General features: G+C 44.0%; 103 protein-coding genes. 51 read left to right on the forward strand and 52 right to left on the reverse strand.

The window, feature by feature from the left end; genetic code table 11:
- Positions 1-54: 54 nt before the first annotated feature.
- Positions 55-975 carry an IS5 family transposase gene (locus ACU01J_RS13155; RefSeq protein ID WP_481085133.1) on the reverse strand — a complete coding sequence of 307 codons (921 nt, stop codon included), beginning with the start codon at positions 973-975 and terminating at the stop codon, positions 55-57.
- Between the two features lie 189 nt (positions 976-1,164).
- Positions 1,165-2,049, reverse strand: a complete 885-nt coding sequence (locus tag ACU01J_RS13160) for a DMT family transporter (RefSeq protein WP_481086108.1) — start codon at positions 2,047-2,049, stop codon at positions 1,165-1,167.
- Between the two features lie 141 nt (positions 2,050-2,190).
- Here ACU01J_RS13160 and ACU01J_RS13165 point away from each other — a divergent pair, with 141 nt between their 5' ends.
- The 5 genes from ACU01J_RS13165 to ACU01J_RS13185 all read left to right on the forward strand — a co-directional run bounded on the left by ACU01J_RS13165 (position 2,191) and on the right by ACU01J_RS13185 (position 7,097).
- Entirely contained in the window at positions 2,191-2,577 is a 387-nt protein-coding gene (locus ACU01J_RS13165; RefSeq protein ID WP_481086109.1) for a DUF3302 domain-containing protein, read from the forward strand.
- Positions 2,577-3,707: an HlyD family secretion protein gene (locus ACU01J_RS13170; protein WP_481086110.1), complete on the forward strand. Its 1,131-nt coding sequence runs from the start codon at positions 2,577-2,579 to the stop codon at positions 3,705-3,707. The genes ACU01J_RS13165 and ACU01J_RS13170 overlap by 1 nt, the downstream gene beginning before the upstream one ends.
- Before the next feature lie 310 nt (positions 3,708-4,017).
- Positions 4,018-4,566, forward strand: a complete 549-nt coding sequence (locus tag ACU01J_RS13175; RefSeq protein ID WP_481086111.1) for an ECF-type riboflavin transporter substrate-binding protein — start codon at positions 4,018-4,020, stop codon at positions 4,564-4,566.
- A gap of 6 nt (positions 4,567-4,572) precedes the next feature.
- Entirely contained in the window at positions 4,573-6,261 is a 1,689-nt protein-coding gene (locus ACU01J_RS13180) for an ABC transporter ATP-binding protein (RefSeq protein ID WP_481086112.1), read from the forward strand.
- On the forward strand, positions 6,258-7,097 hold the full coding sequence (locus ACU01J_RS13185; RefSeq protein WP_481086113.1) for an energy-coupling factor transporter transmembrane component T family protein: 840 nt from the start codon (positions 6,258-6,260) through the stop codon (positions 7,095-7,097). The genes ACU01J_RS13180 and ACU01J_RS13185 overlap by 4 nt, the downstream gene beginning before the upstream one ends.
- Before the next feature lie 31 nt (positions 7,098-7,128).
- Here ACU01J_RS13185 and ACU01J_RS13190 read toward each other — a convergent pair whose 3' ends face one another.
- Together ACU01J_RS13190 and ACU01J_RS13195 are read right to left on the reverse strand one after the other, a co-directional pair.
- Positions 7,129-7,476, reverse strand: a complete 348-nt coding sequence (locus ACU01J_RS13190) for a GlpM family protein (protein WP_134834084.1) — start codon at positions 7,474-7,476, stop codon at positions 7,129-7,131.
- A gap of 10 nt (positions 7,477-7,486) precedes the next feature.
- Positions 7,487-7,843, reverse strand: coding sequence for an acyl-CoA synthetase (locus ACU01J_RS13195; RefSeq protein ID WP_481086114.1), 357 nt, complete (start codon positions 7,841-7,843; stop codon positions 7,487-7,489).
- Between the two features lie 342 nt (positions 7,844-8,185).
- Between ACU01J_RS13195 and ACU01J_RS13200 the strand changes: the two genes are divergently transcribed.
- From ACU01J_RS13200 to ACU01J_RS13210, 3 genes are all read left to right on the forward strand, one after another.
- A complete protein-coding gene (locus ACU01J_RS13200) occupies positions 8,186-9,613 on the forward strand; it encodes a methyl-accepting chemotaxis protein (protein WP_481086115.1) in 1,428 nt (475 codons plus the stop codon).
- A 187-nt stretch (positions 9,614-9,800) separates the two neighbouring features.
- Positions 9,801-10,229, forward strand: a complete 429-nt coding sequence (locus tag ACU01J_RS13205) for an acyl-CoA thioesterase (protein WP_481086116.1) — start codon at positions 9,801-9,803, stop codon at positions 10,227-10,229.
- Between the two features lie 100 nt (positions 10,230-10,329).
- Positions 10,330-11,034 carry a DUF445 domain-containing protein gene (locus ACU01J_RS13210; protein WP_481086117.1) on the forward strand — a complete coding sequence of 235 codons (705 nt, stop codon included), beginning with the start codon at positions 10,330-10,332 and terminating at the stop codon, positions 11,032-11,034.
- 44 nt (positions 11,035-11,078) lie between these two features.
- Here the strand turns inward: ACU01J_RS13210 and ACU01J_RS13215 are convergent, their stop codons facing one another.
- The 4 genes from ACU01J_RS13215 to ACU01J_RS13230 form a co-directional block, all read right to left on the reverse strand.
- Entirely contained in the window at positions 11,079-11,555 is a 477-nt protein-coding gene (locus tag ACU01J_RS13215) for an Lrp/AsnC family transcriptional regulator (protein WP_481086118.1), read from the reverse strand.
- Positions 11,556-11,654: 99 nt separating this feature from the next.
- Positions 11,655-11,891 (reverse strand): hypothetical protein, encoded by a 237-nt coding sequence (locus ACU01J_RS13220; protein WP_481086119.1) that lies wholly within the window; start codon positions 11,889-11,891, stop codon positions 11,655-11,657.
- A gap of 244 nt (positions 11,892-12,135) precedes the next feature.
- Complete coding sequence (locus ACU01J_RS13225; protein WP_481086120.1) at positions 12,136-12,429, reverse strand: ASCH domain-containing protein; 294 nt, start codon at positions 12,427-12,429, stop codon at positions 12,136-12,138.
- Positions 12,430-12,467: 38 nt separating this feature from the next.
- A complete protein-coding gene (locus ACU01J_RS13230; protein WP_481086121.1) occupies positions 12,468-12,947 on the reverse strand; it encodes a DUF2059 domain-containing protein in 480 nt (159 codons plus the stop codon).
- Between the two features lie 288 nt (positions 12,948-13,235).
- Here ACU01J_RS13230 and ACU01J_RS13235 point away from each other — a divergent pair, with 288 nt between their 5' ends.
- The gene (locus ACU01J_RS13235; protein WP_481086122.1) at positions 13,236-14,198 is read left to right on the forward strand and encodes an integron integrase; all 963 of its coding nucleotides are present in this window, start codon (positions 13,236-13,238) and stop codon (positions 14,196-14,198) included.
- A gap of 136 nt (positions 14,199-14,334) precedes the next feature.
- Here ACU01J_RS13235 and rplT read toward each other — a convergent pair whose 3' ends face one another.
- The 8 genes from rplT to ACU01J_RS13275 form a co-directional block, all read right to left on the reverse strand.
- Positions 14,335-14,688, reverse strand: a complete 354-nt coding sequence (gene rplT / locus ACU01J_RS13240; RefSeq protein ID WP_004401084.1) for a 50S ribosomal protein L20 — start codon at positions 14,686-14,688, stop codon at positions 14,335-14,337.
- A gap of 41 nt (positions 14,689-14,729) precedes the next feature.
- Positions 14,730-14,924: a 50S ribosomal protein L35 gene (rpmI, locus tag ACU01J_RS13245; RefSeq protein WP_004411425.1), complete on the reverse strand. Its 195-nt coding sequence runs from the start codon at positions 14,922-14,924 to the stop codon at positions 14,730-14,732.
- 106 nt (positions 14,925-15,030) lie between these two features.
- Positions 15,031-15,582, reverse strand: coding sequence for a translation initiation factor IF-3 (gene infC / locus ACU01J_RS13250; protein ID WP_126572354.1), 552 nt, complete (start codon positions 15,580-15,582; stop codon positions 15,031-15,033).
- A gap of 3 nt (positions 15,583-15,585) precedes the next feature.
- The gene (gene thrS / locus ACU01J_RS13255) at positions 15,586-17,514 is read right to left on the reverse strand and encodes a threonine--tRNA ligase (RefSeq protein WP_053438901.1); all 1,929 of its coding nucleotides are present in this window, start codon (positions 17,512-17,514) and stop codon (positions 15,586-15,588) included.
- Between the two features lie 211 nt (positions 17,515-17,725).
- Entirely contained in the window at positions 17,726-19,225 is a 1,500-nt protein-coding gene (locus ACU01J_RS13260) for an NAD(P)H-hydrate dehydratase (protein WP_481086123.1), read from the reverse strand.
- Positions 19,226-19,300: 75 nt separating this feature from the next.
- A complete protein-coding gene (locus tag ACU01J_RS13265) occupies positions 19,301-19,738 on the reverse strand; it encodes a PAS domain-containing protein (RefSeq protein ID WP_481086124.1) in 438 nt (145 codons plus the stop codon).
- On the reverse strand, positions 19,738-20,742 hold the full coding sequence (locus tag ACU01J_RS13270) for a response regulator (RefSeq protein ID WP_481086125.1): 1,005 nt from the start codon (positions 20,740-20,742) through the stop codon (positions 19,738-19,740). The genes ACU01J_RS13265 and ACU01J_RS13270 overlap by 1 nt, the downstream gene beginning before the upstream one ends.
- Positions 20,743-21,111: 369 nt before the next feature.
- Complete coding sequence (locus tag ACU01J_RS13275; RefSeq protein WP_481086126.1) at positions 21,112-21,573, reverse strand: TetR/AcrR family transcriptional regulator; 462 nt, start codon at positions 21,571-21,573, stop codon at positions 21,112-21,114.
- 506 nt (positions 21,574-22,079) lie between these two features.
- Between ACU01J_RS13275 and ACU01J_RS13280 the strand changes: the two genes are divergently transcribed.
- On the forward strand, positions 22,080-22,385 hold the full coding sequence (locus tag ACU01J_RS13280; RefSeq protein WP_481086127.1) for a DUF406 family protein: 306 nt from the start codon (positions 22,080-22,082) through the stop codon (positions 22,383-22,385).
- 124 nt (positions 22,386-22,509) lie between these two features.
- A complete protein-coding gene (locus ACU01J_RS13285; RefSeq protein ID WP_481086128.1) occupies positions 22,510-23,109 on the forward strand; it encodes a leucine-rich repeat domain-containing protein in 600 nt (199 codons plus the stop codon).
- 63 nt (positions 23,110-23,172) lie between these two features.
- Here the strand turns inward: ACU01J_RS13285 and ACU01J_RS13290 are convergent, their stop codons facing one another.
- On the reverse strand, positions 23,173-24,276 hold the full coding sequence (locus ACU01J_RS13290) for a 1-acyl-sn-glycerol-3-phosphate acyltransferase (RefSeq protein ID WP_481086129.1): 1,104 nt from the start codon (positions 24,274-24,276) through the stop codon (positions 23,173-23,175).
- A 299-nt stretch (positions 24,277-24,575) separates the two neighbouring features.
- On the opposite strand from ACU01J_RS13290, the gene ACU01J_RS13295 reads away from it, so the two are divergent.
- On the forward strand, positions 24,576-25,067 hold the full coding sequence (locus ACU01J_RS13295) for an AraC family transcriptional regulator (RefSeq protein WP_481086130.1): 492 nt from the start codon (positions 24,576-24,578) through the stop codon (positions 25,065-25,067).
- Positions 25,068-25,158: 91 nt separating this feature from the next.
- A complete protein-coding gene (locus ACU01J_RS13300; protein ID WP_481086131.1) occupies positions 25,159-27,027 on the forward strand; it encodes a methyl-accepting chemotaxis protein in 1,869 nt (622 codons plus the stop codon).
- 54 nt (positions 27,028-27,081) lie between these two features.
- Here ACU01J_RS13300 and ACU01J_RS13305 read toward each other — a convergent pair whose 3' ends face one another.
- A complete protein-coding gene (locus tag ACU01J_RS13305; protein WP_481086132.1) occupies positions 27,082-28,437 on the reverse strand; it encodes an alpha-amylase family glycosyl hydrolase in 1,356 nt (451 codons plus the stop codon).
- A 208-nt stretch (positions 28,438-28,645) separates the two neighbouring features.
- Between ACU01J_RS13305 and ACU01J_RS13310 the strand changes: the two genes are divergently transcribed.
- Positions 28,646-29,299, forward strand: coding sequence for a DsbA family oxidoreductase (locus ACU01J_RS13310; RefSeq protein WP_481086133.1), 654 nt, complete (start codon positions 28,646-28,648; stop codon positions 29,297-29,299).
- A 47-nt stretch (positions 29,300-29,346) separates the two neighbouring features.
- Here the strand turns inward: ACU01J_RS13310 and ACU01J_RS13315 are convergent, their stop codons facing one another.
- Positions 29,347-30,249: a DUF808 domain-containing protein gene (locus tag ACU01J_RS13315; RefSeq protein ID WP_481086134.1), complete on the reverse strand. Its 903-nt coding sequence runs from the start codon at positions 30,247-30,249 to the stop codon at positions 29,347-29,349.
- Between the two features lie 183 nt (positions 30,250-30,432).
- Between ACU01J_RS13315 and ACU01J_RS13320 the strand changes: the two genes are divergently transcribed.
- Complete coding sequence (locus tag ACU01J_RS13320; RefSeq protein WP_481086240.1) at positions 30,433-31,356, forward strand: M14 family metallopeptidase; 924 nt, start codon at positions 30,433-30,435, stop codon at positions 31,354-31,356.
- Here the strand turns inward: ACU01J_RS13320 and ACU01J_RS13325 are convergent.
- Positions 31,353-32,141, reverse strand: coding sequence for an AraC family transcriptional regulator (locus tag ACU01J_RS13325; RefSeq protein ID WP_481086135.1), 789 nt, complete (start codon positions 32,139-32,141; stop codon positions 31,353-31,355). The genes ACU01J_RS13320 and ACU01J_RS13325 overlap by 4 nt on opposite strands.
- 99 nt (positions 32,142-32,240) lie before the next feature.
- Here ACU01J_RS13325 and ACU01J_RS13330 point away from each other — a divergent pair, with 99 nt between their 5' ends.
- On the forward strand, positions 32,241-33,149 hold the full coding sequence (locus ACU01J_RS13330; protein WP_481086136.1) for a DMT family transporter: 909 nt from the start codon (positions 32,241-32,243) through the stop codon (positions 33,147-33,149).
- A gap of 60 nt (positions 33,150-33,209) precedes the next feature.
- On the opposite strand, the gene ACU01J_RS13335 is transcribed toward ACU01J_RS13330, so the two are convergent.
- Positions 33,210-35,027: an MOSC N-terminal beta barrel domain-containing protein gene (locus tag ACU01J_RS13335; RefSeq protein WP_481086137.1), complete on the reverse strand. Its 1,818-nt coding sequence runs from the start codon at positions 35,025-35,027 to the stop codon at positions 33,210-33,212.
- 245 nt (positions 35,028-35,272) lie between these two features.
- On the opposite strand from ACU01J_RS13335, the gene ACU01J_RS13340 reads away from it, so the two are divergent.
- The gene (locus tag ACU01J_RS13340; protein ID WP_004411392.1) at positions 35,273-35,431 is read left to right on the forward strand and encodes a YqaE/Pmp3 family membrane protein; all 159 of its coding nucleotides are present in this window, start codon (positions 35,273-35,275) and stop codon (positions 35,429-35,431) included.
- A 168-nt stretch (positions 35,432-35,599) separates the two neighbouring features.
- Positions 35,600-36,628 (forward strand): dihydroorotase, encoded by a 1,029-nt coding sequence (gene pyrC / locus ACU01J_RS13345; protein ID WP_481086138.1) that lies wholly within the window; start codon positions 35,600-35,602, stop codon positions 36,626-36,628.
- 51 nt (positions 36,629-36,679) lie between these two features.
- Here the strand turns inward: pyrC and ACU01J_RS13350 are convergent, their stop codons facing one another.
- The 3 genes from ACU01J_RS13350 to ACU01J_RS13360 form a co-directional block, all read right to left on the reverse strand.
- Positions 36,680-37,894: an iron-containing alcohol dehydrogenase gene (locus ACU01J_RS13350; RefSeq protein ID WP_481086139.1), complete on the reverse strand. Its 1,215-nt coding sequence runs from the start codon at positions 37,892-37,894 to the stop codon at positions 36,680-36,682.
- A 358-nt stretch (positions 37,895-38,252) separates the two neighbouring features.
- Positions 38,253-38,453, reverse strand: a complete 201-nt coding sequence (locus ACU01J_RS13355; RefSeq protein ID WP_481086140.1) for a restriction endonuclease subunit S — start codon at positions 38,451-38,453, stop codon at positions 38,253-38,255.
- 75 nt (positions 38,454-38,528) lie between these two features.
- Positions 38,529-40,442, reverse strand: a complete 1,914-nt coding sequence (locus tag ACU01J_RS13360) for a methyl-accepting chemotaxis protein (RefSeq protein WP_481086141.1) — start codon at positions 40,440-40,442, stop codon at positions 38,529-38,531.
- Positions 40,443-40,804: 362 nt separating this feature from the next.
- Here ACU01J_RS13360 and ACU01J_RS13365 point away from each other — a divergent pair, with 362 nt between their 5' ends.
- From ACU01J_RS13365 to ACU01J_RS13390, 6 genes are read left to right on the forward strand one after another with little or no spacing between them, the layout of a single operon-like run.
- Entirely contained in the window at positions 40,805-41,761 is a 957-nt protein-coding gene (locus ACU01J_RS13365) for an AAA family ATPase (protein WP_481086142.1), read from the forward strand.
- Positions 41,762-41,772: 11 nt separating this feature from the next.
- The gene (locus ACU01J_RS13370; protein ID WP_481086143.1) at positions 41,773-42,690 is read left to right on the forward strand and encodes a DUF58 domain-containing protein; all 918 of its coding nucleotides are present in this window, start codon (positions 41,773-41,775) and stop codon (positions 42,688-42,690) included.
- Between the two features lie 2 nt (positions 42,691-42,692).
- The gene (locus ACU01J_RS13375) at positions 42,693-43,166 is read left to right on the forward strand and encodes a DUF4381 domain-containing protein (protein WP_481086144.1); all 474 of its coding nucleotides are present in this window, start codon (positions 42,693-42,695) and stop codon (positions 43,164-43,166) included.
- Positions 43,159-44,127: a vWA domain-containing protein gene (locus ACU01J_RS13380; RefSeq protein ID WP_481086145.1), complete on the forward strand. Its 969-nt coding sequence runs from the start codon at positions 43,159-43,161 to the stop codon at positions 44,125-44,127. The genes ACU01J_RS13375 and ACU01J_RS13380 overlap by 8 nt, the downstream gene beginning before the upstream one ends.
- A complete protein-coding gene (locus tag ACU01J_RS13385) occupies positions 44,120-45,997 on the forward strand; it encodes a vWA domain-containing protein (protein ID WP_481086146.1) in 1,878 nt (625 codons plus the stop codon). The genes ACU01J_RS13380 and ACU01J_RS13385 overlap by 8 nt, the downstream gene beginning before the upstream one ends.
- Positions 45,997-47,643 carry a BatD family protein gene (locus tag ACU01J_RS13390; protein ID WP_481086147.1) on the forward strand — a complete coding sequence of 549 codons (1,647 nt, stop codon included), beginning with the start codon at positions 45,997-45,999 and terminating at the stop codon, positions 47,641-47,643. Before ACU01J_RS13385 ends, ACU01J_RS13390 begins: the two co-directional genes overlap by 1 nt.
- Before the next feature lie 48 nt (positions 47,644-47,691).
- Here ACU01J_RS13390 and ACU01J_RS13395 read toward each other — a convergent pair whose 3' ends face one another.
- Positions 47,692-49,812, reverse strand: a complete 2,121-nt coding sequence (locus ACU01J_RS13395; protein WP_481086148.1) for a sensor domain-containing diguanylate cyclase — start codon at positions 49,810-49,812, stop codon at positions 47,692-47,694.
- 258 nt (positions 49,813-50,070) lie between these two features.
- Between ACU01J_RS13395 and ACU01J_RS13400 the strand changes: the two genes are divergently transcribed.
- On the forward strand, positions 50,071-50,547 hold the full coding sequence (locus ACU01J_RS13400) for a L,D-transpeptidase family protein (protein ID WP_481086149.1): 477 nt from the start codon (positions 50,071-50,073) through the stop codon (positions 50,545-50,547).
- Here ACU01J_RS13400 and yddG read toward each other — a convergent pair.
- The 6 genes from yddG to ACU01J_RS13430 all read right to left on the reverse strand — a co-directional run bounded on the left by yddG (position 50,528) and on the right by ACU01J_RS13430 (position 58,619).
- Entirely contained in the window at positions 50,528-51,451 is a 924-nt protein-coding gene (yddG, locus tag ACU01J_RS13405) for an aromatic amino acid DMT transporter YddG (protein ID WP_481086150.1), read from the reverse strand. The two genes, ACU01J_RS13400 and yddG, sit on opposite strands and share 20 nt — an antisense overlap.
- A gap of 64 nt (positions 51,452-51,515) precedes the next feature.
- Positions 51,516-51,914 carry an OsmC family protein gene (locus ACU01J_RS13410; protein ID WP_481086151.1) on the reverse strand — a complete coding sequence of 133 codons (399 nt, stop codon included), beginning with the start codon at positions 51,912-51,914 and terminating at the stop codon, positions 51,516-51,518.
- Between the two features lie 13 nt (positions 51,915-51,927).
- Positions 51,928-52,923, reverse strand: a complete 996-nt coding sequence (locus ACU01J_RS13415; protein ID WP_481086152.1) for a Gfo/Idh/MocA family protein — start codon at positions 52,921-52,923, stop codon at positions 51,928-51,930.
- A 39-nt stretch (positions 52,924-52,962) separates the two neighbouring features.
- The gene (locus ACU01J_RS13420) at positions 52,963-53,577 is read right to left on the reverse strand and encodes a LysE family translocator (RefSeq protein WP_481086153.1); all 615 of its coding nucleotides are present in this window, start codon (positions 53,575-53,577) and stop codon (positions 52,963-52,965) included.
- A 317-nt stretch (positions 53,578-53,894) separates the two neighbouring features.
- Positions 53,895-55,394, reverse strand: coding sequence for an APC family permease (locus ACU01J_RS13425; RefSeq protein ID WP_481086154.1), 1,500 nt, complete (start codon positions 55,392-55,394; stop codon positions 53,895-53,897).
- A gap of 66 nt (positions 55,395-55,460) precedes the next feature.
- Positions 55,461-58,619, reverse strand: a complete 3,159-nt coding sequence (locus ACU01J_RS13430) for a glycoside hydrolase family 2 TIM barrel-domain containing protein (RefSeq protein ID WP_481086155.1) — start codon at positions 58,617-58,619, stop codon at positions 55,461-55,463.
- A 447-nt stretch (positions 58,620-59,066) separates the two neighbouring features.
- Between ACU01J_RS13430 and ACU01J_RS13435 the strand changes: the two genes are divergently transcribed.
- The 17 genes from ACU01J_RS13435 (at position 59,067) to ACU01J_RS13515 (ending at position 80,839) form a co-directional block, all read left to right on the forward strand.
- Positions 59,067-60,413: a magnesium transporter gene (locus ACU01J_RS13435; RefSeq protein ID WP_481086156.1), complete on the forward strand. Its 1,347-nt coding sequence runs from the start codon at positions 59,067-59,069 to the stop codon at positions 60,411-60,413.
- Positions 60,414-61,195: 782 nt separating this feature from the next.
- Positions 61,196-62,434 carry a cytosine permease gene (gene codB, locus ACU01J_RS13440; RefSeq protein WP_481086157.1) on the forward strand — a complete coding sequence of 413 codons (1,239 nt, stop codon included), beginning with the start codon at positions 61,196-61,198 and terminating at the stop codon, positions 62,432-62,434.
- A gap of 9 nt (positions 62,435-62,443) precedes the next feature.
- Entirely contained in the window at positions 62,444-63,721 is a 1,278-nt protein-coding gene (locus tag ACU01J_RS13445; RefSeq protein WP_481086158.1) for a cytosine deaminase, read from the forward strand.
- A gap of 887 nt (positions 63,722-64,608) precedes the next feature.
- Entirely contained in the window at positions 64,609-65,055 is a 447-nt protein-coding gene (locus ACU01J_RS13450) for a dCMP deaminase family protein (protein WP_481086159.1), read from the forward strand.
- A gap of 196 nt (positions 65,056-65,251) precedes the next feature.
- A complete protein-coding gene (locus ACU01J_RS13455) occupies positions 65,252-66,667 on the forward strand; it encodes an undecaprenyl-phosphate glucose phosphotransferase (RefSeq protein ID WP_481086160.1) in 1,416 nt (471 codons plus the stop codon).
- Complete coding sequence (locus ACU01J_RS13460; RefSeq protein ID WP_481086161.1) at positions 66,651-67,952, forward strand: outer membrane beta-barrel protein; 1,302 nt, start codon at positions 66,651-66,653, stop codon at positions 67,950-67,952. The genes ACU01J_RS13455 and ACU01J_RS13460 overlap by 17 nt, the downstream gene beginning before the upstream one ends.
- A gap of 2 nt (positions 67,953-67,954) precedes the next feature.
- Positions 67,955-68,524, forward strand: a complete 570-nt coding sequence (locus ACU01J_RS13465) for a polysaccharide biosynthesis/export family protein (RefSeq protein ID WP_481086162.1) — start codon at positions 67,955-67,957, stop codon at positions 68,522-68,524.
- A 12-nt stretch (positions 68,525-68,536) separates the two neighbouring features.
- Positions 68,537-70,696 (forward strand): GumC family protein, encoded by a 2,160-nt coding sequence (locus ACU01J_RS13470; RefSeq protein ID WP_481086163.1) that lies wholly within the window; start codon positions 68,537-68,539, stop codon positions 70,694-70,696.
- Entirely contained in the window at positions 70,693-71,904 is a 1,212-nt protein-coding gene (locus tag ACU01J_RS13475; RefSeq protein WP_481086164.1) for a lipopolysaccharide biosynthesis protein, read from the forward strand. Before ACU01J_RS13470 ends, ACU01J_RS13475 begins: the two co-directional genes overlap by 4 nt.
- A complete protein-coding gene (locus ACU01J_RS13480; protein ID WP_481086165.1) occupies positions 71,901-73,280 on the forward strand; it encodes a capsular biosynthesis protein in 1,380 nt (459 codons plus the stop codon). The genes ACU01J_RS13475 and ACU01J_RS13480 overlap by 4 nt, the downstream gene beginning before the upstream one ends.
- On the forward strand, positions 73,277-74,263 hold the full coding sequence (locus ACU01J_RS13485) for a glycosyltransferase family 2 protein (RefSeq protein WP_481086166.1): 987 nt from the start codon (positions 73,277-73,279) through the stop codon (positions 74,261-74,263). The genes ACU01J_RS13480 and ACU01J_RS13485 overlap by 4 nt, the downstream gene beginning before the upstream one ends.
- Positions 74,264-74,273: 10 nt before the next feature.
- Positions 74,274-75,476 (forward strand): glycosyltransferase family 4 protein, encoded by a 1,203-nt coding sequence (locus tag ACU01J_RS13490; protein WP_481086167.1) that lies wholly within the window; start codon positions 74,274-74,276, stop codon positions 75,474-75,476.
- 5 nt (positions 75,477-75,481) lie between these two features.
- Positions 75,482-76,582, forward strand: a complete 1,101-nt coding sequence (locus ACU01J_RS13495; RefSeq protein WP_481086168.1) for a glycosyltransferase family 4 protein — start codon at positions 75,482-75,484, stop codon at positions 76,580-76,582.
- A gap of 18 nt (positions 76,583-76,600) precedes the next feature.
- Entirely contained in the window at positions 76,601-76,999 is a 399-nt protein-coding gene (locus ACU01J_RS13500) for a hypothetical protein (protein ID WP_481086169.1), read from the forward strand.
- A 12-nt stretch (positions 77,000-77,011) separates the two neighbouring features.
- Complete coding sequence (locus ACU01J_RS13505; RefSeq protein WP_481086170.1) at positions 77,012-78,436, forward strand: DUF4832 domain-containing protein; 1,425 nt, start codon at positions 77,012-77,014, stop codon at positions 78,434-78,436.
- Between the two features lie 543 nt (positions 78,437-78,979).
- Positions 78,980-80,416 (forward strand): glyceraldehyde-3-phosphate dehydrogenase, encoded by a 1,437-nt coding sequence (locus ACU01J_RS13510; protein ID WP_481086171.1) that lies wholly within the window; start codon positions 78,980-78,982, stop codon positions 80,414-80,416.
- Positions 80,417-80,626: 210 nt separating this feature from the next.
- Entirely contained in the window at positions 80,627-80,839 is a 213-nt protein-coding gene (locus ACU01J_RS13515) for a hypothetical protein (RefSeq protein ID WP_481086172.1), read from the forward strand.
- Between the two features lie 165 nt (positions 80,840-81,004).
- Here the strand turns inward: ACU01J_RS13515 and ACU01J_RS13520 are convergent, their stop codons facing one another.
- The 4 genes from ACU01J_RS13520 to ACU01J_RS13535 form a co-directional block, all read right to left on the reverse strand.
- Positions 81,005-82,444, reverse strand: a complete 1,440-nt coding sequence (locus ACU01J_RS13520; protein ID WP_481086173.1) for a catalase — start codon at positions 82,442-82,444, stop codon at positions 81,005-81,007.
- A 393-nt stretch (positions 82,445-82,837) separates the two neighbouring features.
- Entirely contained in the window at positions 82,838-83,617 is a 780-nt protein-coding gene (locus tag ACU01J_RS13525; RefSeq protein ID WP_481086174.1) for a glycine betaine ABC transporter substrate-binding protein, read from the reverse strand.
- A 123-nt stretch (positions 83,618-83,740) separates the two neighbouring features.
- On the reverse strand, positions 83,741-84,634 hold the full coding sequence (locus ACU01J_RS13530; protein WP_481086175.1) for a DMT family transporter: 894 nt from the start codon (positions 84,632-84,634) through the stop codon (positions 83,741-83,743).
- A gap of 558 nt (positions 84,635-85,192) precedes the next feature.
- Positions 85,193-85,678: a MarR family winged helix-turn-helix transcriptional regulator gene (locus ACU01J_RS13535; RefSeq protein ID WP_481086176.1), complete on the reverse strand. Its 486-nt coding sequence runs from the start codon at positions 85,676-85,678 to the stop codon at positions 85,193-85,195.
- Positions 85,679-86,038: 360 nt separating this feature from the next.
- Between ACU01J_RS13535 and ACU01J_RS13540 the strand changes: the two genes are divergently transcribed.
- A complete protein-coding gene (locus tag ACU01J_RS13540) occupies positions 86,039-87,214 on the forward strand; it encodes an MFS transporter (protein ID WP_481086177.1) in 1,176 nt (391 codons plus the stop codon).
- A 21-nt stretch (positions 87,215-87,235) separates the two neighbouring features.
- Here ACU01J_RS13540 and ACU01J_RS13545 read toward each other — a convergent pair whose 3' ends face one another.
- Complete coding sequence (locus ACU01J_RS13545) at positions 87,236-87,400, reverse strand: hypothetical protein (protein WP_481086178.1); 165 nt, start codon at positions 87,398-87,400, stop codon at positions 87,236-87,238.
- Between ACU01J_RS13545 and ACU01J_RS13550 the strand changes: the two genes are divergently transcribed.
- From ACU01J_RS13550 to ACU01J_RS13560, 3 genes are all read left to right on the forward strand, one after another.
- Positions 87,379-88,260 carry a DoxX family protein gene (locus tag ACU01J_RS13550; protein WP_481086179.1) on the forward strand — a complete coding sequence of 294 codons (882 nt, stop codon included), beginning with the start codon at positions 87,379-87,381 and terminating at the stop codon, positions 88,258-88,260. The genes ACU01J_RS13545 and ACU01J_RS13550 overlap by 22 nt on opposite strands.
- Positions 88,261-88,399: 139 nt before the next feature.
- Positions 88,400-88,885 carry an acyl-CoA thioesterase gene (locus ACU01J_RS13555; protein WP_481086180.1) on the forward strand — a complete coding sequence of 162 codons (486 nt, stop codon included), beginning with the start codon at positions 88,400-88,402 and terminating at the stop codon, positions 88,883-88,885.
- A gap of 143 nt (positions 88,886-89,028) precedes the next feature.
- Positions 89,029-89,274 carry a hypothetical protein gene (locus ACU01J_RS13560; protein WP_053440814.1) on the forward strand — a complete coding sequence of 82 codons (246 nt, stop codon included), beginning with the start codon at positions 89,029-89,031 and terminating at the stop codon, positions 89,272-89,274.
- Between the two features lie 329 nt (positions 89,275-89,603).
- Here ACU01J_RS13560 and malG read toward each other — a convergent pair whose 3' ends face one another.
- The 3 genes from malG to malE form a co-directional block, all read right to left on the reverse strand.
- Positions 89,604-90,494, reverse strand: a complete 891-nt coding sequence (gene malG / locus ACU01J_RS13565; protein ID WP_481086181.1) for a maltose ABC transporter permease MalG — start codon at positions 90,492-90,494, stop codon at positions 89,604-89,606.
- Between the two features lie 11 nt (positions 90,495-90,505).
- The gene (malF, locus tag ACU01J_RS13570) at positions 90,506-92,080 is read right to left on the reverse strand and encodes a maltose ABC transporter permease MalF (RefSeq protein WP_481086182.1); all 1,575 of its coding nucleotides are present in this window, start codon (positions 92,078-92,080) and stop codon (positions 90,506-90,508) included.
- A gap of 74 nt (positions 92,081-92,154) precedes the next feature.
- Positions 92,155-93,336 (reverse strand): maltose/maltodextrin ABC transporter substrate-binding protein MalE, encoded by a 1,182-nt coding sequence (gene malE / locus ACU01J_RS13575; RefSeq protein WP_481086183.1) that lies wholly within the window; start codon positions 93,334-93,336, stop codon positions 92,155-92,157.
- Between the two features lie 651 nt (positions 93,337-93,987).
- Between malE and malK the strand changes: the two genes are divergently transcribed.
- Positions 93,988-95,106, forward strand: a complete 1,119-nt coding sequence (gene malK / locus ACU01J_RS13580) for a maltose/maltodextrin ABC transporter ATP-binding protein MalK (RefSeq protein ID WP_481086184.1) — start codon at positions 93,988-93,990, stop codon at positions 95,104-95,106.
- Positions 95,107-95,151: 45 nt separating this feature from the next.
- Here the strand turns inward: malK and ACU01J_RS13585 are convergent, their stop codons facing one another.
- Positions 95,152-95,973: a phosphate ABC transporter substrate-binding protein gene (locus tag ACU01J_RS13585; RefSeq protein ID WP_481086185.1), complete on the reverse strand. Its 822-nt coding sequence runs from the start codon at positions 95,971-95,973 to the stop codon at positions 95,152-95,154.
- A gap of 156 nt (positions 95,974-96,129) precedes the next feature.
- Between ACU01J_RS13585 and ACU01J_RS13590 the strand changes: the two genes are divergently transcribed.
- Positions 96,130-96,483, forward strand: a complete 354-nt coding sequence (locus tag ACU01J_RS13590; RefSeq protein ID WP_481086186.1) for a DUF3024 domain-containing protein — start codon at positions 96,130-96,132, stop codon at positions 96,481-96,483.
- 63 nt (positions 96,484-96,546) lie between these two features.
- On the opposite strand, the gene rnb is transcribed toward ACU01J_RS13590, so the two are convergent.
- Positions 96,547-98,550: an exoribonuclease II gene (gene rnb / locus ACU01J_RS13595; RefSeq protein ID WP_481086187.1), complete on the reverse strand. Its 2,004-nt coding sequence runs from the start codon at positions 98,548-98,550 to the stop codon at positions 96,547-96,549.
- A gap of 442 nt (positions 98,551-98,992) precedes the next feature.
- Between rnb and ACU01J_RS13600 the strand changes: the two genes are divergently transcribed.
- Complete coding sequence (locus ACU01J_RS13600) at positions 98,993-100,984, forward strand: DEAD/DEAH box helicase (RefSeq protein ID WP_481086188.1); 1,992 nt, start codon at positions 98,993-98,995, stop codon at positions 100,982-100,984.
- 106 nt (positions 100,985-101,090) lie between these two features.
- Here ACU01J_RS13600 and ACU01J_RS13605 read toward each other — a convergent pair whose 3' ends face one another.
- Both ACU01J_RS13605 and ACU01J_RS13610 read right to left on the reverse strand, forming a co-directional pair.
- Complete coding sequence (locus tag ACU01J_RS13605) at positions 101,091-102,074, reverse strand: chemotaxis protein (RefSeq protein ID WP_481086189.1); 984 nt, start codon at positions 102,072-102,074, stop codon at positions 101,091-101,093.
- A 118-nt stretch (positions 102,075-102,192) separates the two neighbouring features.
- Positions 102,193-103,161: an ABC transporter substrate-binding protein gene (locus ACU01J_RS13610; RefSeq protein WP_481086190.1), complete on the reverse strand. Its 969-nt coding sequence runs from the start codon at positions 103,159-103,161 to the stop codon at positions 102,193-102,195.
- Between the two features lie 116 nt (positions 103,162-103,277).
- On the opposite strand from ACU01J_RS13610, the gene ACU01J_RS13615 reads away from it, so the two are divergent.
- Positions 103,278-105,227 (forward strand): PAS domain-containing sensor histidine kinase, encoded by a 1,950-nt coding sequence (locus tag ACU01J_RS13615; protein ID WP_481086191.1) that lies wholly within the window; start codon positions 103,278-103,280, stop codon positions 105,225-105,227.
- On the opposite strand, the gene ACU01J_RS13620 is transcribed toward ACU01J_RS13615, so the two are convergent.
- The 7 genes from ACU01J_RS13620 to rbsD all read right to left on the reverse strand — a co-directional run bounded on the left by ACU01J_RS13620 (position 105,209) and on the right by rbsD (position 112,838).
- Complete coding sequence (locus tag ACU01J_RS13620; protein ID WP_481086192.1) at positions 105,209-106,747, reverse strand: DUF3369 domain-containing protein; 1,539 nt, start codon at positions 106,745-106,747, stop codon at positions 105,209-105,211. The two genes, ACU01J_RS13615 and ACU01J_RS13620, sit on opposite strands and share 19 nt — an antisense overlap.
- A gap of 111 nt (positions 106,748-106,858) precedes the next feature.
- Positions 106,859-107,866 (reverse strand): substrate-binding domain-containing protein, encoded by a 1,008-nt coding sequence (locus tag ACU01J_RS13625; RefSeq protein WP_481086193.1) that lies wholly within the window; start codon positions 107,864-107,866, stop codon positions 106,859-106,861.
- A gap of 28 nt (positions 107,867-107,894) precedes the next feature.
- Positions 107,895-108,815: a ribokinase gene (gene rbsK, locus ACU01J_RS13630; RefSeq protein ID WP_481086194.1), complete on the reverse strand. Its 921-nt coding sequence runs from the start codon at positions 108,813-108,815 to the stop codon at positions 107,895-107,897.
- A 143-nt stretch (positions 108,816-108,958) separates the two neighbouring features.
- Positions 108,959-109,837 (reverse strand): ribose ABC transporter substrate-binding protein RbsB, encoded by an 879-nt coding sequence (gene rbsB, locus ACU01J_RS13635; RefSeq protein ID WP_004411320.1) that lies wholly within the window; start codon positions 109,835-109,837, stop codon positions 108,959-108,961.
- Positions 109,838-109,908: 71 nt separating this feature from the next.
- Positions 109,909-110,892, reverse strand: coding sequence for a ribose ABC transporter permease (gene rbsC / locus ACU01J_RS13640; RefSeq protein WP_481086195.1), 984 nt, complete (start codon positions 110,890-110,892; stop codon positions 109,909-109,911).
- Positions 110,889-112,394, reverse strand: coding sequence for a ribose ABC transporter ATP-binding protein RbsA (gene rbsA / locus ACU01J_RS13645; protein ID WP_481086196.1), 1,506 nt, complete (start codon positions 112,392-112,394; stop codon positions 110,889-110,891). Before rbsA ends, rbsC begins: the two co-directional genes overlap by 4 nt.
- A 24-nt stretch (positions 112,395-112,418) precedes the next feature.
- The gene (rbsD, locus tag ACU01J_RS13650; protein WP_481086197.1) at positions 112,419-112,838 is read right to left on the reverse strand and encodes a D-ribose pyranase; all 420 of its coding nucleotides are present in this window, start codon (positions 112,836-112,838) and stop codon (positions 112,419-112,421) included.
- 308 nt (positions 112,839-113,146) lie between these two features.
- Between rbsD and ACU01J_RS13655 the strand changes: the two genes are divergently transcribed.
- Positions 113,147-113,410 (forward strand): DUF3012 domain-containing protein, encoded by a 264-nt coding sequence (locus ACU01J_RS13655; protein WP_134837163.1) that lies wholly within the window; start codon positions 113,147-113,149, stop codon positions 113,408-113,410.
- A gap of 59 nt (positions 113,411-113,469) precedes the next feature.
- On the opposite strand, the gene ACU01J_RS13660 is transcribed toward ACU01J_RS13655, so the two are convergent.
- Positions 113,470-114,138 carry a LuxR C-terminal-related transcriptional regulator gene (locus ACU01J_RS13660; RefSeq protein WP_481086198.1) on the reverse strand — a complete coding sequence of 223 codons (669 nt, stop codon included), beginning with the start codon at positions 114,136-114,138 and terminating at the stop codon, positions 113,470-113,472.
- A gap of 153 nt (positions 114,139-114,291) precedes the next feature.
- Positions 114,292-115,317 carry a S1 family peptidase gene (locus tag ACU01J_RS13665; protein ID WP_481086199.1) on the reverse strand — a complete coding sequence of 342 codons (1,026 nt, stop codon included), beginning with the start codon at positions 115,315-115,317 and terminating at the stop codon, positions 114,292-114,294.
- Between the last annotated feature and the right edge of the window lie 26 nt (positions 115,318-115,343).

Below are 115,343 nucleotides of genomic sequence, written 5' to 3' on the forward strand. Positions count from 1 at the left end.
GGCTTTGTTGCGTAATTCGGACAGAAAAACAAACCGCCCGAAATTGTGCAATTCTTAAACAACAAACTGAGTTTCAGGCATACCAAGCCCTGTAAGCTTGTTCAGCGCTTTAATCATGGCGTAGGTTTCGCCAACCTGAGCATTGTAGTTTCGCAGGCTTAACCTCCCACCTAGCAACTGCTTCACTCGATACATGGCTGTTTCTGATAGTGAACGTTTGTGATAACCATACCGCTTTTTCCACTTCTTGTTGGAGCCGTAGAGCTTTTGGCAACCCACTGCTAAATTGCGAGGATGTCCTTGTTCCCAGAAGGCTGCCCCTTCTCTTGGTGGGATAAGCGGAATAGCTCGCTTAATCCGTATGGCATCATGGCAGTTCCTTGTGTCGTAAGCACCATCTCCAGATATCTCGATGATTTGTCGACGTGTTTGCTTGAGCAAATTAGGAAGGACTTCTGAATCAGTGACATTAGATAAACTCAGTTCTGCTGCTACTATCTCGTGAGTACTGGTGTCGACTGCTAAATGCAGCTTTCTCCAGACTCTACGCTTCCCGTCAGTACCGTGCTTCTTGACCTTCCATTCACCTTCGCCATAAACCTTGAGACCAGTGGCATCAATGGCCAGATGCTGTATCGCACCTCTGGTTTTAGTTTTAAATGAAACCTCAACCTGCTGGGCTCGACGGCTTATACAGGTGTAATGCGGACAAACAAGCGGTATGTTAGCCAGCTTAAATACTGAGTCTAGAAAACCTTGCAGCGCTCTCAATGGCATAGAGAAAACGCGTTTTACCATCAGTGCGGTAGTAATGGCTAGGTCGCTGAATCGACGAGGCCTGCCGCGCTTACTCTGTTTGCTTTGCTTCCACTCGCGTATGGCTTCCTCATCAATCCAGAAAGTGAGTGAACCACGGTTGATTAGGGCTTTGTTGTACTGTTTCCAGTTAGTTGTTTTGTAACGAGGTTTCGGCATAAGGCTACGATGATTAACTGATGTAGCCGATCAGATCGTAACTTCCTGATTTAGTTCCATCGAATTACGCAACAAAGCCTCGTGGAGGTGAAAACACCCAACGTACCTTCTATCGCGCTGATAAAGCCTTATATCGAGCCAAAGCAAACGGGCGTAACCAAGTCTGCACTGAGTAGTAGGGGTAACCCCCTACTTCAAAAAGAACAGTGATATGCCCGCAACCGCAACAATCGTCCCGACAATCCCTCGTTTAGAAATTGGCTCTCCTTTTGTAGCGTAAATAATCAACATAAATAGTGGGCTTGTGGCAATCAAGCTTTGGGCTACCGCAGGGTTCGCATATTTCAAAGCGACTTGCTGAAGCCACAAGGCTAAGAATGTGCCAACAAAGATCGCTGCCAATAACCACATAAAACCATCTTTCCCGAGTTGCAATAAGTTTTCTTTCATCGATTGATAGGGCTTCTTTTCTATCCAGACAATCATCACCATGACAAACACGACACCCATTGATAAGCGAATCAAGGCTCCCAGTAATGGCGGTAAATCACCAGCCACCAGCGCGTAATGAGAAATCACAACACCACTGGCCTGACATACGCTGGCCACAAGTCCAAACCCTACCCCACGCCAGTCCAATGGTGTGCCATCAGAGTGGAACACGGTAAGAGAGACGGCGACCGTGGTAATGATGACACCTAACCATCCTTGCAATGGCAACACACTGCCCAAAGCTAACAATGCCAATACACCAGAAAGCGGCGGTGCGAGCGATTCTAAAAGTAACGTTTTATTAGGCCCAATCCGTTTCAGTGATGCAAAATAGGCACTATCACCAATAGCGATACCGATAACACCGGATATTGCTAGAATCGTAAAGTGGTCCGCAGAAATAGCAGGAGCACCTACCATCGAGAATGGGACCACACACATCATCAATCCTGATGCAATGACACCTTTTACTATATTTAGCTGAAGCGCGCTAAAACGGTGGCTAAACTGACTGTATATCCAAGTCGCAACTGCCCAAACTAACGCCGCCCCCACTGCTGCAACTTCTCCCTGAAAAGGCATCTTTCCCCCTGCTTCTCTGTGCCATTTATGCGAGATCGGTTTTACCGACACCCATCTAATTTGTTGTTTTTATTGCTATACTTTGTTAACGATAATCAGTATTCTTTATAGATTCCATTTCATTAAGCAAGGATTGTTAATATGTTTTTGGATTATTTCGCACTAGGGCTGCTCGTCTTCGTCGCATTGGTTATTTTTTACGGCATCATCGTCATTCACGATATTCCCTACGAAATTGCCAAAGAGCGAGAGCACCCGCACCAAGATGCAATTCACTACGCCGGCTGGGTAAGCCTATTCACCTTACACGCTATCTGGCCGTTTCTATGGATTTGGGCCACTTTATGGCGTAAAGAACGCGGATGGGGCTTCCAGAAGCTCGAAGAAGAGCAGCATGACATCCATCATCGCGTTGATACTCTGATCGATCAAGTCAATAAATTGCAAGAAGAAGTACGTGATCTCAAACAACAGCAACCGACCCAATCGGTGCAGACGTACAGCAAAAACAATGAGGAGGAGCAATAATGGATTTACTACTCATTCTGACGTATGCCGCGCTGTGTATCACTATTTTTAAAGTCTTCAATATTCCACTAAATAAGTGGACCGTTCCAACCGCTGTACTCGGTGGTGTTATCCTGATCGGTACGCTGATCCTACTCATGAACTATAACCATCCATTCACTCAGCTTGGTAACCAAGTTTACTCATCAACACCTGTTGTTTCTGGTGTGCGAGGACGCGTTATTGATGTGCCAGTGGAAGCAAACAAACCTTTAAAACAAGGCGAAGTGCTTTTCACAATTGACCCCATTCCGTATGAAGCGGAAGTTGCCAAGAAAAAAGCGCAAATCAAAGAAGCGAGTCAAGGTGCGCTAGGCTTAGAATCTTCACTGCAAGAAGCCATTTCAGCCAAGAACAAAGCGATTGCGGAACGTGATAAAGCTCAACGTGAATTTGCTCGTTACCAACGTGGTTATGACAAAGGCGCATTTACAGAGCAGCAATTAGATACTCGTCGCCAAGCATACAAAGCAGCAGAATCAGCTGTTGATGTCGCTTCAGCAAAAGTTGAACAAGCGGAGCTCGCATTAGACTCAGAAATCGGCGGTGAAAACACCACGGTAGCTCGTCTCTTAGCAGAACTTCGCCAAGCTGAGTTCGACCTAGAACAAACAGTAGTGAGAGCGCCGACTGATGGTTTTGCCACTCAACTTGCGTTGCGTCCAGGTGTGATGGCCGTTCCATTGCCGCTAGCACCTGTGATGACATTTGTTCACACCGAAGACGTCTTTTATACCGCAGCGTTTAGACAAAACTCACTCCAGCGCTTACAGCCAGGTTATGAAGCTGAATTTTTGTTTAGGGCACTTCCAGGCAAGGTCTTCAAAGGTGAAGTGGTTGAAACAATTCCAGCCATCGGTGAGAGTCAACTCCAAGCTCGTGGCACGCTTTTAGGCACAGATGCGTTGCGAACCAGTGGTCGAGTATTCGTAAAACTGAAAATCAACGATGACCTTTCAGACTACCACCTGCCTCTTGGTACCGCTGTAGAAGTTGCGGTTTATTCTGACAAATTCACTCATGTATCGATCATGCGTAAGGTACTGATTCGAATGAAGAGTTGGCAAAACTACTTATACCTAGACCACTAACGTCACACTATTGATAGGTAAAGGCGCAATATAGGCCTTTACCTATCCAATACCTAGCCAACAATACCTACATAACACTATCTAACCTCCGAGCTCTGCTCTCTCTTTCCTTCGAGAAAAACCAACTTTTTGTACCATATCTTAGTGTATTTTCCGTTTGACGGTTGTATTTTAGCCGTCTAGACAGTTATCTTCCCAAACTTGCACTCAGAAGGTATAATCTGCGCCTCATTTTCACAAGCGAATAAAATTCAAACAAAAGAAGCGTTTGTGAACCAAGTTCTTTAAAGATTTTGACAAAGGGTTATCTATGAATCTTTCGGCTAAAACCGTTGTTGTGATTGCTATTGGCGCGGCACTTTATGGTATTGGTGGATTACCAATGTTTGGTATTCCCGTATTCGCTAATACAACACTAAAACCAGCAATGGCCGTATTAGCGCTATTCTCAGTTTTATTCGGTCCATTAGTCGGCTTTTTAGTGGGATTCATTGGTCACTGGGTTACCGACTTGTTTGCTGGTTGGGGCGTATGGCTAACTTGGGTACTTGGCTCAGGAATTGTCGGCCTTATTCTTGGCTTCTTCCCTAAAATGACTCAGAACCGCCTTGCTAAAGGTGAATTTAGCCATAAAGATTTCTCTTTATTTGTCGTTTTGGCCTTAGTAGGTAACATCATCGGCTATGGTTGCTCTGCATTCCTAGATACGATTCTTTACGCCGAACCCTTTACTAAAGTCTTTACCCAGCTTTCCATTATCGCTGCTGGTAACACTGTGCTGATCGCAGTCGTAGGTTACTTCATCCTCAAATCGGTCGCTAAACGCAACCAACAAAGCCGCAACTTAACAGAGTCTTAATCATCAATGACAATTGAATTTTCTGACTTCTCTTTTAGATATGACTCGCTGGATAAGCCCACGCTGAAGCATATCAATCTAAGGATAGAGAAAGGAGAGAAAATCGTCATTATCGGTCCAAGTGGTAGTGGGAAGTCTACCCTTGGCCAATGCCTAAACGGTCTTATTCCTCATGCAATCAAAGGAGAGAGTTCGGGGCGACTACTGCTTAACGGTCAAGACTCGACTTCGCTCGATCTGCACCAGTACACAGAGCAAGTTGGCACTGTCTTACAAGATACAGACAGCCAATTTGTTGGGCTAAGCGTTGGTGAAGACATTGCATTTGCGCTTGAAAATCAGTTGATGTCCAATATAGACATGTACCCGTTGGTAAAAGCGACTGCGAAGATGGTTGAACTCGAAGATCTACTGTCGCGTCCCCCTCACGATCTCTCCGGCGGACAAAAGCAACGTGTCTCTTTAGCCGGTATTCTGGTTGACGAGGTCGATACGCTTCTGTTTGATGAGCCCTTAGCAGCACTTGACCCCAAAACGGGTCGAAAGACTATCGAGATCATCGATCAACTGCACAAAAAGACGGGTAAAACCATTATCATCATCGAGCACCGCTTAGAAGATGTGCTCCATCGTTCAATCGATCGCGTGATTTTAATGGATCAAGGTTCCATTGTTGCGGATATGACGCCTAACGAGCTTTTAGCATCACCATTACTAGAGAGCCATGGAATCCGCGAACCTCTCTATCTTTCAGCTATCAAATCCGCGCAGTGTCCACTAGATGAACTATCGCAATGTGATGGGTTAGATAAGCTATCGCTTAAGCAACTCCAACCTTACTTTGCGCATTGGCAAGCCGATCAACCAACACGTACTGAGCACGAGAATACACTTTTATCTATTGATAACCTAACCTACTCATACGATGGCGAAAAGAATGCGCTGGAAGGTGTCTCCTTTGCTATTCAGCAAGGTGAGTTTGTCTCAATCTTAGGTAAGAACGGCTCAGGTAAATCGACTATTACGAAACTGATCATGGGCGTTATCACCCCAGATCAGGGCTCAATTGCTCTCGATGGTCAAGAACTCTCATCGTTATCGATTTTTGAACGTAGCCAACAGATTGGTGTGGTGATGCAAAACCCAAATCATATGATCTCGCATCATATGATATTTGATGAGATTGCATTTGGGTTACGTAATAAAGGGCTAAACGAGTCTGCAGTTGAGCAGAAAGTGACGGAAGTGCTCGATCTATGTGGGCTGAGTAAATATCGTAACTGGCCAATTGAAGCATTAAGCTATGGCCAGAAAAAACGTGTCACTATCGCTTCAATTCTTGTCTTGGAACCTAAGCTACTGATCCTTGACGAGCCAACAGCTGGACAGGATTACCGTAACTACACGGCAATGCTGAGCTTTATTAAGCAGCTCAATGAACAGCTAGATATTACGGTGATCATTATCTCTCATGATATGCACCTGGTACTTGAGTATACCGACCGCTCTATCGTGATTTCGGATAGTAAACTCATCGCTGATGCGCCAATGACCGAAGTATTCAGTCAGCCAGAGCTATTAGAGCAGGCAAATTTAACCACGACCAGTTTGTACGAATTAGCGAAAGGGTTAGGTAAAACGGATATTAATAGCTTTATGCAGTACTTTATCCAGCAGGAGCACCATGCAGCATGAACGCCTCTAAGATGAAGTTTGGTATTAGCTACGTTGATACTCAGTCACCGCTACATGGCCTAAACGGGATAACCAAATTCGCTCTATTTATGGCTTGGGTGACTGTGGTCCTGACGACGTTCGATCTGCGCCTTATCAGCTTGTTGATCATGTCAGGCCTGATGCTACTCAAAATGACGCGCGTTCCGGTCAAAGTATACAAGCCACTATTGATCGGTACCGGTAGTGTGCTGCTGCTTAATGCGCTGTTTATGTTCCTCCTTGCTCCTCAGCAAGGCAGTGAATATATCGGCAGCACCACAACCTTGCTCGAATTACCTGGTAGTTACTCCCTAACTCAGGAGACATTGTTCTACTTAGTCACTGTAACATTGAAGTATTTCAGCATGTTCCCGATTGCCTTGGTGTTTGTATTTACCACCCACCCGACAGAGTTCGCAGCTAGCTTGAATCGAATTGGCGTACCTTACAAAATTGCCTATGCAGTAAGCTTAACCCTGCGCTATCTACCTGAAGTCAAAAATGACTTTGTAAATATTATGCATGCGCAGCAAGCTCGCGGACTCGACATTTCAAAAAATACCCCGCTGATGCAACGCCTACAAAATGTCGCCAAGATTCTTGGCCCGCTAATTTTCTCAAGCCTAGATAGAGCAGATGAAATTTCAAACGCGATGACATTACGTGGGTTTGGTCGACATAGCAGCCGAACTTGGTATAGCGCGAAGCCACTAGGGCGTAATGATAAGTTGTGCCTAACTGCGATAGCCGTGATTGTCGCGCTGGCAATCGCCAAACGCTGGATAGACACTGAGCTGTTCTGGTATCCATTCTAATAAAAAGCCTAGGTTTGGAACCTAGGCTTTTTTATACCGTTTGCATCATCCTGGTCCAGACTAACAACAAAATCATCGCTGATGAAAGCCAAACCGCTGTCGCCATCGATAGCGTGTTAACCAAGCTAAATCGATAGCTAAAATAGTAAACTGCGAGCAGATATCCTGCATAAGGTAGCAAAGAGTAAAGGCCAAACAGTGCCGTCTCTCTCAGTGCCTCCATACTGCGTTCCGTTCCAACCACATAATGAGCAATGAGTGCAAAGGTTGGAAATAAAGGAACTAAGCCCGCGATATAAAAGCTTTTACTTTTTGAAAGCAACGCAATCATTAATACCGCTGCAGAGCCTAAAAGGCACTTACCAAATAGAGCTAACATCGCAACCTTCTTAAGCCAAGTTCAAAAACAGTTCTTCATCGGTCATGTATTTGTGTTTCGCACTTAAATTACGTAAATGCATAAACATAAAATCAGGAAAGCCTGGCGCTAATAGATCATTTGGTTGCCAGACGATGCCTCCAACAAAGACATATCTGCCCTGTTTCTCTTCATTGTGCAGAATATTGTTAATCTCAGTTGATAGTTCCGGCCTAACCCCTTCAACCACGCAAACAATCTGGCCCTTCGCTACCCCAATAACGCGTTTTACTAGGTTTGCTTTCATTCCACATTTCCACGCCTGACGCGTAGCTAATTCGAATCCGTGCTTACGCACCCCTTTATGAATATTGACGATGAGGTTCATTTTTACTTACTGATGAAAATAGACTTATCTCTAGGTTAGTAACCCCTATAGAAGATGACGACACCTCCATCTGACCAAATTCTCACTGGATGAAAAACAACGCGAAATTAAAAGTTGGCCGGATTCGGATATCTAACCCTTTTCACTCTGCTTAACAAATTATTTTCATTCACATTGGCGAGCCAAGCCAATACCCACAAAGATCACAAATATGAATCCAATACAACAGACTGTTACATATATATGAGATCTGAGTCGGATAAATTTGAGTTATATTTCGATACATTTATCATCACTAAATTACATAGTTACGACCAAATCACTCAACCAACGGATTGAAATATGAAAGAAGTTGAATTTCGTACTATAGATCGCCTGTTTATTAAGATGTCGATAAACGACAAGATCTGGGTTATTTTCTCGCTGTTTTTGATTGCTGTTACTGCACTCGCTGGCGGGCGCTACTACCAAACAATCAACAATATTGAGACACAAACGATTGTCGCTGCAGAGCAATACCTCGCGGGCGTATTGACTCACTCCGATAGCAGTACGATTGCAAATAGCAGCCATATCACAACCGTGTCACAGCCAAGCGAACCAAGTTATCGACAAGGCGTTGCCGTGGTATCAGCGACACATTCCAATGGGACAACCTATCAACTGACTTTCACCAATCCAAATATCAAAGAGCTAGAATCTCAGGCTTTAATCACTTTCGCTCTAAGCTATCTATGGGTAATTCCATTTGCGATTTTCTGTTACTGGGTTGCGACTTTCTTAGGTGGTGCACTGTGGGTGCTCTACACGACAACACAACGCATTGGTGAAGGTGATTTAACATCACGTCTTGGTTTCCACCCGGGCCGAGATGAATTTGGCACCATTGGCTGCGCTCTAGATAAAGCGATGGATACCTTGACTGAGTTAGTTGTTACCGTCAAAGACAATGCAACGACATTGAGCGATACATCGTCTTCATTTGAGCAAGAGATGAAGCTGAGTGAAACCCAAATCAGCCATCAATATGCCTCCCTTGATTCCGTAGCGACGGCAATGGAGCAAATGACAGCATCGGCAAAAGAAGTATCAAGCATTTCTCAACAAGCAACTCAGCAAACCGAAAACGACTCTGGTCATATCGAAAATAGCCATCATCGTGTCCAATCCGCCATCAACGAAATCGGCAAGCTTTCCGACTATATTGGCCAAGCCTCCCAGTCAGTTTTGAGTTTGACCGATAACACGACTCAAATTAATGAAGTGATCACCACCATCAATGCCATCTCGGAACAAACTAACCTGTTGGCACTGAACGCGGCAATTGAGGCTGCTCGTGCTGGTGAACAAGGCCGTGGCTTTGCTGTCGTCGCTGATGAAGTTCGAACACTCGCAGGCAGAACTCAAGCTGCGACGGTAGAAATTCAGTCGATGATTGAAAAACTTCAAGCTGAGACTCGCAGTATTTCTTCGATTACCGAGCAAACAGTTAGCCAAGCGAAAACCAGTAGTGAGCTCGTCTCAAATATTGGCAGTGATGTTCAAGCGATTTCCGAGTCTGCCAAAACGCTTATGGATATGAGCATTCAGATCTCAACCTCTGCAGAGGAACAAAGTTCTGTCGCGAATGATATCTCCTCTGAACTCAGCGATATTCGAACCCAATCAAACACGATTAGGAGCGTTGCCGAACAGTCATCTCATGGTATCGCGAACTTGAGCCAAGCGTCACAGTCACTTGCAGATGCACTCAAACAATATCGAACCTAATTATCTCACAGTAAGGGCCTTCAGGCCCTTTTTAATGCTCAGTATAAAAGAATGGCCAAACCTAACTTCCGAGATTATTAATTCTGTTAACGCGGCCAGAGGCATCTAGATCACAACTTGTTAACATTTAATCCCCAGCACAACACCTTTGAATTAGTATATTTGCTCGATTTAAAGGAGAAGCATCATGGACGAGTTACTCAATAATTTTCCAGTCATCACTGAAATAGAAGTTGCTTGGGGAGAGATGGACGCATTACAACACGTCAACAACGCTGTCTACTTTCGTTATTTTGAAACCGCTCGACTCGATTACTTCAAACAAATCAATTTGCTGGTGAATTTGAAACAGAGTCATATAGGGCCCGTTCTAGGCCATACAGAATGCCGATATAAACTGCCGGTCACCTACCCCGACACACTTTTAATTGGCTCGCGTGTGAATGACCTGCAAGATGACCGCTTTACAATGGAATATCAAATTGTCAGCCGAAAACTAGGTAAAGTTGTAACGGTCGGAAGCGCGACATGTGTAATGTTTGATTTTAAAAACCACACAAAAGCATCAATCCCTGGCCATATAAGCCAAGCGATCGCTACCACAGAAGAAAAGTGAGGCGTTTTGCCTCACTGTCTCTAGTCCAGTTTATTGTGTCAAAACTTCAATCAGATGTTATATACTCCCTGCTTCGTTAATAACCTCATCAAAATTCTCAATGAACAAGAGCTTAATTACCAATATCATCGCGCTTGCACTATTAGCAGGTGGCTATCAGGCTGGTAACCAAATCGCTTTTTACGCAGGTCTATTTGCCTTTTCTGGTGCCATCACCAACTGGCTTGCGATCCATATGCTATTTGAAAAGGTTCCTGGACTGTATGGTTCGGGCGTTATCCCTGCACGATTTGAAGAATTTAAAGCGGCGATAAAGAACTTAATGATGGAGCAGTTTTTTACCCAAGAGAACATTGACAAATTTTTGAGCAAAGAAATGGCGGGTGGCAAGACATTGAACCTTGAGCCCGTGATTGAGAAAATCGACTTTAATCCAACCTTCGATTCCCTAGTAGAGGTTATCGCTAACTCTCAGTTTGGCGGAATGCTAGCGATGTTTGGTGGCACTGAAGCACTAGAGCCTCTCAAGCAGCCGTTTGTTGAAAAAATGCAGGCGGCAATTGTTGATATGAGCCAAAGCGACACAATCAAAGATGCACTAAAAGAGCAATTTGAAGCGCCGGCAATGATGGACGAGATAAGAACCAACGTTGAAAATATTATTAACCAACGTTTGAGTGAATTGACGCCTCGTTTGGTCAAAGAGATGGTGCAGAAGATGATCAAGGAGCACTTGGGCTGGCTGGTTGTGTGGGGCGGCGTCTTTGGTGGCTTAATTGGCATTGTGTCATCTTTCTTCGCTTAAGAAGTGATGAAAACTACAAAAGGGAAGCGCATTGCTTTCCTTTTCTATAACTTGCCAATCAAATCCGCGTTCACACCAAAGCTGGTTTTATGCTCTTCGATAACCACTTCGCTTCGCGTTTGGATAACGCCAGGTAAGGTACCAAGTTTGGTCGACATAAAGCTTTGGTACGCTTTCATATCTTTCACTCTCACCTTAATCATCGTATCGAAGTCGCCAGATAGAGAGTAACATTCTTCAATCTCTGGCATATCGGCCACCGCCTCAGCAAACTTTTCAAAAATCGAGAAACTGGTCTGGTCAAGACGAATATGAATGAACACCTGAACATCTAAACCCAACTTTTCTGGATTCAACTCGGCGTGATAGCCTTTGATATAACCTTCTTTTTCTAATCTTTTGACACGATCAGAACAAGGAGAAGTGGTTAAGTTAACTTGTTTAGCTAACTCTACAATAGCAAGTCGACCTTTGAGATTTAAGGCTCGGAGGATTTCGCGGTCTATTCTGTCTAGTTCCATTGACGACTCATAAGTAAATGCGAGTATAAAGCAATATATTAAAATAAAAGTGTCGCTGTACTTACATCTACGCCAAGATGAACAAGAATTTTGTGAAGTTTAAGCGATTTTCACGCCAGAGAATACACCTTGCTGCGGTGTGATGAGCTTACTTCGAGCATTGCAAGCGCGGCAAAAGGCGTGCTTTTCCATTTTAACGTAGTGGTCGCCTTTAAACACCGTAGAAAAAAAGCAAGCCATCGACTTAAGCACCGAATCATGCTGCTCCTCACAACGCTTCAAAACGATCTTATGTGGGGTGTTTTTATTGCAGCAGTGGCAGTGCATTTGAGGCATTTCTCTTTCTCCGGCTGAATCAGGGTTCCTGATAGTTGACATATTATGTAAGGGAGAGTTCCCGCCCTTCATACTTTAGTTCATAAACTGTGACCTATATTCAATTAATAACCTCACTCCTCAAAAAAAGTGAGCTAATAAACAGAGTAATAAATACAACAAAGCCCTGCTACACACAATGTAGATCAGATAAGGATCGGTTGTTCGAGCCTTTTTGCTTGGCTTATCACTATTTCGTAGCAGACTAAGAGAAGATGACTTTAAAGCGCTCAAGCACTAATAACATCTCTTTATTTGGTTCAATCTTGAGTTCTTCACATTCACGAGAAAAGAACTTCCAGTGAGCTTCACGCCACCATTCAAGGCTTTTATCTCCTTCACCCTCTGTTGCAGCGAACTCCGCTGTAACATCGCAATACCTTGCTTTGGATACATCAGCACAAAAGTAATCTGCACTGCAAGATGGACTACTGCGCACTTTATCTGTAGGCAGAGTATCTAGATATTGTTGTAAAAACTGCTGGCTTTTTTCATCCATGTTCAAACTGCTGCTGTATCAAATGGTCGACAATCTAATTACTGCTCTGGTGAGTGTTTTTCAATAAACGGACCTAACTTCTCAAGCAGTTGCTGCTGTTTACGCTGCGCCTCTTCCATACCGAATCGAGCGCCCAACTTCGCAAGCTCTGGTGACTTCTCTACCAGTTTCTGGCCAACTGGCGTTAGGTAGAAATGAGTAATCGCTTTGATCTCTTCATGAGTGAAGGTGTCTGCATAGAGATCAGCTATCTGTGTACTGATATAAAACTTGTCGAAATCGTTATTAAACCAATCGCGGTATATCTCTTTTAGCTCTTCTGTCTCGCCTTGGTCGAGCTGAAGCTTAGCGGCTAGCTGATGAATAACAGGAAGCATAGCTTCGAAGCCCCCCACCATTTGATCTTCGATTTTCATCGCATCAAGTAGCAGCGCTACTGATTCTTTTTTAGTTTCTGCTGCCACGAGTGGGCTGTATGCGATTGCAGCCGATAAAATTAAAGCGAGTGCCTTTTTCACAGTTAACATCCTTACCTGTTGTGATTATTCACCTCGACTTTTGATCAGGCGATGAGAAACAATCCATTGAAAACTCGTATAAAGTCGCTGAATGGTAACACTGTCACGATTGTATTTATATGGAACGGTACAGATATGCCTCACAGTTCAATCGACAATTATCAATCAGTTAGAATGAAACTTAGTGCGATTGAACCCGTTATTGAAAATGTGCAGCGCTAAGAGCTTGAATTCATTGCTCGTCACAAACAAGGTGGCTAACTTACTTAGCCACATCAGGTCATTGCGATGAAGAATCAGTTTATATTGAGCATTAAAGAACACATGAGAGCACGTCACTATGCGACTAAGACAATTGATGCTTATATTAACTGGATTAGTCGATTTATTACGTTCCATGATATGACTCACCCTTCGAAGCTTAATGAAAAAAGTGTTGAAGAGTTCCTAACACACCTTGCCCTCCATGATAAAGTGGCCGCGAAAACTCAAGCTCTTGCACTCAACGCGATTAACTTTCTCTATCGAGACTTTTATCGGACGCCACTAGAAAACGATATGAAGTTTCAGAAGTCGCTACTCGATCGAAAACTTCCTGTGGTATTAACCAAACACGAAACCCGACAATTCCTCAAGCACATCGATCCAAGGTACAAACTTCACATCATGCTGCTGTATGGCTCAGGACTGCGCGTAATGGAGGCAGTTCGGTTACGAGTACACGACATCGATTACGACTATTCTGCAGTGCGAATTTGGCAGGGAAAAGGCGGCAAGAACCGAGTCGTTACGCTGGCAAAGGAGTTAGTCCCAATGCTCAAAGAGCAACAAACTTTGGCGCAACGTTATTACAAAAAAGATATGAACACACCTGGGTACGCTGGAGTGTGGCTTAACCAATCATTGCAAAAGAAATATCAAGGCGCAGAACTAGAGTTCAAGTGGCACTACTTATTTCCTTCGAACAAACTATCAACAGACCCTGAAACGGGCTTAGTTCGTCGCCATCACATCAACGCAGTCGCGCTTCAACGCGCTGTTAAACGTACCGCTAAAGAGGCTGGAATCGATAAGCATGTTACCTGCCATACCCTTCGACATAGCTTCGCAACACATTTATTAGAGTCAGGTGCAGACATAAGAACGGTACAAGAGCAGCTCGGCCACAGTGACGTACGAACAACGCAAATCTACACCCATGTCTTAGAAAGAGGCGCTAGCGGCGTTAAAAGCCCGCTGTCGAGCTTATAGAGTGATGGTAACGTTACGTTTGAAGAGGTTGGAGAGAATGTTCGAAGTAACGATTGAGAGAAGATTGAATTACATAACGGATATAAAAAAGGAGAGCCTAAGCTCTCCTTTCCTTAATCCTAATCACTAACTCTAATTAAAGAGCAGCTTTCGCTTTTTCAACTAGAACTGCGAATGCAGCTTTGTCGAATACCGCGATGTCAGCAAGAATCTTACGGTCGATCTCGATAGATGCTTTCTTAAGACCGTTGATGAAACGGCTGTAAGATAGACCATTCTGACGAGATGCAGCGTTGATACGTGCAATCCATAGTTGACGGAATTGACGTTTCTTGTTGCGACGGTCACGGTAAGCGTATTGACCAGCTTTAGTAACTGCTTGGAAAGCTACGCGGTAAACACGTGAACGTGCACCGTAGTAACCTTTAGCTTGTTTTAGAACTTTCTTATGACGTGCACGAGCTTGTACACCACGTTTTACGCGAGGCATTATGCTTCTCCTAAACTAAACGATTGATAAACTAAAAAGAATTATGCGTATGGTAGCATACGAGCAACTGCAGCCACTTCACACTTAGGAAGGATTGCATTTGGACGAAGCTGACGCTTGTTCTTAGTAGTACGCTTAGTCAGGATGTGACGTTTAGTAGCGTGCTTAAACTTAATACCACCAGCAGTTTTCTTAAAACGCTTAGCAGCACCTTTGTTGGTTTTCATCTTAGGCATGATGAATAACTCCGCATTGTTGAGTTGTATTAAACAATAGTAATTAGGGCGAACAAAACTCAGCCACCTTACGGCAGCTGAGTTTTATTACTTGCAAAGCCGTTAATTACTTCTTTTTAGGGGCAAGAACCATGATCATCTGACGACCTTCGATCTTCTTAGGGAAAGATTCCACTACTGCTAATTCAACAGTGTCTTCCTTAAGACGATTTAGAACGTCAACACCGATCTCTTGGTGTGCCATTTCTCGGCCACGGAAGCGAATTGTTACCTTCACTTTGTTGCCTTCTTCAAGGAAACGCGTCAGGTTGCGTAGTTTTACCTGATAGTCTCCAATATCAGTTCCAGGACGGAATTTTACTTCCTTAATCTGAACCTGTTTTTGCTTCTTCTTCTGCTCTTTAGCAGACTTGCTCTTCTCAAAGAGGAATTTACCGTAGTCCATTACACGACATACTGGTGGCTCAGCGTTTGGACTGATTTCTACCAGATCCATACCAGCTTCTTCAGCTGCTGCTACTGCTTCTTGAATAGAAACAACACCAACTGATTCACCATCAGCGCCAGTTAAACGAACTTCACGAACGCCACGAATTTCACCGTTTAAACGATGAGCATTTTGTTTGGCCGGTACTTGGCCGCGTCTTCCGCCTTTAATAGTTTATTCCTCCAGATTGAGCTTACGGCTTGAGATCTCGTCTTGGATGTATGAAATAAAGTCATCCACTTTAAACTTGCCGAGATCTTTGCCTTTACGAGTACGTACTGCGATTTCGCCAGCTTCCATTTCTTGGTCGCCACAAACAAGCATAAACGGTACACGCTTCAGAGTGTGTTCGCGGATTTTAAAGCCAATCTTCTCATTTCTCAAGTCCGCTTTAGCTCTAATTCCACATTTTTGTAGTTTTTGTGCCACTTCCTGAACATAATCTGACTGTTTATCAGTAATGTTCATGATTACAGCCTGTTCTGGCGATAACCAAGTTGGGAAGAAGCCATAGTATTCTTCAATCAAAATACCAATGAAACGCTCTAGTGACCCTAGAATCGCACGGTGAATCATAACTGGCGTTTGACGCTCGTTATTTTCATCAACGTAAGTTGCACCTAGACGGCCTGGTAAGTTGAAATCCAACTGTACTGTACCACATTGCCATGCACGATCTAAACAGTCGTGAAGAGTAAATTCAATCTTCGGACCGTAGAACGCACCTTCGCCTTCTTGAATTTCGTACGCGATATCCATCGCTTCAAGAGACTGCTTAAGCGCTTCTTCAGATTGGTCCCAAATCTCATCTGAACCAACACGCTTTTCAGGGCGAGTAGACAGTTTAACAACGATGTTGTCGAAACCGAATGTCTGGTACGTATCGTACACCATCTTGATACAGCTAGTCACTTCTTCTTGAATCTGACTTTCAGTACAGAAGATGTGAGCATCATCTTGAGTGAAACCACGTACACGCATAATACCGTGTAGTGCACCGGATGGCTCGTTACGGTGACATGAACCAAACTCTGCCATACGCAGTGGTAGATCACGGTAAGATTTGAGACCTTGGTTAAAGATCTGTACGTGACCTGGACAGTTCATTGGCTTAAGCGCGTATTCACGGTTCTCTGAAGAAGTCGTGAACATTGCTTCTGCGTACTTGTCCCAGTGACCAGAACGTTCCCAAAGAACGCGGTCCATAATAAGCGGACCTTTTACTTCTTGGTAACCGTACTCTGTCAATTTTTCGCGAACAAATACTTCTAGATCACGGAAAATAGACCAACCATTGTGATGCCAGAACACCATACCCGGTGCTTCTTGCTGCATGTGGAAAAGGTCAAGCTGCTTACCAATTTTACGGTGGTCACGCTTCGCCGCTTCTTCTAGGCGAGTTAGGTGTGCTTTAAGCGCTTTTTTGTCGTGGAATGCAGTACCGTAGATACGTTGAAGCATCTTGTTGTCACTGTTACCACGCCAGTATGCACCAGCTACATTCAGTAGCGTAAAGTGCTGACAGAAACCCATATGTGGTACGTGAGGTCCACGACACATATCGATGTATTCTTCATGATGGTATAGGCCCGGACGATCATCACGAGAGACGTTTTCGTCCAAAATTTCCATCTTGTATGTTTCACCGCGAGCTTCAAATGCATCGCGTGCTTCCTGCCAGCTTACCTTTTTCTTGATAACTTGGTATTTGGTCTTAGCGAGCTCTTTCATACGCTTTTCGATCTTCTCTAGATCTTCTTGCGTTAAAGAGTACTCAAGATCGATATCGTAGTAGAAACCGTTATCGATAGTTGGACCGATTGCCATTTTTGCTTCAGGGTAAAGCTGCTTGATCGCGTGACCTAGCAGGTGAGCACATGAGTGGCGAACGATTTCTAGACCATCTACTTCGTCTTTAACTGTGATGATTTCAAGGCTTGCATCTTGTTCAATAAGATCACATGCATCAACACGGTTGCCATCAACACGACCAGCGATAGTTGCTTTCGCAAGACCAGGACCGATAGATAAAGCAACATCAAGAGTAGAAACTGGGTTGTCGAACTGACGCTGACTGCCGTCAGGAAGAGTAATAATAGGCATTAAAATATCCTTTACAGTGGTGTTGCACACCAAGCAACACATGCAATTTAAAACGAGTCTTTAATGAGAATTCAAAGATTAAAGACGAGAGTTCGTGTCCTTTTCTGCGCAAATACGGATGCACAACTCAGGAAAGAACGAGCATTGTAACGAAATACTATAAAATAACAATCGAAGTCACAGAAACCACGTAAAAAAGTTCACTTTTCGTTCAGTTACTTCCATTCAGCCATTGATGAATCACAGCTCTCGCTTCAGGTATAATATCACTCGCGACTAGACCTATCTGGCCATATTGGTTCGCGAGATTATCAGCAGCCACACTGTGAATCAGCGTCCCCACTTTCGTTGCATCAGATAACGATAGCCCTTGGGCAAGCATGGCAGCAATAATCCCAGTGAGAACATCGCCCATACCGCCAGTGGCCATGCCTGGATTGCCTGCATTGCAGACATAAATATCATGGCCATCGCAGATAAGCGTACCGGCCCCTTTTAAGACGACGACACCACCATATATATTCTGTAGGTCGGTTACAGCTTGGAAACGGTTTTGCTCCACCTCAGCAACACTGCAACCCAATAGCCGTGCTGCTTCACCCGGATGTGGTGTAATCACCCTCGCCTTATCAACATTAGGCTCGTTGGCAAGCAAGTTCAGAGCATCAGCATCAAACACGTTAGGTTTAGAGGTCCCCTTGCAGGCTAACATGAGCGTTTGAGCCCAACTATCGGTGCCTAAGCCTGGGCCCAATGCGATCACATCCGTTGCCTGAAGGGCTTCACTCAATAAGTTACTGTCCCCATTCCATGTTCGAGTCATCACTTCTGGGCACCCGACTTGCAGCGGCAATACAGAGCTTTCATGACACAACGTTCGAATAAGCCCCGCTCCCGCTCTGGCCGCGGCACTGGCACATAATCGAATCGCGCCAGAATAACCTTCGTTGCCGCCCATACACAGTAAACGCCCATGCTTACCCTTATGCGCCGTGGCGTGCCTTTTAGGTAGCAACTGCTTTACTGACTCTGGGCTAAGACATAGAGAGGAATGAGATACAAGCTGTTCAAACTCGTCATCCACTTCTAGCCCTGCAAAATGTAGCTCGCCGACTACGCTTCGAGCTTGTCCCGTCATTAGCCCTTGCTTGACCCCGACAAAAGTAACCGTTGAACTTGCTGATATTGCAGCGCCCAAGATCGTGCCTGTATCGCTACACAAACCTGAAGGGATATCTATGGATACCACAGGAAGATTCGCTTCGTTGATCTTTTCAATGACGACCTGCATTGATTCGCGAACATTGCCACTTAAACCCGTTCCAAATAACCCATCGACGATAAGTTCTGCATCTCCTGCATTAAAGCTTTCGAGCGAGCTAATCTCGCCCCCACCGTTTAACCACGTTTGTTTAGCTTTTTTCGCATCCCCCGATATTTTGGCATCATCCCCATAAAGATATAGCTGGACATCTAGGCCATCTTTCTGCGCCTGCTTTGCCACAACAAAACCGTCTCCACCATTGTTGCCACAACCGCACAAGATAGAGAGGTGTTTGATGTTAGGGTATTGATATCGAATATGTTGGTAGACAGCCTTTCCAGCGCGTTGCATTAGGGCATACATTTCTACGCCTGCTTGCTGCGCAGCCAATTGCTCGCCCTGCTTAACTTGCTGAGCGGTATATAAGCGAGTAGGTAGTCGTTCCATTTAGGTACACACTTTTGTAGGAGTTGCTTACAGCATATACAACAACGCCAGGATTACCTTGGCGCTGATTACAATTTATTGCTGTTTGGAAACGAGAGCTTCTGCGGTGGCATCTTGTATCGATAAAAACAACGAGCGAATTTCACCTGTTGGAGTTCGCATAGGATTCAAGGTGATATTTTGGTACATGAAATCCGCTTGCTGGGTTACTGGGCGCACATTTCGACACTTAAATAGATATGGTCGCTGCTGCCAAGTAATAAAGCTTCGACATCCTAAGTCATAAACCGGCTTGGTTTTTAACTTAAACCAGTCTTGCGGGATCTCAGGAAACAATTCAAACAGTGTTTTGCCTATCGCATCATGAGACTGGACGCCACTGTGGTGAGTCATAAAACCATTCCACACTTGGACCTTGTAGTCTCGGTCGATAACAATTAACCCCAGATCGACGTTTTGTACCATATCCACCATCCAGTGGAATTGTTCAAATTCAGCAGGAAGATTCAACATTAAAAGTCCTCCATTAGGTACGACAATTTGTTATCAAGTAACGGCAAAGATTCGTCAACAAACATAAACAACAAATCACATCTGATGCTGGTGCCATCAATGTTGTAGCTCACCTCAAATGTCATGGTTTTTTGGAATGACCCACTGGTCGATTGGATAACCGAATCAATTGAGATGTGCTGACCTAGCAACACAGGTGAACTTTGAAAGAATCGAACTTCTGATTGTTCACCGAGACCATTAAGAAATGAACCAACAAGGATATTTGACACATCCATAAGTAATTCAAGTTCTTCGAGCTCTTCACTGTCAACAGGGACTTTCATTAGTTTCTTTAGATCAGAAACGCTTGAGTCACTTAACAGAACCAGAGCTTCACCAGCTATCCCCTCTCCACTAAACCCTTGGCAAACGCCCGACACTTGGTCATTCTCGGCCAAGTCTCGTAATGCCATATGAAGCTCGCTTACTTCAAAGATATTGACGTTCGGTAGCGGTAAATGAACAAACACATCGAAATGACGTGCTAACGCATCAGCCGCACGACCAATGGAAACGTTGGCCACCTCCATATAAATATCACGGCGACGAAGAATAGGCAGGTCAATTGAGACAGGTGTGACAATCTGAGGGCGACTCGCTGGCTCAACAAGTTCTTTAAGAACCGCATTTAGAGCGTCTTTGTCGATCGGCTTTTGAATAAAAGCTTTTGCACCCAACGCCATTACTCGTTCTTTGGCTTTGGGTTGGATATCACCTGACACAACAACGACTGGGATATCAAGACCCCTGCTGCCAATCTCTTCAAGCGTACCAAAACCATCCAACTCGGGCATGGTTAGGTCCAAGAACATCAATTTAAAATCGTTATTTTCTAGCTGTTCTAATGCATCCAAACCATGAACAGCAAACGTTATATCAGCATTCAGCGAAGCAGGCAGTGAGCGAGCCATTTGCTTTCTCGCTAAAGCGGAGTCATCGCATATAAGTACCGGAAAAGACATGCGTACACCTACTCCTATTTGTATAATTTATTGACAGAGTGTAACAGAACGTTAGAGCACTAGGTACGGTGATTCGAACTTTTCTTACATACAATCAGTAAGTAAGACCGCTTGTGTCTACATTGTGACTATCCCTTTTAGGCTAATCAATTCGGTGTCATAACTTTTGAACCTTATCCTGTGCAGCATCCAAATGAGGTTTCAAAAAGACCCAAAAAATCTCAAAATTTGAGAGCCTAACAAAAAGCATAGCTTTGTAATAAATTTTCGGCAAAGGCACGGGCAAAGATAAGGGTTGAAGAACTTATCATTACCCAATAAAAAAGCCTTCCGAAGAAGGCTTTTTTATTTTGGATATGTGACAGACTATTACTGAGCCATACGGATGATTGATTTACCAATCAACCACTCAAGCTCTTTCGCACTGCCTTCACCGAACTGGCTTTCTGTCATCTTGTATAGACGATCAATACCATTGCTAGCAAACTCATGCGTACTTTGAGACGTCACGATATGGTGGAACAACAGACGTAGGATTGCTAGGAATTCTTCACTGTCTAAAGCAGCTACCCAGCTTGAAGAAAACTCTTCTAGACCTTTAGTAAACTCTACGTGCTCTACGAACATCTTGAAGATACGTCCGTCTAATGCAGCGGTAAAATCCGTCTTCTTAGGAAAATGGTGGCTAATACCCGTTCTAGATACACCAGTCTGTTGGCTCAAAGTCGTGTATGACATTTTGTCATAGCCAAGACGCAATAGCTGATCAACTACTGCATCCATGATCTTCTGGATCGTGATTTCGGTATCTTCTTTACTACGCTTTGGCATGTTCAGGCTCTTCTCTCTGTAAATCCGTCTAACTCTTCATGAGTCTATTATCGACGCCTTATTAATTAGCTTCCTTGTCTAGTGACATATTGTTAAGCGAGATGAATAATCAATCTCAATGCAAAAGACAGTATCACAATTAAACCGTACGCACCATCTAACTGTCGAGTAAACTAACGCTCCATAACCGCATGCATTTGCGTGCTTTATAGAATAATAAGACTTTATCTATTGTTTGTATAATATATGAATCACGGATAATCTTACAAAATGCTAACCCTGACAACTAACTGAATAACGTTCTGGATGAATTATGACATGAATTTTCGTAATTTATTGATCTTCATCACACGTAAATAGGAGCCATTCGCAAATTAGTCGGGAATTATTAACCGAAACGCAACACGGCATACTGATTTAGGGCTGAAATTATATGCTCTCGTTTTTATGGATAAGCTCCCAAAATCTCGTTAAAATGACCTCATTATTTGTAAGAGGATATTGAGATGACCACCGAACAAGAACAAGAACAAGTACAAGTATGCGAAGCATGTGGTTGTGCAGGTGAAATGGGCTTTATCATCAAAGAAGGTGATGATGTGGCTGAAGTAACGATTTTTGCAACAGGCAAAGCGCTAATTGAAGCTGAGCTAGCAAAATATGTAGCATTGGCTGAGGAAGTATGTTCAAACGTTAAGTATGAAGTGACTCCGATTGAAGAAGATGCGACAGAATTAACAGCACGCTTCCAATTTGAAGTCAGCGCTGAAAAACTCATTTTTGAACTAAAGACGCGTGCATTAACTCGCTAATTCAGTTCTGAATACTTTGCAAAACGGGCACTTGAGCCCGTTTTTTTGTCCCTGTCGCATAGAAAATTTGACCTTATCTCTGTTAGAACTCATATTGATTACGAACTCTCTAAGTGATTGAACTATGCCTCGCTCCTTTTGTTTACTCTTTTTGCTCTGCTTTAGTTTTGCTGCGACAGCAGTGCCGCTCGATCAATTTCGAATTCTCAATCACCTAGACAATTATGGCAATCTTGACCTGCGAAATAAGCCATACTCGGAGCTTCCTGACGGGCTTGTCATTAAGGGCAATTTAAACATTGCTAAGACGACCATTAAACGCCTGCCTGAGGGTATAGATATTCAAGGGAGCCTTGATGCATCGAATAGCCAACTGGAAAAGATTTCAAAGGGAGTCAATATCAGAGGGTTTGCCAATCTACTTGGCTCGAAGATAAAAAAATGGCCTAGAGGGATTAAAGTGGGTGGTTACCTCAACTTTACCGATACCCCCTTACAATCATTACCGCCTCGATTAAGAGTAAAAGGTGATCTTAGCGTGATTAGAACCCCTCTTAAGGCCCTGCCCGAAGGGATCACTGTTGACGGCGATCTCTATATCAGTGGTTCTCAAATTACCGAGTTTCCAGACACCATGACTGTAAAGGGTAATATCTTTCTTGGTGGTAACCGCATTACAAAGTGGCCGACAAACCTCAACTTAGGTGGCGCTGTCGCTCCATAATTAACATCACCAGCGAATAAAAAGCCTCACTGAATGAGGCTGTTTTCGAAATGAATTCGCTATTTATGCTGACTGATTCTTTACCGGGTTTGCATAGCTTGCTACCAAGTAAGGCTGCGCACCTTCAGGGAGTAAATTGAGCTTATCTGCAAATTTCGCTTTAACTTGCTCATCAACTTGTTCATTGCCCGCCGCCAATTGGTTGATTGGGAATAGCTTGTAGTTCGCATGCACTTGGCGATCGATCTCTTCGGCCAAGGCTTCAGGAGTTTCAAAGTCTTGCTCAATCACATCACCAAATGCAACATGAACACGGCCTTTATCACCCACAATACCTTGAATGATACTTTCGATATCTTCAAATTCGCCTTTTTCGTAACTACCTACCGACTCTTTCGCATGCAGCTCTAACGCCTTAGCGATATCACATGGATCGTTTTCGTAGGAAATCGACACTGGCACAATTCTAAGAGACTTAACGTAGTCCGAAAATGCTACTTTCTGCTTACGACCTTCAACATGGAACATTTTCAGGATTGCTGGATCAGTAAAATCGTTGCCATCTTTAGCACGACCTTCTTTCTGAGCAATCCAAATTGAGTGTCCCGTATCTAATGAATGCTTGATATAACCAGACAAAGTTCCCAGCGCCTTCATCATCTCACGTGGGCCTTTTGCTGAACGTTTTACAATGAAGCTCTTATTCAGCTTCATTAGTTCTGTTGCACATGGCTTCTTCAGCAGATTATCACCAATAGCAATGCGAACCGTTTTATGTCCATTTTGAAACAGCCCATAATTGACTAACGCTGGATCCATCGCAATGTCACGGTGGTTAGAAACAAATAAATACGCTTGCTCAGGGTCTAGCTTGTCAAGTCCGCTAAAATTCACACCATTGGTGGTTGATTTCAGAGTTTGGTCTAAATACTTCTTCACCTCAGATTGAATCGTTTCAATTGAGTTAAGTTTTGACCATTTCATCTTCAAATAGACTTTCACAACAGGCGACATTAGGGCTTTAAACCAACCTGCGTGATTAGAAAAACGGTGCTGTAGGATTGCGCTAATGAACTCTTCATCATTAACTAAGCGGTCAATCGCCGCTGGAATCTCTTCGTCATTATATGGACGAATTTCAATAAATGGGTCTGTGTTTGTCGTCATTATTTTAGTCAGTAAATAGAAAGCGCGACTATTCTACGCATAGAAACGTCTCTTGGCAGCTATAGTTCTCGCAGATTTTACAAGGTCAGACCAGAGCAATTATCGCTTTTTGATGCATTGATTACTCAAAGTTGGCTTTTTCATCAAGAAACGTTAACCTTAGCGCCCCAAAACTGATGAGCGACACCATGCACTACGCGATTTCATACCAAGCTGAACACAATGATTTTCTTATTTGTACACCACGCAGAAAATCTCTAATACACAGGTTGATTTGTGTCAGACAAGGCTTGGTCTTAGTGAAACTTGGAAAGCATGAATTTGCGGTTGAACCCAACCAGTACTTTTGGCTACCTTTCGATACATTGACGTCGATTACATACACCCCGAATACGCTAGTAGACAGCGTTGAGTTGTCATCTCGCGTATCATTGCCGCTACCAAAGCAAGCTGGATTTGTTAAGTCGAACGAACTGATGACCGCTTTACTAAACCGTTTACGTAATATCCCGGCTGCGCGTGATAAACAAATCGACTTACTCACGGTCCTGCAATACGAATTCGTTGATCTTTGTCCGGCATTGAAAGAGAGCAAACTCAGCCAACAGATAGCTCAGTGGACCTACAACGGTGAATCCCCTCTTTCAAGTGAGTTGCAACTGGTACTTAGAGCTCGCGAAGCGACCAAGCAAATGCAATCTGGCAAAAAACGTCCTGCTGTTGTGGAAGCACTCTTTGAAGGAAACGATTCTCTCTTTAGTGGATTAGAAAAAGCAATCCTAGGCCGCTAATTCGTAGAAAAGTTGTATAATTTCTGGCCGAACCTTCATTTCATAACTATAGATCTATAAATCACCACTTAATCTATAGAAGGACTCTGAGATGAAATTCAGCCATAAGATTGTAGCCGCGTCTTCATTACTACTCTTGGCGACGGTCACTCTTTTGACCCTTCAGCAATACTATACCGTCCAACGTGAAATCAAGACTCAAGTTACTTCAAGTGTCGCTGAAATTGTAGATGGAGTTCGGGACACGACAGCCGCAGAGATCAATAGTCGTAAAGCTATCGCTTCATACGCCACCAGCATGCTTGAGGTGAACCTTTCCCCTGACGCAATTACAGCGGTTCTGACTCGGCCTGTCGTTAAGGAGACTTTCTTACTGGCAGGACTAGGATTCGAAAAAGATGGCTCCAACATCAACAATGACCCTTCATGGAATCCCGGACCAACGTGGGACCCGCGCGTTCGCCCTTGGTACATAGACGCCAAAAACTCAGGCAAGCTTGTTATTACGGCCCCCTACGCAGATTCCGCTACTGGTGAGATTTTGGTTTCCATCGCGACCCCAGTGCGCGATAACGGCCAGTTCATCGGCGCAATCTTCTATGATGTGAGCTTGGCAGCCTTGGCAGAAGTGGTAAATAAGGTCCAATTATTTGAGGCAGGCTTCGTGTTTATTGTCGCAGGCGACGGCACGACTATTGCCCATCCAAGCACCGAGTTTAACGGCAAGCCAATGAAGGAGTTTTTAGGTGGTGCGAGTATTAAAGATGAACCTCAGCAAGTCAAAATAGATGGACAACAATACACTCTAGATTTTTCTAAAGTTCCAGGCGAAGACTGGTATATTGGTGTCCTACTCGATGAAAGCATTGCTTATCAATCCCTTGCCGACCTGAGAAACAGCTCCATCGTCTACTCTATCATCGCCTTGCTCATCAGTATTGTGTTGCTTCTAATCCTAATTCGTACCTTGATGAAACCTTTAGACGATCTGAGTAACGCTATTCAAGACGTGGCATCTGGCGAAGGAGATCTGACCCAACGCTTGAACACAGACACTGATAAAGAATTCTCCATTCTCGCCTCCGGATTTAATGAATTTACGCAATCATTACAGCAACAAATCACTCAATCTAAGGCCATTGGTTCTGAAATACTGCGTGGGTCAGAAATGACCTCTCACGGACTTCAACAATCCGCTTCAGCTATGCAAGACCAGTTACATGAACTCGAACAATTGGCAACGGCAATGCACGAAATGGCAACTACATCTGGTGATGTTGCCAACAATGCGCAAGGCGCTGCAGCCTCAGCCAGAGAAGCCGATGAAGCGACAAGTCTAGGGACATCCGTTGTAAGTGAGACCACTAGCGCGATTGATAACCTATCGCAGAAAATTGATGAGGCTGTCGAAGAAGTTAAAGTACTTGAGTCAGCCACTGACAACATCGAAACCATCCTAAAAGTCATCAATGATATTGCCGATCAAACCAACCTACTCGCTCTCAATGCCGCAATTGAGGCTGCCCGTGCAGGGGATTCAGGTCGAGGTTTCGCGGTGGTTGCTGATGAAGTTCGAACACTGGCGCAGCGTACTCAGGAGTCAACAACCGAAATCAGAAATATGATTGAGCAGCTCCAAGCTGGTGCAAGTTCCGTTGCCAATGCGATGAATATGAGTAAAGCCACGGCGGGAACTGCTGTCGAACGAGCGCAAGAAGCAAACGTGGCACTCGAAAGTATCCGCGATGCTATTCAACAAATTAGTGATATGAATATCCAGATTGCTTCAGCAGCAGAGGAGCAAAGCCTTGTTGCCGAAGAGATCAATAGCAATACAGTGAAGATCAAAGATCTTTCCACTCAAGTGTCTGACGCTGCTGATAACGCCAATATTGCTATGCAGGCGCAAACTGAAAACATTCGCGAGCAAGATGCTATACTCAACAAGTTCAAAGTTTAGATACACTGCTACCAACCATCAAAAAGGCGCTGAATTCATTCAGCGCCTTTTTAATTATTTGTCTTTCAATAACATCATACTGCTCATACTTGGTACAGATATACGCACTCTTCCGCTTAATGAAGAGTAATCTTTCCCCTGCAAAACATCTGTCCAATTACCATTGAGGCGTAGCTCTATCGTTTTAGCAGATTTCGATTTATTAATAACAACAACCCCATTACCACCTCGACTAAAGATAAGCAGGTCATCGAATGCTTCAATGACTTTCATCGGCTGCCCATGCATACGATTATGAAAATCAATAGCGGCAATCAACCTCGGATCCTGCCACGCTCCTAACCAACGCGGTTCTCCTTCCTTATTAATTACCCCACTCGTATCAAGATCGGTATAAATAAGAGGTACCCCGCCATCTCGACCTAAGATATAACTGTATGCTAACCATTCAGAAGCCTCATCCATAACCAAATTGGCAAACACTTCGTTATTAGGAATATCATGTGTGATAGCGAAAGTAATTGCTCGATTTTCTGATAACGCTTGGCCAAAACAATGCGGATCGACCAAACTTTTTAAGCTACCTTTTGTATCGAGGGCATCAAATATCATCTGAAACAGTGGGAAATCATAGGCACCAAATCGAGTGTGTGCGAGAAACGGCTCTAGAAACAAGTCATACTCAGGCTTTGTTGCACCGCCACTAGTAATTATCTCACCAAAGATATGTACATCTTTACAAACTTCTTTCGTCCAAACACGCTGTAAATGCTCTAATGTCATGTGCTTAGCAGCGTCAATACGAAACCCTTTCACTCCCAACTGCTTTAGCGCGATCAAATAGTTTTGTTGTTGTGCAATAACATTGTCACACACTCGCAACGTGGGCAAACCTGGATCAGTCGGCCCTCCGGTTATGCGCCCATTTTGAACTTGCCATTTATCTTCCCAATCACTGATACCAAATGCTTCAACGAAATCATTTTGATCAAACAACGGCTGAGTTAAATCACCAAACAATCGCTGTCGCTGAAAATATTCCGCATCATCTTTATAAGCATTCATATCCTGCTGGTTCGGATATTGTAAATCGCGGCGAAGCGAAGACTCATTGGCCATGTGATTAAATACCACATCCGCATACACTCCGATACCCAACTCACTAAGCGCAGCGATCATCACTTTAAGCTCCTCTAAATTTCCGAGCTGATTGTCAATTACTCGATAATCTTGTGGTTGGTAACGTTGCCACCACTGACTGCCAGCCTCAGATTTCAAAGACTTCATTGGTGGAGAAACTAATACGGCTTTATAGCCCGCTTGAGCGAGCTGTTCCGCGCATTGCGTCACTAATGTGTAAGGCCAGTCAAAAGCATGCAAGATAACATCCGTTGCTGCAAATAGGGACATGACAATTTCCTATACTGTTATTCTATTGCTACTTTCAGCAGCATCGTGACTCCATACTACCAAAAGCACTTATGGAACCTTATCCCCCTAATCATGAGTTTTCCCGTAGTAGTCTCTAGGCGTAGAAATTTCTAAATAGTGAGCGGATAAGTAAAATCTCATCCAGCACACCGCTATACTATCTGTAGGTTAATTTAAGGATGTGAAGATGAATAAAGTACGTATCGATATTGTGTCTGATGTCGTATGTCCGTGGTGCATTATTGGTTATAAGCGCCTTGAAGCTGCACTTGCGGCTTTAACAGAGAGTGTTGAAGCCGATATCCAGTGGCACCCGTTCGAACTTAATCCGGCAATGGCTTCTGAAGGGCAAAACCTGCGTGAGCACCTTAAAGAGAAATATGGTACGACTGATGAAGCCAGTATTGCTGCGCGCGACACCTTGACTTCTCTAGGGAAAGAAGTCGGGTTCAAGTTTCGCTTTCATGATGAAATGCGTATTTATAACACGCGAAAAGCGCATCAATTATTGATGTGGGCACAAAGCGAAGGCAAGCAGTTCGCTCTAGAGCTACGTCTGTTCCAAGCCTACTTTTCTGAAGGAAAAAATATCAGCGATCCAGACATACTGATTACGTGTGCCGAATCTATCGGTTTAGACGCTAAAGTCGTCGAAAGCGTAATTAATGATCAGTCATGGGCTGAAGCGGTCGCTTCCACTGAACAACAATGGCTTGAAGCGGGAATCAACGCCGTTCCAGCCATTATCATCAACAGAAAGCACCTCATCTCCGGCGCTCAAACAACGGAGCTTCTTATTTCAGCCATCACTCAAATTAGCCAATCAGAAGAGCAAGACTGAATGTACTCACTCTAATCTCAATAAGTGAGTACATTCCAATAAGTCGCTCAGTTACGTTTTTTTATTTTTGAGAACAAAGCCCACACCGCAACAACCACTAATCCAGCCACCAACCCCAATATTCCGTTAAGAAGCGAAGGTAGTAGTTCCTTAGCGATGGAGATATTTGGGATCTCCATGATGATTGGCTCGATCCAGTGGTGTAGAAGCGGAATGTTGTGCACCACAATCCCACCACCCACTAAGAACATCGCAGCTGTACCCACCACCGCTAGTGCTTTCATTAGCTTCGGCGCAAATGCGATCAGAGCTCGACCTAGCGCCAACTTAATACCCTTACCTTGAGATTTGCGCTCTAAGTAAAACCCAAGATCATCAAGCTTAACTATACCCGCAACTAAGCCATAAACGCCGATGGTCATTAGAATCGCGATTAAGCTAACGACAAAAGCCTGAGTGCTCATTGCTTGCCCTTGAACCGTACCAAGTGCGATCACAATGATTTCAGCGGAAAGGATAAAGTCAGTTCGAATCGCTCCGGCTATCTTGTTCTTTTCGTACTCTTCAATGGACACGTGCGACTCTGCTGGCTTATCTTCCGCGTGTTCAGGTTTATGGAACAATTTCTCTAAAACTTTTTCAGCGCCTTCAAAACACAAGAACAAACCACCAATCAGGAGGAATGGCATAATCAACCAAGGAGCAATTGAGCTAATAAGCAGCGCGGCGGGAACCAGTATTAACTTATTACGAAACGAACCCTTGGCCACGCTCCAAACGACGGGAATCTCCCTTTCAGCCGTCACACCTGAGACTTGCTGTGCGTTCAAAGCCAGATCATCACCTAGAACACCGGCTGTTTTCTTTGCCGCGACTTTTGACATTACCGCTACGTCGTCTAATACCGTAGCAATATCATCTAACAAGGTTAATAAACTTGCGCCTGCCATTTTTCGTTTCTCATTCAAGGTAGCAATTAATGTTTCTAAATGTAACACCACAACAGACAAGCGGAAACATACTTGATGTCAATGCACGGTTAATCTTTTTACTGTGGTCGATAACATTTGCCTGTCGCGGTCGCCCACTCTATGCTGTTTAACGTTTTTCACCATAACTACAAAGGCAAGGTAATGCGCAGTACTTACACTTATCCTATCGGAACCCCAGGTCAAAAATGGGGCGAAGCAGAACGAATTGCTTGGCGTGAACAGATGACTATCAAACGTGAATATCAACAAGAAGTCGTACCGAAGATTAAAGCTCTGAGCGATCAGTTCGTTGTTGAACAGTATGGTGCACTCTCTTACGACGAAGCGCGTTACCCTCTATTCTGTATCAAATCGAACAACTGGGACGCGGGTAAGCCAATCGTTTTAGTGACTGGTGGCGTGCATGGCTACGAAACCAGTGGTGTTCATGGCGCGCTCAAGTTTGCTGCTAATGAAATGGAACGCTACACAAAGCATTTCAACATTGTCATCGCACCTTGTGTCAGCCCTTGGGGATACGAAACGATCAACCGTTGGAACCCGCTAGCACTCGATCCAAATCGCTCGTTTTACCAAGACTCTCCTGCAGAAGAATCAGCAAACCTGATGAAACTGGTCGCCTCATTAGGCAAAGAGGTTCTGGTTCATATTGATTTGCACGAAACAACCGATACTGATGAAACAGAATTCCGCCCTGCTCTAGCAGCACGAGATGGTATTGAGTATATCGAAGGTATGATCCCAGATGGTTTCTACACGGTTGGTGATACTGAAAACCCACAATCTGAGTTCCAAGCTGCCGTCATTGAATCTGTGAGCAAGGTGACCCACATTGCACCTGCGGATGACAAAGGTGAGATCATTGGTTCAGCCGTCGTACAACACGGAGTAATCAACTACCCAATGGTAAAACTGGGCCTTTGTGGCGGCATTACTACCTGCCAATACGGCACAACAACGGAAGTCTACCCAGATAGCCCGAAAGTGACGGGGGAAGAGTGTAATGACGCTCAGGTAGCCGCGATTGTTGGTGGTTTAGACTATGTGCTAACTCAGTTAGACTAAAACAATCTACTCTTATATTGCTCCGGGGTTTGCCCGGAGTATTTCTTAAACATTGCGATAAATGGACTGGCCTGATTGTAACCGAGCGTAAGGGCTACCTCTTTCACTGAATGCCCTTTTCTAAGTAAATCCATTGAATACAGATAGCGGACTCTCAAGCGCCACTCCGTAAAGCTCATACCGAGTTCTGCCTGACAATGCCGTGCTAAAGTCCGCTCAGTAGTGTGCACTCGCTCCGCCCACTGGGACAAACTGGTATTATCGATTGGATTCTCTTCTACCGAAGCTAAGATCTTCGCCAGATATTTATTATCTGTAGAAGGCAGGAAATGATGCTGTGTATCGCGAGTCGCGAGTTGATCGAGCAAGACCTGAACGAGCCGTTTGTCTTGTTCACTTTGAGCCACATTGATATCACGCTGACGAAAATCATCAATAATCGCAGAGACAATAGGAGTCACTTTGATCAGGCTAGTACAGTCAGGGAAGTGCTGCGTCAAATCTTGCGCAATATTGAGTGAGCAATAAGAGATCGGCTTGCGGTTAAAACTGGTATGCATAACACCAGCAGGCACCCAAATCGCTAAATGAGGAGGGGCGAGAAAACGGGTATCTTCCGCTTCCATTTCCAAAATACCGCCACTAATCAGTTGCACCTGCCCCCATGGGTGGCTATGCATTCGAGTTTCCGTATTGGAAAGAAACGCCTCAAAATTCATAAACACGTCTGATGGTGCTTTATCAATTGATAAGGATGGATGAAGATGTTTTACCGATTTTCTCAAACTTGTCTTCCTATGACTCAATATGTCGTTATAGCGATATATATAATTATATCGACCTGTCAGACTATATTCTACCGATAATATTGCGATGGTGTTCACATGGTCTATCTACTTCCTCTCTTTACCGTTTTCATTTGGGGCGGAAATGCAATCGTAAATAAAATGGCTGCAGCGACAATAGAACCTAGCGCAATGAGTTTCTATCGATGGTTTCTGGCTATCTTATTGCTCTCACCTTTTTGCTTGCCTAAAGTGATCAAGCGCTGGGCAACGATCCGCCCATATTTAGCCAAGCTCGCATTTTTAGCCATGCTCGGTATGGTACTCAATCAGTCGCTTTCCTATTACGCTGGGCTGACTACAACCGCTTCAAATATGGCGATGATCACCTCACTAGTTCCACTGATTGCGATTTTCATGAGTGTGCCTCTGTTAGGTAAACCGATTTCTGTACTAAGCATTGTCGGTGCCGTACTTGCCCTTGCTGGTCTTGCGTTCATGCTAGGCAAAGGTGATATGCTGTTTTTCCTTCATCAGGATGTAACGCCCGGTGATAGCATTATGGTCATTGCGTCCATCTGTTACGGTGCATACTGTGTGCTTCTCAAACGCTGGAAGATGCCACTCTCTAACTGGACCATGGTTTACATGCAAGGAACACTCGCTTTACTCATGCTAACACCTCTTTGGTTGACGAGTAACGAGCTACTACCAAGTAAAGAGGCAATGCCATTGATCGCTTACGCGGGTCTCGCGGCTTCGGTTGCTGCACCTTGGATGTGGGTTAAGGCGATTGATCTTATTGGTGCTGATTCAAGCGCGATGTTTATGAACCTAATGCCAGTTGTCGCGATTACGCTTGCCGCATCCGTGCTTGGCGAGGCGGTTTACAACTACCATGTCATAGGTGGTTTACTGGTAATTTCTGGGGTAATTCTGTCGCAAATAAAACAACCGAAGAAACCGCTCACACCGCTTCCTCCTTTAGACAGCGCAGAAAAACCTTAACAGTTCGCCAAGAAACAAAAAAACAGTTAAGGGCTTTTTTGTTTCTAATGCTTACACCGTTTAACTCGTCACTTCAACGTCCGTGAGCGGTGTACTGCAACATGCCAAAACTACACCTATGTTGCGTTCGTGATCTTGTAGTGCTGGAACATCCGGCTGATGTACCTTTCCTGACTCTACCGTCACCTTACAAGCACCACATAAGCCAGCACGACAGCTATTGGCAATTGGTGCTCCAGCATCTTCAGCCTGCTCTAAAAGCGTTTTTTGATTATCGCCAACAAACACATGACCATTAACACTCAGAGTTAGCTCTTTGATTGGCAGAGCTGAAACCTGACTCACACCAAACGCTTCTTGATGATAATGCTCTTCTGGTAGCCCTTTCTTCAATAACAAGTTTTTCGCTTTATGCATAAAGCCATCTGGCCCGCACACAAACACCTGACGCTGCTCAGCGTCTTTAATTTGTTTCAAGTGCGACAGAGTTAAACGCCCCTTTAAGCCGAACCAGTCAGCAGGCGCTTGTGACAATGAGATAAGCACGGTAAGCCCTTCGTGTTGACTACGCAAAGCATCCAGTTCAGCTTTGCACGGAATATCTTCAACACTTCGGCACTGATGATAGAAAACAACATCCTCCATTTGATTATGATCCGCCAAATAACGCAGCATCGATAACATAGGAGTGACGCCGCTGCCCGCTGACAGAAGTAATAACGGCTGGTCATGCTTGTCGCCTAAATGGAAACTACCATCAGGCTCTTCGCAAACAAGCTCATCACCAATATTCAGATTATCGATTAGCCAATTAGACACTCGACCACCATCAACTCGCTTCACGGAAATGGCTAAACGGCCAGGGCGTGAAGGGCTCGAAGATAAGGTGTAGCGGCGACCGACAGACTCATCATCGATAGGTACGGCAATTGGTAAATGTTGGCCCGGCTGATAAACCGGTAACTCTCCATGAGGAGGCTCTAACCAGAACGTCACGAAGTCACGCGCTATTTCTTCGCGCTCAACACATGTCATGGTTAACGTTTTCTTGCCGTTATCTGGGTAAAACTCTTTCGCTTTATACTCCAAGACTTCGATCGTATCGTGTTGATTAATCACCCCTTCATTCAGGGCTACAAGGTTTTGACCGAAGAAGACACCGCCACGCTCATTAGCACGGAACTGAGACAACGTATTGAGAGGCTCTTTGCTACCACGAAAAGCACCTTTATCAACGTCTACTGTCGTCAAAATACAACGCTCGCAAGGCTTAACAGCTTCAAACTCCACTTCACCAATTCGAATTCGCTTCCAACTATCTTCTGCAAATGGTTCCGTTCCTGACACGACTAAATTAGTTCGAAACTGCGCCATTGAATGTTTTTCAGGGCTACGGTGGTTAAGCTCTGCTAGCGAGGCTTCGCTGATCACTAACACCGGGTAACCATCTGCAAAGCTCACGTTGTGCCCTAGCTTTTCACGCACGCGGTTTGATTGCTCACCAGTAAACAACAATTCAACTCGCTGACCGAGCACTTGGCTAAACCAATCATCGGCTTCATCCGTGGTGGTATAGGCAACAAAGTTATCTTTCCAAACCTGAGCCGGGGCTTCTTGCATTTTGAACTCGCTGTAACGGATTCTTAGTGCTGAATGACCTTGTGCAGTAAAAATCAGACCATCTTGGGTTAAGCAAGACTTGACCTTTACCATCTGCGGATACTTTCTCGCGGTAACCATTGAGCCGTCAGCAAGCGCTAGCATAAAACGGCGATCAAACATGAGTCCCTGCTTTTCGACCCACGATGTAGATAGAGAAAGACCACCGACCGATTTTACCGGAAAGACATTAATTTGGGAGAGAGTTGGCGCTGACATTGCTAATCCTAAGCGAGAGTTATTATGTGGTTATTATACTCATCTCGGTTCCACTGTCTTGGCTAACATCACCAACAATATGATGAGATTCACGTCTCATTTTTGATATTTAGTCAACGCAAATGTCGGAAAAGCCTGATTTGTCTGATTAAGTAGTGATCCACGTTGGAAAATGGAAACTCGACCATCATAATATTCGTCAAATAAACGACAGTATTATGAATTCCGTCACTAAGGAGTAATTTATGAATAAGCTGGTAATGATCTTACTATGTATCTTCCTACCACCTCTTGCAGTATTCATCGATAAAGGTCTGAACAAAGACTTCGTTATCAACCTAATTTTAACGTTCTTCTTCTTCCTTCCAGGCAGCATTCACGCACTTTGGTTGACACTAAAGTAAGTGAAGGTTGCCTATGATTTAGGCAACCAAAGTCTCCCACAGAAAAAGAGGATGAAATACTGAGCAGATTGCTCTATCATCCTGTCGCCTAAGCGTAAGCGTTTGCTTTCTCGGTTTTCGCTGCGTTTAGGCTCCAATCAGACAACCTAAAATATGGTGGGAGCAAAAATGACAACACTTACGATCACACGTCCTGACGACTGGCACGTTCACCTACGCGATGGCGAAGTGCTAAAGGATACCGTGCGAGACATTAGCCGCTACAACGGTCGCGCGCTAATCATGCCAAATACCATCCCACCTGTAACCAACACTGAAATGGCCCTTGCTTACCGCGAGCGTATTATGGCAGAGAAGCCAAGCGAGCAATTCGAGCCGCTAATGGCGTTATACCTAACAGACAACACCACTCCTGAAGAAATTCGTAAAGCAAAAAAATCTGGTGCAGCGGTTGCCGCTAAGCTATACCCAGCGGGCGCAACAACCAACTCAGATTCAGGTGTAACATCTGCTCAAAACATTTATCACGTTCTTGAAGCAATGCAAGAAGTGGGTATGTTGCTACTGGTACACGGTGAAGTAACTCACCACGATGTCGATATCTTCGACCGTGAGAAACAATTCTTAGACACAGTGTTAGCGCCAATCGTCAATGATTTTCCGAACCTTAAGATTGTTCTTGAGCACATCACCACTGCTGATGCCGCTAACTTTGTGAAAAACGCTAACGAGAACGTAGCAGCAACTATTACTGCACACCACCTATTATACAACCGTAACCACATGCTTGTGGGTGGTATTAAGCCTCACTTCTACTGTCTGCCTATCCTTAAGCGTAACACGCACCAACAAGCACTGATTGAAGCTGCAACAAGCGGCAGCAAGAAGTTCTTCTTAGGCACTGACTCTGCGCCTCACGCTAAAGGCATGAAAGAAGCCGCTTGTGGTTGTGCGGGTTCGTACACTGCACACGCAGCTCTTGAGTTATACGCAGAAGTGTTTGACCAAGAAGGTAAACTAGAAAACCTAGAAGCGTTCGCAAGCCATAATGGCCCTGACTTTTACGGTATACCGCGTAACGCAGATACAGTAACGCTAGTGAAAGAAGAGTGGCCTGTTGCTGAGAGCATGCCATTTGGCAACGACATTGTTGTGCCAATTCGTGCCGGTGAAACTATCGCATGGAAAGTGAAGTAAGCCTCTTCCATAGGTAATAAATGAGCCCTTAAGTTCCCGCTTAAGGGCTTTTTATTTGTCTATCGATACTGCCAAAAGTAACCGCTCACATTCTTCTTGCTGCATGTATTTTGGCACTGGGTAATTCCATCTTGCTTCATGTAACGACTGCTTGGCGAGTTCAGTAATATGTTCTTGCAGAATATGATCAAAATAAGATGGTAAATCGAGATTTTTCTGTAGCCGTTTAATGTAATCGATAAAAGCCTGAGCTTTGATAGAGTCTGAAACATGACTATCCGTTAGCTTTAATGTATCGGCCAATTTCGCCATTCTTTCTTTCGCCTCAGACTTGGAAAATTCCAAAACATGGGGAAGCACTACAGCATTCGCCAATCCATGAGGCGTTCCATACTTCGCCCCCAATGTATGCGCAATAGCATGAACGTAACCAAGGCTAGCTTTGGTAAAGGCAAGGCCAGCGTAGTATGAAGCCAAAGCCATATTTTGCCGTGCGGTCGCGTTTTGACCAAACTTGACGGCTTTCTCCAAGTTATCATCAATGAGGCTGAATGCGGCTAACGCATAACGATCCGTTTCTGGTGTCGCATTATCTGACAGATACGCTTCTATGGCATGGGTTAGCGCATCCATACCTGTCTGAGCCGTGATATGGGCAGGTAACGCTAACATTAAACTCGGATCCAATGCCGCTGCAATCGGAACAAGCTTAGGATCAATTATCGGTGTTTTCTGGTGAGTAGCAGGGTCCGAAACAACAGCGGCCACCGTCACTTCAGAGCCAGTCCCTGCAGTAGTAGGGATCACAAAAATAGGTGCCGGCACTTTCCACACTTTGAGCAAGCCAACCAAACGGTGAACAGGTTTATCATTGGTGGCACACGCGGCAATCACTTTAGCGCAATCAATTGAGGATCCTCCCCCCAATGCGACGACAGCTTGGCACCTGTGCTGGCGGTAAAGAGATAAACCATCTTCGACATGGCGATATGTTGGATCCGGCTCAACTCCATCATAGATTTCGCAGTGAACCCCTGCACGTTCAAACTCAAAAATTAGCTTTTTAGCTAATCTAAGCTTCACAAGGCCACTATCTGTCACTATTAGGACTTTATTGATGTCCATAATGGACACACTATGGCAAAGCTGCTTAAGCGCTTCTTTACCAAGGAAAAGTGTCGGCTTAGAGATAGGTAATATTTTAGCGGCGACCTTTAAGCACCACATATAAACTCGGTGTAGCCAGTAATAGAGCTTCTGTTCCATTATCTGTCTCGATGTAATTAGGTTGATATTATTAGCCTAGTCTTTACAAAGAGTTATCTCTAGTCCAGAGAGTAAAATTTTCCTATCCAGTTAGTTAAAACTGAGCCAAAAGGCGACTAAGCCACGTTATTTCACCAAACGCAATCAAATCATAAATAGTGAAAAACACCACACAGATAACCGCAAGTTTTAATAGTCGAAAAAGAATAAACATAGTAAGGCATCAAGTTTACAAAGTGGCCGTCAGAATGACCTAACTCGCGATTTCAATCAAGAGGTAAGCTTCTCAAGCCCTTAGTTAAATGGATAAAAGTAAAAAAAGCCGCACAAGGCGGCTTTTTAAAATTCAATTTGAGTCTTAGTGAATTGGCGTATCTGTCTTAGCGTAGAACTTACCAAAATACTGCTCTAGAACCTCCGGGGTCAGCTTACCTTCAGCTTCTAGCTTTTTAAGCTCTGCTGCGATGGCTTGCTGTTCTTCTAAAGATGGCAACGCCACTTCTGGCTCATCACCCATCTCTTGAGACATTTGCTCTAGTTCTTTTTCGAAATCACTCATGATCCCACTTACCTTTAAAATAATAACTGAGGCTAAGTTTACCGATTTAGCCTCAGTTATTCCAGTCGCTACAAACTACAGCTTAAAGCTGCCTACCATTCGGTCTAGACGAACGGACAGTTCCTTAAGCTCTGCACTTGCTTCTGCCAGCTCTTCTGCTGTACCTGTCGTGACTTCATTTACCGCATTAATCTCTTCAATGTTTTGATTAATGGTATGTACCACGGTCGACTGCTCTTCCGTTGCAGTAGCAACTTGGGTATTTCTGTCTGAAATATCGTGGATACGTTCAGAAATACTGATCAATACTTGCACCGCTTCATCAGATGCAGACACCCCCTCGCCCGTTACCGCTTTACCTGCTTCCATCGCGGTTACCGCATCTTTAGCATCGCTTTGCAGCTGGTTGATCATTTTCTGGATCTCTTCAGTCGAGTCAGCAGTACGACTTGCTAAGTTACGTACCTCGTCGGCTACCACAGCAAAACCACGCCCTTGCTCACCCGCACGCGCTGCTTCAATAGCCGCGTTGAGCGCCAGCAAGTTAGTCTGCTCTGAAATATCACGAATAACACCCAGAATAGAACCAATATCTTGCGTGGTTGATGCTAGCTGTCCAACGACCTGACCCGTGCTCTCAATGTCCGCCGCCAAACGACTAATCGCATCTTTGGCTTTGTTCACAACGTCTTGTCCCATTTGGGTGTTGCTCGATGCTTCTGACGCCGTTTCTGCCGCCGTTGCTGCATTGCTGGCGATTTCACTGATGGTTGCACCCATTTGGTTAATCGCGGTCACCACTTGGATGGTTTGGTCACGTTGAGCCTGACTGTTGTCATGGGTGATATGGGCTTTATTTGAAACACCGTCAGCCGCTGACTGAAGCGCACTACTTGTTTCTGCCACTTCCTTCATTGATTGATGAATCTTTTCTATAAAACCATTAAAGCCTTCTGATAGCTGACCAATCTCATCATTACCTTTAACTTCAATGCGCTGAGATAAATCGCCATCACCTTTACCTAAGTCAGCAAAGCGAGCTGAAATAGCACGAATTGGACGAGCGATACTATTCGCTAAGAAGATCCCCATGAAAATAAACAGGCCAGCAACAACAACAGTCGTCACCATCATCTGTTTAGCTACGGCATTGAGATCAGCAAAGACTTCATCAACAGGTACGACACCAACCACAAACCAGTCCATCGTCGGAATATAAGTACTTGCGACAAATACTTGTTTCCCTTCATAGTCCGTTTGGATTAGGTTGAAGCCTGATTTTCCAAGCAGCTGTGACGAATCCGAACCGTATAAATTCGATAGTGACGACTTCGCTTTGTTCGATTCGCTATGAATTTTAATATCACCATTAGCGTCCGCGAGGTATACGAAACCAGTGTCTTGAATACGGAAACTGTTCAGCAATGAAACCATATCGTCCATCGACTTAGACAAACCCGCCATCGCGTGGCCATTCAACTGTTGATAGTTAGTAAACATTTTCACGTCGCCATTGGCTTCTTGGAAAATACTCACCGACGTATCTTTACCTGATTGAGTAAAACCAAAGAACCAACCATCTTGCTGTCGATTCAGCTGACGTAAAAAGCCACTCTGGTTCCAATAGTATCCAGTATCGCGGTTTGCGACTGATGCATCATTCAGCTTATATTGATTACGAACATTGTTAAGCTGCTTGATAAGCAGGCGTTCGGTTTCTGGGCTAATTTCTGTTGTATCTACCGCTTGTTTAATAAATTCGTTGTTGGCGAGCTGATGAGCTGCCGATAAAAGTTGGCTAACATCGCGGTCGATTTGGCTATTGATTTGTTCAAGCATAAGTGGAAGCTCGATATCGATGAGACGGTGTTCTAATACCGCTCGCGCTTGTCGTTGAGCCATCACACCGACAATAATCGTTGAAGCGAGTACCGCAAAGGTGATACCAGCAACGACCTTTTGTTTTATGCTAATTGAAGTTAGTTTCATGTCTGCTGCCTTTTAAAGCATTAGGTTTCGTAAAGGGTAATAAACGGTCAGTGGCAAACAAAGGTTGTGCCGTCCTTTTGATAGACCATCCAGCCAATATAGTATATCGGACAAATAAAACATTTCTTTACTAAATAGTTCAACGGCAAATTGATTAACTGAAAAGTAAAATTTCTATTAGCCATAAATTTCGTGCTTGATTTTTGGCTCTTAATTCATAAACAATTGAATCTAAGGGATTTATCAATAGCCACCCATCGATTGACTGTTGATTTTTTCACCAATCAGTTAACCGCTCACTTCAAATGTGGAACTTTTTACGTTCACCAGATACTAAGTGAAAAATAGGGAGACACACGATCATGAATTCTGACGCTCTAAAACACCTGCGCGAATATTTAAATAGCCAAGTTATTGGCCAGAGCGAACTGGTGAACCAATTGCTCATCGCACTGCTTGCCGATGGTCATATTTTGGTTGAAGGGCCTCCGGGGCTTGCCAAAACACGCGCAGTAAAATCACTGGCCGATTGCATTGAAGGTGATTTTCACCGTATTCAATTTACCCCTGACTTACTGCCAGCGGACTTAACCGGCACTGATATATTCCGTCCTGAAACAGGCGAATTCACCTTCCAGTCTGGACCAATTTTCAATTCATTGGTGTTAGCGGACGAGATCAACCGCGCACCAGCTAAGGTTCAAGCGGCCATGCTCGAAGCCATGGCAGAGAAGCAGATCACTGCGGGCCGAAACACTTATGCGCTACCAGAGCTTTTCTTAGTCATGGCAACGCAAAACCCGATTGAACAAGAAGGGACCTATCCTCTGCCAGAAGCGCAGTTGGACCGCTTCTTAATTCACCTTGATGTAAACTATCCAGACGCACAAAGTGAACTTGAGATTTTACGCCTTAACCGTGGCGAGGCGAAAGGCGACACTGCCCCAACACCACCAACTCTGACTCAAGCCGATATTTTTGCTGCGCGCCAGTCTGTGCTCAATGTCCATATGGCTGACACTATCGAGCAATACATCATTCGACTTATCATCGCGACTCGCAATCCTAGCAACTATGACGACACGCTTGCTCAGTGGCTAGAGATGGGGGTAAGTCCCCGTGCAACTATCGCCCTTGACCGTTGTGCTCGCGCTCATGCTTGGCTAAATGGTCGAGACTTTGTTTCACCTGAAGATGTTCAAGCTATGGCATTTCCTGTACTGAGACACCGTTTACTGCTGAGTTATCAGGCACAAGCTGAAGGTGTTCATCCAAATCAAGTCATCAACAAGCTTCTTTCACTAGTAGGCAGCGCTTAAGGTTAAATGATATGGAACAAACGCTGCCTCCATATAGTGACGGTGTCAATCTGTGCCTAGACGAGCTGCTGTATTATAAGCAGCAATGCGTTAAGTGGTTGCCACCAGCCAAAAGCCTGTGGTCGCAAATGCTTGGCCAACACCAAAGTCGTCAGCTAGGCCGCGGTATGGATTTTAGTGAAGTACGCCAATACCAACCCGGAGATGATATTCGGGCAATTGATTGGCGCGTCACCGCTCGTACTGGTAAGCCTCATACCAAGCTGTTTTCCGAAGAGCGAGAGAAGCCTGTTGTACTTTACCTCGACTTTTCATCCTGCATGGCGTTTGGCTCTCAGCTGCTGTTGAAGTCTGTACAAATGGCCCACATGGCAAGCTTGATTACTTGGTTAAGTGTCACGCAACAAGATCGTATTGGTGCGGTGATTGATACCGGAAACGAACTGATTGAGTTAAAGCCAACGTCAAGAAACCGTGGGGCTCTGGCTCTATTACAGACCTTAGTCACTTGTCACCAAGACTTGATTAACCAGCCATCTCGCAACGACCAAGATATTAGCCATGCGCTTCAAGCTCTGGCGCGTTTATGTCCAAAAGGGAGCGAGATCATTTTATTGAGTGATTTTTCTCGTCTAACAACCCAACATGAGCCTAAACTCAGCCGGCTTTGCCAACACAATCGCGTTCGTATGGTGCAAATCAGCGACCCTCTAGAGCGCGGGCAAACAGGTTTTCGTGGCACAGAACAAGTCTCAAATCAAAACAACACTCGTTGGTTGGACTTTTCGTCACACAAAACACGCCAAGGTATTGAGCGCGCGTTCTCAGAGCAGCAACAACATCTAATACAACTTACTCAAAAGATGGGCATCAGCTTTTCATCACTCTCTAGTGAACAAGCTCTTACTCAACAGCTAAACGGATTATAAAAATGAGTAATGAAACTCAAACATCACCGCTTCCTCTAAACCCAATGCACCTACCTGAGCCTCCTTCATGGTTACCACTCTCTTGGGGTTGGTGGGCAGTGATTGCGAGTATTTTGCTAGCTAGCCTTATCATATTTATGTTTATCCGCTGGCGTAAAAAGCGCTTAGCACCAAAGCGAACCGCACTACGCTTACTTGCAAATGGCAACCGACCTTCTGAAGCCATTGAGCTCGTGAGACAAGCGGCGCTGTGCTATTTCCCAAGAGAACAGATTGCCCAGCTTACAGGTAAAGAGTGGTATTCATTTCTTGATAGCCAACTAGCAACACCTCGCTTTAGCGACAACTACGACCTGTGGCAGCAAGCGCTATACACTAATCAGGCAGTACCAAATGCAGAGCAACTTATTCAACATTGTAATGAATGGGTTGAGCAGGCTCTGCCTCCGAAAAAAGGAAAAATTTCTCGTGGCTAATATCAGCTTCGTGTGGTGGTGGATGTGGTTACTACTTCCACTGCCTTTGCTCGTTTACTACTTTGCTCCACCATTAAAACAAGCCGCTCCTGTCCGCCTTCCCTACTTACCTGAATCAGGTACGGCAGTTGCACCAACCAATACGCTGGCACGGGTGTTGGTTGCAATAACTTGGATTGCACTCGTCGCCGCGCTTGCACGCCCTGTTTGGTATGGTGATCCAGTGACAACTCAACCTAAACACCGCGACTTAATGTTAGTGCTCGACCTCTCCTATTCGATGAGCCAAGAAGATATGCAAGACGGCGATCAATATATCGATCGACTCTCTGCGGTAAAAAACGTCGTAAGTGATTTCGTAGAGCAACGAAAAGGCGACCGATTAGGTCTGGTCCTCTTTGCCGATCACGCTTATCTGCAAACACCATTAACTTTCGATCGAGAAACCATCGCTAATCAGGTTAACTCTCTAGTGCTGCGCCTGATTGGTGATAAAACCGCCATAGGTGAAGGTATTGGTCTAGCGACGAAAACCTTTGTTGATAGCGAAGCTCCGCAAAGAGTGATGGTACTGCTCAGTGATGGTAGCAATACCTCTGGCGTTTTGGAGCCACTGGAAGCTGCTAAAATCGCTAAAAAGTACAATGCAACGATTTACACCATTGGCGTTGGAGCGGGCGAAATGATGGTTAAAGAGTTTTTCATGACTCGCAAAGTCAACACAGCCAAAGATCTTGATGAAAAGACTCTGAAGCAGATTGCCGAACTCACTGGTGGACAATACTTCCGAGCCCGTAACGCAGATGAGTTGGCAACCATCTACGACACCATCAACAGCCTAGAGCCAATTAGCCAAGCAACGCAAACATGGCGACCTCAAACCGAATGGTTCCCACTGCCACTGACTCTTTCTCTGCTGTGTTTTTCTTTACTACTGATTGTCCGGAGGAATTATGTCTAATTTTGTTTTCCTCTCCCCTTACTGGTTACTTGCCAGCTTGCCTTGGTTCGCGTTTATTATCTGGCTATCCAAACGGGCGAGCTCACACACCTTAATCGCCCCACACCTAGCTAAAGTGATGGGAGTACAAGCCAAAAGAAGTCACTCAGGCTGGCTGTCCACTATGGCATTAAGTGGTTTGATTGCGATTATTGCACTTGCCGGGCCAAGCTTTAAAACCCAAGAGTTGCCCAGTTATGCAAACAACAGTGCAAGAGTGCTGGTGATGGATATGTCGATGTCTATGTACGCCAACGACATCAAGCCTAATCGCCTAACCCAAGCCCGTTACAAAGCCATTGATTTACTGGCTAACTGGAGAGAAGGTTCGACCGGACTGGTCGCTTACGCGGGTGATGCCTATCAAATTAGCCCAATGACAAGCGACAGCCAGACCATTACCAATTTATTACCTAATCTCTCCCCTGAGCTCATGCCCTACCCCGGCGCAGATGCGAGTAAAGGTATTGAGCTGGCCATCAATATGATGACCAATGCTGGCCTTGCGACTGGCGACATCGTGTTAATCACAGATGACATCGATGATATGGAGCGTTCAGCGATTGAGAAGCTGCTAAAAGGCACAGACTGGCGACTGTCTATTTTAGGAGTGGGCACCCGTTCAGGTGCGCCGATCCAACTCAATGATGGGACCTTAATGACACATACCAATGGTCAGCCAGTGGTTGCGAAATCTAACTTCGATAACATGCGCGCGCTTACATCGACCTTAAATGGAGAGTTTATCCCTATCCAAGTCACCAACAGCGACGTGGAACGAATCACTCAAATCACCTCTCACCTAGATGGTACCAATGCGCAAGATAGCAGCCATAAGGTCGCAGAACGCATCAATCAAGGTTTTTGGTTACTACCTTTACTGATCCTTCCTGCCTTGCTGCTATTTAGACGCGGGTTATTTTTGAGTGTGTTGTTACTAGGACTGCCATTAGTTAGCCCTAAACCTGCCATGGCTAGTCCTTGGATAAACAATGATCAACAAGCGAAGCAACTGTTTGATCAAGGCAAGTTCGCTGATGCCGCCGAGCAGTTTAATGACCGGCGATGGAAAGGGGTTTCTCAGTATCAAAATCAGAACTATTCAGGTGCGATTGAAACACTTAAGAATGAACAAAGTGTTGATGGACGATACAACTTGGCCAATGCCTATGCTCAAAATGGTCAGTTGGATGAAGCAGCGGAGATCTACCAAGAGATCCTCAAACAAGACCCGAAGCATAAAGATGCAAAGCACAACTTGGACGTGGTGAAGCAAGCCCAACAGCAACAGCAACAGCAACAGCAACAGCAACAGCAACAGCAACAGCAACAGCAACAGCAAGATAAGTCTAATCAAGAGCAAAGCGATAGTAAATCGCAGGACTCTAAGGACTCTAAGGACTCTAAGGACTCTAAGGACTCTAAGGACTCTAAGGACTCTAAGGACTCTAAGGACTCTAAGGACTCTAAAAATGATAAGAGCTCAAGCCCTGAGTCAAGTCAGTCACTACAAAATAAATCCTCTCAAAGTGAGCCGGAAAATCAGTCGAAAACTGAAGAAAAGCAGTCCAAAGATCAGCAATCTCAATCTGAACAACAAGCAAGCGCCAATGCGGAGCAAAAGTCGAATAGTGAGCAAAAAAATAAAGCCGATTCACAGCAAGAGACGCAGCAAGCGCAGCAACAAGATAACCAACAGGCCATTGACCCTGAACTAAGAAAGTTACAGCAAGTAGAAAATGCCCGTGACCCGAGTCGATTGCTGCGAGCACAAATGATCTTGCAAGCTCAGCAAAAACAACCACCACAAGATACAGGTAAAAAATGGTAATGAAGAAACAAGTTAAACTCTTTTTCGCCAGCCTATGCGCACTACTGTTTGTCTTAATCAGTCCAACCGCCTTCGCGACTAACATTCAGGTGACGGTGAGCAAGAATAAAGTCGTTAAGAACGAAGTTTTCCAACTCAGAGTCGTGGTGGACAAAAAGGTCTCATCGGACGCGATTGATTTTTCAGCGCTAAACCAAGACTTTTATGTCGGTCGACCAAGCTTTGGCTCATCAGTAAACATCATCAATGGTGACCGCTCAACGCGTAGTGAATGGAATATTTCATTAGCCGCTCAACGATTAGGCCTAACGTCGATTCCAGCATTCACAGTAGATGGCACCTCATCACAGCCGATTACGATTCAAGTCTCTGCCGATACCGAACAGCCAAAATTGACCGATTTGGTCGAGCTACAAAGCACACTGAGCAAATCTGAGCTTTACCCGAAAGAGAGCGCTACACTTACCACGCGCCTAATCGTAAAAGCAGATCCTCGACGACTGCAAAACCCAAATATTCAACCACCTGCGATTATCGGCGACAATCAATCAGGGCTATCTCTTGAAGCTTTGGGTGAGCCCAATCAGTACCAAAGTGTGTTAGATGGTGTTGAAGTCACTGTGGTCGACCAAAACTACCGTGTCACTGCCAATACGGCTGGTGATTACACTCTTAATGGAATTGGCTTCAAAGGTAGCGTCGTTTATGGTGATAACCGCAGCAGCACAACCAAGCTAGTTTCAGCCGATACACCTGCGAAACAATTCAAGGTTCACGTTTCTCCGATTCCAAGCCAATATCAAGGTGAGTGGCTACCTGCAGCAAGCCTAAGTTTGACGCAGCATTGGGGAGACTCTTCAGGTAACACCATTTCGACAGATAGCTATCAAACCTCCGTAGGAGAGTCTCTTACTCGCGAGATTACCCTAGATGTCGAAGGACTTGCCTCTGAACATATCCCTAATTTAAAGGTTAGCTATCCAAAAAGCATTCGTGTTTACCAAGAGAAGCCTCAGTTTCAAGACCTAGGCAATGGCAAAACAAGAATGACAGTCAAGCAGGTATTGATTGCTCAGCAGCAAGGAGAGGTGCACCTGAGCGATGTATCGCTTAACTGGTGGGACACAAGCAACAGCGTCACTAAGACTGCAACTTTGCCAGGACTGGACATCCAGATCGCAGCTGGTAGCGGATTAAGTAATGAGCCTATCGCTGCACCAGCCGCTAACATCAGTAAGCCTGAAACGGTCGTGGTATACGAGCGAGGAATATGGCCATACCTGACCACATTGTTTGCACTGTTATGGCTAGCGACTCTAGTCATGTTAATTCTCTCGCGTAGCCGTAAAACGACAAACGTTACCCCGACACCTACAACGAGTGAAGTCGAACAGATCCTCACGGCGCTGAAGCAAGATGACAAAGTCAAAGCGAACTATCTACTCAAACATTGGTTAGACAACAGCGAAGGAATGGACTCAAACTTAGTGTCAGAAATTCGCGCTGAGCAAGTGGCCATGAACCAGAGCCAATATGGCAATGAAGGTAACCATTGGAAGGCGGCAAAGCTTATCAAACTGATTAAGAAAGCGAACAAAAGCCAGCGTTCAACAAAAATGTCTAAAGAGCCCTTGCCTCCCCTTTAACAGGTAAACAGTAAAAAGCCTTGCGATGTTTCATCCCAAGGCTTTTAATTAGGCGTTAACCAACATTAACGTCGAGCCAACCACACTGTTTCTTCCATCGTTTTTGGCTTGATAGAGAGATTGGTCAGCCGCACTATACAATTTATCGAAGCTAAATTCGCTTTGTTTTAGCTCCATAACAGAATAACCAACCGAGACGGTCAACGTCTCTTTCACCGAACTCTGTTCATGAGGAATCGACTCAAGCTCGATACTATGGCGAATACTCTCGGCTAATTGCGCCACTTTTTCAGCATTCTGAGTAGTCATTAGAAGCGCAAACTCTTCTCCACCAATACGACAAAAGACTTCACTATCCGATTTCGTGTGCTGTTGTAAGATACTGCCCACTCGCATCAAAGCAATATCCCCTTGCATATGACCATACTGGTTGTTGTAAAGACCGAAATAGTCAATGTCGACGATAATGAGTCCATAACACTGGGACCCCGAAGCCGTGTTACGGCAGATATCTTCCAACAGTGCCTCAAGCATTCTACGGTTCCCTAAACGTGTCAGAGGATCGAGCTTTGACATCGTTTCAAGTTGTTCATTGGCACTTTGAAGCTCACGAGTTCGAATCTTCACCTCTTTCTCAAGGTTATTGTTCAGTTCGTGGATCGCCTCCTGTGCTCGCGTTCGAAGTAATACCTCAGTTAGGTTTGACGCAAACATGCGGATCACTTCACGCAGTTGGTGAGTCAAAGGTGAACGTTTAATTAAGTTGTCGGCCGCGATAAAGGCAATTGGTTCTCCACTGTTACTGACCAACATGGTCATGGCTGTCCAACCAAAGCCAACAATATTGAAATCATGGTAAATCGGTACTGACTCTTCAAAAACCACTTCGTTAGGATTCGCACGCGCAGCATTGACGATGGAGCGATTAATGGTTTCAGAGCGATAATAGGATTCGTCCACCACATTGCCCTGAATGTCAGTTCCCCAAGTCCCTTGCATATAGGTACAAGATTCATCAGTGAGGAAGACAGCAAAACGATCAATACCTAAGCGATTAATGGCGAACGTCACTGCAGATTTACAGACTTCACTAATGGTCATACAACGGGATAACTCAACCATACTGGCATGCAACATTCGGACATTCTGCTCTTGACGCTTGCGAATATAGATCTGTGACAACAAGGTTCCAAATGATTCAAGCATTTGGCGTTGATATGAAGTGATAGGTGTGCGGTGGATATAGTTATCCATCGCTATCCACCCGATGATCTCATCGCCATCACGCAAAACCAGCATACCGTTCCAGCCCTGGCCGATAACACTCCCAGCCGTATACAAAGGTGCATCTTCGACAACAATCAGATTCGCTTTACCTTCAAACAGCGCATCAATATAGGTTTCTTCTAATTGGTGAAGGTCGTACTGGGTATGATGCTCACTGATCGTATTGCCATGCTCATCGGTGCCATAGGTACCGCTAAAGCAGCGCTTTTTAATATCAAGCAACATAAAAACTGCACGATCAAAGCCAAGCTTTTCTCGAATAACCTCTACTGCCATTCGATACAATTCATCAAGATTTTTAGGATTAGCGATCTCAGCCGAAACTTCTTGAACAAGTTTCATGTTCTCAATAAACAGTTCACGCTGCTTGATCACATCTAAGTGCTTAGCTTCTTTTATATCTCTCTGCTTAAACTCTTTCGCCGCTTCGGTCTCAGCCCGGACACATTGCCACCTAGAAGCGATGATTTGCAAAGCATCCAATTGATTGAACTGATTTAACTCACTTACCTTTGCTGCAGAGGCGTTTTCAATCACCAGATAAGCGCGTCTTTTGGGGTGGTTATCGAGCATAAATACATAGCTATCTTGTGCCATGATCTCAGAATAATTCCACTGACAAGTATTAAGTACTAAAGGGATTAGACCATCAGAAGAGTCAAACTGTGAAACCCAAGTCCAGAAGGTATTAGGGTATTTTGATAATGATGCAGGATTGCCGTGACTAAACAAAAAGTTTAGTTCTGAGCCGCTTTGGGATTCTAGAAAAATACCAATATTCTCAGGCTCCAGTAGCTCTTTTAAATACTGAAATAGTGAGTTTGCTAGAAAGCGATGATTTCTAGCCGAAAGAATATCTTTTAGTAGTACCCTTGGAAGCATAGTCCTAGCCTGAAGCGAATTATTATTGTAGTTCGATTGAAAAGGTAACAGCTAGCATTATGCAATCAAATGTATTTGCGATCGCTTGTTAAGTCACTCGCAAATCACCAAAAGCAATATGTCCAGATATGATACTGGCTACATTTTGTTGATGTTGTTTCCATATTTTGCATCGGAGAAACTATCGCTATAATAACTAAGATATGAATCACTCATTGGTTGAGTCGATGCCGCACTCAGATTTAAGGGATATGTAGTTTGACGCGTTGGTTGTGCCTATTTAGTCTCTTTTTGACTCTGCCTACATGGGCAAGTATCGATTTGATCGAAGTCGATAAATCTAAACGCCGTATGTATCTCATTGACAACAATCAAGTCATCAAAGAGTTTAGAATCGCGCTTGGTAAGCATCCGAAAGGTCATAAGGTCTATGAAGGTGATCAACGTACGCCAGAAGGACGCTATTATTTGGAGTTCGTTATGGACAGCTCGGATTTTTACCGCTCAATTCATATCAGCTACCCAAATGCAAATGACGTTGCCTATGCCGATACTCTTAACGTCAATCCAGGTGGAAACATCAAAATCCATGGACTTAAGAATGGTGAGACCCGCCCAGCCAAATACATTCAAAGCTTCGACTGGACGGATGGCTGTATTGCAATAACTAACCAAGAGATGGATGAGTTACTCAAACTAGTTAAGGTTGGAACACCTATTGAGATTCGTTGGTAGTCAGACGGGCCTCATCACTGGCCTTTTCTCTGGTTACCCACCAACACATTAATGAACCGATAGTAACCATCACCACCCCTTGAATAAAGCTCTGCGTCAACACTAGGCCTAAGATCACCGACGAGATAATCGTCGACAGTACTGGGGTAAAGTAGGATAACGTCGCCAATAGCACCATGTTTCCGCCGATGATGGCGTAATTCCACAATGCGTAACCACTGCCCATAGCGATACCAGCAATCAACAATAATCCCCCTGATTCTAGGTTTATGCTCATCCCGGTTTCACTGCTTAGTGCATATTTGATCCATAACGTTATCGCCGTCATGATAAAAAACAGCGTAATGGCATTTTGCCCGTTGGCGATGCGCTTGGTCAGATTACAGTAGATCGCCCATAAAAATGCGCCAGTAAAAGCCATCGCATAAGTCACTGGGTTGGTTGCAACGTTGGCAGCAATTTGAGCCACTGACAGTCCTTGCTCACCAGTAATACTCCAAGCTACGCCAAGAAATGCCAATGCAATGCTTGGGTACACTAGCAAACTGGTTTTCTTACCACTGGTTAATACCGCCAACAGCACAGTTAATGCAGGCCACAAGTAATTAATCACCAACATTTCTATCGCTTGCTGACGCGTATTTGCCATTGCCAATGCAAGCGCTAGGCATATCTCATAGGCAACAAACAAACCGCCACCAAGCAACACATAACGAGGTGAGTACGAACGTACTTTAGGTACCCCCATAACAAGCACCAAGAAAATCGACGCTACCGTATAGATAGCCGCCGCGCCTCCAACAGGCCCAAGCATTTCAGTCACCGCACGAGCAAGGCCCATGACACTGCTCCAGAGGAGAATGGCGGCCACGCCTGCTAAGGTAAATTTATGGCTATTGTTCATGCTATTCCAAACTTAAAACAAAAAAAGCCGAGCAGAGTGCTCGGCTCTTAACGGTTATGACGTATTAAATGATTTCCCAACTATGTGTCATCTCAATACCTTTACCTAGCATCAGACATACTGAGCAGTATTTCTCTAGTGAGTCCGCCGTCACTTTTGCCACGATCTCAGGGTCTAAGTTGTCGCCAGACACTTCAAAGTGAATGTTAACCTGAGTAAAGATACGCGGAGCAGTTTCACGGCGTTCTGTAGTCAACTTCGCGTTACAAGCAGTCACAGCTTGGCCGGCTTCTTTTAGACCATCAACCACGTCCACTGAACTGCAACCACCTGCCGCCATCAGAACCATTTCCATCGGGCTTGGCGCAGTTGCACCACCGTTGCCATCCATTACGATTGAATGACCTGACTGGGATTGACCTAAAAATTTAAACTCTTCAATCCATTTTACTTCAGCTTGCATCTGCTTCTCTCTTCTACTTATTTGAGCATATCTTATCGGATGGAAACGTAACGCCAGTCTGACGACGAATTTCCTCTAGCAATTTTGCCACAATCAGCGAGCGTTGAGTGCAACTTTCATTACTCATTTTGTTGTTAAACTGATGAGCAAATTCAAGCGCCTCATAATACATAGGGTTAGCATCTTGTTTGACACTGAGATCGACCCCAATATCGCTCCCACGGGTAAACTTGGTCAACTTTTTAGCGGTAGAGATCATCTCCACCAGCAAAGCCCCTTCTTCACCTTGAATCTCACTCAGCAAATAAGAATCGCTCGTTTTCGAGTGCTGTAACACCACCTCAAAGTCTTGATAGCCAAGAATGACACTTCCGCTGCCATCCACGCCCGAATCAAGTAACTGAGCTTGAGCTTTGACCGTCTCAGGTTCACCAAACAATTCAATCGCCGAGCTCAAGCAGTAAAAGCCAATGTCCATAATCGAACCATTAGCAAACTCTGGATTGAAAGTATTGGGATTCTCGCCCGCAAGATATTTCGGATAGCGAGACGAATACTGACAGTAAGTGAGCAGCGCTTTACGAATTTGCCCAATCCCTGATAGCTCTTCTTTCAAGCGTTTAAAGTTAGGCAGGTGAGGCGACATAAACGCCTCAAACAACAAGACATTGTTCTCTTGGGCAACATCGAACATCTGTTTCGCCAAAGCAAAGTTCGCGGCCATTGGCTTTTCGACAATGACATGCTTGCCCGCTTGCATCATTTGAATCGCCTGAGGGCCGTGCAAGCTGTTCGGGCTAGCAATGTAAACCACGTCAACCAAAGGAGACTCAGCCAAGGCCGTTAAGTCATCGAATAACGCAGGCGATGAGTATTTTTGCCCAAACCGCTCCGCGCTCTCTAGTGAGCGAGAGTAGATGGCAGCCAACTGGTACTCGCCCGTTTTTATGGCGGCTTCAATAAACTGGTCAGTAATCCAGTTAGTACCAATGACGGCAAGTCTTATCATTATTTTTTCCTTAAGCTGCGAGAAAGATTAAAACGACATTTACACCGTAAGTACGACGCGTATTGCAAGCAGAATAAGTACTGCGCCGGACAATCTATCAATCAATAGCGCTTTTGAGCGAATCTTGTCAATCAGTCGAGGGCTCGAAAGTAAAAATGTAATCAAGGTATACCACAGACCATCAACAATGAGTGGCGTCATGACGATGACACTCTTAGCCGTCACGCTGTCACCCACCGCCACAAACTGACTAAATAGAGCGATAAAGAATAACGCAATTTTAGGGCTCAACAATGAGATCAAAAAACCTTCTTTTGCTGACTGCCAAACGCTGGTTTGCTGCCCAGACTCGAGCCTTTCAGCGACGCCCCCTTTTGAACGTAATGCGTTGTAGCCCAGATAGACGAGATAAGCCGCACCTGTATAACTAATGGCCTTAAACAACAGAGGAGACTGCTGCAGCACAACGGCTAAACCAATCAGGGTAATAAAAGCGTAGATACCAATACCAACCGCATGCGCCCATGCCGTCGCTAAGCCATTAAGGCGTCCGCCCGCAAGACTGTGCTTGGCGACCATAGCTAAGCTTGGCCCCGGTGACATCGCGCCAAGAATACAGATCGTAAAAAGTGATAGCCAAACAGTGAACGTCATTATGTCAGATCCTTTAGTTGAAATACTGAGCCTTTGTGCCTAGATCAGCAGATGCATCCAACGTTAGTTAAATTATGGAATGATTTGAAATATAAGTTTAATCATGAGAAGCATGGCATCCAATCATCCCAACAGAATACGACCATGCCCTGATAGCATGCAACCCTTTATCTTACTTAAACTAATGAACCATCATCTGCACTAGGCTAAAAGAACTTCAGGCAAGAAGAAAGTAACATAAAAAATCCCCAAACCTTAAGTTTGGGGATTGTCATATTAACAAATACTCTAGAACAGATTACTGACCAAATTTTGCATCAAACCTTGTTAAATAATGAGTGATCATTGGGATTTTTCACTCTCCACTTATTGAACGCATATCCACAATACGCAAAGGCACCCAGAATACTCAATGGTCCCAGTATCGTTTGAATCAAAGAGCCTTGGAAATTCTCTTGCCAAAGTTCTGGACCAGGAACTAATGCTGCCACTGTAGCGGCAATAAAAATAATCGCCATTGGTATTATAGATAAAAGTGCCCAACAACGACTTTTACCCAAGAAATAAAAACTGCGTTTAAAATTTTCATCCTTATTGCTAATTCTCAGCTTCATATACCCTATCAACATAAACAGAACAGGTAGTGTTGCAGCACCACCATTTAAGTTTTTGACCGCGACTAATATTTGGTTAATGTCTGAGCTAAATTGCCCAACCATAAATAGAATCATTATGATGGTCACTAAAACACCCTGCATCTTAAGTGCATTGACCGGTGTACCTTCGCCATTAACTTCAGACATCTTATCGCCAAAGATGCCTTTAGGTGCATCAACAAATAACATTTTCACTGGCGCCGCAGTCCACAGCATCAATGAACCACAAAGGGTTGTTAACAGTAAGAATGCCGCAATAACATTGGTCCACCATTGAGGGAAACCTAATTGTTGAAAAGCAACATAGATAGCGGATAGTAATCCCAATTCGGATGCAGCATGATCGGGCAAAATCATGTTCATCATAATCGCAGAAATAATCATAATGCCTGAGAATATAAACACATTCAGTATTAGCCCGAATCTAAACGAACGCTCCCCTCCTTTAATGTTCCGCTTATATGCGGCTAAGGCTTCAAGACCACCCAGTGACTGTAAGGCCCATGACATCGATGCAATCTTAGACCAAGATAAATCAATGGCACTCATCCATTGAGGAACCACAGCCTCTCCTTGGTAAGTTATATGACCAAATGTGATTTGATAAGCCGCTGAAACAATAAATACAACGGTTAAAGAAAAACCCGCATAACCCGCCAACGATAAGAGTTTAGACAACAATTTAGGCCCTTTCATAGAAACCCAAGTCGCGACCCAAAAGATCAAAATCGAGGCAATACTAATAATAGGCTTAAACCACATCTGGTTGGTAAGATTTGTCACCCAAGTGACATCACTACTAATGGTATATAAGAAATAGGTGATGATATTTGGTAACAAATCAACAAAGTAAAAAATATTAACGTAGAAGTAGAAGAAGCCCGCAATAAAGCCATATTTTTTGCCAAGTATTAGATTTAACCAACTTTGGTACCCACTTTCAGAATCTTTGAGTTTCTCGATTGAAGATAACTCAATGATCATAAATGTGTAAGGGATCGCGTATACAATTGATGCCACCGCATAAAGTATCCACGAGTTGTATCCCCAATCAGTATATTGAGAAACAATTCCTTTTAGTACAAATCCCCCTCCCGCTATGGAGAAGAACAAAAACGTGAGTAGGGACATTTTGTATCGGTTATCAGATGCTTCCGACATAGGAGGTACCTTCCATATTCATGTTGAAATAATCGGCAACTTCATCAGTTGCCGCTGTTATATTTATTAGTGGGTGTTGTTTCGAAATGGTCGAAGCAAGAATGAATAGCTATAAGGTCTAGCAACTAGCTGATATTGACTTGATGGCAGAGAACGCCAAGAGTCTTGACCTCCAGTTCCCATCTGAGCTAAATCAATATTCAGAGTAGTTGTATCTCCCGATTGAATATCAATACCATGCTTCTGAGAGCTCGGTGTAAGGCCAGACGCACTGATCGCGTCAGAGTCAGGCACAAAATCGAGTTCTTTTGGGTCGAAAGGCCATGCACTCATATTTAGAAGCTCATCGCACGCGACAACTTCAATACCACTCCCCATAGCGTTGCTTATTTTAAACCAGCGTACATCAGTCTTATTGCCTGTTTCTTGTGGACGCGGATATGCATGAAAATGGTCATAAACTGAGCCGCCATAGATCCCTATTTTCTGCCCTTTACGATCTGAATATGTCTCTTCTGGACCTCTTCCATACCAGTTGATGAACTTAAAAGAAGGAGGCATTGAGATTTGGGTACCAAATCTTGGTACGATAGGAAGCGGCTCTTTACCCGGTGCAAAGTTGACATCTATTTTTATTTCACCGTCTGGAAACACGTAATATTGATAGGAAATTTCGCTACTAATGCTAGGCAAAGAGAACTTAGTCTCTATAACGGTTACGGTTTTGTTGTTACGATAATGCCCAAAGTAGACGAGCTTTTTCTGAGTGCCAGCATTCTGCCAAACAGATGCAAACTCATGAACTCTTGCACCAAGGTCATTGTCCGTCATTCCACGCCAAAAATTAGGCATGAATCCCGATTCAAAAATACATAGCTCTTGGTAAGTAAAATTGCTGATATCACCTGTTAGCTTGTTGAACGACAAAGTAAAATGAGTGCCTTTTATTTCTAAGGCATCCGTTGACTCTGATACCTCTACGTAGCAAGCAAGTTCTGCATCAAACTGAGGTTCAAGCTTATGAGCTGGAGGTGTCAGGTTAAATTGCTCCCAACCAATCTCAGCACCACTACCTAAAAGTGGGCTATGATGCGTATCTAGAGCACTGAAGGTAACAATGTATTCGCTATCACCCTCAAGCTGGTAAGTATCTGACGGAAGCTTGAATTGCTCGCGACTGTTGGCCTTCACATGAGTTGGTGAAATGAAACCAGAATGATGAATTACCCCATCTTTGAGAATCTGATAAACAATGTGAATATGATCTAAGTCAATAAAATCATATCTATTTTCTATTTCAAATACCTGTTCATTACCACTATCAATCTGATGGAATCGAACAGGAGAATATACCTTCTTAACTTCGGTCATATGAGGGTGAGGAATACGGTTAGCATCGACTAAGCCATCGTTCATGAAGTTACCATCTGTTGGCATCGTTGGGTGATAATCTTTGCCGTAACCCCAGTACTTTTCACCTCGTTCATTCGTTAATTCAAGTGCATGGTCCATCCACTCCCAAATAAAACCACCTTGAAGATTTTCATTACGATCAATCAGCTCCCAGTAATCTCCCAAAATGCCAACAGAGTTGCCCATCGCATGAGCGTACTCAATCATAATCATCGGCCGTTCGCTCTGCTGTTTAGCGAACTCCGCGACTCGTTCCAAGGATGGGTACATTGGACAGACAATATCAGTGTAAGGCTGCTCTCCTGCCGGCTCATATTGAACTGGACGACTGTTATCACGATCCTTAATCCAAGCATATAAGTTCTCAAAGATAGAACCTGTTCCCGCCTCATTACCCATAGACCAAATAACAACACATGGATGGTTTTTATCGCGCTCTACCATTGCTTGTACACGTTCAAAATGAGCCGGATACCAAGACTCGGTATTACCTATTTGTGTCTCTTCTTTTAGGGCAAGTGGGTGAGACTCGATATTCGCTTCATCAACGACATAGAGTCCATATTGATCGCATAACTGATACCAGCGTGAATGACATGGAAAATGACTGGTCCTCACCGCGTTAATGTTATGCTCTTTCATTAGTTGAATATCGCGAAGCATATTCTCTTCAGTCGGTACGTGACCTAACTTGGGATGAAGCTCGTGACGATTGACGCCTTTAATTTTGATTGGCACCCCATTTACTAAAAGTTTACCTTCGGTAATACTCACCCGTCGAAACCCTACTTTATGGCTTGTAGACTCAACTGTTGTATTATTTTCATCATAGATACTGACAATTAAGGTATAGAGATTTGGGGTCTCAGCAGTCCAAAGCCGCGGTACGTTGATGGCTCCACTGCTCCGTGTCTCTGTAGTGCCAGAATCACAAGTTAAAGTCTTCGTGTCTTCATACTTAGATACAAGTGAGTCAGCGTCGTCTAACAGTTCGACCTTAAGTTGAATTGACTTCGCCACATCCGAATAGTTTTGTAATTGAGTTGTTATACTGAAACTTGCTTGTGAAAATTCATTATTTAGTTCTTGCTCAAAATGAACATCATATATACGTTCAGAAGCGGTGGAATAAATGAAAACCTCTCTTTCAAATCCGGACATATCCAGCATGTCTTGCTTTTCGATGTAACTCGCATTCGACCATCGATACACCTCAACCGCGATGAGGTTTTTCCCTCGAACAATATACTCTGTTATGTTGAATTCAGCTGGGTTTTTGGCATTTTGTGTATAACCAACACGATGTCCATTAACCCAAATAAAAGCAGCAGTTCGTACCCCACCAATGTGAAGAAACGTCTCTTCTCCTTGCCAACTTTCATCAAGTTTGAATTCCTTAATATATGAGCCGACTGGGTTATAATCTCTTGGTACATTTGGCCAATCTGCATCAAAGGCGTAGCGCTCATCAACGTAAATCGCATTATCCCACCCTTGAGCTTCCCAATTTCCTGGGACTTCGATCATCTCCCAATCATCAGAGTTATAACTCAGCTCATAAAACTGCTTCACTCTATCTTCAGGTTTTTTGACGCAGCGAAAGCGCCAGAGGCCATTAAGGGATAAATAATTTTTCTCACCATTTCTATTGTTTAATAGTGCTTTTTCTCTACTTGAAAATGGAAAGATGTAGGGTCTGGGTGGCAATTTATTCAGACCACTAATCTCATGTTTTTCTAGCACACATGGTACTCCGCAAACATCTTCATAGAGTTTATCGATGTTGGCACTATTTGATTCACTGTTATGCATTAAATTGACCCTTATTTAGTAAAAATTTAGCTGACAATTAAAATACACCTCGAGTAATTCAGCATGTGTGATGGAGTATCAAAAAATATATTCATCTTGTGTTACATTACAAAATTGCTTAGATTCAAAACAAGAACACTCATAATAAAACCATTACAACCAATGACTTAAATTTACTTTTCATTTGCAACAACATTGATTCCATTAAATAATAAAGAAATAATCCAAGCTCGCATCTCAATAATTAAAATTGACTAAAAAATCATATTTATTTACTTAACAACAGCATTTAATCCTTTTTCTACGCTCCTTAATTGCAACATTATGCGCTATGATGAGTAGGCCTATTTTGTGGTTAGGTTCGCCTTATTTTTCCCTTTACCTATCTTCCTTTCTGATACTATACCTATCCAAAAGACTTAGATCGCAACACTACGAGACCCCTTAATGAGCGAATTTCAAGACTTATCTTTCCAAATTGAAAACATCGCCCAAGCTGAGCCAGAGCAGCAGAGCAACATCCTCAATCAACTAATAGAGGAAGGGTTGGAAGCGGGCTCAATCGCCTGGATCCTAGAAGCATTCCCAATCGATGAGCGTGTGCAATTGTGGCGTGGGCTTCCATTAGAACTTCACATTGATGTACTAACAGAAGCACGTGCTGAAGTACGCCGCTCAATCATTGATGAGCTGTCTGAGGTTGAATTAAAGCTCACCCTAGCCAAGCTCGATAACCTATCCCTTATAGAGTGGGCCGACTCTTTACCCGAAGAAATCATTAACGAAGCGCTACAACTGATCGAGAAAGATGAGTTAGAGCTCTACGATCAAGCCAACGAATATCAAGATGATGAATTAGGCCGCTGGGCTGAAAGAAAGGTGGTCACTCTTCCTTTCAATATCTCGGTAGAGAAAGCCAAAGGGTTGATGGAACGTTATAGCTATGACGCGCCACAGCAAATATATCTGATTAACAAACGTAAACAGTTCCGTGGTGTCGTCAGCTATATCGATCTATTAAGAGCAGAACCGGCAGAACGACTGCGTCACCTTGCCATCGACAATGTAATCACTTTAAACGCGACACTGACTCTGGCGGAAAGTATTGATGCGCTTGAACATTCTTCTCTTTCTACCATGCCTGTAACCGACGACGAGCAATTATTGATTGGTGAGGTCGACTGGCAATTCGCGCTAAGCACTCAGCGTGAAATCTATGAGGCTCGCTTGATGGCGGGTACTGGTATGGATGAGGGCGATGACCTGTTTGCACCGGTGATCAAAAGCTCACAAAAGCGTGGCGTGTGGCTAGGGATCAACCTAATGACGGCAATTTTGGCCTCAGTCACCATTGGATTGTTTGAAGATGTCATTGCCCAAGTGGTTGCGTTAGCGGTGCTGATGCCGATCGTTGCCTCCATGGGTGGTATTGCAGGTAGCCAGACTCTGACCCTAATGATTCGTGCCATGGCTTTAAACCAGATCACCTCAGGTAACCGCTGGGCCTTATTGAAAAATGAAATTGGTATCGGTTCGATTAACGGCCTACTTTGGGCACTGATCATCGGCGGCCTAGCAGGCTTATGGTTTCAGTCTGCAATATTGGGAGGAACGATCGCGTTGGCGATTATCGTCAATATCATTACCGCTGCGCTATTTGGTGTTCTGATCCCAATCGCACTCGACAAACTGAAGTTAGATCCTGCATTAGCAGGCTCAGTTATCCTAACAACAGTAACGGATGTCGTTGGCTTCTTCGCTTTCTTGGGCACAGCGAGTTTGGTGATGTTGTAACGCTATTGATAACATTTATATCATTAGCAAATGTATGGTCATTTGCAATTTGCATTTTCAATATGCAAAGAGATCATCATAAATGCACAAAATACAATCAATTTCATAGCAATTCAGTGCTATTAACGTTGGCACGTATACTGCAATTCTATAAATGACCCTTCTTAAGCCGAGGGTCACCTAGCCAACTGACGTTGTTAGTGAACTCAAATTTTGTTCACAAGTATAGCGGCCAATCTCACTTCTTGAGATTGGCCTTTTCTTTATCTTATTGCCAAACTCTACTTCTTAAGAAAAACTCACAAAATTCAAAGTTTGGTTATATTGCATCCATAACAAGCAAATATAACAATAAAAAACAAGCACTCCACCTAGATTGGAAAATCAAAACACCAAAAATGCAACTTTTCTTATTCACAGGAAAGTAGGCAGCTGTTTATTTCAATAGATATATCAAGATAACGTTTGCATTGTCGTAATATCAAAGTACAAACCGACAACAAACTATATAGAACACAGTTCATAAGCCGTAAGTAAAACCCAAATATCAAGCATCATAAAATAAACACTTTAAAACCAAAAGCAAAGGTTAAAATGAGGCAATAAAATCATTCACCCAAAACTTAAATGCATTAATATCAATAATTTATGAAAAAAACATAAGATTAAAACACACTAACAACAAAATTATCATTGACACAGTTTTTTATATCATCATAATACGCGCCGTTTACCTAAAACTCACACAATTTGTATTGATAATCTATTTGCGGAGGTTATAAATGGCTGCGGACAATAACTACAGTCTGGGACCCGTGCCGACAACGGCAAGGAAAGGAGTCGCTTCACTCACCATGGTAATGCTTGGGCTCACTTTCTTCTCTGCAAGTATGTGGACCGGCGGTTCCCTTGGTACTGGTCTTTCTTTCAATGATTTCTTCCTCGCTGTTCTTATTGGTAACCTCATCCTCGGTATCTACACCTCTTTCCTCGGTTACATTGGCGCTTCTACTGGCCTCTCTACTCACCTTCTCGCTCGATTCTCTTTTGGTACTAAAGGCTCTTGGCTTCCTTCTGCTCTACTAGGCGGAACTCAGGTTGGCTGGTTTGGTGTTGGCGTGGCAATGTTCGCCATCCCAGTTCAAAAAGCGACAGGCATTGATACCAACACACTTATTATCATTTCTGGCTTGCTAATGACGGCTACGGTTTACTTCGGTATCAAAGCACTAATGATTCTATCGGCGATTGCTGTACCAGCGATTGCAATCTTAGGTAGCTACTCAGTTTCAATGGCAGTAGATAGCATTGGCGGTTTAGAACAACTTCAATTGATTCAGCCAGAAACGCCGATGGATTTTTCGGTTGCTCTCGCCATGGTGGTCGGTTCGTTCGTTAGCGCAGGTACACTTACTGCTGACTTTGTTCGTTTTGGTAAGAAACCAGCAAGTGCGGTATTAGTGACTATGGTTGCCTTCTTTATTGGTAACTCACTAATGTTTATCTTCGGCGCAGCGGGCGCGGCAGCAACAGGTCAAGCGGATATTTCTGACGTTATGATTGCGCAAGGTCTTCTATTGCCCGCTATCATCGTGCTTGGCTTAAACATATGGACAACCAATGAAAACGCGCTTTACGCTTCGGGTCTTGGTTTCTCAAACATCACTGGGCGTTCAAGTACAGTGATGTCCATCGTTAACGGTATCGTAGGAACCATCTTTGCGCTGTGGTTGTACAATAATTTTGTAGGCTGGTTGACCTTCCTTTCGACGGCAATCCCACCAATTGGCGGTGTAATCATTGCTGATTTCTTATTGAACCGTAAGCGCTACCAAAACTTCGACAAAGCTGAATTCCAGTCCGTTAACTGGGCAGGTATCCTAGCGGTAGCAATCGGTGTTGCGGCAGGTAAGTTCATTCCAGGTGTTGTACCATTAAACGCTGTTCTAGGCGGCGCACTAAGCTATGTTGTACTTAATTCACTACTAAACAAACGCGCGCTGAAAACACAAGCAGCGTAAGGAAGCATCATGACAACGCTATTGATCAAAAACGCGACACTTCGCAATCAAGAAGGAATAAAACAGATCTTGATTGAAGACGGTCAATTCAAGCAAATTCTTGAAAACGATGTGGATATTGCTTTTGAAGGCAATATTCTTGATGCTGAGGGTGGCCTTGCGGTTGCACCTTTCTGCGAGCCTCATATCCACTTAGATACTACTCAAACGGCCGGTGAACCGAATTGGAACATCTCAGGAACATTGTTTGAGGGCATCGAGCGTTGGGCTGAGCGTAAAGAGATGCTTTCTGTCGATGATGTAAAAACTCGTGCTAAGCAGACGTTAAAGTGGCAAATCGCTAACGGTATTCAACACGTCCGTACTCACGTTGATGTTTCAGATCCAACCCTGATCGCGCTTAAAGCAATGATCGAAGTACGTGAAGAGATGAAAGAGTGGGTCGACATTCAAATCGTTGCATTCCCTCAAGAAGGTATCCTTTCTTACCCGAACGGTAAAGAATTACTAGAAGAGGCCGTCAAGCTTGGCGCAGATGTAATCGGTGCAATTCCTCACTTTGAGTTCACTCGTGAATACGGCGTGGAATCTCTGCACTATGTATTCGAACTGGCACGTAAGTACGATCGCTTGATTGATGTTCACTGTGATGAAATCGATGATGAGCAATCTCGCTTCGTTGAAACTCTGGCTGCACTCGCTCACAAATATGAAATGGGCCATAAAGTAACGGCTAGCCACACTACAGCGATGGGCTCTTACAACGGCGCTTATGCTTCACGTCTATTCCGTCTACTTCGTATGTCAGGCATCAACTTTGTGGCTAATCCACTAGTTAACATCCATCTGCAAGGCCGTTTTGACGACTACCCGAAACGTCGTGGTATGACGCGTGTTAAAGAGATGCTTAACTCAGGCATTAATGTTTGTTTCGGTCACGATGATGTGTTTGATCCTTGGTACCCGCTAGGTACCGCGAATATGCTGCAAGTGCTGCACATGGGTCTGCATGTTAGCCAAGTAATGGGTTATGACCAAATCAACAATGGTCTCGACCTTATCAGTGATAACTCAGCTCGTACCCTGAATATTCAAGATCTGCATGGTATTGAAGAAGGTAAGCCAGGTAGCCTGCTGATTCTTCCTGCTGAAAATGGCTTCGATGCACTGCGCCGTCAAGTTCCAGTTCGTTACTCAGTTCGCAACGGTAAAGTAATTGCTGAAACGCAACCAGCAACGACGCAAATTCACCTTGGTGAGCAAGAACAAGTGACTTTCAAGCGTTAATTAGGAAGCGAAATAGATAGACAAAGGGAGGCATCAGCTTCCCTTTTATATTTCTCATACCTAGCGGAAGTTTTCTCTAGGCAAAAGAAAACCCCACTAAGCTCTCGCCTAGTGGGGTTCTATTCTTACTCGCAGCAATCCGGCCACTAATAGGTGCTCCCTGCATCTATTCCTTGATAGTACGCTGAATCCTTCAGCACTTTCCTTATCATCGCCATCCTAGCGGTGTCCTTGGCAATCCAGCCCGTTAGCAATCCTCGCTAACTCTCTTCACTTATCCTTAAGCGGTGTCCCTGACTCTATCGTCCTGATAGAAATTGCCTTAGTCCGTTAAGTGTCCATTGTCTTTCCTTGTGTAACCATCCTAGTTACTAGCGTCCAGCCAATGTCCTTCGCTTTCCATGCCGACCATTCATCCTGAATAATCGAATCTTCGTCCTGAAGATGACCTATCCTTGGGTCTTTCCTGTTCCGTGTCTGCTCCCTGCTGACAACTTAAGATTATGCGATCGGTGGTTTTTCACAATGGTAAATATCGCAAAACTCCTCCCCAAGAACAGTTCAAAAATCACACATAATCATTCAAATCAAATATTTACCGATAAGAAAAAGTCATCTCCTAACTAATGTAACTACGTTAGCTCACGATCTTGTGAGAGATCTCGCACAAGACTTATGGCTGAACACCCAACGGCTCCCATTTGGTAGCAAACAAGCGCTGTGACACACATCACCCATTATCGAGTAATCAGTTTAAACTGCATCTTTAAACGCTTTTACTAGACTTCATCGAGCTAAATTAGGATATTATAAGGAGATCTCTATCACACAACTTATTTGGCTTAGTTCTAACTAGAGCCGGGCGACATTTCCTAGAGGAAAGCTGAATGATTTCAAAGTGGGCACAACGCTTTTACCAAATGGCAGAATTAGTTGGTTCTTGGAGTAAAGACCCTTCCACTCAGGTTGGTGCTGTCATTACAAAACAAAACCGCATCGTCTCTGTCGGTTTTAATGGTTATCCTCACGGAATTTCGGACAGTGCGATGACCGATGACCGTGAAATGAAGTACTTAAAGACATTGCACGCTGAAGAAAACGCAATACTTTTTGCGAAGCGTGATCTTGATGGATGCGAAATTTGGGTGACACACTTCCCTTGCCCAAATTGTGCTGCAAAAATCATTCAAACGGGTATTTCAGCAGTGCACTGCCCAGAGCAAACACCTGATTTCTTGTCCCGCTGGGGTGACAAGATCAAAGTAAGCCAAGAAATGTTTTTGCAAGCCGGCGTGAAAGTTAATTGGCTACCATTAGAAGACTTATCCAATTAATGATGAACTGGCGTGTTCTAATTGCTAACCTTACCACAATCAGGCAGATTAAAACGTCAAAAAAAAACACTCCCATCGCCATAATCCTGACGATTAACTAACAAAGCACATAATTGCACATGCATAATAGTTATAGATTAGTCGCTTTGTATTAGGTGATGAATGGGTAACCAGAATCAAACATGGGGAGCAGTAAATGGATGGTAAGCGAGTTGCAAAATTTGCTGAGGATGGCTACGCACCGCTGTTAAAAGTACTGGATTTTTTTATCATCAATTTTTCCATACAATCTGTGATTGACGCCAATTATGGAAATGCGACAGCCATCGATTTCGCGGTTGCGTTTATTATCGCCACCTGTTTTCTGCTATTTTCTGAATATTGCAATGTTTACTCTATCAACGTCAGAAAGCGTATTGGTGCCTCTGTCGCTAGGATCTTAGTCGCAGCTTTTTTCACTTTCATTACCGTGGAAATAATTAAGTACTTCTATAGTTCCAATGAAGGAGCAAGCATCAACCATCTAAGCAATGGCTGGTACTACTATCTCTTTGCGTTATCGATCGCATCAGTTATTGCTGCCCGCATTTTAATACTCACCGTTTCTCGCTCCGTTTACCGTCGATACAAAAAAGTAAAAACAGTGGCGATTTTTGGCTACACACCGACAGCCATTGCACTAGAACGCCAATTACTTAGCCTTGTTCGCCTCCAACATCTGGAGCTAGAGCTATACGCTGAAAAAAATGAAGAGGAGTTTGGATATATCACTAAATCTAGCTACAAAGGCAAATTTGAACAGCTATTAGAAAAAGCCAAACGTAGAGAAATAGATGAAGTGTACATTACGCTACCAATGGTAGAAAAAGAAAAGATTATCAAATACTTAGCAAAATTATCCAATACCACTGTAGATACATTTGTCGTACCAGATTTACATAGCTACAACCTCTCATCATCACGTTTTGAATCTATTGGCCACATGCAGGCACTATCGGTATTTGGAACCCCATTTGATGGCTTTGGTGCGTTAGTTAAGCGTATAGAAGATATTATTATTGGGGGGATCATCACCATTCTGATCTCCCCTATCCTACTTTTTATTGCTGTTGGAGTAAAACTGAGCTCACCAGGCCCAGTGTTATTTAAACAAGACCGGTACGGGTTAGGTGGTAAGAAAATTAAAGTCTGGAAATTCCGCTCTATGAGCGTGATGGAGAACGATGACGAAGTAAAACAAGCCACCAAATCGGACCCGCGTGTCACTAAATTTGGAGCTTTTATCCGTCGTACATCACTAGATGAATTGCCGCAGTTTTTTAACGTTCTACAAGGTTCAATGTCAATCGTTGGTCCAAGGCCGCATGCTGTCGCCCATAATGAAGAATATCGCGTCATCATTGATAACTACATGATTCGACATAAAATTAAACCGGGAATCACAGGCTGGGCACAAATTAACGGTTACCGTGGTGAAACCGACACTATCTACAAAATGGAAAAGCGGGTCGAATATGATATCGCATACTTACAACACTGGTCATTGGCTTGGGATATAAAAATTATCTTAATGACTGTCTTCAAAGGCTTTGTAAGTGAAACCGCATACTAAACTGCTTGTTGGTGGTTTAGGGTTGATGTTTGCTAGCTATTCTCAGGCGAACTTAACCCCTAAACCCCACGTAGGTATCGCTGGAGTCGACTTTCAGTCTCAGCTCTCAATCTCGTATGGCAGAGATTCCAACGTCACCTACCAGACTCAATCGGATGACTCGCTCGAGTCTGGTTACGTTATGGTAGAGCCCTATTTGCAGGCCACTGGTGAACGTGGTGAAGATCGCTACTTGTTAGTTTACTCCGGTAAATACTTGCAGTATCAAGACCAAACAAGTGCGTCCGATGACTATAGTGACCACTATTTTTTGTTCTTGCCTAAATGGCGCTTTGGCGACAAACACGAGCTTAACTGGTTTATCGAGCAGACCTGGGGGCACGAAGATAGAGGCACAGGTCTGACCGATGGTTTTACTGACGATCAGTTTCGCCAATACGGAATTACTCAACCTTTAAGCAGTGAGCTATTAAATAGCGAACTCCGTTACATCTACGGCAGACCTGAAGGTCGAGGTCACTTTAACCTTGCGCTACAGGTTAAGGATCTTTCCTTTACAGATGCCGATTCAGTAGAGCAAACCAATGCCGACTTTTATGCCTATATTGAAGATCAACAATGGCAAGAAAAAACTGTCACGGTAGAACTCTTCGATCAGTACTCAAGAGACACACGTTTTCGCTATAGTTTGATTAATAACTATCGGTACTATGCGTCATCACCTATTCGTGATTCTGATACGCATTACTTGATGTTTGGCATACAATCTAAGCGCTCAGGTAAAACCAGCGTAGAAGCTGATATTGCCTGGATACACAAAAGCTTTATGAATAACCCACAAGCACAAGCCTTTGACGGATTTAACTGGCAGGCTACGCTAAACTGGAATCCTGTAAAGCATTCTGAGTTTCAACTATATGGCTCACGTAAAGTGGAAGACCCAACCGAAGTGGGTGGCTATATTTTGAAAACTAAATATGGACTTTCATGGAACCACAAATGGTTTGTTGACCGTTTGAATACCAAATTCGATGTTGGTCAAGAGATTGCAGACTATAAATCTCAAGAGAATGGTCGAGAAGATAACTCAAACATTGCCTCATTTTCTTTGGGCTATGATTTTCGGCCATCAATACGCTTGGAGTTTAATTACCAATATACCAATAAGACTTCAAACCACGAAACAACGACATTTTATATTGGCGAAAACGCCGATATTGCCGAGATTCGACAACTCGGCTACAACAAAAGCCGCTTTGATTTGATGCTTAAGGTGCAAATTTAATCATGAAAAAATTTATCTTACACCTCGTTGGGGCACTACTTATTTTAGTCAACCAAACCGCTTTGGCTAACTCTTCAACGACCGAAGAAAATGCCGACACCCGCGTATCGCAGCAACGTGAATACTTGCTTGGCCCAGGCGATAAAGTGAATATTGAGGTCTATGGTGACAAAGAGCTGACCATGAAATTTACCATCGATAAACGTGGTGGCGTGAACTTTCCTTATATCGGCTATGTACAGTTAACTGGTCGCACAACTGAAGAAATTGAGTTGGATATGGAAGCTCGATTGAAAGCAGACTATATGCTTAACCCTATCGTCACTGTACAAATGAATAGCTTTCGTAAGTTCTTTATCACTGGTGAAGTTGAAGACCCTGACGGTTATGAATATGAACCTCAGCTTACGGTAGAGAAAGCGATCGCCCTTGCCGGCGGGTTCACCGACCGCGCTGATCGCGATGATATAAGCATTCGCCCATCTGGCTCTACCAAGCTACTAAAAAATGTCAATTTGACTGATGCCGTATACCCCGGCGATGTCATCATTGTTGAACAAAGTTTTTTCTAAAAGAGAGCAGTAATGATAGAACGTGGCAAATCGCTAGAAAGCCAAGTTAACTTTGACCCTTTGATCAAAGCGATGAAGAAGCACGCTTTAAAGCTGGTAGTGGTTACCACCATTATTACAGGCTTAAGTATCCCATTGATTCAAACAATGACGCCTAAGTATGTTTCAACCGCGACGGTACTTATCAAGGCTCAGTCAGACAACGTGTCACCTCTCGACCAGGTAGACAGTTACGACTCAACTCGCGGTCCTTATTACGAAACTCAACTCAACCTTATGCAGTCACGTGTGGTGCTAAAAAGCGCCGTGCTAAGTATGAAGCTTGAGGAAGACGAATCCTTTAACGATGCGGTTCTAGGTAATGAAGGGGGGTGGGATCTTCCTGAAAAAACTCGTATCGCCAATGCATTGAAAACCTTATCAAAGAATCTGAAATTCACGGCTGTACGTCAAACTCAGTTGGTGTACGTTTCTTATGAATCACCCGATGCCTACCGTGCTTCTGAAATTGCCAATGGTGTCGCTCAGGCCTTCATTACCTATACCGTAGAACAAAAAGTTGCTAAAACTCGTCGAGCTCAAGAGTGGAACGAGCAACAAATGGCGAACTTGAAAGAGCAAGTTGCAGAGAAGAAACGTGAGATCGAACGTTTTCTCGATAAAGAAGGCCTTATCATGTTCCGCGGCATTGATGGTATCGAAACGGAACAACTAAGCATTCTCACCAACAAATACGCTGATGCAAAAGAACGCCGTCTTGCAGCTCAAGCAACTTACGAACTCGTCGCTAAATACATGCAGGGCAACATTGATGATCTTTCAGCGGTGCCAGAAGTGTCTTCACACCCTCAACTGCAAGACTTACGTATCGCTCTGATTCAAGCCACAAAAAATTTAGCTGACCTACAAAGAGTTTATGGCCCAAAACATAGAAAGATTTTGGAAGCGAAAGCTCAGCTTGATGCCATTAACAAACAAACGAGTAAGTTACTAGAAGAACTAAAAGTCGGCTTACATAAGAAGTATCAGGCTGAACTAATTAAAGAAAACCACTACAAAAAGCTACTTGATCAAGATAAAGCGAGCTACGCGAAATTGATCGATAAAAGAGATCAATACGATAGCTTAATGACTGATCTCAACAAAACCGAAGAGCTTTACAAACAGCTATACCAACGTAGTGCTGAGCAATCCGTTAACGCCGAATACCGTGAACCTGATGCTCTAATTTACGATCCAGCTACGGTGAGTGATCGCCCTGCTAAACCGAACAAACGCTTGATGATTGCTATGATCGCGATAATGGCCTTCATCATTGGGGTACTGATGATCATCGTGCAAGCGGCGCTAAAGCGAACTATTACCCATTTAGAACAATTACAAACTCGCTTAGGTTTGACGCCGCTTATCGACTTACCAAACTTCGCGGGTAAAAAAGAACAGATTACAACGCTGGATCTTTGTCGTCGCATCACGCAAAACCCTTACTCAAACGAAATCGCCTATGGTCTGTCTACCGCATTGTCATTAAAGGCGCCTGAAAGCAAATCAGTTGGTGTCGTAGCCGCTTTTCCTCATGAAGGAGCGTCAGCAATTAGCTACATTTTAGCGTCTGCTCTAAATAGTAACCACCATACCTTATTGCTCGATCTAGACTATCGCAGCAAAAACAGCATGACTCGCAACGTAATGGATGCCCTGTCGACAGAACATCAGCAGGAAGCCAACCACGTTGGCTTTAGTGAATTCGTAAGCCAAAATCGCTCTCTGAATGAAGCTTGCATAAACATTGCCGATAACCTGACCTTTATGCCATTGGGAGAGCTGACAGAATCACCGCTGAGTTTCTTCGCTAATAATCATTACTTAGAAGCTTATCAACGGCTATGTGCGCAGTTTGACAAAGTGGTCATTAACTTACCGGACCTAAGTGAAAGCAAAGATACACAAATGTTAATCGCAACATTAGATTCGATCATTGTGACAGTTCAAGCAGATAACTATACTTCACCCGAGATCATGCCACAGCTAAACAAAATAAATACATTGGTCGATGGTAATATTTATGGCGTACTCAATATGGTTAAAGAAGATGTGTTGATCAGTGAAGAAGCAAAGCGCTTTGCTGCGCACAACAGCAATGAGCTCTTTGACCGCGAGGAGCTTGCATGAGCTTGCTCAAAAAAATCTCAACCATTGCTAGCTCTTCACTAATGTCCCAAGTGATTGGAGCGGTATCAATATGGTTGATATCTACAAGCTATGGCATGGCTGATGTCGGCTACTATGCGATGACCTACAGTATCGCACTCATAGGTGCGCAGGTGTGTACCTTTGCTTCGCAGTTACTTATCCCCAAGCAAGCTGAGGAGACTTTAGGTCAGAACATCATTTTCTGCTTATTATTTAGTCTATTGCTTTCTGTTTTCGTCGCCTTAATAACAGGCTTTTACTTTGAACGCAGCTACGAGCAGATTTTCTTACTCGTCCTTAGTCATTCTTGGATTTTGATTTCTGAGAACTTATTGCTTCGTGATGCGAAGATGAAAGTTCTCGCACTGCAACGAACAACTATCTCAGGCTTAGTCCTTGCCCTTATTTACATGATGCACGATATGGACACCTTCTATTGGGTATGGGGTGGTGCTCTGCTCGCTTATGTTTCTATGTTCATCTTGTACTCTGTTCCAGTTAAAGCGTTAAAGTGGCACCAATTTTCACTGTCATCCAATATTCGCTTTTTCAAAAACAACAGTCAGCATATTACCAAAGTGGGTAGTGCTGAAATTCTCGCCATGCTCAACGGTAACCTGCCTGTTATCTTGATCAATATTTGGTTCTCACCTGTTGTCGCAGGTTACTTTGCAGTTGTTAGCCGCTTTTGTTTGTCTCCGGTTATCATTGTCGGCAACGCAGTACGCAACTCTATCTTTTCAAACTGGTCGTTCGATTTTCGCAACAATCGCTTTAACTACTCGGAATTCGTCAAAGTACGTAAGTTGCTAGTGTCTCTTGGAGTCATCGCCACCGTAGGCGTATTCTTCTTCTATCCAATTGTCATGAACCTTGGATTTAATGAGGAGTGGATTGCTTCAGTACCCACTTCTCGTTACCTACTACCCTACTTGTTCACTGCCTTAGCGATTTGCCCACTTACCGTCATTGAATTGGTTTACGGCTCACCAAAATACTTCTTGCGTATTCAAATCGAACAGTTAGCTGTCGTTCTTATCGCCTTCGTACTGATGCCATATATTGCTCCAGATTACGCCTACTCAGTCATCGCCTTTGCTCTTTTATCAGCACTTCGATATGCGTTTGTCTTCCTCAGAGTCAATTCACGTGCCAACGAAGTAAATCAAAGGTTGGAAACGGTATGACAATCAACAACGGCTTATACTTACAAGCTTATGTTGTTCTTACCCTAGCGATTTGTGGCTTAGTGCAATACTTGTTAGGGATAGGAGCAATCTTGTGGCTCCCGTTCCTAGCCGCGATGGCGATGGTCATGCTGCTATTTTTACAAAATAACTATGAATCGAAGCAGTATGATGTGCATGAAGTGTGCGTTGCTGTGCTTTACATCGGCCTATGCGCTTTGGTGCTTGTCTCAACCTTTTTGCAAAGTGGAGCAAAGGTCGCAATCGTTGGGTTTAAAAATGAACTTGCACTCTCACTGGTGTTCTTTTGCTTGCTGCTTGGCTTTATTCGAGAGTCCCAACTATACCGTACCGTCAAGGTTTTATACTGGGTGTTCTACGCACAGCTACCTGTAATTCTTTATCAAGTCTTGGTTATTGTACCAAAACGTGTCGCAGCTCATGGCGAATTTGAAAAGTGGGACTCGGTTGTCGGCACATTTGGTGGCAACCCTATGGGGGGTGGCAACAGTGCAGCTCTAGGGCTATTTTGCCTACTGATCATGCTCTTAAAGCTTTCAGAATTTCGTCACGGTGTCATCAGTAAACTTAATGCTGGATTGCATATTTTTGCCGCTTTCCTTTTATGTATACTTGGTGAAGTCAAGTTCGTCATTCTTATTTCACCTATCTTAATGATCTTTGTTTGGCTATCTCCAAGTTATATTTACGGCGTACGGCAAAACGACATTAAAAAAATACTGTTGATACTAGTCTCAATGGCTGTACTTGTTTTTTTAGCTGTGCTCGTCCTTGCCTCCTCATACGCCTCAGCATTTAACTCAGATCCAGACCAAAGTGCATTTAAGATTTTCTTCGACTCACTTGATTATATTTTTGATGCTAATTACATCTTACCTAGTGGCGAATTAGGACGTATGACAACCATTTTCTTTTGGCTAGAAAATAGCGATCTTTATGGTTTACCAAGTGTATTATTTGGCTACGGACTCAATGCTACTAACCATGGTAGCTCAGTCGCTCCAGGCTTCCTTAATACAGTATTTAACGTCTTAATTGACTCAACCTCTCTAAGTATGATGCTGTGGGAGATGGGTGTTTTCGGCTTAGGATTGTTTCTAATGGTGATTATGTATGTGATGAAAATAGCGCTACCCAAAGAACGTTTATTGCGTGAGCATTTATCGCCACAAGACATCCAACTACTTTCTTGGCAGCCCGCATTTATTGCATTTGCGGCTGCAGGGCTACTCAGTCTCCCATATAGTCAGATCTTGATGTTAGTACCGATGCTGCAATTCCAATTTTACTTATCTTTAGGCGCAAGCCTAGTTCTTCGAAAATCAGTGTTGAGTATGGAAGAGGCAAAAGTATGAATATCCTACCAAGCATCACCGTCATCATTAAGACATTTAATGAGCAAGCGGGTATTGCCGCCACAATTCAAAGTATTAAGAAGCAACTATCTGGCTATGAACACAGTGTGATTGTCGCTGACAGTTTATCAACGGATAACACTCAGCAGATTGCTTTAGACAATGGTGCGAAAGTGGCTTCATTGATTGAAGAACAAGACCGCTGCTGCGGCGTTGGTCACCAACTAGGTTACTTACATAGTGATGGTAATTACCTGCTACTAATGGATGGTGATATGACCCTAGGAGAAGGCTTTATCGACAAAGCCGTGGCATTCCTAGAGTCCAACCCTAACTATGCTGGAGTCGCTGGTACAGTTGAAATGGATGAAGCGTCGAGCTACGAATTTAAATCTCGTAAACAGCGCCTGCATAAAATATACCCGCTTGGTGACTGTAGCCATCTTGGTGGTGGTGGCATGTATCGAAAAAGCGCCATCGATGAAATCGGTTATTTAACACACCGTACGCTTCATGCTTATGAAGAAGCGGAACTAGGCATGCGCCTCAAACACGCCGGCTATAAGTTACATCGTCTGGATACGACGTTCTTTTTGCACACTTCTTACGATATGCCAACATTGCAATTACTTAAATATCGCTGGAAAAGCAGATACTTATTCGCTCCAGGGGAGTTGTTGAAAAGTGCATTTGGTAAAGCTCATTTTAAAGATGCCTTATCGACAGTACGAAACGAACTGATCTTTGCTTGTTACTTACTTGGCGTTATCTCTATGGGTCTTTTTGCACCTATGATTGTTTTTCTACTAAGTCTTACTCCATTGGGTGCATTCTTCACCCTAAAAGCGATCAAAAACCGCTCTATCAAAGATGCTTGCTTAAGTGTCCTTAATCTATCTGTTTTTGCTGCTGGCCTAGTTCGTGGACTTTTCTCGCCGACCAAGAACCCTACAGTACCTCCTAAAAATCGCCTAATTGAGTGAGATTAATCAAATGAAAGTACTTGTGGTCAATAAATTCTTCTTTCTTAAAGGCGGAGCTGAGACTGTCTTTTTTCAAGAGCGAGAAATGCTACAGAGCAAAGGTGTCAACGTCATTGATTTCTCTATGGCGCACGAGAAAAACTTCGCGTCCCAATACGAAGAATTCTTTGTTGACAACATTGACTATCACTCCAAACCTAGCGCACTTGACGCACTGAAGACGGCCTTTCGCTTTATTCACAATAGGGAAGCGTGTAAAAAACTTGCGGCTCTTATATCGCTAGAAAAACCAGATATTGTTCATTTCCACAATATCTATCACCAATTAACACCCTCAATCATCAAGGTGGCGAAATCGGCTGGGTGTAAAACCGTATTAACCGCGCACGATACAAAAATCGCCTGCCCGAGCTACACCATGTACCGTGATGGTCATACGTGTGAAGACTGCTTACAGGGTAGCGTTTTCAATGCATTTAAAAACCGCTGTTATGACGGTTCACTGTTCAAAAGTGGGCTACTAACAGCGGAAGCGATTTATCAAGCTTTGGCTAACAACTATCAAGCACTCGATGTCATTGTTTCCCCGAGCCAGTTTTTAGCGAAAATTATCCAACAGAAACTGCCTAACAATAGAATTGATGTCATTGTTAACGGCATCGATGAAAACGTCGATATGACATACATCAGCGACGAAGGGTATTTCTTATTCTTGGGTCGATTGAGCAAAGAAAAAGGGGTTGAAACAATGGCAAAGGCCTATCAGCTTTGTTCGCATTCAATACCATTAAAAGTTGCGGGTGTCGGGCCACTGACTGAAGAGCTCTCAGAACACTACCCGAATATCGAACTACTCGGTTTCCAAAGCGGTGAAACACTACACAAATTAATTCGTGAGGCGAGCGCCATTATTGTGCCTTCTGAGTGCTATGAAAACTGCTCAATGTCGGTGCTAGAAGCGATGGCTTATGGCAAACCGATCATTGGTGCCAATATCGGCGGCATTCCTGAGCAGGTTAGAGATAATGTTGAAGGACGATTGTTTGAAGCAGGTAATCCACAGTCATTAGCCCAAGTGATGGATGAGATGGCTCAATCGAACGCAGAAAGACAAGCGCTCGGTAAATTAGCTCGTAAGCGCTTAGTCGATACTTACTCTTTGACTTCACACCACCAAAAACTGATTTCGCTTTATAAAGAATTACTGGGGTAATAAACATGAAAGTAACCGTTATAGGCACGCGAGGTATCCCAGACGTATTAGGTGGCGTAGAGACCCATTGTCAGCAATTGTATCCATTGATTGTTGAACAGGGTGTCGACGTCTGTGTTACCGCTCGTTCACCCTATGTTAATTACAAGAAATCTGACTACAAAGGTATCTCAACTCGATCAATATGGGCACCGAAAAAGAAGTCGCTTGAAGCAATTATCCACTCTACCCTCGCCTCTTTTTCGACTCTGTTTGATGGTTCTGACATTGTCCATATCCACGCCATTGGCCCTGGTTTGGTCGCGCCACTGCTGCGCCTACTGGGTAAAAAAGTGGTCTTTACTCATCATGGGCCAGACTATGAGCGTGAAAAATGGGGCAAACTCGCTAAAACAATCCTCAAGCTAGGTGAGCGTTTCGCAGTTCGCTGGTCTAATGAAGTAATTGTTATCTCTGAAGTGATCAACGATTTAATTAAGGAAAAGTATCAGCGTTACGATGCCAACCTTATCTACAACGGCGTACTTCCTGCCAATAAATATGATGACTCCACTATCAGCCACACCTTAGCGAAACACGGTTTAACCGCAGGTAATTATATCGTTGGTGTCGGCCGCTTTGTCGAGGAAAAAGGATTCCATGATCTTATTGAGGCATACAAAGCGAGTGACGTTGATATGCCGCTAGTATTGGTTGGCGATACCGATCATGAAACCCCTTACAGCGCTAAGTTGAAAAAGTTTGCTAAAGAGACGCCAAACGTCATTTTGACTGGTTTTGTTAAAGGGGATGAGCTGCAGATTTTGTTCTCTCAAGCCAGTTTATTTGTCATGCCTTCTTATCATGAAGGATTGCCAATTGCGTTACTTGAGGCCCTTTCCTACAGCCTGCCTGTGGTAGTTAGTGACATTGCTCCAAACAAGGAGGTACAACTGAATGATAATTGTTATTTCCCGGTCAAAAATGTTGCCGCTCTTACTAAAGCTATCAGTAAGCGTTGTAGACTGGATTTGCAAGATTACAGCGAATATCTCGCGAAGTACGATTGGCATAAAATTGCGTTGCAAACCGTCGATACCTATAATCGAACCCTTAGTACCAAATAGAAGAAGCCGTAAGCACAGATGTCTAAGCAAAAAAAACAAAGTAGAGCAGTACAACAGTTTTATACGTTGCTCGATGATACTACCCAAAGTAACCTGACTCAGGAGCAAAAAAAAGCGATTGAGCAAGCATTAAATACTGTCAACCTAGTCAACCGACAGCCTATTGATATTCGCAAAAGCTTTCCATTTTTCGGCAAACGTTACTTCTTCGTATTCCTCGCAGGTAAAGACCGACGTCACCAGCCTAGAGATAAATTCTCTTTTTCAGAGTACGTGGTACTCGTTACAGTAGTGCTGCTCATTTTAGCGATGACTTCCCTTTCTGTTCTTGCACTCTATTTGTTAAAGTCTGCCCTCGGAATCGACGTATTCCATAATTTTTCATTCGGCGTATGGGATTGGTTTAAAAGTTTGTAGGCAAGTTAGTATATGAAGAAAAAACGCATCAGCACACTCGCGCTGACTTGCCTTGTTAGCGGAGTATCCATTGCTCCGATGGCAATGGCGAATCAAGACCTAAATGTACGATATCCCAAAGAAATTGACTCTATCATCGTTAATCCCGGTGTCGGTATTGAAGCCTTTCATAATGCTTGGGGTAGACAACTTACCTCAGAGCAATACCCAGAAACTGGCATTGACTACTATCGTTTTTACTGGAATGAAATCGAACCGCAAGAAGGTCAATTCAACTTCGAGCTGATTGATTCACTATTTCAGATGAATCAATCCCGACCAGAACCTCGTCAAATCGCCTTACGCTTCATGACTATGGATGAGCCTTATTCTGGTACTAAAATCCCTAACTGGCTGGTTGATAAAGGCATAGAAGGTAAATGGGTTTCAAATGGAAAAACATTCGTTCCTGATATCGATGACCCAATCTATCTCCATTATGTAAAGACGCTCCTAAACGCACTGGGTCAACGTTACGACGGAAATAAGCAGCTTGCCCATGTAGACATCGGCATGGTTGGTTCTTGGGGAGAGTGGCACAACAGCAACTTCTCTGAGCTACCACCACTCAATGAGCGCTATTCTCCAGAACAATTAAATTACATCGTCGACTTACATTTCCAAGCTTTTCCTAAAACCAATAAAATCATGCTTATCAATGCAGGTGAACCCTTGGCTTACGCGGTAGGAAAAGGCGCAGGCTGGCGAGCTGACTGTCTTGGCGATTGGCATCACTTTTCGACTACGTGGAGCCACATGGATAATGACTACCCGTATCGAATTGACCAAGCTGAGCAGGCTACAACAAACTTCGACAACGCTTGGCAACACGCGCCTATAAGCTTTGAAATCTGTGGCAATATGCAAGGGTGGTTAAACGATCAGAAATATACACGCGAAGAAGTCAAAGAAACCTTTGATTGGGCACTAGAGAACCACGCTAGCAGTATTAACTTGAAATCACTAGAGGTTCCTGCCGAATACCGTGATATCGTTGATAATGCGATGAAAAAGCTAGGTTTCCGCTTCAGAGTTAATAAGATTCAACTCCCATACTCGATCAATCAAAATGAAACTTTGGCGATCGAAAGCGAGTTTATTAACGACGGCGTTGCGCCAACTTATCAACCTTACGCAGTGCACTATAGACTCGTCTCTAGTAAAGGCGTAATCATCCCACTTGGCGAAGACTCACAGAATACGGAGAAGTGGCTGCCAGGAGCGCATGTTTCTAAAATAAGCAAACTCCTTCCAAGCGAAGTTCAGGCAGGTACTTACTCGATTGAAGTTGCCCTGCTTAACGATTATGGTGAAGAAGGTCTAACGCTCGCCAACGAAGGGAAACAGCCTGATGGTTGGTACCGACTAGCTGAAATTGAAGTTAACAGTGCACACTAATCCAGTCGCGAATTAAATGCTCTCCCCTATACCTATTACAAAACTCATGTGCATAGGTATAGGGGGAAATCACTCCCAACAACACCTCATTCCTCTCTACAACCAAGAGAAGATCCTCAAAACGTGATCAAAAATCGATTCATTTCTTAAAATAAACGTGGCTCATTGACTAATCCGAACCTCTAGCCTCATACCACAGCCTTTATGTTCACGTTTTAAGTAGCTAAATCGATCTTTACCGCAACAAAAATGAAATCTGAGCAAAAAGTTACACAAACAACGTGCTTCAAGTATTTTTTTGCGCAAATTAAGCTTGATGATTTTCTAAAGTCAATACGCTCCTCGCCCAATAAAAACCAGTTTATTGCGCCATAAAGTTACCCTTTAACAGCAAATCTAGCGATTATTAATTTTCCTAGCAGAATAAGATATTAACCCTTACAATCCTGCCGCATAAAAATTACAAAATTAATACAGCCTCTACTCACTCCCTACAAGTAAAGTAGAGTCAGCCCTCAAAAACGTGAAAGGTCCCCGAATACAATGAGCCCAGAGAAACACCTCTTAGATTGGCAAACGAGCCAAACGATTGCGGAAACTATCTCTCCACTTCTTGGTCAACTGTACCGTCATAAAGGCGTCGAAGTATTACTTTTTGGTAAAACGCTGGTCAACGCAGCAACTATTGATATTATCAAAACTCACCGTTTAGCTCGCCGTTACACAGGTACTGGACTTACTCCAGAACAAACTCTTCCTATAATTAAAGCTCTGGCTGAAATGGAACTTTCTCCTTGTCGTATCGACATCGGTCAATTAGCTCACCAGTTCTGGCAAGGTCGTGATGACGACCACGGTGTCAAAGACTTTTTACACACTTCTCTGATGGGTGCGATGAACGGTGAGACCGTATCTGAGCCGCGCGATGTTGTCCTGTATGGCTTCGGTCGTATCGGTCGCCTACTAACTCGCCTATTGGTCGAAAAATCAGGCCCTGGTTACCCACTACGCTTACGTGCAGTTGTTGTACGCGGAGGCAAGAAAGGCGACTTAGAGAAACGTGCTAGCCTGCTACGCCGTGACTCAGTACATGGCCAATTCAACGGCAGCATCATTATTGATGAAGAGCGCAAAGCAATCATTGCAAACGGTAACTACATCCAGTTCATCTACGCGAACAAACCAGAAGAAGTGGATTACACAAGCTTTGAAATCAACAATGCGCTTGTTGTCGATAACACAGGCGTATGGCGTGATGCAGGTGGCCTTGCTCAGCACCTTGAATGTAAAGGCGCAGAGAAAGTTCTACTGACTGCACCTGGTAAAGGTGACATTAAGAACGTGGTATTTGGCGTGAATGACAATGTTATTGAAGCTGAAGACCGTATCGTGTCAGCAGCGAGCTGTACTACCAATGCTATCACGCCAGTACTGAAAGCAATCAATGATAAGTACGGTGTTATCTCTGGTCACATCGAAACGGTTCACTCTTTCACTAACGACCAAAACCTGATCGACAACTTCCACTCTGGTGAGCGTCGTGGCCGCAGTGCATCATTGAACATGGTTCTGACGGAAACTGGTGCAGCAAAAGCCGTAGCGAAAGCACTTCCTGAACTGGCTGGTAAGTTAACCGGTAACGCTATTCGAGTGCCAACCCCTAACGTTTCGATGGCTATCGCTAACTTGAACTTAGACAACGGTACTGACAAAGACGAGCTAAATGCTTATCTACGCGAAATGGCGTTAACGTCAGAGCTGTCTGCACAAATTGATTACACAGAGTCAACTGAAATTGTTTCTACTGACTTAGTGGGTTCTCGCTTCGCTGGTGTTGTCGATGGCGCCGCAACTATCGCTCAAGACAATCGCTGCGTTCTTTACATCTGGTATGACAATGAGTTTGGTTACAGCTGCCAAGTAGTACATTGTATGGAACAGATGATGGGCGTTCGCTTTAAAACGTATCCAACTAAATAACCGAATATTGCTCCTGACTGCGGTCGGGAGCAAATCTCCACAACAGCTATGCTTATTATAATCCCCTTTTTCCACTTTTAGCTTTCTGAAAGTGGCTTTTTTGATCCCACAGCAGTCACCACCCCATAATTTTCGTCGGTTTGTTTTCTCGTTCATGTTCGATTCATTTACTCGTGGGTATTCTATATACATAACTAAGAGGTATTGATTATGAATAGAGTAATTTTAGGTATTTTCGCCCTTTTCATTGGTATGTTTACCTTGGTATTTACCCTAATCCTTGCGATTCCATTGACCATCGCAGCACTCATTACAGGTAAGAAGATTGATAAATCCCTAAAGATGAATCGTTCACCTTTTACTGCTCAGCAGTCATCTAAAACTTCTGTGCTTGAGGGTGAATATGAAAACATATCAAAATAAATAAAAGCATCGACTATATAATACGTAAGAAAACTAGCTATGTACTGGTCTCTGTAACAGTGGGAGACACCTGCACCGTTCACAAGTAGCACTCTGCACGTTCATTGAACAAGGCTCAAAGAGCAAGGATCCTCGGATTCGTGCCGCGGATCCTTGATGTTATTGCTAGTTGTTATTCAACCCCAATATGCGCGCTAACCCTTCACCATAAGCAGTATCCGCTTGAGAGGCGTTGTGTACATGACGCAACTTAACTTCTTCACTCACTCCCGACATTGCACGTGCCGTGTTTGCGAACAGACGCTGCTGTTCATCCTCAGACATTAAGCGGAACAAATCGCCAGCCTGCTGGAATTGGTCCACATTGTTTCGATGATTGTAATGATCTGCGTCCCCAGAGATTTTCAACGGTGGCTCAGAATAGTCTGGTTGCTCCGCCCATTCTCCGTATTTATTCGGTTCATAACCTATGGTTGCGCCCGAGTTAGCATCTACTCGCATCAATCCATCACGATGAGAGGAATGTACCGGACAACGCGGTGCATTAACTGGGATTTGATGATGATTCACTCCAAGACGGTAGTTTTGTGCGTCACGATAAGCAAAGAGTCGACCTTGAAGCATTTTGTCTGGAGAGTAACCAATACCAGGTACAACAGAGGCCGGGTTGAAAGCCGACTGTTCAACTTCAGCAAAGAAATTCTCAGGGTTACGGTTTAGTTCGAATTCACCAACTTCTATTAGTGGGTACTCAGCGTGAGTCCATACTTTGGTTAGATCAAACGGATTAAAGTCCACCGACTCTGCTTCTTCCTCAGACATTACTTGAATGAACAAGGTCCATTTCGGGAAGTCACCACGCTCAATCGCATCGAATAGGTCTCTTTGGTGGCTCTCTCTATCTGATCCAACGATAACTGCAGCTTGTTCGTCAGTCAGGTTCTTAATACCTTGCTGGGTTTTGAAGTGAAACTTAACCCAAAAGCGCTCATTTGCAGAGTTAATCATACTAAATGTATGTGAGCCAAAACCGTGCATATGGCGATAGCTCGCGGGTATCCCACGATCTCCCATAACGTAAGTGACTTGATGCAGTGCTTCCGGCAGAGAGGTCCAAAAATCCCAGTTGCTCTCTGCGTTATGCATATTCGTTTTTGGATCGCGTTTCACTACTCGGTTTAAATCTGGAAACTTCAGAGGATCAGCGAGGAAAAATACCGGTGTATTGTTACCCACTAAGTCCCAATTTCCTTGTTCGGTATAAAACTTGAGTGCGAACCCGCGAATATCACGTTCAGCATCTGCAGCACCACGTTCTCCTGCAACGGTAGTAAACCGAGCAAACATCTCGGTTGTTTTACCTACTTCAGAAAACATCGCGGCTCTTGTGAACTTAGTGATGTCCTGAGTCACTTTGAAAGTACCATATGCGCCAGAACCCTTAGCATGCATGCGCCTTTCTGGGATTACTTCCCTATTGAAATGGGAGAGTTTTTCCAAATACCAAGTGTCTTGAAGAAGCATTGGACCGCGCTCACCAGCTGTTAGCGCGTGATTATTATGAGCAACAGGGCAACCCGTTGCAGTAGTAAGTTTTTTAGTCATTGCTTATCCTTCCATTACTTCGCGAGTAAGTAGCCTCTTACTACCTATCAAATTACATACAAGAACAATAATTGTCTTTTATTTAAGACGCTCAAAGTGGACCAAAAGGCGTTACCGACAGGTAGCAAGAGGTTTTATTTGCATTTTGTAGTAAACACTAAGTAGGATACGCTCTATAATGAATAACATAATATCTAAAAAAGCGAATTCTCTTTTTTACACAGTCGAATAATGCAAAGTAGGAGACTAAATAGATGAGCCTATATAATAATTCCGATCACGTGGAATAACCATTTAGAAGTTTATTACCAGCTATTTTATTGAAACTTTGTTTACTAAGTTAAAAAATCACTCATAAAGAGTGATTTTTAGCGGCAATTATGACAAAGCTATTTATCGATTATTTTCCATCCAATGCTTAGTCACAATATCAATATCCAAACCTTCCCTACTCACTTTGTAGTCTAGCTCTGCGATAATCTCGTTAGAAAACTTCAAATCATCTAGCTGATTGATTTGCTCTGCCGTAAACCTATCCGCTACGTCTTCAGGAACGAGTAGTACAGCACGGTCAACAATACCGAGCAAACCTTTAGGGTCTTCTATCTCTCGAATGTCGTACTTGAAATGCAGGAACTGCGGTTTCCATAGTGGCACAACGAACCACTCACTGTTGGCTACTCGTTGCTCAAAGGTAGTAAAGCAGTCATCCTCAGTCCCAGTGTGAAATTCGTACCCAGCCTCGCTCAGTCCATACTCTTCCATCATTTTAATTGAAAACCTGGTAATGCCGGCTCCAGGATTGATGCCCTGAATATCCTTTTGCATTTTGCTCAGTACATCTTGCTTGAGCAAGTCCTTCACTTCCCGCACAGCTTCTTCAGGAACATAACTTGGCACTCCCCAATGCGCATAAGGCTCATAGTGCAAACCCAACTCAATCACGGGACGTTTTTGTTCAACATCCTGTTTGTAGATTCCATGGCTGGAAGGCAGCCAAGCAGAGGTTAGAATATCAACCTCACCAGACTTAAGCTTTGCGAAATTTTCTTGGTGCGGAGAGTAGATTCGATTTACCTCAAATCCCATGTCAGTAAGCACATGAGATATAAGAGAGGCGGTAATTCTATGGAATGATAAATCTGTTACGCCTAAGTTTATTTTTTTATTCATTATTTCACCGTATAATTTATTTATAGTAAAAAGTCTGACTTGTTAGCGAATATTTTTCTTTCGATAACATTCAATACACGACGATTAAATCTCTATTATAATAAAGTTTGAAGAGATGGAAGATTAGTAATCAATTATGGTTTGTTCGGTCGGTAGATTTTTCTTATATTCGAAAAACTGTGCCATTAGATTACTTAGAACCATTAAAGCCATCACTGATATTTGAACTTGACTGAATGAATCTCCCATTATTGTCGCTCCGAGAACCATCGCTAATATAGGATTGAAGGTTCCAAAGAAACTCAACTCATTAGTAGATATCATCGGAATGGTATAAATGTAAGCACCATACGCCAAAGAAGTGAGTCCTATTGTCAACCAGAACATCGCGGCCCACTGCTCACCACTAACTGGGATGGCTGCAACAAATGACCTACCGCTCCATACCATTTCCCAATATGCCATGGGGATCAACAGCAAGCCTCCAAAAATCAGTTTCCATGTGAGTAGCTTCCACCAATGGATCTTTTTCATGACGTGTTTTGCTACTACGCTGCCGCCTATCAGTACCGTCATAGCACCAATAAGTAGCACCACCGCACTCACATTGACAGGAGCGGTACTCGAAAAGAACAAATACGTTGCACAGGCAATAAGAATTAAGGCTGATAGCAATTGAATCAAAGACGGTTTTACTTGATGGAAGATACCCATAATAGCCAAACCAATCACAGGCAATGCGACCATTCCAACACCTACCAAAGTGCTAGGAAGCTGCATCGCTGCAGCAAAGAGCAAACCAAAGAACAAAGCTATATTAAGAAACCCTATAAGTAGCAAGGCCGGCAGTTCTGACGCCTTTGGTAAGGTTGGTTTAAGTAACAGCAGTATTATTCCCGCTGGTAATGCTCGCCATACCGCCAGCGCAAATGGTGACCAACCGACAAATTCAGAAGCCACTACAGCATAAGTGGTCCCCCACAACAGCGGAGCCAACATGGCTAGAAAGATTTTCATACTACGACTCCTAAAGTGTGTTTAATTAAACATACTTTATATAAACACAAATAAATAGTAAAGTGCCTTCAAGTCATCAAATGGGGTATGCGGGATTAACGTGTGCCGTGTTATCAATCAGGTTCGAATGAGCCACATAAGGTCAGTAAGAGTTACTATGAAAGCACTATCCATATTCAAAAAAGATGCGAGCGTCGGGATCACTAAGACTATTTTTCCGGCAATTGAAGTAGTCTCACTACTTGTGCTCGTGTTCCATGTGATCAGTTCGCTCAGCAAAATTATGTATTACGGGGTAAAACTCAGCATTGCAAGACACCAATACCGTCAGTCGCATACGAGTAATCAACTCAAATAGTATGAATAGACAAGATTATGAATCTCCGCTGAGATTATTTTTAGATAAGACTAAGGCCCCATTTCGTGTCAAAAGCTTGACACATAAAATATGTGGCCTTAAATCAGTAGAGACAGTTTTTAGTAATGAAAGAGCATGTACTTATAAGAGCCATCGCTGATACCCGTTGCGTGGCATTCAGTCTAAGGCGCTAGCTAGATTCAGGCTCCCATCTTACTCATCAAGACCATTAGTGTTTCTATCTCACTTGGCTCTAGGGATGAAAACTGACTGGACATTTGCTCGAAGAACTTTGGATACATTTGACGGACTAACTCCACACCGTCTTCAGTGAGAGATATTGTTACGCTGCGCTTATCAAGCGTATCATGTCTTCTCTGAACCAAGCCTTTCGCTTCCAGACGATCGATTCGATTTGACAACGCGCCTGACGAAGGGAGCAAGGTCTGCTCTTTCAGCTCTTTCGCTGACATTTCATAAACATCACCTGCTCGATAAAGTGTTGCGATGACATCGAATTCAGACGTATTTAGTCCATATTGCTTGCAAAACTCACAACGAGCATGAGTAAACTGGTTCGAAGCTAAAACAAATTGTGTCACTAATCTAACGGATGATTCAGATAGACCAACGTCCGCACTCATCCACTGACTTACGATAGATTCTTCTTTTTCTCTATTAATCAAACGATTAACCTCGGTTAATATTGACGACGGTTATAGAGCATTACCCTAGCATATTTCGCCGTTTTTCGCTTTAACATCCGACAACCAAAACGTTACACGCGAGAAGAGTGACTGGACAGAGCAACTAACTCCCCCGTTCATAACACAATTGAATACCACTTCTTATTGTCCTTAGGTTTCTACTATTTCATCCTCATAAGGCCTAACACAACCATTATTCAAATAAATCGAATAATGATTTCATTTCTTTGGTAATTATAAAAATTAAAATGAACAAATATACTCTAACCATCAATTTAGAGACGGGCCACCTTACAACTCAGCGTGACCCATCCAAAACCATTTTAGAGGAGAAAAACCATGAGCAAAGAGAAGATGCCATTTCAAGTCTGGATACTAACACTCGCCGCCTTCGCTATCGGCACTGCAGAGTTCATTATCGCTGGAATTTTGCCGCAAGTTGCCACATCGCTGTCAATTACTGAGGGTCAGGCAGGGTACTTAATCAGTGCATACGCACTTGCCATTGTGATTGGAGGACCAATTTTAACCATTTATCTCGCACGCTTTAATAAGAAAATGGTCCTTATCGGATTAATGGCACTATTTATAGTCGGTAACCTGATGTCAGCCTTTTCACCAAGTTATGACATCTTGTTCATCAGTCGCATTATTAGTGGCTTGGTACAAGGGCCTTTCTATGGTATTGGTGCCGTTGTAGCGACAAACCTCGTGTCTGAGAAAATGGCTGGTCGCGCTGTAGGACAAATGTTTGCAGGTCTAACTCTAGCGAATGTCCTTGGCGTTCCTGGCGGTACTTGGATCGGTGTTGAATTCGGCTGGCACACGACATTTATTGTGGTCGCTGCATTCGGTGTCGTCGCTCTATTCGCGATTCTTGCCGCTATCCACTCAACAGGTCACGGCGAAGCGAAAAATGTTAAAGCACAACTTGCTGCGTTCAAAAATCCGAAGCTTCTTATTAGCCTAGCGATTACCGCTGTGGTTTGGACTGGCTTCATGACACTTTACGGTTACATTGCCCCTATCGCTATGCATGTTGCAGGTTACGGTGAGAGTGCTGTGACATGGATTCTGGTCATTGTAGGTCTTGGCTTAATCATTGGTAATACGCTTGGTGGTCACTCATCAGACAAAGATTTAAACAAATCTTCTCTATTTTGGGCCATTGCAATGATTGCTTCTCTGGTACTTGTTGGTATGTTTACCGACAACAAAATCCTATTCGTTGCCGCATCATTTATTTTCGGCATCGCATCATTCGCTAACGTTCCATCTATGCAATTGCGTGTAATGAACAATGGTGGTGACGGACAAGAGCTAGCAGCAACAGCAAACATCTCAGCGTTTAATGTTGCTAATGCGTTCGGTGGTTTCCTTGGTGGTATGGTTCTTGATGGTCAGCTTGGTGCAGAAATGATTCCTTACGTAGGTGTTATCGTTCCAATCATCGGTGTGCTGTTGATTCTTAAAGCGAACCGCAACGAGAAACAAGCACTACCAGTAGAAGCATAATCGGCCTTTCTCCCCCTTGCCTTACCAACCTTGCCGTGGCGTGCTAATGCGCCACGGCAGACGCATTAGCACTCCGGCAAGCTCGGTACCGTTCTGAAAAAGCCAAATTCGATATTCAGCAAAGTCAACATCGCCTTTATTGGCTTTGCTTTGAGGAGAAAAAGATGAACACTTTTGATAAGACATTTCGACTACTCACCCTCATTACCGCCACTTTCACGGTAATACTCTCTGTCAAAGCCGTTGTGGACAACGGACTAGGTAGTTGGGTCTCTACCTCCACAGGCCTATTTATTGCCGTTCTTATCGCGTCCTTACTTAAAACCTATAGCAAGGGACAGGTTAACTTTTTTGGTTTGATAGGCGCTTTGTTTGCACAGCTCACATTAGGAAGGATATTTTCAACCATTCACCTTGAATCAATCGATATTTCAACATTGTCGTCACTTGATCCTCTGATGGTGGCAGAGACAGGCCCAGGTATCCCAAGCATTGAGCTAACCAGCACCCTGTTATTCGTCTTATTGGCCCTACAGCTTATCGCCCTTCCTTGGAGAACCAGACTGTCGCTAACTCAATCGACAATAGGAAAACCAGACCACTACGCGTGGGGCATGACATTAGTAAGAATATATGTAGGACTCATGTTTATTGCCCATTTCACTGGTCACTTGTTAGTCGGAGGTAATCCATTTGCCGTATTTACCGATTACTTTGGCAGCATTGGCCTCCCCTTCCCTCAGGCCTTTGTCATTCTTGCAGGAATCATTGAGATATCCTTGGCGATTATGCTGTCCTTTGGCCTGTTCACACGCCTCGCAGGGTTTGGTTCGGCAATCTATTTACTTGTATCTGTAGGCTTGGGCGGCCACTATTCCGTTGGGTATGTGTGGGTACTACCCACGGGCGGCTGGGAATTCCCTGCAATGTGGATCTTCGTATCTGGGATATTCATGTTAGCAGGCGGTGGGAAATGGTCTGTTGATTACTTGCTTAGAAAAAAGCCGGGGAGAAACTCTATTGGTTGGCCGAAATATTCATTTTAACAGGCACCAGTCCGTTTAACCTAACCCAAACTGAAAAAGGCTTATTCAAGTAATGCGTGAATATATGTTGCAGATACTTAAACGCTTTGTTATTTAGTTAAATGTAGACACAACACCTATAACAACAAAGGATTGACAGATGAGTAATGGTCAACGAGATATCACCCTTCGCTTTCTAGCTGAGCCCGGAGATGTAAACTTTGGCGGTAAAGTTCACGGCGGCGCCGTAATGAAATGGATCGATTTAGCCGCTTATGCCAATGCAGCCGCTTGGAGTGGCAAATATTGTATTACTGCGTATGCAGGTGGTATTCGATTTGTGCAACCGATTCACGTCGGTAACTTAGTTGAAGTGAGTGCCAAGGTCATCTACACAGGTAAAAGCTCAATGCACATCGCGATTGATGTTCAAGCAAGCGACCCAAAAGAGCTGAAAAATCGCCTAACCACTCACTGTATTGTGATTATGGTTGCGGTAGATGAGAGCGGCAAACCGACTGAAGTCCCTGAATGGGTACCTGAAACGCAAGAAGATATCGAGCTGCGTGCCTCTGCTATTCGCCTAATGAACATGCGTAAGCAAATTGGCGAAGAGATGGAAGCACATGTGAAATACTTAAAATAGATTAGTTAGCCGTTCATCCATAAAAATAGAGGGCCTTCCCTCTATTTTTGTCAGCATCCTGTAAAGCAATCTCATTGTCATCTTTCTTTCATCTTTGTTTGCTTAAATTCGCCAGCAACGTCAACAAAGTGAAGGAATATTGCTTGAGTCTTGGTGAAACTACCCTCAGTGAATCAACCCTCTCAAACCTAAAAGCCGTCGAGTACCAATGGGTAAGAACCATGTATGTCGAGGGATATGCCGATCAGGAAATAAACCACTACATCCAAACCTGTTTTGGAGGTGACGCCGTATTCGCTGATCTCTTCCGCAAAGTCGCACTCTCTCAAGAAAGTATCTACGTTCTGCTTCGCCATCTAGGGTGTGCTCCGTCTAGCCGCGAACTTTAAACGACACAGCGTGCACAACACCGCAATTTAATGCAAAAAATTGCACCATTTCAATAGGTAACCATAGGCGCGTCGCATCAATTTAGATGTGCAGTGGTACTGTTTGTCTCAGTTCTTATACTCACATTACTGGCGATAGACACAAAAAAACCCGGGACAAACCGGGTTTTGGTTACAAAAACTGTTAGTAGTGAAATAGTAAGGAATCTAGCTAACAGCCAGCTATGCGTAACGCCAGAACTGTACTTTTCTTAACTGATCGGCGGCCAAACCAAAAGTGTTAAGCGAAGTACATATGGGCGTCCATAAGGTCGCCCTTATTGTTCTTATTAACCTTTCACACCACCAGCTGTCAATCCTCCGACTAACCAGCGCTGTGCAAGCAAGAATACAACTGTAATAGGCAATGCAGAAAGAACTGCTGCGGCTGCAAAATCACCCCAAAGATAATTCTGAGGATATAGATACTGCTGCATACCTACGGCTAATGTATATGAGTTTACATCAGAAAGTAATAAAGATGCTACTGGAACTTCACCCACCACTCCGATGAACGACAGAATAAACACGACTGCAAGGATAGGTACAGATAGAGGTAACAGTACTAACCTAAAGGCCTGCCAAGGGGTTGCACCATCTAGCGCAGCCGCTTCTTCTAGTGAACTATCGATAGTTTCAAAGTAGCCTTTAATTGTCCAAACATGCAATGCGATGCCGCCTAGGTAAGAGAAAATTAAGCCGCCATGCGTATTCAAACCTAGGAATGGAATGTACTGTCCCAACTTATCAAATAGGGCATAAAGTGCCACTAACGCCAACACTGCAGGGAACATCTGGAAGATCATCATCGCTTTTAGAATGGTGTCCTTACCCTTGAAGCGCATACGAGCGAACGCATAAGCTGAAGTCGTCGACAGAGCAACTATCAAAATCGACGTAATACCTGCTACCTTGACCGAGTTCCACAGCCATGTAAGCACAGGGAACGGTGGCGGCGTTACAGAACCATCCGCATTGGTGATCGAGAAGCCAAGAGCCAGCTTCCAGTGCTCCAGTGATGGGTTTTCTGGGATAATGCTACCCGTTGCAAAGTTACCCTCACGGAATGAGATCGCGATAATCATCAATAATGGGAAGATGATTGATGCTAAGAACAACCACATCACGATATGCGTTGCCCATAAACGGTATTTAAGTGATTTACCTTGTACCATTGCCATTGGAACTCTCCTTAATCCTGAGACAACTTAGTGAAACGTAGGTTGATAAGCGCAAGCGCACCAACAAGCAAGAAGATCAGTGTCGCAATCGCACTCGCCAAACCAAAGTCTTGACCACCAGCACCTTCAAACGCAATGCGGTAGGTGTAGCTAACCAATAGGTCGGTGTAACCTGCAGGCTCAGACGTACCAATCATGTTTGGACCACCTTGGGTCAATAGTTGAATCAGTACAAAGTTGTTAAAGTTAAATGCAAAAGCAGCAATCAATAGTGGTGTTAGCGGTTTGATCATCAACGGCATTGTGATCTTGCGAAAGTTATCGATGAAGTTTGCCCCATCAATAGCAGACGCTTCATACAGATCTTCAGGTATCGCTTTTAGTAGGCCCATACATAGAATCATCATGTAAGGGAAGCCAAGCCACACATTAACGATAAGCACCATAGTTTTAGCTAAGATAGGCTCAGAGAACCAAGCAGGGCTAATGCCAAACAGTGATTGAAGCACCATGTTTATCTCACCAAAGCTTTGGTTAAACAAACCTTTAAAGATCAATATTGAAATGAATGCAGGAACCGCATATGGCAGAATCAGCAATACTCGGTAAATGGCACGACCTTTTAGCTCTTCCCATTGCACGACACTCGCGAGCACTAGACCAATCAGAACGGTTAAACCTACTGTCAGCGCCGAGAATACAACTGTCCAAATAAAGATGCTGACAAACGGCTCTTTGATGCCTTCATCTTTCCAAACACGTTCGAAGTTATGAGTACCGATATCGACAATAAAACCTGGTGAAACTGTTGACCCCGTAAACTGACCATTGTCATCAACAGGCTGGTAGAAGCCTACCTCCATATTTGGCTTCAGCAATTCACCAGTTCGATTGTTGTATAGGGATTCACCGTCATCTTGCAAAGTATACAGGGGGACGACCGCAGCAAATTTGCGTAAACCACTCATACGGATGTCTTCACCCGAAGGAAAGTGCAGATCAATAGCACCCAGTGCGACTTTATTTTTAATAATGGTTTTGATTTTTTCTTTGTCACCAGCAACAGAGTCTACTTGGTTCAAGTCCATATCCGTTGCCGTAGTCGACGCAAGATCAAATGCTTGAGTCGCAAACAGTTGGTCGCCTTTTTTAATCGCTAAACGGTGACCATTATCAGTTTTATAAAGGGTAAACGGGTAGCTGTCGCCACTTTGATATGTGCGATCCATTAAGACGGTTTGCGCGCGCTCATAAGAAAGTTGGTTTTTCGCACTGTAGTTTGTGAAAGCAAGACCAACGGTGTACGCCAAAGGGAATAGGATAAACAGGATCATGCCTGCAATACCCGGATAGATATAACGGTGGGCGTAAGTCTTTTTACTACCGAAAATGAATAATGCGAGTGCGGTTAAAATCAGGGTAAGTAGGGCAAATGCCAACTCACCACGAGAATACATTAGAATAGTCGCGTAGCCATTAAGAATACCAATAGAGCCGAGTAGCCCCCATTTAATGAACACTTTCTTACTAGATGGCAAGCTCGCTGTTTGAGATGTCATAGCATCTGTACCTTGAACTGACTGCATAAAAGAACCTGCTAACGATGATAGTACTTAGAAACGAAGGAGGGGTTGCCCCCTCCTTAAAAGTGAGGAAAAAATTATTTAGTCATCTGTTTTTCAGCGTCAGCTAGAGCAGCATCCACTGTTTGGCGACCATCAACGATATTGATGATTGCGTTTTTCGCGCTACCCCAGAAAGCGTTCATCTGAGGGATGTTTGGCATGATTTCACCATTCATAGCGTTGTCCATTGTTGCTGCAATGCGTTTGTCCGCATCTAGCTCACGTTGGAATGAGTTTAGTGCTACCGCACCTAGTGGCTTGTCGTTGTTTACTTTACGTAGGCCATCATTAGTCAGTAGGTAATTCTCGATGAACTCAACCGCTAAATCTTTGTTTGGTGATGCAGTGCTGATACCCGCAGTCAATACGCCAACGAAAGGCTTAGAAGAGTGACCATTAAACTTAGGCAGAGTCGTTACACCGTAGTTGATACCAGACTTCTCGATGTTACCCCATGCCCAAGGACCGTTGATCGTCATCGCTGTCTTGCCTTGGTTAAACGCAGACTCAGAGACTGAGTAGTCCATATCTGAAGAAATCACACCTTTATCAACCAAACCTTTTACAAATTTCATTGCGTCTTTAACGCCGTCTGCTGCGATACCCGCATCTTTTACATCATAGCCAGCTGAACCATATTTGAATGCGTAACCACCGTCAGCAGCCATTAGAGGCCAAGTGAAGTACGGTTCTTTCAAATTCCACATGATTGCAGACTTACCATTCGCTTTTAGCTTGGCATCCAACGCTGCAACTTCTTCCCAGTTTTTCGGTGGGTTAGGAACAAGATCCTTGTTGTAGATAAGTGATAGCGACTCCACCGCAATTGGGTAACCAATCGTCTTACCTTTGTATTTCACTGCATCCCAAGCAAAGTCAACGATACCATCTTTAAGTTTCTGTGATGGGTTCACTTCAGCAAGTAAACCGGCTTCTGCGTAACCACCAAAACGGTCGTGCGCCCAAAAAATAATATCAGGACCATCCCCCGTAGCCGCTGTTTGCGGGAATTTGTCTTGAAGCGCATCAGGGTGAGCAACTGTCACTTTAATACCTGTGTCTTCTTCAAACTGCTTACCTACTTCTGCTAGTCCGTTGTAACCTTTATCGCCATTAATCCAGATCGTAAGTTGACCTTCTTCGATAGCAGCATTTGCACCAAATGAGCCAAGAGCAACAAGTGTTCCGAGCGCGACTGTGCTTAGGGCGTTTTTCATGTTCATATCCTTTTTATATTTGTGTTGTAGGGTTCGACCGGTGGTTTCGCCTTATTTCATCGCTTATTTTCAGCCAAACTGACAAATGACTCATCCTCCTACTCCCTACGCCCTAGCTATTATGTACTATTTTCGTGATCCTCATCGTAACGGGTTAGCGATTGGAGTCACAAAACTGACCCCGAATGTGATTAACTTCACTTAGATTGCGTGATTTTTTTTGAGCTCAGTCTCTCTACTCTATCTACTCCTCCGTTCTGCTCCTCCCTAACTACTCCCCCTTTAAATAATTTCGCTAGGAGGATGTCGCGCAATGCTTATTTGAGCAGAATAAACCTATCCAAGAGTGGATGGTAAGAACCCTTTCCAGTATTACCCGTTTTAAGGTAACTGGTTACAAGGCCGCAGGGTTTGCACAGAGACATTGAGCGACGTAGGTAATTAGGTGACTGATTCTTTCGGGGGAGAAGCTCAATGGACACGGGGGATGCAAACCTGAATTTGGCTTGATGGGTGTTGAAAAAGTTCTTCACCCATATTTTCTTACTGTTTGGTAGAATCCAATCTCTTATCAAATTCCTACTATTATTGCCGCTAATACAATTCATATAATGAAGGGCAGTAAAATAACATCGATCGAGGGCGAGCTAGATGGCGAGTGTCACGTTAAAAAATGTATGTAAAGCATATGGCGACGTACTAATTTCTAAAAATGTAGATTTAGATATCCAGGAAGGTGAGTTTGTTGTCTTCGTCGGTCCATCAGGTTGTGGTAAGTCTACGCTATTGCGCTGTATCGCAGGTTTAGAAGACATTACTTCTGGCGAACTTTACATCGGTAATGAGCGCATGAATGATGTTGAGCCTTCTAAACGCGGCGTTGGCATGGTATTCCAATCGTACGCACTATACCCACACCTAAACCTATACGACAACATGTCGTTTGGCCTTAAACTGGCCAAAGCTGATAAAAAGGAAGTCGATCAACGTGTCGAACATGCCGCTGAAATTCTTCAGCTAAGCCACCTTTTGGAGCGTCAACCTAAAGCCTTGTCTGGTGGTCAGCGTCAACGTGTTGCTATCGGCCGTACATTGGTGTCACAGCCAAATGTATTCTTGCTCGATGAGCCGCTTTCTAACCTAGATGCCGCGCTTCGTGTACAGATGCGTTCTGAGATCACTAAACTACAGCGCAAACTTGGTTGCACCATGATCTATGTAACCCACGATCAGGTCGAAGCGATGACCATGGCCGATAAGATTGTGGTTCTTGACGCTGGCTTCGTTTCACAAGTGGGCAAGCCGCTTGAACTTTACCACTACCCACAAAACCGCTTTGTGGCTGGCTTTATTGGTTCACCAAAAATGAACTTCATGAGTGTATTTATTGAAGCAGTCGAAAAAGAACGTGTGATGGTTCAACTAGCTAACGGCACAACTTTCTGGATTCCAGTAGATGGCACCACAATTACCGCAGGTGAGCGTATGTCTCTTGGTGTTCGTCCTGAACATCTCCTGCCAGCGAATGAAGGTGATGCCACTATTGAAGGTGAAGTAAATATCGTCGAGAAGCTAGGTAACGAAACTCAAGTTTACATGCACATTGATGCCGCTGACGCAGACATGATTTACCGCCAACCTGATACGCTCGCGGTTGAAGCGGGTGACAAGCTATCTGTTGGCATTCCAGCTCACCGTTGTCACCTATTCCACAGTGACGGTAAAGCTTGCCGCCGCCTATACAAGGAAGCGGGTCTCGACAGCGAGTAACGTCAACTTGCAAAATAAAAAGCTCCTTTAATAGGAGCTTTTTTCTTACTTGTCACTGAGCGGCGTATAACCATATTCTGCAATCAAAGCTTTAGCCTGTTTGCTCTTTAGAAAGCCTAAGAATTCTTTTGAGTCTTGGTCAATCTTCTCTTTGGAGTACAGCACTAGGAACGGGCGAGAAAGCTCATACTCACCACTTGAGATAGTTTTACTATTCGCGCTTACCCCTTCAAACTGGATTGCTTTGATTGAGTGATCAACAGAGCCCGTTGAGATAAAACCAATCGCTTGTTTGTTATGATTCACAATGGTTTTGACCATGCTATTGCTGTTTACCACTAAATTGTCTGGGTTGATATCCGACACTAATCGGCCGTTCACTATCTTAGTTAGCCCCATTAAACTCTCGAAGCTATAACGTGAACCCGATGACGCTTCGCGTGTTACAACCGCGATCTTTTGATCCGCTCCGCCTAACTGCTTCCAGTTAGTGATCTTACCTTTATAGATATCAAACAGCTGCTCACGGGTGACATTATTAACGCTATTGGATTGATTAACGACAACCGCTAGACCATCAAATGCAATAGGAGAAACCGATAATGACTCATCTTGCTCATTATCAGTGAGATAACGTGAGCTCATACCAATGTCAGCGACACCTTTTTTTACCAGGGTAATACCTGCCGTCGAACCAATGCCTTGAACCGCTACATACGTATCAGAGTGGGTGCTATTAAAGTGTTCAGCCAAGACATCCATTACACGGGCTACCGAAGTAGATCCTGAAACATTCACTTCCTTTGCTAAAGCGGGAGCCACTAGCAATGAAGTAGATAAAAGTGTTGCTAGTGCAACGCGAACCATAATTCTCTCCTAATCGAAAAAGGCATTAAATAATGTGCGTTATGGTATTTCGATTAGATGACAGTTTTGTGAAAACCCATACAGACAATCAAATAACTTACTCCTACTATGCTTAAAGCAAGTGTATTCTGCCAACCGCGCAAGGGTGAGGATAATATGGGACTAGTGAGTTTGTTACAGCGGCAACTCGAAAGCCGAGCACAGCTGATCTGTAAACAACGCAATCAAAGCACGCCAGCCGAACTTGGTAAGGCAAGCTATGAAACCATGAACAATGGCGTGATTTTTATTAAGCAACACTTTCTGTTGGATTCTACCCACTGTGACTACATGAACCCCGTGGCTAAGGTCTCATGGAACAAAGAGTTGAATTTATGGCAGCTGTTCTTACCTCACCACTCGGAAATTGATAGCTGGCTTCCGTATCCCTTCTTAGCGCAAAGTAGTGACCTTACCGCAATCATGAGAGAGATCGACAAAGATCCTAAATCTATGTTTTGGTTAGATTAAATCGAGAAAAGGGCGCTCAATGAGCGCCCTTTTTATATTAGTATTCTGAGTAGATAGTGGCGATTACTCTGCCGCTTTTTCTACTTCTTCAACGGTTTTCACGTCTTCGAAGATTTGAGTTGGCTTAGCCACCAAGTTGCGGTTCTCTTGGTTCACTTCAGTCAATACGATTTCAAGTACATCGCCAAGTCGGTAAGTCACTTCTTTATCGATAGAAACCGTACCATTGTCTGCGCTGCACTCTAGACGCTCTTTGTTCGCCAGAATCAGAGAACCAGGAATGAATGCTGCTGCGCCATTTTCAAGTAGACGAACACGCATACCCGCACGGTTAATATCAAAGATTTCACCGTTGAACTTAGTTTCCTTCGCTGGCTCTTCAGCAAGCGTACGCGCGTACAACCAATCGCCAACGTTACGTTCAGCAATCTTATGGTGTTTACGGTGCAGTGCTAACTCTTCGCCGACTGTCTCATCAGCGGTTTGAACGGGCTCTTTACCTAAGATGTGCGCTTTCAGCATACGGTGGTTGATCATGTCGCCGTATTTACGAATCGGAGACGTCCACGTTGCGTAAATATCAAGGCCCATTGCGTAGTGCGGTAAAGGCTGATTGCCAATTTCGCTGTACGCTTGGAATTTACGGATGCGGTTATCTAGGTAGCTTGACTCTTGCTTACCTAGCCAACGACGTAGCTCAGCGAAACCTTCTAGTGTTGCTACCGATTCAGCAGTGAACGGCAACTCACCTTCTGGGTTAACAAAGCCCAGTACATCAGCAATTTTCTCTGGCTTAAAACCAAGGTGCGTGTTGAAGACACCTGAGTTAAACGTTGATTGTAGTGTACGACCCGCACAGATGTTTGCCGTGATCATCGACTCTTCGACAAGACGGTTTGCACTACGACGCATATCTGCATGAATGGCAATAACATCGTTATCTTCACTCAGCTCAAAGCGGTAATCTGGACGATCTGGGAATACCACAGCATTCTGTTCACGCCAATCAGCACGAGCTAAAGAGAACTCGTAGAGATCACGAACGATTTGTGCTATTTCTTCGTTTGGTTGCCACTCCGTTGATTCGCCATTTTCTAGCCAATCTGATACGTGGTCATAAACAAGGCGAGCGTGTGATTTAATGTTCGCAGCAAAGAACTTGATGTCATCACCAATAACACCGTCTTTACCTACTGTTACCGTGCAGCAAAGCGCTGGACGCACTTCATCTTGCATTAGTGAACATAGCTCATCTGCTAGGTCACGCGGCAGCATTGGAATATTACGACCAGGCAGGTAGATGGTGAAGCCACGTTCACGAGCGACTTTATCCATTTCGCTATCAGGTGTGATGTAAGCAGTTGGATCAGCAATCGCAATCGTCAGCTCAAAATCACCAGATTCGGTTTTCTTAGCGTAGAGTGCGTCATCCATATCTTTGGTTGACGCGCCATCGATGGTTACGAATGGAACATGCGTCATATCAACACGTTCTAGCTCCGCATCATCTTTGATTTCCCAGTTATCGATACCTGCTGGCTCACTGTTTGGTAGATCGTTTTGCGCTAGCGTAACCCACCAAGGAGCAATCTTGTCGTCTGCATCGGTGATCTTTTCAGAAATTTCAACGAAGAAGCCGTTATCACCTTTAAGTGGGTGTTGAATCAGATGTGCAACCACCCAATCGCCTTCTTTTAGATCATCGCTCTTAATTCCTTTGCGCGTCTTCGCTTTTAAAGATAGCTTTTTAAGTTGTGGGTGATCTGGCGTCACGTTTAACTTGCCTTTAAACAGCTTAACTCGCCCGATGAAACGGTTAATACCCTGTTCTAAAAGTTCTTCTGGTTCAGCTTGCTCGCGCTCTTTCTCTGTACGAATGATCGCTTTCACTTTATCGCCATGCATGCATTTCTTCATGTATGGAGGCGGAATAAAGTAGCTTGTCTTACTATCGACTTCTAAAAAACCAAAGCCTTTTTCAGTCGCTTTGATCGTGCCTTCTTTCTTAGGAAGGTTTTCTTGAATTTGCTGCTTAAGTTGAGCCAGTAGAGGGTTATCTTGAAACATCTATCTTGTTTTAACCGATTAAGTATCACACCGAAAATTGCGCACACTATACCACCCCACCTATAGCCTAGCTACCTAATCAGCATGACAATCTATCGTTCAGAGGAGAATTCAATCAGTTAGCAAATTGATTGAATTGCTGTTAATTCATCCGAGCTATGGCTCTAGATGACGAATATGTGAACAAACAATCTTAATTCAGAAAAAAATTGTGATGAAATTCAATTTTTTCTAGCTTTTTTTATGCTTTTCAGGAATAATCCGCCCCCTTATATCGGTGCCTCTAACTCTACGTTTCGGTTTCGATGTGTTTACGTCCCTAGTGGCTTGATGCGATTTACGACTTTTCCGCATCTGAATGGAATCAGCTCTCATCTGGATTTGTATTGGAATTGGTAGAGCTCGTGGGACCTTTTATTGACTTATATATAGTAGGATCCCAATGACAGATTCTGTAATTCAGTTCAGCGATCTAGCGCTTAACGACTCTATCCTTTCAGCTCTTGACGGTATGGGTTTCGTTTCACCAACTCCAATTCAGGCTGCTGCTATCCCGCACCTATTGGCTGGTAAAGACGCACTAGGTAAAGCACAGACTGGTACTGGTAAAACTGCAGCTTTCTCTCTACCTCTTCTTAACAAAATCGACCTTGATCAGCGTAAGCCTCAAGCTATCGTTCTTGCACCAACTCGCGAACTTGCGATTCAGGTAGCAGCAGAAGTTAAGAACCTAGGTAAAAACATCGCAGGTCTTAAAGTTCTTGAAATCTACGGCGGCGCATCAATCGTTGACCAAATGCGTGCACTTAAAAACGGCGCTCACATTGTTGTAGGTACTCCTGGCCGTGTTCAAGACCTTATCAACCGTGACCGTCTACACCTAGACGAAGTTCATACATTCATACTTGATGAAGCTGATGAAATGTTGAATATGGGCTTCGTTGATGACGTAACAGAAATCATGGAGCACGCTCCTTCTTCTGCACAACGTGTACTATTCTCTGCAACTATGCCTCCTATGCTTAAGAGCATTGTTGAACGCTTCCTACGTGATCCAGAAACAATCGACGTTGCAGGTAAGAACCACACAGTAGACAAAGTAGAACAGCAGTTCTGGGTTGTTAAAGGTGTAGAAAAAGACGAAGCAATGTCTCGTCTTCTAGAAACTGAAGAGACGGACGCGTCAATCGTATTCGTACGTACTCGTCAAGACACCGAGCGTCTAGCTGATTGGCTATGTGCACGTGGCTTCAAAGCGTCTGCACTACACGGAGACATTCCTCAGTCTCTACGTGAGCGTACTGTTGATCACATCAAACAAGGTGTTATCGATATCCTAGTTGCAACTGACGTAGTCGCACGTGGCCTTGACGTTCCACGTATCACTCACGTATTCAACTACGACATCCCATTCGATGTTGAGTCTTACATCCACCGTATCGGCCGTACAGGTCGTGCTGGACGTAAAGGTAAAGCGATTCTTCTAGTTCGTACAAACCAACTGCGTATGCTTCGCACTATCGAGCGTGTAACTAAGTCATCAATGGAAGAAATCCAACTTCCACACCGTGACAAAGTAGCAGAAGCTCGTCTGGCTAAGCTTGGTGCTGAGCTAGAAACTGAAAAAGAACATAAAGCACTAGAGAAGTTCTCTGAGCTAGTTGAAAAACTGCAAGAAACTCTAGAGTTAGACGCAGCAACACTAGCAGCAATCCTGCTTAAGCGTCAGCAAGGCAAGCGCCCACTATTCTACATTGGCGAAGACCCAATGATTGAAGCGATCGAGCGTGACAAGCAACGTCGAAAAGAACGTCGTGATCGCGATGGTGGCCGTGATGGCGGTCGTCGTGAAGGAGGTCGTAGCTTCAATACTCAAGATTGGGATACTTACCAACTTCAAGTTGGCCGCGAGCAAGGCGTTCAAGTTAAAGACATCGTTGGTGCGCTTGCAAACGAACTTGGCCTAACAAAAGGTTCAATCGGTGCAATCAAACTAGCACAAGGCGAAACATACGTTCAGCTACCAAAAGCAATGTCTTCTGAGACTGCTGGCAAACTACAAAAACTACGTATTCGCCAGAAGCAAGTTGACGCTGTAGTATGTGACTTCAACGATTTCCGTGAGCCACGCCGCGATGGCGGTCGTCGTGATGGCGGTCGTCGTGATGGTGGTTACCGTGGTAACCGTGACGGCAACCGTGAAGGTGGCTATCGTGGTAACCGTGAAGGCGGCTACCGTGGCAACCGTGAAGGCGGTCGTGATGGTAACCGTGAAGGCGGCTACCGTGGCAACCGTGAAGGTGGTCGTGATGGTAACCGTGAAGGCGGCCGTCGTGATGGCGAGCGTCGCTTTGACCGTAACCGCGGTGGCGATCACCGTGGTAACTACCGTGGCGAACGTGGCCATGGTCGCGGTAACCGCAGCGAAGGTTAATCCTCGAATAAAAAAGAAAAAGGGTACGCATTGCGTACCCTTTTTTTGTCTATTGCTTACGATTTCAAATAGCCGCTTGAAACCAAGCAGCTATCGAGCTAATAGACTAGTTCTTGTTGCCAAAGATATACTTATCCATCAAAGTGACCATACGGCCAATCTCAGGTTTAGTAATAGTATCATTGGCACCTAACGCTAGTGCCTTCGCGCGGTTATCCTCACTCATCAGTGAAGAGAACATCACAATCGGCATACTGACGTAAGCTTCGCTTTCTCGCAGGCGTTTCACCAAGTGCATACCGTCCATGCGTGGCATTTCAACGTCAGTTACTACACCATCAATAAGTTCACTGACAGGAAGGTTCTCTTCTTTTGCCACCTCGATGAGGTTCATCAGCTTCTCGTGTGCTTCGCCACCATCTTTACACGCAATGACGTTGTAGCCGGAAGAACTTAACGTATCTTGAATCATCGAACGAATAAACGCAGAATCATCAACCACCATAACAGTTTTGGCATTGCGCTTAGTAACCATGCGTTGGTTCAGGTCAACACTTCTATCGAGCGTCACATCATATTTTTCCATGCTGAGCTCTGGGTTGATATCTGCGATGATCTTCTCAAAGTCCAAAATCATGATCAGGTTGCCATCTTTACGAACGACAGCGACCACACAGTCTTGCTCTCCCGCTTCTAAGAACTGGCTCGGTGATTCAACATCATTCCAAGAAATTCGGTGAATACGGCTGATAGAGTCAATCAGAAAGCCGTTAGTCATATTATTGAAATCCGTAACAATAACGAACTTACGAGCTAAGTCTTTGCTAGTAGGGACTCCTAACCACCCAGCTAAATCAACCAGCGGTGTCAACACATCACGAGATGAAAACACACCGATCATATGGGGTTGAGCATTCGGGTAGTCGGTTGTTTCTGGTACCTGAATTACCTCACGAACCTTCGCAACGTTGATGCCGTAGTAACAGGTCTTTTTACTCCCATCAGGCATCTGCTTCACTAAATGAAACTCGATAATTTCTAGTTCATTAGTACCGCTCTCGGTCAGTATCGTACTACTTGATACACTCATATTTATTGGCCTACGCTCAATTTTAAGGGCTAGCGACTTTGTAACCGCTATTAAGCTATTTGTAAATTCCATTTGAGAACATTAGCAAATATTGTGATTCATTCAACATCCAAATCATCTAATCAATGGGCTTCCAATGACTTGGAGCCGTCAAACCCCACTGTTCCATAGCCACCTGAGAATAAATAGCACTACCCTTGTTTTCAATCTGAATCGGCATACTGCTAGCCGACTCTCCACTTACAATTCTATTGACTAAACTGGCCGCCATCTCACCTTGGCTGAAACCATAAAGTACGATTCCCCCTGCCGCTTTGCCTTCGCCCACAGCAAAATCCCAAAAGGCAAAAAGAGGTAAAGGCGAGTTCTTACTTGTCCAATTGATCACTTGGGTAGACGGTACATTTTTACCAGTCTCATCGACCAGAGTATGGTACAGGCCAATAATAATCACGCTAACGCCTTCGTTTTTGGCATTCAAAACGCGTTCGCGCCACTCTTGCTTGGTGCCAATAGCGAGAATCTCCACATCAATACCCAAGCTTTCCTTAATTAAGCGATATTGGTTGTCTATGTGCTCTTTTGCGATTTGGGAAGTCACCCCTGAATCAAACATCACCCTAACTTTGAAAGGATCATCGGAAAATAAATTTCTTAGCTCACCCAGTGACTTAACAAATAGTGGCCTTTCTAACACGCCAGTGATTTTTGCTTGGCCTTTGTACTGACCAAAGAGGTGCCTAGGGTTGGAGTTAATGCCCAAGAACACAATCGATATCGCTTCATCATAAAGTTTAGGCAGCATGTACGCTAATGCATTGTCATCCCCTAGTATGACTATCTCTGGCTTGAGTTGCTTATACACTTCTAAAGCTTCATTTGCTTTGCGCTCATACTCACTCTTAGGAATCCGTTTAGTGTCCATCTGAAACGTTTCTAGTGTCACTGAAGGCAGCAAAGTTTTCTCTAACCCTCTGACATAGCTAACGTCCCACGGGTACTCAGCATGGTAGCTCTCGATTAATAGCACTTTGGTCGCAAAAGCGTTTGTCGTTACCACCATGAGTAAAACAACTAACAGACGCATAATGACCTCCTCTAAACTGTCTAGTAAGTGTAGTTGTGCTCAATGCTCTCTGCAGGATGATTGCCCCAGAGACTCTGCGGCAAGCTATACTCAAAAAAAACCATTGATTGAGCACCATGAGTCGAACAAAACAGATAGAAGAAAGTCAATCAAATCCTTTCTATAGCCGTATCGGTAGAAGAATCATGTTGATCATGGTTTTACTCAGCGGTGCGATTACGCTACTCACCACGCTATTACAGCTTTCATGGGACTACAAGAAAGAGTTAGATACCGTACAACAACGTCAACTCGAAGTCAGAGATGTCCACGCACCACTCATCGCGACCCTATTATGGGACTTTGACCTCATTGCACTTCAACAAGAAATTGATGGTCTAGTGAATTTACCCAGAGTAGATTATTTAAAAATCACAAGTGGTGACTACTCGTTTGAATCAGGTAAGGAAGTACTTACAAATTCCATATCAAAACAGTACCCTTTGGTCTACCACCACCCTAACACGGCTCGCTTTGAAGAAATTGGCCATGTACACATCCAATCCGACGCACAAGAGATATACAACAACCTCATATGGCAAGCGATCTATACCGTAAGTTTAAATGCAGCCAAGACCTTTCTAGTCTGCTTTATCATCTTAATAGTGTTCCACAAAAGCATTAACCGACGCATATTTTCGATTGCTCAGTACCTGCGCAAATACAACCCAAGACACCCAGCAAAGCCAATAAAGCTCGAACACTTACAGTGGATTACCGAAAAAGAAGATGAACTCGACTGGCTAGCGAACGAAACCAATAAAATTACCGATAACGTCACAAAGCTGTATCGGAACATTAAAAATGAGCAAGAGCGTTTAGCTGAATTCGCCCATATATCCTCCGATTGGCTATGGGAGACCGATGCTAGCGGAGCGCTAATTTATAGTTCAGATAGCATGCGTAGCGCATTAAAAATCGCTACAGATACCAAACCTATGCTTGAAGAGGTACCAGCATTAGCGCCCTGTAAGTCGCTCTGTCGCAAGCTAAAAAACCATTACAACATATCAATGTGCGAGGAAGTCCTAACCATCAATGGCAAGCAAGTTTTCCTACTATTTAAGGCAAAAGCTCGCTTTGACAAAGGGGAGTTCATTGGTTTTCGCGGCACCGCAATCAACATTACCGAGCTTAAGCTAACTCAAATTGAGCTCGAGGAACTAAACCAAAATCTAGAAAAGACTGTCGCGGTTCGCACTCAAGATCTTGAGCAAAGTATGCAGCAACTCAAAAAGACCCAAGAGCAACTGATCGAATCAGAAAAATTGGCTGCTCTTGGCGGTTTAGTCGCTGGCGTCGCCCACGAGGTCAATACGCCTTTAGGCATAGCGGTCACTGCAACTTCCATCATTCAAGATATTGTCAGCAAAGCAAATCAAGCCTTTACAGATCAGACGTTAACAACGGATCAATTTCGCTCGCAGTTAGAGGGCTTAACAGAAAGCAGTACAATGCTCGAACAAAACCTAAATCGAGCCGCTAAACTCATCAAAGACTTTAAACAAACCGCCGTAGACCAAGTGTCTGAGAGTCGTAGCCAATTTAATATCCAACAAGTTCTTGAGGCATTGGTCGCCAGTCTTCATCCCGAAACGCGAAAAGTGCCAGTTACGCCAATACTCGAAGGCGATACCTCGTTAGTAATGAACAGCCTTCCTGGGGTTCTGACCCAAGTGATATCAAATCTTATCATGAATAGCATCAATCACGCTTTTGACGACGTGGCTGAAGCGAAAATCACCATTCATTTCAAACAAGATAAAAACAACATCATTCTTGAGTATCGAGACAATGGTGCTGGTATTGATGCTAGCTTACACCAGAAAATTTTTGAGCCCTTCTACACGACTAAGCGTAGCAAGGGTGGCTCAGGATTGGGGCTAAACTTGGTATTTAACCTCGTCAAACAAAAGCTAAAAGGTGAGCTTGCTTTTGAGTCTGAGATTGGGAGCGGCGTCGTGTTTCAATTAATCCTTCCGAAGGAACTACCGTTAGAAATACCTCATCAATCTGGCAACGACTGACGCACAGCGATAAATTCATCCCAATTCTCAAGTAATAAATCCACCAGCTTAGGTTCGAAGTGTTTGCCCTTTTGGCTAATGATTTCTTGTTTAATTTTTTCATCGTTCCAAGGTTCTTTATAACTGCGCTTAGAACCTAATGCATCGAACACATCCGCCAGAGCAGCAATCCTGCCGCTAATCGGAATATCTTGACCCATTAAGGCGTTTGGATAACCACTTCCATCCCACTTTTCGTGGTGGTAAGCCGCGATCTCTTTCGCTTTGACGATCAAACGGCGTGTAGAACGGTCGAGGATTTCAACGCCATAATCAACGTGCTTTTTCATCTCTTCCCATTCAGTTGCGTCTAGCTTTCCGGGTTTATGGAGAATGGAGTCGGGCACCGCAACCTTACCTACATCATGAAGCGGCGCCGCATGTTTGATCATATTCGCTTCTTCATCACTAAGACCGTAAAGCAAAGCAAGCTTCTCACAAAAAATCGAGACCCGCTGCACATGTGCTCCCGTTTCTCTACTTCGTGCCTCCACGGCATTCGCAAGGCTATATACCAATTCTTTGGAAGTCTCACGAATATCCAACATCAAGTTTAAGTTTTCGAAAGTGAGGCCAATGTTTTGCATGTAGATTTCAAGCAGTTGAATGTCTAGCTCAGAAAGCACTTGATGGAAGTTGACATACAATAGACTATCGACACCCTGCTCATCATGGGCGTAGAAAACAAATGCATCACCAAAGTGTTGTGAACGGCGTTCCTCTAGAACGGTTTGGCAGCGACTCGCGACCTCTTCAGGTAACTTTTCAATCACGCATTCACTGTAACAGTCCACGTAGTCTCCTGTTGCTGCTAAGGTAAGGGCACGAGAAGGCTCTCCTTCCGGACGCGGTTTCACCACGCAGTAAAATGCAGACTTTTCCAACTGAAGTAATGACGTCAGTTGTTCTAAGACTGAAGAGGCGTAAGTTTGAAGTGTTGTGGTGTTTTGCACTTTGGCAGACGACTCAATGACTTTTTTCAATCCTGTCTTTTGCGCGTCGATTAGGCATAAATCTCGATAAGATCTCAACATGGAATAGAGCAATGTTTTTAGCTTTTGGATAGTGAGCTCGGTTTTATCTTTATAGTCATCAATTTCATACTCACGAATGACAATATCTTCCGGAGCCTGCCCAGCTTGCCCGGTACGCAGCACAACCCGAATTAATTTGTCTTGAACCTCATCTCGCAAATATTTTACCAGTTCAAGTCCTGCATGTTCGCTCTCCATTACAACATCCACCAGCGCAAGCGCAATAGAGGGATGTTGATGGTAGACCTGCTTGGCTTCTTGTGCAGAAAAGGCAGAAATAAGTTTCAGCGGACGGCCGTCAAATGAAAAGCCAGAGAGAGCTAAACGAGTGATTTGGTGCACCTGCTCATCGTCATCAACAAGCATGACAGTCCAAGGTTCAACTTGCTTATGTTGACTAGTAGAAGTATCAGTCTCGTTCTTATTGTAGTCTGCGAACAATTCCATTTGCTCATCCAATAAATATATTAGCCCTAACTTAGGTTTAGCACAGTTCTGACTATTTATGGGATTCGCCGCTCAACGCTTGAGAGCCACTCGTCACTATTTCTCGATAGGTTAGTTGTTAAGCGTCAGTACTGTTGAACGTTCAACAAGAGTCGGCTCTAGCTGAACCACCTGAGCGTCGGTAGAACCACCTTCAACCTTATTAAGCAACGCTTCGACAGCAGCCTTACCCAGGCGATATTTTGGTTGATGGATAGTGGTTAGCGAGGGAGTCATGAACTTGGCGATGTGAATATCATCATAGCCAATAATAGAGAGGTCTTGAGGAATCTGTATGCCTTTTTCATGGGCGGCGTTAATCACACCCATTGCCATCATATCGTTACAGACGAAGATAGCACTTGGTAGCTTTCCTTTGGCGTAGATGCGGTTAAAGGCGTCATAGCCACCTTCACATTCAAAGTCAGCTTCTGCAATCCAGTCAGCGTTAAATGCCAATCCTGCTTCGTTGATGGCGCGTTTATAACCTTCATAACGCATTTGGGCTTGATGCTTAACTAATGGACCAGTGATACAACCAATCTGCTTATGCCCACAATCAATTAAGTGCTTCGCGGCAAGGTAACCACCACGTAAGGAGTTGTCTTGAATCTTATCACTGGTAAACAACATTGGTCCCCAATCCATCACCACAACAGGAATGTCAGGGTACTGTTCAAAGACATCGATACGTTCGCCCTCAAGAGAGGAGCACATTAATATCAGTCCATCGACACGCTTTTGCAAAAGGGTATCAATCGAACCGCGCATGCGCTCGTTATCCCCTTCGGTATTGCATAGAATAAGGTTATAACCTTGATGGTAACAGCTGCGTTCGACACCTTTTACCACTTCACCAAAGAACGGGTTAGTTGATGTCGTCACCAACATCCCAATGGTTTTGGTGCGATTCACTTTAAGGCTGCGAGCAAGCGCGGAAGGACGGTAGTTGAGCTCTCTAGCGGCGCTGTTAACGCGCTCTGAGATCTCTTCACTGACGTATCGAGATTTGTTAATGACATGGCTAACCGTAGAAGTTGATACTCCGGCTAGTTTGGCAATATCCTTCATTGTCGCCATGTCATTCTCTCCATACTTGGGTCTTGGGTTAGATTCGTTGTTCTAGAAATTCATCCACTTCATCACGTGTCGGAATGGAGGTTTGAGCACCAAATCGAGTCACAGAGATAGCCGCTGCTGCATGAGCAAACTTAATTGCTGATTCTAAAGGTAAATCTTCTAATAGACCAGTAACTAATGCCCCATTAAAAGTATCTCCTGCCGCTGTCGTGTCTGTCGCGTCCACTTTGAAGCCAGGTATGAGCTCACCGCGACCATTTTGGCTTAACCACACGCCCTTAGCCCCTAAGGTAATCATCACTATCTCAATTCCCTTACGGTGCAGTGCATTCGCTGCTTCTTGAGCACTGTCGTTATCCGTTACAGTTACGCCAGTTAGCACTTCCGATTCAGTCTCATTTGGCGTGATCACATCTACACAGGCAAGCAGTGAATCGGGTAATTCACGCGCTGGCGCTGGGTTCAAAATCACGTTGGTGCGAGCTTCTTTTGCTACTTGCGCGGCTTTTTCAATACCACACATTGGTGTTTCTAACTGCATCAGCAAGTAGTTTGCTTGGCGAATGCGTTCAAGATCAGGCTCGATCGCTTCAGCGGTTAGCTTGGCGTTTGCTTCTGCTGAAATGCAAATACTGTTTTCACCGCTGTCTGACACTTGGATCATTGCAATCCCTGTCGGGCAATTTGGCTGCATTTTCACACCCGTGATGTTGATGTTATCCATCTTGAAGTTCTCACGAATATTAATACCAAACGCATCATCACCCACACAAGCAATAAAACCTGTATCTGCTTTCAAGCGAGCGGCAGCCACAGCTTGGTTCGCCCCTTTACCACCAGGAATAACTTGATAGTTTCGACCATGCAACGTCTCGCCTGGGCGAGGAAAAGAAGGCACTTGAAGAACATGGTCAGCGTTAACACTACCTAAAACCACTAACTTATTCATACGGTTATCCTCGGTTCTTTGTGAACCTTTTATACAATTTGAACAGGAGTAATAAGTTTGCGCTCTTTAATAGAACATAAGAACGCAAGCTTATTCACCCTCCCTCCCATACGACAGATAAAATGGGAAGGAAGGCAAAATTGCTACTTAGTAATGACTTTCAGAGGTACTGGGATGTAGTGCTCAACAGTTGTACCTTTCAATACTTTATCCGCTGTTTCGATACCTAGCGCACCAATCAGATCAGGCTGCTGTGCAATCGTTGCTGATAGCTTGCCGCGATTAACCGCTGCTATACCATCATCTGTACCATCAAAACCAACGATCATGACGTCTTTACCTGATGCCTGAACCGCGCGAAGAGCACCTAGCGCCATTTCGTCATTTTGAGCGAATACCGCTTGTACATCTGGGTTAGCCGCCAGTAGGTTTTCCATTACGTTTAGACCTTTAGTACGGTCGAAGTCAGCAGGTTGACTCGCCAGTACGTTCATATCACTACCTTTCACTGCATTCATGAAGCCTTCACCACGCTCACGCGCCGCTGATGTACCCGCAATGCCTTCTAATTGGATAACCTTCGCTTTCATACCCACTTTTTCGACAATGTAGTTACCCGCCATTTCACCGCCAACTACGTTATCAGACGCAATGTGGCTTACAACTTCACCACGGCTTGCGCCACGGTCAAGTGTCAACACAGGAATGTTAGAACGGTTAGCCATGCGAATCGCATTCGAAACTGCATCTGAATCTGTAGGGTTGATCAGAATCGCTTTCACGCCACGGATAGTAAGATCTTCAATGTTTGAAAGCTCCTTACTTGGATCATTCTGTGAATCTAGAACAATCAGGTCGTAACCAAGCTCTTTTGCTTTCGCTTCCGCACCATCTTTCATGGTGACAAAAAATGGGTTGTTCAGTGTCGACAGTACGATTGCCATCGTGTCTTGTGCCTGCGCTGAAACAGAAACGGTTGATGAAAGAAGTGCAGCAGAAATAAGAGTTGCGAGTTTTTTCATTGTGTTAGTCCTTGTGTAGGGTGGTCCGGAGTCCTTTCCTCCGAACCTGTTATGAATTAGGTATTTATGAGTTACTTATTTTTGTTATCCACCAGTACCGCAAGTAGGATTACCACTGCTTTTGCGATCATTTGGTAGTAAGAAGAAACATCAAGTAGGTTCAGAGCGTTGTTTAAGAAACCGATGATCAGTGCACCAATTAAGGTTCCCATGATACGGCCTTTACCCCCCATCAAACTGGTACCACCGAGTACAACTGCGGCAATCGCATCGAGCTCGTAGCCCATACCAGCGGTCGGCTGCGCAGAAGAGAGACGAGACGTAACGATAATGCCGGCAAGCGCGGCAAGAAGACCACAGATTGCGTATACACCAATCTTCACTCGATCAACGTTAATACCAGATAGACGAGTCGCCGATTCGTTACCGCCTAGAGCGTAAACATAGCGGCCAAAACGAGTGTGGTTAAGCACATACCAAACGGAAGCAAATACAATCACCATTAGCCATACCGGAACAGGAATACCCAGTGCGTAGCCTGTACCAAACCAAGCGAATGCGTCTGCCGTATCTGTAAAGCCCGTAGAGATTGGTCGACCATCGGTGTAAACCATGGTCACACCACGCAATAGCGTCATCGTCACCAGCGTTGCAATAAATGCTTGAACCTTACCTTTGGCAATGATCACACCACTAATTGCACCCAGCGCAGCACCGGCAAATAGAGCCGTCGGCACTGCGATAAGCACAGGCACTTCCATCGCAATCAAGCTCGCAGCAAATGCACCACAAAGAGCTAAGACGGAGCCGACACTTAAGTCGATACCAGCGGTTAAGATAACCAGCGTCATACCAACGGCAATAATCGCGTTAACCGATGTTTGGCGTAAGATATTTAGAATGTTGTCGACGGTGAAAAAGTTAGGGTTTAAAAACGACACCACGACGATTAAAAATAATAGCGCGATCAGAGACTTTTGCTCAATCAGCCATTCTTTGCTCAGCAACTTTTTGCTGTGTGAATCAGTTGGTTTGCTCATGGTATTAGTACTCATGCTGCTTCCTCTTTAATCTTTTTGCCTACGGCACAGGCGAGTAATTTTTCTTGATCGGCGTCTTTAGCATCAAACTCGCCACTAATACGACCTTCGTGCATCACTAAAATGCGGTCACTCATGCCTAACACTTCTGGCATCTCTGAAGAGACTAAGATGATGCTCATACCGTCGGCTTTAAATTTGTTGATCAGTTGGTAGATCTCTTTCTTTGCGCCTACATCGACACCGCGGGTTGGCTCGTCAAGAATCAATACTTTAGGTTTAGTCATTAGCCCTTTGGCAATAGCGACTTTTTGTTGATTGCCGCCTGAAAGGTTGCCAATAATTTGGTCTCTCGTCGGAGTTTTGATGTTGAAGAGTTTGATGAAGTCTTCAACTGCCACCACTTCGTCGCTATGTTGAATGCGACCGCCTTTGGTCAATTTATCTAGCGCGCATAAAGACATGTTTTCTTTAACCGAGAGCCCCAGCACTAAGCCATCGCCTTTGCGGTCCTCTGAAATATATGCAATACCATTGATTAAGCCATCTTGAGGACTGACCGGATTGATGGTTTTGTTACCAAGATTGATAACACCGCGCTCACTCGGTAAAGCGCCGTAGATGACTTTCATCAGCTCAGTACGACCAGCGCCCATTAAGCCCGAAATACCTAAGATCTCGCCACGTTTAAGAGTAAAGCTAACATCGTAAACACCAGATCCAGTAAGGCCGATGACTTCAAGGCAGGTGTCGCCATGAGTCACATCAATACGAGGGTATTGCTCATCCAGCTTACGGCCTACCATCATCTCGATCAGACCATCTTCATCGGTTTCAGAAACCTGGCATTGGCCGATGAATTTGCCGTCACGAAGCACGGTAATGTCATCACAGATTTCAAAAATTTCTTTCAGGCGATGAGAGATGTAAACAATGCCGCAGCCTTGAGCACGTAGCTCATTAATCACTTTAAACAGAGATTCGGTTTCAGTGTCCGTCAATGCATCCGTCGGCTCATCCATAATGATGACTTTAGACTTAAACGACAGCGCTTTAGCAATCTCTACCATTTGCTGCTCACCCAGACTTAAGTCGCCAAGTAAAGTTTTTGAACTGTGTTTGACGTTAAGGCGTGCTAGTAATTTGTCCGCTTCGTCGTACATTTTGCCCCATTGAATACCACCAAAGGTGCTAGTGAACTCGCGACCAAGGAAGATGTTCTCAGCAATAGTCAGTTCAGGGATCAAGTTAAGCTCTTGGTGAATGATGCTGATACCTGCTTGTTGAGAGTCTCGCGGACCTTTAAATGCGGCAGGTTCACCCTGATAGTGAATTGACCCAGCATCCATTGAGTAGATGCCCGTTAGCACTTTCATTAAGGTCGACTTACCTGCGCCGTTTTCTCCCATCAACGCCATCACGCGCCCTGGATAAACATTCAGGCTCGCCTTATCAAGCGCTTTCACGCCCGGAAAAGCCTTTTCAATCGAACTCAGCTGTAAGATGGCTTGAGTCATAATTATTCCTTTCTGTTACGAGCGCTAAAAAACCACACCAGCTTGAAATATCACATTCGCATACGGTGTGCATTCACCGGTACGAACCACCGCACGACTATTCGCCGTACGAGACTTAAACTCTTCATGGGAAACATAAGTCACTGAGATTGACTTTCCAGTCGCTTCGCTTTCTACTTTGATCTGATCCACAAGCGCATCATGATGCTTAGGGCTTACTGTGACAAACTCTTCAGCAATAACCACGCCTTCTATTTGGGACTCACTCATGATCACTTTGACTGTTTCGAGAAAAGAAGGGACACCATGAGTAAGCGCTAAATCGATACGCTGAACTTCATCAGGAATAGGCAAACCAGCATCACAAATAGTGATTTCATCAGTGTGGCCCAACGTAGCCACTAAGTAGGAAAGCTCAGAATTTATTAGGGTACTTTTTTTCATTTCATCGACCTATCGAATACACGTTCAAACCAGCGTGAGTTTCGTCGTTTCTATCGCTCTTGTTATTGAGAGAAAACTCATCGAAACGTTTCGATAGAATATTAATCGCTCATTGCAGAATTACGAGAGCGCAATTTATAGAGTGTGAATTTGATCCTCTTTGACGTCAGAGATCAGTCAAGCAAAGTGACCTACCTCACTCCATCGAAACGTTTCGATAGATCGTTTTTCACTGTTTTAATCTTTTACTTACACACATTTTTGGCTTTTTAGGTATAGTTGCGTCGAACAGAATTAGGAAAATAGAGATGAAGAAAATTACGTTAGCTTTATTTACATTATTAGCCCTAAGCGCATGTAAAGACGAAGTCGGCACGCAAGCATGGTGCGATAACATGGCAGAGACGCCAAAAAGTGAATGGAACGCTCAAGGCGCAGTGGATTACGCGAAACACTGCGTATTACAAGATGCTGTTGGTAGCGAAGCTTGGTGTAATGATCTTGAAGATACCCCTAAAGGTGACTGGAGCGCCAATGACGCTGCTAGCTATACCAAGCACTGTGTATTCTAAATAGAAAAGGTCTGATAGCGATATCAGACCTTTTTAAAAAGAGACTTTGAATACTGCCGCTACACGCGCTCTTCCAAGGCAATATTATTATTGGCCCACAGTAGTGCTTGAAGACGGTTTTTGGCATTAATTTTCTTGAAGATGTTGTGCAAGTGCGTTTTCACAGTATTTTCGCTGACAAACAACTCATCAGCAATTTGCACGTTAGATGCCCCATGACCAAGTAGACGCATAATTTCCTTCTCGCGTTTAGTCAGGTTGGCATAAGCTTGTGACGTGGTCACCGTATTAGCACAGCGGAAGTGTTCGATATAGTCTTGAGCAACCTTACGTGATAACCACATTTCGTCATTCATGATTTTATCCATGCCTTTCAATAACAACGAAACATCATCATCGATATAAAACACGCCGACTAAGTTTCGCCACTTAAACAGCTGGCTTGAAGGTGCTTCGGTTGGGCAGTTAAACACAATCTCTTTGATCGTCGATTTGCTTTGGGTCTTAGCATTGTTGTAGTACTCGAACTTTTCATCGTCTAAATAATGGAAGTCAATCAAAACCAACTCATCGATTTTTCCACCATTAGAGTCAAAAGTCCTCAATGCATCAGAAGAAACAATATTAACCTGTATAGGAAGGCCTTTCTCTAATGAATCTTTAAGCAGTTTAGACTGCATACTGATATCAGAAATAAGGGTGATTTGGTAAACATCATTGTTCGTCATAGCGGAAACCTCAGCGCATCTCTATCGGTGACTTAAAACTATCGTTTAGACACAAATAGTCAACATGTGGTTTAACTGTAGTTGATATGCAAACCATGAAACATTCATAATATTCATATAGTTGTAGTGCAATTCTTATTTGTGAGAAATATGTTAACTAGACTCATTTCGGACTAATGCGACTGGGGGCTTGACTAAAAGTAGTAGTGCTAAAATGAATGAACTCAATAACCCAAACGCTCCACCACTAGACTCACTACCCTGACTTGGTGTCGATTCGGCTTCAACTCTTGAGCTAAAATCATTATTGATCAGTGTTCGCACATCACCGGAGGTGACGACATAAGCTTTTGGTACTTCTTGGCCATTGATCACTCGACTGATCCACGCTTGATAATCATGTATATCGGTAAATACCGAGGTCACATCCACACTGGTATCACCACAAGTCGCAGGACCAAAACTGGTGATGCCAATTTGAATGTATTGACCACCGTTATACCAATAGACAGGGCCACCAGAATCACCGTTGCAGGTAGAGTTACGATACCCTCCCTGAATCGGTCCGGTAAAACACAAGTGGCTTGAGGTTAAAGCACTACCATAGATGGACTGACAAGATTGCGTACTGATATAGGTGAGGTCAGTCTGAAGTAGCTGAGTGCCACCCGCCACATTACCTTCGATATAACCATGACCAACCGCCTTATACTCATCACTGGCAGAGAATGCGTTATTGATCGTGGTGTTTAGTATCGAGGTGTAATCAGACACCGACAACGCCGTTTCTAACTCGATGATCGCGATATCGTCGCGCCACAAAGCACTAGCAGAATCAACGTAGCTATCGAGGTAATAAAATGCTTTCGCTTTTGCTTGTTGAGAGGAAAGAAAATTGCTCTCATCTTTCAGTTGAGGGGCAACGACAGTATGTAGCATTAGATCGTCATCACCGTAGATACAGTGGGCCGCTGTCAAAACATACCGAGAATTGATCATGGTCGCGCCGCAATATGGCGACGTGCTATAAAGGTTATCAGAGCGATAAAAGAGACTGGCAAATGAGGGATAGTTTACGATGTTCGCATTGGAGCCATTGACAATATATGGCTGAATTTCAACAGCATAATTGCAAGAGGAGTATATCAACAACCATAAAGGCCAATACAACTTAGGCATAACATTGAATCCCAGATGAACTGATC

This window comes from Vibrio sp. 2433-A1, assembly GCF_056726085.1.

What these genes read in the sequence shown, in the direction of transcription:
- ACU01J_RS13155 (WP_481085133.1), bottom strand. Translation starts at nt 975, where the DNA reads ATGCCGAAACCTCGTTACAAAACAACTAACTGGAAACAGTACAACAAA.
- ACU01J_RS13160 (WP_481086108.1), bottom strand. Translation starts at nt 2,049, where the DNA reads ATGCCTTTTCAGGGAGAAGTTGCAGCAGTGGGGGCGGCGTTAGTTTGG.
- ACU01J_RS13165 (WP_481086109.1), top strand. Translation starts at nt 2,191, where the DNA reads ATGTTTTTGGATTATTTCGCACTAGGGCTGCTCGTCTTCGTCGCATTG.
- ACU01J_RS13170 (WP_481086110.1), top strand. Translation starts at nt 2,577, where the DNA reads ATGGATTTACTACTCATTCTGACGTATGCCGCGCTGTGTATCACTATT.
- ACU01J_RS13175 (WP_481086111.1), top strand. Translation starts at nt 4,018, where the DNA reads ATGAATCTTTCGGCTAAAACCGTTGTTGTGATTGCTATTGGCGCGGCA.
- ACU01J_RS13180 (WP_481086112.1), top strand. Translation starts at nt 4,573, where the DNA reads ATGACAATTGAATTTTCTGACTTCTCTTTTAGATATGACTCGCTGGAT.
- ACU01J_RS13185 (WP_481086113.1), top strand. Translation starts at nt 6,258, where the DNA reads ATGAACGCCTCTAAGATGAAGTTTGGTATTAGCTACGTTGATACTCAG.
- ACU01J_RS13190 (WP_134834084.1), bottom strand. Translation starts at nt 7,476, where the DNA reads ATGTTAGCTCTATTTGGTAAGTGCCTTTTAGGCTCTGCAGCGGTATTA.
- ACU01J_RS13195 (WP_481086114.1), bottom strand. Translation starts at nt 7,843, where the DNA reads ATGAACCTCATCGTCAATATTCATAAAGGGGTGCGTAAGCACGGATTC.
- ACU01J_RS13200 (WP_481086115.1), top strand. Translation starts at nt 8,186, where the DNA reads ATGAAAGAAGTTGAATTTCGTACTATAGATCGCCTGTTTATTAAGATG.
- ACU01J_RS13205 (WP_481086116.1), top strand. Translation starts at nt 9,801, where the DNA reads ATGGACGAGTTACTCAATAATTTTCCAGTCATCACTGAAATAGAAGTT.
- ACU01J_RS13210 (WP_481086117.1), top strand. Translation starts at nt 10,330, where the DNA reads ATGAACAAGAGCTTAATTACCAATATCATCGCGCTTGCACTATTAGCA.
- ACU01J_RS13215 (WP_481086118.1), bottom strand. Translation starts at nt 11,555, where the DNA reads ATGGAACTAGACAGAATAGACCGCGAAATCCTCCGAGCCTTAAATCTC.
- ACU01J_RS13220 (WP_481086119.1), bottom strand. Translation starts at nt 11,891, where the DNA reads ATGCCTCAAATGCACTGCCACTGCTGCAATAAAAACACCCCACATAAG.
- ACU01J_RS13225 (WP_481086120.1), bottom strand. Translation starts at nt 12,429, where the DNA reads ATGGATGAAAAAAGCCAGCAGTTTTTACAACAATATCTAGATACTCTG.
- ACU01J_RS13235 (WP_481086122.1), top strand. Translation starts at nt 13,236, where the DNA reads ATGAAGAATCAGTTTATATTGAGCATTAAAGAACACATGAGAGCACGT.
- rplT (WP_004401084.1), bottom strand. Translation starts at nt 14,688, where the DNA reads ATGCCTCGCGTAAAACGTGGTGTACAAGCTCGTGCACGTCATAAGAAA.
- rpmI (WP_004411425.1), bottom strand. Translation starts at nt 14,924, where the DNA reads ATGCCTAAGATGAAAACCAACAAAGGTGCTGCTAAGCGTTTTAAGAAA.
- thrS (WP_053438901.1), bottom strand. Translation starts at nt 17,514, where the DNA reads ATGCCTATTATTACTCTTCCTGACGGCAGTCAGCGTCAGTTCGACAAC.
- ACU01J_RS13260 (WP_481086123.1), bottom strand. Translation starts at nt 19,225, where the DNA reads ATGGAACGACTACCTACTCGCTTATATACCGCTCAGCAAGTTAAGCAG.
- ACU01J_RS13265 (WP_481086124.1), bottom strand. Translation starts at nt 19,738, where the DNA reads ATGTTGAATCTTCCTGCTGAATTTGAACAATTCCACTGGATGGTGGAT.
- ACU01J_RS13270 (WP_481086125.1), bottom strand. Translation starts at nt 20,742, where the DNA reads ATGTCTTTTCCGGTACTTATATGCGATGACTCCGCTTTAGCGAGAAAG.
- ACU01J_RS13275 (WP_481086126.1), bottom strand. Translation starts at nt 21,573, where the DNA reads ATGCCAAAGCGTAGTAAAGAAGATACCGAAATCACGATCCAGAAGATC.
- ACU01J_RS13280 (WP_481086127.1), top strand. Translation starts at nt 22,080, where the DNA reads ATGACCACCGAACAAGAACAAGAACAAGTACAAGTATGCGAAGCATGT.
- ACU01J_RS13285 (WP_481086128.1), top strand. Translation starts at nt 22,510, where the DNA reads ATGCCTCGCTCCTTTTGTTTACTCTTTTTGCTCTGCTTTAGTTTTGCT.
- ACU01J_RS13290 (WP_481086129.1), bottom strand. Translation starts at nt 24,276, where the DNA reads ATGACGACAAACACAGACCCATTTATTGAAATTCGTCCATATAATGAC.
- ACU01J_RS13300 (WP_481086131.1), top strand. Translation starts at nt 25,159, where the DNA reads ATGAAATTCAGCCATAAGATTGTAGCCGCGTCTTCATTACTACTCTTG.
- ACU01J_RS13305 (WP_481086132.1), bottom strand. Translation starts at nt 28,437, where the DNA reads ATGTCCCTATTTGCAGCAACGGATGTTATCTTGCATGCTTTTGACTGG.
- ACU01J_RS13310 (WP_481086133.1), top strand. Translation starts at nt 28,646, where the DNA reads ATGAATAAAGTACGTATCGATATTGTGTCTGATGTCGTATGTCCGTGG.
- ACU01J_RS13315 (WP_481086134.1), bottom strand. Translation starts at nt 30,249, where the DNA reads ATGGCAGGCGCAAGTTTATTAACCTTGTTAGATGATATTGCTACGGTA.
- ACU01J_RS13320 (WP_481086240.1), top strand. Translation starts at nt 30,433, where the DNA reads ATGCGCAGTACTTACACTTATCCTATCGGAACCCCAGGTCAAAAATGG.
- ACU01J_RS13330 (WP_481086136.1), top strand. Translation starts at nt 32,241, where the DNA reads ATGGTCTATCTACTTCCTCTCTTTACCGTTTTCATTTGGGGCGGAAAT.
- ACU01J_RS13335 (WP_481086137.1), bottom strand. Translation starts at nt 35,027, where the DNA reads ATGTCAGCGCCAACTCTCTCCCAAATTAATGTCTTTCCGGTAAAATCG.
- ACU01J_RS13340 (WP_004411392.1), top strand. Translation starts at nt 35,273, where the DNA reads ATGAATAAGCTGGTAATGATCTTACTATGTATCTTCCTACCACCTCTT.
- pyrC (WP_481086138.1), top strand. Translation starts at nt 35,600, where the DNA reads ATGACAACACTTACGATCACACGTCCTGACGACTGGCACGTTCACCTA.
- ACU01J_RS13350 (WP_481086139.1), bottom strand. Translation starts at nt 37,894, where the DNA reads ATGGAACAGAAGCTCTATTACTGGCTACACCGAGTTTATATGTGGTGC.
- ACU01J_RS13355 (WP_481086140.1), bottom strand. Translation starts at nt 38,453, where the DNA reads ATGAGTGATTTCGAAAAAGAACTAGAGCAAATGTCTCAAGAGATGGGT.
- ACU01J_RS13360 (WP_481086141.1), bottom strand. Translation starts at nt 40,442, where the DNA reads ATGAAACTAACTTCAATTAGCATAAAACAAAAGGTCGTTGCTGGTATC.
- ACU01J_RS13365 (WP_481086142.1), top strand. Translation starts at nt 40,805, where the DNA reads ATGAATTCTGACGCTCTAAAACACCTGCGCGAATATTTAAATAGCCAA.
- ACU01J_RS13370 (WP_481086143.1), top strand. Translation starts at nt 41,773, where the DNA reads ATGGAACAAACGCTGCCTCCATATAGTGACGGTGTCAATCTGTGCCTA.
- ACU01J_RS13375 (WP_481086144.1), top strand. Translation starts at nt 42,693, where the DNA reads ATGAGTAATGAAACTCAAACATCACCGCTTCCTCTAAACCCAATGCAC.
- ACU01J_RS13385 (WP_481086146.1), top strand. Translation starts at nt 44,120, where the DNA reads ATGTCTAATTTTGTTTTCCTCTCCCCTTACTGGTTACTTGCCAGCTTG.
- ACU01J_RS13390 (WP_481086147.1), top strand. Translation starts at nt 45,997, where the DNA reads ATGAAGAAACAAGTTAAACTCTTTTTCGCCAGCCTATGCGCACTACTG.
- ACU01J_RS13395 (WP_481086148.1), bottom strand. Translation starts at nt 49,812, where the DNA reads ATGCTTCCAAGGGTACTACTAAAAGATATTCTTTCGGCTAGAAATCAT.
- yddG (WP_481086150.1), bottom strand. Translation starts at nt 51,451, where the DNA reads ATGAACAATAGCCATAAATTTACCTTAGCAGGCGTGGCCGCCATTCTC.
- ACU01J_RS13410 (WP_481086151.1), bottom strand. Translation starts at nt 51,914, where the DNA reads ATGCAAGCTGAAGTAAAATGGATTGAAGAGTTTAAATTTTTAGGTCAA.
- ACU01J_RS13415 (WP_481086152.1), bottom strand. Translation starts at nt 52,923, where the DNA reads ATGATAAGACTTGCCGTCATTGGTACTAACTGGATTACTGACCAGTTT.
- ACU01J_RS13420 (WP_481086153.1), bottom strand. Translation starts at nt 53,577, where the DNA reads ATGACGTTCACTGTTTGGCTATCACTTTTTACGATCTGTATTCTTGGC.
- ACU01J_RS13425 (WP_481086154.1), bottom strand. Translation starts at nt 55,394, where the DNA reads ATGTCGGAAGCATCTGATAACCGATACAAAATGTCCCTACTCACGTTT.
- ACU01J_RS13430 (WP_481086155.1), bottom strand. Translation starts at nt 58,619, where the DNA reads ATGCATAACAGTGAATCAAATAGTGCCAACATCGATAAACTCTATGAA.
- ACU01J_RS13435 (WP_481086156.1), top strand. Translation starts at nt 59,067, where the DNA reads ATGAGCGAATTTCAAGACTTATCTTTCCAAATTGAAAACATCGCCCAA.
- codB (WP_481086157.1), top strand. Translation starts at nt 61,196, where the DNA reads ATGGCTGCGGACAATAACTACAGTCTGGGACCCGTGCCGACAACGGCA.
- ACU01J_RS13445 (WP_481086158.1), top strand. Translation starts at nt 62,444, where the DNA reads ATGACAACGCTATTGATCAAAAACGCGACACTTCGCAATCAAGAAGGA.
- ACU01J_RS13450 (WP_481086159.1), top strand. Translation starts at nt 64,609, where the DNA reads ATGATTTCAAAGTGGGCACAACGCTTTTACCAAATGGCAGAATTAGTT.
- ACU01J_RS13455 (WP_481086160.1), top strand. Translation starts at nt 65,252, where the DNA reads ATGGATGGTAAGCGAGTTGCAAAATTTGCTGAGGATGGCTACGCACCG.
- ACU01J_RS13465 (WP_481086162.1), top strand. Translation starts at nt 67,955, where the DNA reads ATGAAAAAATTTATCTTACACCTCGTTGGGGCACTACTTATTTTAGTC.
- ACU01J_RS13470 (WP_481086163.1), top strand. Translation starts at nt 68,537, where the DNA reads ATGATAGAACGTGGCAAATCGCTAGAAAGCCAAGTTAACTTTGACCCT.
- ACU01J_RS13475 (WP_481086164.1), top strand. Translation starts at nt 70,693, where the DNA reads ATGAGCTTGCTCAAAAAAATCTCAACCATTGCTAGCTCTTCACTAATG.
- ACU01J_RS13480 (WP_481086165.1), top strand. Translation starts at nt 71,901, where the DNA reads ATGACAATCAACAACGGCTTATACTTACAAGCTTATGTTGTTCTTACC.
- ACU01J_RS13485 (WP_481086166.1), top strand. Translation starts at nt 73,277, where the DNA reads ATGAATATCCTACCAAGCATCACCGTCATCATTAAGACATTTAATGAG.
- ACU01J_RS13490 (WP_481086167.1), top strand. Translation starts at nt 74,274, where the DNA reads ATGAAAGTACTTGTGGTCAATAAATTCTTCTTTCTTAAAGGCGGAGCT.
- ACU01J_RS13495 (WP_481086168.1), top strand. Translation starts at nt 75,482, where the DNA reads ATGAAAGTAACCGTTATAGGCACGCGAGGTATCCCAGACGTATTAGGT.
- ACU01J_RS13500 (WP_481086169.1), top strand. Translation starts at nt 76,601, where the DNA reads ATGTCTAAGCAAAAAAAACAAAGTAGAGCAGTACAACAGTTTTATACG.
- ACU01J_RS13505 (WP_481086170.1), top strand. Translation starts at nt 77,012, where the DNA reads ATGAAGAAAAAACGCATCAGCACACTCGCGCTGACTTGCCTTGTTAGC.
- ACU01J_RS13510 (WP_481086171.1), top strand. Translation starts at nt 78,980, where the DNA reads ATGAGCCCAGAGAAACACCTCTTAGATTGGCAAACGAGCCAAACGATT.
- ACU01J_RS13515 (WP_481086172.1), top strand. Translation starts at nt 80,627, where the DNA reads ATGAATAGAGTAATTTTAGGTATTTTCGCCCTTTTCATTGGTATGTTT.
- ACU01J_RS13520 (WP_481086173.1), bottom strand. Translation starts at nt 82,444, where the DNA reads ATGACTAAAAAACTTACTACTGCAACGGGTTGCCCTGTTGCTCATAAT.
- ACU01J_RS13525 (WP_481086174.1), bottom strand. Translation starts at nt 83,617, where the DNA reads ATGAATAAAAAAATAAACTTAGGCGTAACAGATTTATCATTCCATAGA.
- ACU01J_RS13530 (WP_481086175.1), bottom strand. Translation starts at nt 84,634, where the DNA reads ATGAAAATCTTTCTAGCCATGTTGGCTCCGCTGTTGTGGGGGACCACT.
- ACU01J_RS13540 (WP_481086177.1), top strand. Translation starts at nt 86,039, where the DNA reads ATGAGCAAAGAGAAGATGCCATTTCAAGTCTGGATACTAACACTCGCC.
- ACU01J_RS13550 (WP_481086179.1), top strand. Translation starts at nt 87,379, where the DNA reads ATGAACACTTTTGATAAGACATTTCGACTACTCACCCTCATTACCGCC.
- ACU01J_RS13545 (WP_481086178.1), bottom strand. Translation starts at nt 87,400, where the DNA reads ATGTCTTATCAAAAGTGTTCATCTTTTTCTCCTCAAAGCAAAGCCAAT.
- ACU01J_RS13555 (WP_481086180.1), top strand. Translation starts at nt 88,400, where the DNA reads ATGAGTAATGGTCAACGAGATATCACCCTTCGCTTTCTAGCTGAGCCC.
- malG (WP_481086181.1), bottom strand. Translation starts at nt 90,494, where the DNA reads ATGGCAATGGTACAAGGTAAATCACTTAAATACCGTTTATGGGCAACG.
- malF (WP_481086182.1), bottom strand. Translation starts at nt 92,080, where the DNA reads ATGCAGTCAGTTCAAGGTACAGATGCTATGACATCTCAAACAGCGAGC.
- malE (WP_481086183.1), bottom strand. Translation starts at nt 93,336, where the DNA reads ATGAAAAACGCCCTAAGCACAGTCGCGCTCGGAACACTTGTTGCTCTT.
- malK (WP_481086184.1), top strand. Translation starts at nt 93,988, where the DNA reads ATGGCGAGTGTCACGTTAAAAAATGTATGTAAAGCATATGGCGACGTA.
- ACU01J_RS13585 (WP_481086185.1), bottom strand. Translation starts at nt 95,973, where the DNA reads ATGGTTCGCGTTGCACTAGCAACACTTTTATCTACTTCATTGCTAGTG.
- ACU01J_RS13590 (WP_481086186.1), top strand. Translation starts at nt 96,130, where the DNA reads ATGGGACTAGTGAGTTTGTTACAGCGGCAACTCGAAAGCCGAGCACAG.
- rnb (WP_481086187.1), bottom strand. Translation starts at nt 98,550, where the DNA reads ATGTTTCAAGATAACCCTCTACTGGCTCAACTTAAGCAGCAAATTCAA.
- ACU01J_RS13600 (WP_481086188.1), top strand. Translation starts at nt 98,993, where the DNA reads ATGACAGATTCTGTAATTCAGTTCAGCGATCTAGCGCTTAACGACTCT.
- ACU01J_RS13605 (WP_481086189.1), bottom strand. Translation starts at nt 102,074, where the DNA reads ATGAGTGTATCAAGTAGTACGATACTGACCGAGAGCGGTACTAATGAA.
- ACU01J_RS13610 (WP_481086190.1), bottom strand. Translation starts at nt 103,161, where the DNA reads ATGCGTCTGTTAGTTGTTTTACTCATGGTGGTAACGACAAACGCTTTT.
- ACU01J_RS13615 (WP_481086191.1), top strand. Translation starts at nt 103,278, where the DNA reads ATGAGTCGAACAAAACAGATAGAAGAAAGTCAATCAAATCCTTTCTAT.
- ACU01J_RS13620 (WP_481086192.1), bottom strand. Translation starts at nt 106,747, where the DNA reads ATGGAATTGTTCGCAGACTACAATAAGAACGAGACTGATACTTCTACT.
- ACU01J_RS13625 (WP_481086193.1), bottom strand. Translation starts at nt 107,866, where the DNA reads ATGGCGACAATGAAGGATATTGCCAAACTAGCCGGAGTATCAACTTCT.
- rbsK (WP_481086194.1), bottom strand. Translation starts at nt 108,815, where the DNA reads ATGAATAAGTTAGTGGTTTTAGGTAGTGTTAACGCTGACCATGTTCTT.
- rbsB (WP_004411320.1), bottom strand. Translation starts at nt 109,837, where the DNA reads ATGAAAAAACTCGCAACTCTTATTTCTGCTGCACTTCTTTCATCAACC.
- rbsC (WP_481086195.1), bottom strand. Translation starts at nt 110,892, where the DNA reads ATGAGTACTAATACCATGAGCAAACCAACTGATTCACACAGCAAAAAG.
- rbsA (WP_481086196.1), bottom strand. Translation starts at nt 112,394, where the DNA reads ATGACTCAAGCCATCTTACAGCTGAGTTCGATTGAAAAGGCTTTTCCG.
- rbsD (WP_481086197.1), bottom strand. Translation starts at nt 112,838, where the DNA reads ATGAAAAAAAGTACCCTAATAAATTCTGAGCTTTCCTACTTAGTGGCT.
- ACU01J_RS13655 (WP_134837163.1), top strand. Translation starts at nt 113,147, where the DNA reads ATGAAGAAAATTACGTTAGCTTTATTTACATTATTAGCCCTAAGCGCA.
- ACU01J_RS13660 (WP_481086198.1), bottom strand. Translation starts at nt 114,138, where the DNA reads ATGACGAACAATGATGTTTACCAAATCACCCTTATTTCTGATATCAGT.
- ACU01J_RS13665 (WP_481086199.1), bottom strand. Translation starts at nt 115,317, where the DNA reads ATGCCTAAGTTGTATTGGCCTTTATGGTTGTTGATATACTCCTCTTGC.